The 115,343-nt window shown below is 40.0% G+C and carries 106 protein-coding genes and 1 pseudogene (2 of these 107 cut by a window edge); 49 read left to right on the top strand and 58 right to left on the bottom strand.

Annotated features, from left to right (window positions below):
* Positions 1-255: the end of a 3'-5' exonuclease gene (locus tag NQT65_RS02815; RefSeq protein ID WP_256850457.1), read on the top strand. 453 nt of this gene lie to the left of the window's left edge; only the last 255 of its 708 coding nucleotides appear in the window; the start codon falls outside the window, past its left edge; the stop codon is at positions 253-255.
* A gap of 120 nt (positions 256-375) precedes the next feature.
* Here NQT65_RS02815 and NQT65_RS02810 read toward each other — a convergent pair whose 3' ends face one another.
* Positions 376-1,956 carry a BCCT family transporter gene (locus NQT65_RS02810; RefSeq protein ID WP_256850456.1) on the bottom strand — a complete coding sequence of 527 codons (1,581 nt, stop codon included), beginning with the start codon at positions 1,954-1,956 and terminating at the stop codon, positions 376-378.
* A gap of 435 nt (positions 1,957-2,391) precedes the next feature.
* Between NQT65_RS02810 and egtB the strand changes: the two genes are divergently transcribed.
* Together egtB and egtD are read left to right on the top strand one after the other, a co-directional pair.
* Complete coding sequence (gene egtB / locus NQT65_RS02805; protein ID WP_256850455.1) at positions 2,392-3,666, top strand: ergothioneine biosynthesis protein EgtB; 1,275 nt, start codon at positions 2,392-2,394, stop codon at positions 3,664-3,666.
* Positions 3,663-4,637, top strand: coding sequence for an L-histidine N(alpha)-methyltransferase (gene egtD / locus NQT65_RS02800; RefSeq protein ID WP_096041797.1), 975 nt, complete (start codon positions 3,663-3,665; stop codon positions 4,635-4,637). The genes egtB and egtD overlap by 4 nt, the downstream gene beginning before the upstream one ends.
* A 4-nt stretch (positions 4,638-4,641) precedes the next feature.
* Here the strand turns inward: egtD and NQT65_RS02795 are convergent, their stop codons facing one another.
* From NQT65_RS02795 to pxpB, 4 genes are all read right to left on the bottom strand, one after another.
* Positions 4,642-5,481 carry a PhzF family phenazine biosynthesis protein gene (locus tag NQT65_RS02795; protein WP_256850454.1) on the bottom strand — a complete coding sequence of 280 codons (840 nt, stop codon included), beginning with the start codon at positions 5,479-5,481 and terminating at the stop codon, positions 4,642-4,644.
* The gene (asnB, locus tag NQT65_RS02790; protein ID WP_024034109.1) at positions 5,465-7,138 is read right to left on the bottom strand and encodes an asparagine synthase B; all 1,674 of its coding nucleotides are present in this window, start codon (positions 7,136-7,138) and stop codon (positions 5,465-5,467) included. The genes NQT65_RS02795 and asnB overlap by 17 nt, the downstream gene beginning before the upstream one ends.
* Before the next feature lie 463 nt (positions 7,139-7,601).
* Positions 7,602-8,534, bottom strand: a complete 933-nt coding sequence (locus NQT65_RS02785) for a 5-oxoprolinase subunit C family protein (RefSeq protein WP_256850453.1) — start codon at positions 8,532-8,534, stop codon at positions 7,602-7,604.
* A 1-nt stretch (position 8,535) separates the two neighbouring features.
* Positions 8,536-9,195: a 5-oxoprolinase subunit PxpB gene (pxpB, locus tag NQT65_RS02780; protein WP_126006962.1), complete on the bottom strand. Its 660-nt coding sequence runs from the start codon at positions 9,193-9,195 to the stop codon at positions 8,536-8,538.
* A 196-nt stretch (positions 9,196-9,391) separates the two neighbouring features.
* Between pxpB and msrA (NQT65_RS02775) the strand changes: the two genes are divergently transcribed.
* Positions 9,392-10,681 carry a peptide-methionine (S)-S-oxide reductase MsrA gene (msrA, locus tag NQT65_RS02775; RefSeq protein WP_256850452.1) on the top strand — a complete coding sequence of 430 codons (1,290 nt, stop codon included), beginning with the start codon at positions 9,392-9,394 and terminating at the stop codon, positions 10,679-10,681.
* Between the two features lie 329 nt (positions 10,682-11,010).
* Entirely contained in the window at positions 11,011-11,553 is a 543-nt protein-coding gene (locus NQT65_RS02770) for a transporter substrate-binding domain-containing protein (protein ID WP_024034114.1), read from the top strand.
* A 989-nt stretch (positions 11,554-12,542) separates the two neighbouring features.
* Here NQT65_RS02770 and NQT65_RS02765 read toward each other — a convergent pair.
* The 9 genes from NQT65_RS02765 to NQT65_RS02725 all read right to left on the bottom strand — a co-directional run bounded on the left by NQT65_RS02765 (position 12,543) and on the right by NQT65_RS02725 (position 22,130).
* Positions 12,543-13,424 (bottom strand): LysR family transcriptional regulator, encoded by an 882-nt coding sequence (locus NQT65_RS02765; RefSeq protein ID WP_004587893.1) that lies wholly within the window; start codon positions 13,422-13,424, stop codon positions 12,543-12,545.
* Positions 13,425-13,739: 315 nt separating this feature from the next.
* A complete protein-coding gene (locus tag NQT65_RS02760) occupies positions 13,740-14,396 on the bottom strand; it encodes a 3-oxoacid CoA-transferase subunit B (RefSeq protein ID WP_004587894.1) in 657 nt (218 codons plus the stop codon).
* 15 nt (positions 14,397-14,411) lie between these two features.
* Complete coding sequence (locus NQT65_RS02755) at positions 14,412-15,110, bottom strand: CoA transferase subunit A (RefSeq protein ID WP_256850451.1); 699 nt, start codon at positions 15,108-15,110, stop codon at positions 14,412-14,414.
* Positions 15,111-15,155: 45 nt separating this feature from the next.
* Complete coding sequence (locus NQT65_RS02750; protein ID WP_256850450.1) at positions 15,156-16,058, bottom strand: hydroxymethylglutaryl-CoA lyase; 903 nt, start codon at positions 16,056-16,058, stop codon at positions 15,156-15,158.
* The gene (locus NQT65_RS02745) at positions 16,058-18,049 is read right to left on the bottom strand and encodes an acetyl/propionyl/methylcrotonyl-CoA carboxylase subunit alpha (protein ID WP_256850449.1); all 1,992 of its coding nucleotides are present in this window, start codon (positions 18,047-18,049) and stop codon (positions 16,058-16,060) included. Before NQT65_RS02745 ends, NQT65_RS02750 begins: the two co-directional genes overlap by 1 nt.
* Positions 18,050-18,057: 8 nt before the next feature.
* The gene (locus NQT65_RS02740; RefSeq protein WP_004587898.1) at positions 18,058-18,828 is read right to left on the bottom strand and encodes an enoyl-CoA hydratase/isomerase family protein; all 771 of its coding nucleotides are present in this window, start codon (positions 18,826-18,828) and stop codon (positions 18,058-18,060) included.
* A gap of 13 nt (positions 18,829-18,841) precedes the next feature.
* Positions 18,842-20,461 carry a carboxyl transferase domain-containing protein gene (locus NQT65_RS02735; RefSeq protein WP_138685744.1) on the bottom strand — a complete coding sequence of 540 codons (1,620 nt, stop codon included), beginning with the start codon at positions 20,459-20,461 and terminating at the stop codon, positions 18,842-18,844.
* Positions 20,462-20,471: 10 nt separating this feature from the next.
* Entirely contained in the window at positions 20,472-21,647 is a 1,176-nt protein-coding gene (locus tag NQT65_RS02730; protein ID WP_024034119.1) for an isovaleryl-CoA dehydrogenase, read from the bottom strand.
* Positions 21,648-21,695: 48 nt separating this feature from the next.
* Positions 21,696-22,130 carry a MerR family transcriptional regulator gene (locus tag NQT65_RS02725; protein ID WP_004587901.1) on the bottom strand — a complete coding sequence of 145 codons (435 nt, stop codon included), beginning with the start codon at positions 22,128-22,130 and terminating at the stop codon, positions 21,696-21,698.
* A gap of 330 nt (positions 22,131-22,460) precedes the next feature.
* Between NQT65_RS02725 and NQT65_RS02720 the strand changes: the two genes are divergently transcribed.
* From NQT65_RS02720 to NQT65_RS02635, 18 genes are all read left to right on the top strand, one after another.
* Positions 22,461-23,642, top strand: coding sequence for a thiolase family protein (locus NQT65_RS02720; protein WP_064385417.1), 1,182 nt, complete (start codon positions 22,461-22,463; stop codon positions 23,640-23,642).
* A gap of 103 nt (positions 23,643-23,745) precedes the next feature.
* Complete coding sequence (locus NQT65_RS02715) at positions 23,746-25,236, top strand: CoA-acylating methylmalonate-semialdehyde dehydrogenase (RefSeq protein ID WP_256850448.1); 1,491 nt, start codon at positions 23,746-23,748, stop codon at positions 25,234-25,236.
* Between the two features lie 141 nt (positions 25,237-25,377).
* Positions 25,378-26,535, top strand: coding sequence for an acyl-CoA dehydrogenase family protein (locus tag NQT65_RS02710; protein WP_256850447.1), 1,158 nt, complete (start codon positions 25,378-25,380; stop codon positions 26,533-26,535).
* A 10-nt stretch (positions 26,536-26,545) separates the two neighbouring features.
* A complete protein-coding gene (locus NQT65_RS02705; protein WP_256850446.1) occupies positions 26,546-27,331 on the top strand; it encodes an enoyl-CoA hydratase in 786 nt (261 codons plus the stop codon).
* Complete coding sequence (locus NQT65_RS02700) at positions 27,331-28,494, top strand: enoyl-CoA hydratase/isomerase family protein (RefSeq protein ID WP_256850445.1); 1,164 nt, start codon at positions 27,331-27,333, stop codon at positions 28,492-28,494. The genes NQT65_RS02705 and NQT65_RS02700 overlap by 1 nt, the downstream gene beginning before the upstream one ends.
* On the top strand, positions 28,491-29,390 hold the full coding sequence (gene mmsB / locus NQT65_RS02695; protein ID WP_256850444.1) for a 3-hydroxyisobutyrate dehydrogenase: 900 nt from the start codon (positions 28,491-28,493) through the stop codon (positions 29,388-29,390). The genes NQT65_RS02700 and mmsB overlap by 4 nt, the downstream gene beginning before the upstream one ends.
* A 9-nt stretch (positions 29,391-29,399) precedes the next feature.
* A complete protein-coding gene (locus NQT65_RS02690) occupies positions 29,400-30,170 on the top strand; it encodes an SDR family oxidoreductase (RefSeq protein ID WP_256850443.1) in 771 nt (256 codons plus the stop codon).
* A 508-nt stretch (positions 30,171-30,678) separates the two neighbouring features.
* On the top strand, positions 30,679-31,089 hold the full coding sequence (locus tag NQT65_RS02685) for a hypothetical protein (RefSeq protein WP_085065397.1): 411 nt from the start codon (positions 30,679-30,681) through the stop codon (positions 31,087-31,089).
* Positions 31,090-31,224: 135 nt separating this feature from the next.
* Positions 31,225-31,539, top strand: a complete 315-nt coding sequence (locus tag NQT65_RS02680) for a hypothetical protein (protein WP_256850442.1) — start codon at positions 31,225-31,227, stop codon at positions 31,537-31,539.
* 114 nt (positions 31,540-31,653) lie between these two features.
* Complete coding sequence (locus tag NQT65_RS02675; protein ID WP_256850441.1) at positions 31,654-32,019, top strand: hypothetical protein; 366 nt, start codon at positions 31,654-31,656, stop codon at positions 32,017-32,019.
* A 180-nt stretch (positions 32,020-32,199) separates the two neighbouring features.
* A complete protein-coding gene (locus NQT65_RS02670) occupies positions 32,200-32,397 on the top strand; it encodes a PLDc N-terminal domain-containing protein (RefSeq protein ID WP_256850440.1) in 198 nt (65 codons plus the stop codon).
* Between the two features lie 122 nt (positions 32,398-32,519).
* Positions 32,520-32,966: a hypothetical protein gene (locus NQT65_RS02665; RefSeq protein ID WP_256850439.1), complete on the top strand. Its 447-nt coding sequence runs from the start codon at positions 32,520-32,522 to the stop codon at positions 32,964-32,966.
* A 137-nt stretch (positions 32,967-33,103) separates the two neighbouring features.
* Positions 33,104-33,685, top strand: coding sequence for a hypothetical protein (locus tag NQT65_RS02660; RefSeq protein WP_256850438.1), 582 nt, complete (start codon positions 33,104-33,106; stop codon positions 33,683-33,685).
* 156 nt (positions 33,686-33,841) lie between these two features.
* Positions 33,842-34,447, top strand: a complete 606-nt coding sequence (locus NQT65_RS02655) for a hypothetical protein (protein WP_256850437.1) — start codon at positions 33,842-33,844, stop codon at positions 34,445-34,447.
* 119 nt (positions 34,448-34,566) lie between these two features.
* Positions 34,567-34,689 carry a hypothetical protein gene (locus NQT65_RS02650; RefSeq protein ID WP_256850436.1) on the top strand — a complete coding sequence of 41 codons (123 nt, stop codon included), beginning with the start codon at positions 34,567-34,569 and terminating at the stop codon, positions 34,687-34,689.
* A gap of 78 nt (positions 34,690-34,767) precedes the next feature.
* Positions 34,768-35,742 carry a transposase gene (locus NQT65_RS02645; protein ID WP_256850435.1) on the top strand — a complete coding sequence of 325 codons (975 nt, stop codon included), beginning with the start codon at positions 34,768-34,770 and terminating at the stop codon, positions 35,740-35,742.
* A 524-nt stretch (positions 35,743-36,266) separates the two neighbouring features.
* Entirely contained in the window at positions 36,267-36,578 is a 312-nt protein-coding gene (locus tag NQT65_RS02640; protein WP_029772268.1) for a hypothetical protein, read from the top strand.
* Positions 36,579-36,672: 94 nt separating this feature from the next.
* Positions 36,673-37,038, top strand: coding sequence for a hypothetical protein (locus tag NQT65_RS02635; protein ID WP_256850434.1), 366 nt, complete (start codon positions 36,673-36,675; stop codon positions 37,036-37,038).
* Positions 37,039-37,189: 151 nt separating this feature from the next.
* Here NQT65_RS02635 and NQT65_RS02630 read toward each other — a convergent pair.
* The 4 genes and pseudogenes from NQT65_RS02630 to NQT65_RS02615 all read right to left on the bottom strand — a co-directional run.
* Positions 37,190-37,354: pseudogene (locus NQT65_RS02630) on the bottom strand (methionine synthase); the annotation flags it as partial.
* Positions 37,355-37,676: 322 nt separating this feature from the next.
* Entirely contained in the window at positions 37,677-39,695 is a 2,019-nt protein-coding gene (locus NQT65_RS02625) for an HAD family hydrolase (protein WP_256850433.1), read from the bottom strand.
* A 285-nt stretch (positions 39,696-39,980) separates the two neighbouring features.
* The gene (locus NQT65_RS02620) at positions 39,981-41,012 is read right to left on the bottom strand and encodes a methionine synthase (RefSeq protein WP_256850432.1); all 1,032 of its coding nucleotides are present in this window, start codon (positions 41,010-41,012) and stop codon (positions 39,981-39,983) included.
* A gap of 29 nt (positions 41,013-41,041) precedes the next feature.
* Positions 41,042-42,016 (bottom strand): DUF1852 domain-containing protein, encoded by a 975-nt coding sequence (locus NQT65_RS02615; RefSeq protein ID WP_256850431.1) that lies wholly within the window; start codon positions 42,014-42,016, stop codon positions 41,042-41,044.
* Between the two features lie 557 nt (positions 42,017-42,573).
* On the opposite strand from NQT65_RS02615, the gene NQT65_RS02610 reads away from it, so the two are divergent.
* From NQT65_RS02610 to NQT65_RS02595, 4 genes are all read left to right on the top strand, one after another.
* Positions 42,574-43,587 (top strand): DUF5924 family protein, encoded by a 1,014-nt coding sequence (locus tag NQT65_RS02610; protein WP_126007008.1) that lies wholly within the window; start codon positions 42,574-42,576, stop codon positions 43,585-43,587.
* Between the two features lie 71 nt (positions 43,588-43,658).
* Entirely contained in the window at positions 43,659-43,895 is a 237-nt protein-coding gene (locus tag NQT65_RS02605; protein WP_256850430.1) for a hypothetical protein, read from the top strand.
* Between the two features lie 17 nt (positions 43,896-43,912).
* Positions 43,913-44,368 (top strand): hypothetical protein, encoded by a 456-nt coding sequence (locus tag NQT65_RS02600; RefSeq protein WP_256850429.1) that lies wholly within the window; start codon positions 43,913-43,915, stop codon positions 44,366-44,368.
* 76 nt (positions 44,369-44,444) lie between these two features.
* On the top strand, positions 44,445-45,350 hold the full coding sequence (locus tag NQT65_RS02595; protein ID WP_256850428.1) for a cation diffusion facilitator family transporter: 906 nt from the start codon (positions 44,445-44,447) through the stop codon (positions 45,348-45,350).
* Positions 45,351-45,362: 12 nt separating this feature from the next.
* On the opposite strand, the gene NQT65_RS02590 is transcribed toward NQT65_RS02595, so the two are convergent.
* A complete protein-coding gene (locus tag NQT65_RS02590) occupies positions 45,363-46,562 on the bottom strand; it encodes an Nramp family divalent metal transporter (RefSeq protein WP_256844952.1) in 1,200 nt (399 codons plus the stop codon).
* A gap of 429 nt (positions 46,563-46,991) precedes the next feature.
* Here NQT65_RS02590 and NQT65_RS02585 point away from each other — a divergent pair, with 429 nt between their 5' ends.
* Both NQT65_RS02585 and NQT65_RS02580 read left to right on the top strand, forming a co-directional pair.
* Positions 46,992-47,792 carry a hypothetical protein gene (locus NQT65_RS02585; RefSeq protein WP_256850427.1) on the top strand — a complete coding sequence of 267 codons (801 nt, stop codon included), beginning with the start codon at positions 46,992-46,994 and terminating at the stop codon, positions 47,790-47,792.
* A 162-nt stretch (positions 47,793-47,954) separates the two neighbouring features.
* Positions 47,955-48,614, top strand: coding sequence for an NADPH-dependent FMN reductase (locus tag NQT65_RS02580; RefSeq protein WP_054982492.1), 660 nt, complete (start codon positions 47,955-47,957; stop codon positions 48,612-48,614).
* Between the two features lie 60 nt (positions 48,615-48,674).
* On the opposite strand, the gene NQT65_RS02575 is transcribed toward NQT65_RS02580, so the two are convergent.
* Positions 48,675-50,690, bottom strand: coding sequence for a TonB-dependent receptor (locus NQT65_RS02575; RefSeq protein ID WP_256850426.1), 2,016 nt, complete (start codon positions 50,688-50,690; stop codon positions 48,675-48,677).
* Positions 50,691-50,925: 235 nt separating this feature from the next.
* Between NQT65_RS02575 and NQT65_RS02570 the strand changes: the two genes are divergently transcribed.
* Positions 50,926-52,743 carry a protein kinase domain-containing protein gene (locus NQT65_RS02570; RefSeq protein WP_256850425.1) on the top strand — a complete coding sequence of 606 codons (1,818 nt, stop codon included), beginning with the start codon at positions 50,926-50,928 and terminating at the stop codon, positions 52,741-52,743.
* 55 nt (positions 52,744-52,798) lie between these two features.
* On the opposite strand, the gene NQT65_RS02565 is transcribed toward NQT65_RS02570, so the two are convergent.
* The gene (locus NQT65_RS02565) at positions 52,799-53,323 is read right to left on the bottom strand and encodes a hypothetical protein (protein WP_256850424.1); all 525 of its coding nucleotides are present in this window, start codon (positions 53,321-53,323) and stop codon (positions 52,799-52,801) included.
* Positions 53,324-53,346: 23 nt separating this feature from the next.
* A complete protein-coding gene (locus NQT65_RS02560; protein ID WP_256850423.1) occupies positions 53,347-54,342 on the bottom strand; it encodes a YHYH protein in 996 nt (331 codons plus the stop codon).
* A gap of 164 nt (positions 54,343-54,506) precedes the next feature.
* On the opposite strand from NQT65_RS02560, the gene NQT65_RS02555 reads away from it, so the two are divergent.
* Entirely contained in the window at positions 54,507-54,938 is a 432-nt protein-coding gene (locus NQT65_RS02555; RefSeq protein ID WP_256850422.1) for a DUF3859 domain-containing protein, read from the top strand.
* Between the two features lie 255 nt (positions 54,939-55,193).
* On the opposite strand, the gene NQT65_RS02550 is transcribed toward NQT65_RS02555, so the two are convergent.
* The 3 genes from NQT65_RS02550 to acuR all read right to left on the bottom strand — a co-directional run bounded on the left by NQT65_RS02550 (position 55,194) and on the right by acuR (position 57,356).
* Positions 55,194-55,610 (bottom strand): VF530 family protein, encoded by a 417-nt coding sequence (locus NQT65_RS02550; RefSeq protein ID WP_004586518.1) that lies wholly within the window; start codon positions 55,608-55,610, stop codon positions 55,194-55,196.
* Between the two features lie 73 nt (positions 55,611-55,683).
* A complete protein-coding gene (gene acuI, locus NQT65_RS02545) occupies positions 55,684-56,673 on the bottom strand; it encodes an acrylyl-CoA reductase (NADPH) (RefSeq protein ID WP_256850421.1) in 990 nt (329 codons plus the stop codon).
* A gap of 50 nt (positions 56,674-56,723) precedes the next feature.
* Positions 56,724-57,356: an acrylate utilization transcriptional regulator AcuR gene (gene acuR / locus NQT65_RS02540; RefSeq protein WP_256850420.1), complete on the bottom strand. Its 633-nt coding sequence runs from the start codon at positions 57,354-57,356 to the stop codon at positions 56,724-56,726.
* A 608-nt stretch (positions 57,357-57,964) separates the two neighbouring features.
* On the opposite strand from acuR, the gene rmf reads away from it, so the two are divergent.
* Entirely contained in the window at positions 57,965-58,135 is a 171-nt protein-coding gene (rmf, locus tag NQT65_RS02535) for a ribosome modulation factor (RefSeq protein ID WP_004586522.1), read from the top strand.
* A 70-nt stretch (positions 58,136-58,205) separates the two neighbouring features.
* Here the strand turns inward: rmf and fabA are convergent, their stop codons facing one another.
* Entirely contained in the window at positions 58,206-58,721 is a 516-nt protein-coding gene (gene fabA, locus NQT65_RS02530; protein ID WP_004586523.1) for a bifunctional 3-hydroxydecanoyl-ACP dehydratase/trans-2-decenoyl-ACP isomerase, read from the bottom strand.
* Between the two features lie 204 nt (positions 58,722-58,925).
* Here fabA and NQT65_RS02525 point away from each other — a divergent pair, with 204 nt between their 5' ends.
* The 3 genes from NQT65_RS02525 to NQT65_RS02515 are packed head-to-tail and all read left to right on the top strand — an operon-like array spanning position 58,926 to position 61,034.
* Positions 58,926-59,783 carry a 6-carboxytetrahydropterin synthase gene (locus tag NQT65_RS02525; RefSeq protein ID WP_256850419.1) on the top strand — a complete coding sequence of 286 codons (858 nt, stop codon included), beginning with the start codon at positions 58,926-58,928 and terminating at the stop codon, positions 59,781-59,783.
* Positions 59,776-60,594: a M23 family metallopeptidase gene (locus tag NQT65_RS02520; protein WP_138685719.1), complete on the top strand. Its 819-nt coding sequence runs from the start codon at positions 59,776-59,778 to the stop codon at positions 60,592-60,594. Before NQT65_RS02525 ends, NQT65_RS02520 begins: the two co-directional genes overlap by 8 nt.
* Before the next feature lie 5 nt (positions 60,595-60,599).
* Positions 60,600-61,034, top strand: a complete 435-nt coding sequence (locus NQT65_RS02515; RefSeq protein WP_256844961.1) for an acyl-CoA thioesterase — start codon at positions 60,600-60,602, stop codon at positions 61,032-61,034.
* Positions 61,035-61,241: 207 nt separating this feature from the next.
* Here NQT65_RS02515 and NQT65_RS02510 read toward each other — a convergent pair whose 3' ends face one another.
* From NQT65_RS02510 to NQT65_RS02490, 5 genes are read right to left on the bottom strand one after another with little or no spacing between them, the layout of a single operon-like run.
* Entirely contained in the window at positions 61,242-62,564 is a 1,323-nt protein-coding gene (locus NQT65_RS02510) for a Na+/H+ antiporter family protein (protein WP_256844962.1), read from the bottom strand.
* Between the two features lie 8 nt (positions 62,565-62,572).
* Positions 62,573-64,534, bottom strand: coding sequence for a transglutaminase TgpA family protein (locus NQT65_RS02505; protein ID WP_256850418.1), 1,962 nt, complete (start codon positions 64,532-64,534; stop codon positions 62,573-62,575).
* Positions 64,527-65,522 (bottom strand): DUF58 domain-containing protein, encoded by a 996-nt coding sequence (locus NQT65_RS02500; RefSeq protein WP_256850417.1) that lies wholly within the window; start codon positions 65,520-65,522, stop codon positions 64,527-64,529. Before NQT65_RS02500 ends, NQT65_RS02505 begins: the two co-directional genes overlap by 8 nt.
* A 1-nt stretch (position 65,523) precedes the next feature.
* Positions 65,524-66,429: an AAA family ATPase gene (locus tag NQT65_RS02495; RefSeq protein ID WP_256850416.1), complete on the bottom strand. Its 906-nt coding sequence runs from the start codon at positions 66,427-66,429 to the stop codon at positions 65,524-65,526.
* A gap of 12 nt (positions 66,430-66,441) precedes the next feature.
* The gene (locus tag NQT65_RS02490) at positions 66,442-66,825 is read right to left on the bottom strand and encodes a response regulator (protein ID WP_029772290.1); all 384 of its coding nucleotides are present in this window, start codon (positions 66,823-66,825) and stop codon (positions 66,442-66,444) included.
* 466 nt (positions 66,826-67,291) lie between these two features.
* On the opposite strand from NQT65_RS02490, the gene NQT65_RS02485 reads away from it, so the two are divergent.
* The 6 genes from NQT65_RS02485 to NQT65_RS02460 all read left to right on the top strand — a co-directional run bounded on the left by NQT65_RS02485 (position 67,292) and on the right by NQT65_RS02460 (position 74,031).
* Positions 67,292-68,614, top strand: a complete 1,323-nt coding sequence (locus NQT65_RS02485; RefSeq protein WP_256850415.1) for a hypothetical protein — start codon at positions 67,292-67,294, stop codon at positions 68,612-68,614.
* Between the two features lie 139 nt (positions 68,615-68,753).
* Positions 68,754-70,058, top strand: a complete 1,305-nt coding sequence (locus NQT65_RS02480) for an ABC transporter substrate-binding protein (RefSeq protein ID WP_256850414.1) — start codon at positions 68,754-68,756, stop codon at positions 70,056-70,058.
* Positions 70,059-70,176: 118 nt separating this feature from the next.
* Positions 70,177-71,049 carry a carbohydrate ABC transporter permease gene (locus tag NQT65_RS02475; RefSeq protein ID WP_024033631.1) on the top strand — a complete coding sequence of 291 codons (873 nt, stop codon included), beginning with the start codon at positions 70,177-70,179 and terminating at the stop codon, positions 71,047-71,049.
* Positions 71,050-71,051: 2 nt separating this feature from the next.
* Positions 71,052-71,882 carry a carbohydrate ABC transporter permease gene (locus tag NQT65_RS02470; protein WP_004586533.1) on the top strand — a complete coding sequence of 277 codons (831 nt, stop codon included), beginning with the start codon at positions 71,052-71,054 and terminating at the stop codon, positions 71,880-71,882.
* 10 nt (positions 71,883-71,892) lie between these two features.
* Positions 71,893-72,906, top strand: coding sequence for an ABC transporter ATP-binding protein (locus NQT65_RS02465; protein WP_256850413.1), 1,014 nt, complete (start codon positions 71,893-71,895; stop codon positions 72,904-72,906).
* Positions 72,907-73,071: 165 nt separating this feature from the next.
* Entirely contained in the window at positions 73,072-74,031 is a 960-nt protein-coding gene (locus NQT65_RS02460) for a sugar-binding transcriptional regulator (protein WP_004586535.1), read from the top strand.
* Positions 74,032-74,905: 874 nt separating this feature from the next.
* Here the strand turns inward: NQT65_RS02460 and NQT65_RS02455 are convergent.
* The 14 genes from NQT65_RS02455 to NQT65_RS02390 form a co-directional block, all read right to left on the bottom strand.
* A complete protein-coding gene (locus NQT65_RS02455; protein ID WP_029772211.1) occupies positions 74,906-75,682 on the bottom strand; it encodes a DNA/RNA non-specific endonuclease in 777 nt (258 codons plus the stop codon).
* A gap of 467 nt (positions 75,683-76,149) precedes the next feature.
* The gene (locus tag NQT65_RS02450) at positions 76,150-76,974 is read right to left on the bottom strand and encodes an alpha/beta fold hydrolase (protein ID WP_256850412.1); all 825 of its coding nucleotides are present in this window, start codon (positions 76,972-76,974) and stop codon (positions 76,150-76,152) included.
* 336 nt (positions 76,975-77,310) lie between these two features.
* Positions 77,311-80,142, bottom strand: a complete 2,832-nt coding sequence (locus NQT65_RS02445; RefSeq protein WP_256850411.1) for a response regulator — start codon at positions 80,140-80,142, stop codon at positions 77,311-77,313.
* Positions 80,139-81,302 (bottom strand): hypothetical protein, encoded by a 1,164-nt coding sequence (locus NQT65_RS02440; RefSeq protein ID WP_096041750.1) that lies wholly within the window; start codon positions 81,300-81,302, stop codon positions 80,139-80,141. The genes NQT65_RS02445 and NQT65_RS02440 overlap by 4 nt, the downstream gene beginning before the upstream one ends.
* Before the next feature lie 9 nt (positions 81,303-81,311).
* Positions 81,312-82,127: a type II secretion system F family protein gene (locus tag NQT65_RS02435; protein ID WP_055253567.1), complete on the bottom strand. Its 816-nt coding sequence runs from the start codon at positions 82,125-82,127 to the stop codon at positions 81,312-81,314.
* Positions 82,124-82,999, bottom strand: coding sequence for a type II secretion system F family protein (locus NQT65_RS02430; RefSeq protein ID WP_256850410.1), 876 nt, complete (start codon positions 82,997-82,999; stop codon positions 82,124-82,126). The genes NQT65_RS02435 and NQT65_RS02430 overlap by 4 nt, the downstream gene beginning before the upstream one ends.
* A complete protein-coding gene (locus NQT65_RS02425; protein ID WP_256850409.1) occupies positions 82,992-84,290 on the bottom strand; it encodes a TadA family conjugal transfer-associated ATPase in 1,299 nt (432 codons plus the stop codon). Before NQT65_RS02425 ends, NQT65_RS02430 begins: the two co-directional genes overlap by 8 nt.
* A 6-nt stretch (positions 84,291-84,296) precedes the next feature.
* Positions 84,297-85,064 (bottom strand): hypothetical protein, encoded by a 768-nt coding sequence (locus tag NQT65_RS02420; protein WP_138685707.1) that lies wholly within the window; start codon positions 85,062-85,064, stop codon positions 84,297-84,299.
* A 64-nt stretch (positions 85,065-85,128) separates the two neighbouring features.
* Positions 85,129-85,518 carry a hypothetical protein gene (locus NQT65_RS02415; protein ID WP_024033620.1) on the bottom strand — a complete coding sequence of 130 codons (390 nt, stop codon included), beginning with the start codon at positions 85,516-85,518 and terminating at the stop codon, positions 85,129-85,131.
* A gap of 395 nt (positions 85,519-85,913) precedes the next feature.
* Positions 85,914-86,591 carry a tetratricopeptide repeat protein gene (locus NQT65_RS02410; protein ID WP_256850408.1) on the bottom strand — a complete coding sequence of 226 codons (678 nt, stop codon included), beginning with the start codon at positions 86,589-86,591 and terminating at the stop codon, positions 85,914-85,916.
* Entirely contained in the window at positions 86,588-88,507 is a 1,920-nt protein-coding gene (locus tag NQT65_RS02405) for a secretin GspD/PilQ domain-containing protein (protein WP_256850407.1), read from the bottom strand. The genes NQT65_RS02410 and NQT65_RS02405 overlap by 4 nt, the downstream gene beginning before the upstream one ends.
* 183 nt (positions 88,508-88,690) lie before the next feature.
* Entirely contained in the window at positions 88,691-89,263 is a 573-nt protein-coding gene (locus NQT65_RS02400) for a MiaE family protein (protein ID WP_024033616.1), read from the bottom strand.
* 75 nt (positions 89,264-89,338) lie between these two features.
* Positions 89,339-89,968, bottom strand: coding sequence for a sulfotransferase (locus tag NQT65_RS02395; protein WP_256850406.1), 630 nt, complete (start codon positions 89,966-89,968; stop codon positions 89,339-89,341).
* A gap of 11 nt (positions 89,969-89,979) precedes the next feature.
* On the bottom strand, positions 89,980-90,354 hold the full coding sequence (locus NQT65_RS02390) for an MAPEG family protein (RefSeq protein WP_054982679.1): 375 nt from the start codon (positions 90,352-90,354) through the stop codon (positions 89,980-89,982).
* A 118-nt stretch (positions 90,355-90,472) separates the two neighbouring features.
* On the opposite strand from NQT65_RS02390, the gene NQT65_RS02385 reads away from it, so the two are divergent.
* Positions 90,473-91,831: a DUF2254 domain-containing protein gene (locus NQT65_RS02385; protein ID WP_004586600.1), complete on the top strand. Its 1,359-nt coding sequence runs from the start codon at positions 90,473-90,475 to the stop codon at positions 91,829-91,831.
* Here NQT65_RS02385 and NQT65_RS02380 read toward each other — a convergent pair.
* The 3 genes from NQT65_RS02380 to ggt all read right to left on the bottom strand — a co-directional run bounded on the left by NQT65_RS02380 (position 91,821) and on the right by ggt (position 96,317).
* Positions 91,821-92,549: an SIMPL domain-containing protein gene (locus NQT65_RS02380; protein ID WP_256850405.1), complete on the bottom strand. Its 729-nt coding sequence runs from the start codon at positions 92,547-92,549 to the stop codon at positions 91,821-91,823. The two genes, NQT65_RS02385 and NQT65_RS02380, sit on opposite strands and share 11 nt — an antisense overlap.
* A gap of 152 nt (positions 92,550-92,701) precedes the next feature.
* Positions 92,702-94,396 (bottom strand): NAD-dependent malic enzyme, encoded by a 1,695-nt coding sequence (locus NQT65_RS02375; RefSeq protein ID WP_004586602.1) that lies wholly within the window; start codon positions 94,394-94,396, stop codon positions 92,702-92,704.
* A 142-nt stretch (positions 94,397-94,538) separates the two neighbouring features.
* Entirely contained in the window at positions 94,539-96,317 is a 1,779-nt protein-coding gene (ggt, locus tag NQT65_RS02370; protein ID WP_256850404.1) for a gamma-glutamyltransferase, read from the bottom strand.
* A 97-nt stretch (positions 96,318-96,414) separates the two neighbouring features.
* On the opposite strand from ggt, the gene rrtA reads away from it, so the two are divergent.
* Entirely contained in the window at positions 96,415-96,993 is a 579-nt protein-coding gene (rrtA, locus tag NQT65_RS02365; RefSeq protein WP_256850403.1) for a rhombosortase, read from the top strand.
* 85 nt (positions 96,994-97,078) lie between these two features.
* On the opposite strand, the gene NQT65_RS02360 is transcribed toward rrtA, so the two are convergent.
* The 5 genes from NQT65_RS02360 to NQT65_RS02340 form a co-directional block, all read right to left on the bottom strand.
* The gene (locus NQT65_RS02360) at positions 97,079-99,583 is read right to left on the bottom strand and encodes a S9 family peptidase (protein ID WP_256850402.1); all 2,505 of its coding nucleotides are present in this window, start codon (positions 99,581-99,583) and stop codon (positions 97,079-97,081) included.
* 104 nt (positions 99,584-99,687) lie between these two features.
* Positions 99,688-100,851, bottom strand: coding sequence for an endonuclease/exonuclease/phosphatase family protein (locus NQT65_RS02355; protein ID WP_256844978.1), 1,164 nt, complete (start codon positions 100,849-100,851; stop codon positions 99,688-99,690).
* A gap of 115 nt (positions 100,852-100,966) precedes the next feature.
* The gene (locus NQT65_RS02350) at positions 100,967-102,118 is read right to left on the bottom strand and encodes a 5-(carboxyamino)imidazole ribonucleotide synthase (RefSeq protein WP_004586607.1); all 1,152 of its coding nucleotides are present in this window, start codon (positions 102,116-102,118) and stop codon (positions 100,967-100,969) included.
* Positions 102,119-102,120: 2 nt separating this feature from the next.
* Positions 102,121-102,603 (bottom strand): 5-(carboxyamino)imidazole ribonucleotide mutase, encoded by a 483-nt coding sequence (purE, locus tag NQT65_RS02345; RefSeq protein WP_024033606.1) that lies wholly within the window; start codon positions 102,601-102,603, stop codon positions 102,121-102,123.
* 150 nt (positions 102,604-102,753) lie between these two features.
* Complete coding sequence (locus NQT65_RS02340; protein ID WP_083901794.1) at positions 102,754-104,343, bottom strand: ABC-F family ATPase; 1,590 nt, start codon at positions 104,341-104,343, stop codon at positions 102,754-102,756.
* 637 nt (positions 104,344-104,980) lie between these two features.
* Here NQT65_RS02340 and NQT65_RS02335 point away from each other — a divergent pair.
* On the top strand, positions 104,981-106,192 hold the full coding sequence (locus NQT65_RS02335; protein ID WP_256850401.1) for a porin: 1,212 nt from the start codon (positions 104,981-104,983) through the stop codon (positions 106,190-106,192).
* A 202-nt stretch (positions 106,193-106,394) separates the two neighbouring features.
* Positions 106,395-107,531: an MFS transporter gene (locus NQT65_RS02330; protein ID WP_138685696.1), complete on the top strand. Its 1,137-nt coding sequence runs from the start codon at positions 106,395-106,397 to the stop codon at positions 107,529-107,531.
* A gap of 294 nt (positions 107,532-107,825) precedes the next feature.
* Here NQT65_RS02330 and NQT65_RS02325 read toward each other — a convergent pair whose 3' ends face one another.
* Together NQT65_RS02325 and NQT65_RS02320 are read right to left on the bottom strand one after the other, a co-directional pair.
* Entirely contained in the window at positions 107,826-108,440 is a 615-nt protein-coding gene (locus tag NQT65_RS02325; protein ID WP_126007082.1) for a MarC family protein, read from the bottom strand.
* Between the two features lie 172 nt (positions 108,441-108,612).
* Positions 108,613-109,095 (bottom strand): GNAT family N-acetyltransferase, encoded by a 483-nt coding sequence (locus NQT65_RS02320; RefSeq protein ID WP_256850400.1) that lies wholly within the window; start codon positions 109,093-109,095, stop codon positions 108,613-108,615.
* A gap of 99 nt (positions 109,096-109,194) precedes the next feature.
* Here NQT65_RS02320 and NQT65_RS02315 point away from each other — a divergent pair, with 99 nt between their 5' ends.
* Complete coding sequence (locus NQT65_RS02315) at positions 109,195-109,398, top strand: hypothetical protein (protein ID WP_004586614.1); 204 nt, start codon at positions 109,195-109,197, stop codon at positions 109,396-109,398.
* Between the two features lie 61 nt (positions 109,399-109,459).
* Here the strand turns inward: NQT65_RS02315 and NQT65_RS02310 are convergent, their stop codons facing one another.
* Positions 109,460-109,654, bottom strand: coding sequence for a CPXCG motif-containing cysteine-rich protein (locus tag NQT65_RS02310; RefSeq protein WP_004586615.1), 195 nt, complete (start codon positions 109,652-109,654; stop codon positions 109,460-109,462).
* A gap of 236 nt (positions 109,655-109,890) precedes the next feature.
* Here NQT65_RS02310 and msrA (NQT65_RS02305) point away from each other — a divergent pair, with 236 nt between their 5' ends.
* From msrA (NQT65_RS02305) to NQT65_RS02295, 3 genes are all read left to right on the top strand, one after another.
* A complete protein-coding gene (gene msrA, locus NQT65_RS02305) occupies positions 109,891-110,490 on the top strand; it encodes a peptide-methionine (S)-S-oxide reductase MsrA (RefSeq protein WP_256850399.1) in 600 nt (199 codons plus the stop codon).
* A 258-nt stretch (positions 110,491-110,748) separates the two neighbouring features.
* The gene (locus tag NQT65_RS02300) at positions 110,749-111,663 is read left to right on the top strand and encodes a 2OG-Fe(II) oxygenase family protein (RefSeq protein WP_256850398.1); all 915 of its coding nucleotides are present in this window, start codon (positions 110,749-110,751) and stop codon (positions 111,661-111,663) included.
* A gap of 137 nt (positions 111,664-111,800) precedes the next feature.
* The gene (locus tag NQT65_RS02295; RefSeq protein WP_256850397.1) at positions 111,801-112,550 is read left to right on the top strand and encodes a substrate-binding periplasmic protein; all 750 of its coding nucleotides are present in this window, start codon (positions 111,801-111,803) and stop codon (positions 112,548-112,550) included.
* Between the two features lie 53 nt (positions 112,551-112,603).
* Here NQT65_RS02295 and NQT65_RS02290 read toward each other — a convergent pair whose 3' ends face one another.
* Both NQT65_RS02290 and NQT65_RS02285 read right to left on the bottom strand, forming a co-directional pair.
* Positions 112,604-114,661, bottom strand: coding sequence for a TonB-dependent siderophore receptor (locus NQT65_RS02290; protein WP_256850396.1), 2,058 nt, complete (start codon positions 114,659-114,661; stop codon positions 112,604-112,606).
* Between the two features lie 90 nt (positions 114,662-114,751).
* On the bottom strand, positions 114,752-115,343 hold the 3' end of the coding sequence (locus NQT65_RS02285; RefSeq protein ID WP_256850395.1) for a DUF3526 domain-containing protein. 671 nt of this gene lie beyond the right edge of the window; the window shows 592 of its 1,263 coding nt (coding positions 672-1,263); the start codon falls outside the window, past its right edge — the gene reads right to left on this strand; its stop codon occupies positions 114,752-114,754.

Genomic DNA, 115,343 nt, shown 5'->3' with positions numbered 1-115,343 from the left:
ATTCAGTTTGCATTAGTCGATACCATGGAAATTGAGCAACGAGCGTTGCGCGCCCGCCAAGGCTTAATAGGGCGTTTGTTTAATCAAAAGGTAGGCTGCTCACTTAGGCTCACAGATTGCCGCAGTCGATACTCTTTGCCTGCCTATCATAATCACAATGCGCTAACTGATGCATTAGCCACAGCAGAGCTGTTGATTGCACAGCTGCAATACCATTACCGCGATGATACGCCATTGGCTGAATTAATAAGTTAAATCTATTTTAAATTCTAGCGAGTGTAATACAGGTTTAAACTTATTAACCACCGTTTAGCTTAGCTAATAAAAACGCCGCATATTATGCGGCGTTTTTTTAGTTTACTGGCAAGCGACTAATTATTTAACAGGGCGAGGCTCAGTACGTAATCCTAATAATAGGCTTACACACATTAGTAGTAACACTAAAGTAAACGGAAGACCTGTTGAAACAGCACCCGCTTGTAATGCTTGAATCGCCTCTGTACCGCCAATCCATAATAGAGCAGCAGCAATAGAGCCTTCAACCGTAGCCCAAAAGATGCGTTGTGGTACTGGCGCATCCACTTTACCGCCTGCTGTAATTGAGTCGATAACTAACGAACCCGAGTCAGAAGAGGTAATGAAAAACACTAATACTAAAACAACAGCAAGGAACGAAAGCACGCTCGACATAGGTAGTTCGTCTAGCATTTGGAACATCGCCATAGGTACATCGGTTAAACCGTTTACGCCTAAGCTACCTACACCTTGTACAACTTGGTCTATTGCAATGCCGCCGTAAATAGACATCCATAAAATAGTAACCGCAGTAGGAATTAATAATACAGCGAATAAAAACTCTCTAATTGTACGACCACGAGAAACACGCGCAATAAACATACCTACAAACGGTGACCACGAAATCCACCATGCCCAGTAAAATACAGTCCAACCGTGCATCCATGTTTCGTCTTCACGGCCATGTGGGTTGCTCAGTGGAATAATATTTTCAACATAACCCATAACCGTATTTGGTACGTTACCGATTGCCACAGCAAAGCCAACTAAACCAACAAACAGGAGTAAGGCAAATGCAATGAGCATGTTTATATTACTAAGGACCTTTACGCCGCCATCAATGCCGCGTACTACTGAGATAATAGCCAGTAAGGTAACGCCTATAATAACCAATAATTGTGCGCCTACACCGCCATCAGTTCCAAATACATGATTAATACCTGCAGAAGCCTGCTGCGCGCCTAAACCTAACGAGGTTGCAAGGCCAAACAAAGTGGCAAGCACGGCAAGAATATCAATAATATGACCAGGCCAGCCCCAAGCTCTGTCGCCTAATAGTGGATAAAAAATTGAACGGATTGATAAAGGAAGACCTTTATTATAAGTAAAAAACGCAAGTGAGAGCGCTACAACGGCATAAATAGCCCACGGGTGAAGACCCCAGTGAAACATGGTTGCACCCATTGCCACTTTTACAGCCTCTGGCGTATTTGCGGTTACATTAAGTGGGGTTTCGTACCAGCCGGTAAAGTAAGCTACAGGCTCTGCAACACCCCAAAACATTAACCCAATACCCATACCAGCGGCAAATAACATGGCAAGCCATGACATACGCGAGTGCGTTGGTTTAGCACCTTCTCCGCCTAAACGAATATTACCATATGGCGATACAATTAATGCCAAACAAAATATAACAAAGAAGTTTGCTGCCCACATAAAAAACGCATCAAAGTTATTTATTATATCGAGCTTAATACCATCAAGCGTTGCTTTGGCTGTTTGCGCATCTGAAACGAGAATGGCGACTAAAAAGATGACAATCAAACCGGCACTAATACCAAAAACAGGATTATGTATATCAAATCCCCATTTTTGCACGTTATCTTGACCTACGGTGTAGTCCGTATTATCAATACTATACTTGTCATGATTTTCGCTCATGAATACCTCTTATGTTGTCCTAACAAGCCAGAGAGTTCCGGCATAACACTAAGTTAATTAGCCACAAAGTAAGTTGCATTATTTACAACAAAACTTATTTGAGGACTAACTAAATTAATCGCTGATCATACCCTTAATAGTGTATGAGTTAAATCGTAAATGTAAAACTATTTGGTTATGTATGCCTGATTACTTAGCGCTAAAAGCTATTTATCACTAAAAAGATAAGCTATTGTTAATTCAGTGAGTGTTAAAAATTAGTTTGTTATTAAACTAAAATTAAAGCAGCGCCACCAAACTCGTTTAGTCGTTAATACATTAGTCTACGTTTTAAATGGGTAGAGGGTTTGATTTAATCATTATGTAACATGCATAAAGGTAAAATCTGGAGTAGGCTTTATTTAATCGCAAAGAGTGAAAAGGACTAACTTTAATATGCTAAACACGAAAACGAATGAAGCGCCCAGCACTGAAAAAATACACGCTCAATTTCAGTCAATTCGCCAACATAGTCTTACACTTATAAAAAACCTCAGCGCAGAAGATTGCCAACTACAAGCAATGGAAGATGCAAGCCCAATGAAATGGCACTTAGCTCACACCACGTGGTTTTTTGAAACATTTTTACTTGCTAAGTATCTGCCTAACTACACTCTCTTTGATGAACAATTTAAGATGCTTTTTAACTCCTACTATAACGGCATAGGTGAGCAATTTAAGCGTGCTAATAGAGTATGTTTATCTCGCCCCAGTTTAGAGGTGGTGTTGCGCTACAGAGCTTATGTTGATAATGCGCTAAACGAGCTGCTTCAATTAGGCACTAACCAAACACTGTGCAATATTATAGAACTTGGGCTGAATCATGAGCAGCAACATCAAGAGCTCATGCTAATGGATATTAAATATAATTTTTCGGTTAATCCAAGCTTTCCTGCCTACAGCCAAACCCCAAATAACTTAATAAAGGTGAGCGATTCGTTAGGCACTTTAAAATATACCGAATTTAGCCAAAGCATAACCAATATAGGGGCTGATGCTAAAAACGGCTTTTCGTACGATAACGAACAACCTAAACATCAAGCCCTTATCCATGCGTTTAGTTTTGCTAATCGATTAGTGACTAATAGAGAGTACTTACAATTTATAGAGGCGGGCGGGTATAAAAAACCTTCATTTTGGTTAAGTGATGGCTGGGCTAGTATAAATACCGAGCAACTTAGTCACCCTTTATACTGGCAGTATATTGACGGGCAGTGGTTTGAATTTACTCTCTACGGACTGCAGCCTTTAAATTTAGATGCGCCAGTGAGCCATGTAAGTTATTTTGAAGCGGCAGCTTACGCTAATTTTGTAAATGCGCGCCTACCTACTGAGTTTGAATGGGAGTATGTAGCGCAGCAGCAAGCACTTAAGCAACAGCACAACGATTTGCTTACGCCAAGTGTATGTAAAAACCCAGGTGTTATCTCGCAGTTAAGCGATACATGTTGGCAGTGGACTAATAGCGCCTATTTACCTTACCCAGGCTTTAAACCCTTTAGCGGAGCCGCAGGGGAATACAATGGTAAATTTATGAATAACCGAATGGTTTTGCGTGGTGGGTGTGTGTTTACCCCAAAAGATCATTTAAGACAGACCTATCGAAACTTTTTTTATCCGCACCAAGCGTGGATGTGCAGCGGCATTAGACTAGCAAAGGACATACTATGAGCCAAGTAACAGCAATTAATCAGCAATCAATAACCGATCTAGACTTTTTAAATGATGTATTACATGGGCTTGCTCAACAGCAAAAGTCGCTGCCGTGTAAGTATTTTTACGATGATAAAGGGGCGGCTTTATTCGAGCAAATAACCTCATTGCAAGAGTACTATGTTACCCGCACTGAACTTGCCATATTAGAAGATTACTCAAAAGCTATCGCTAATAGACTGCCTGAGAACCTATCAATTATTGAGCCAGGCTGTGGCTCGGGTAAAAAGGTCGCGTATTTACTCGCCCATATGAGCAATGTGAAAACCTTTGTTCCTTTTGAAATATCATCAGAGATGCTTAATTACTCGTTAGCGCATTTATCACCGTTATTTCCGGAGCTGGCCATTACGCCATTGCTAGGTGATTTTACCCATAGCCAAATGGTTAAGCAGTTAACAAAAGACACCGCCTTAGACAGCCAAACAAATTTAGTTTATTTTCCAGGCTCTACACTCGGTAACTTTGCGCCAGTAAAAGCCATTGAAATAATGAATAATTTCCACCGTTTATGCGGTGTTGATGGCTATGTATTAATCGGTATTGATTTAGTAAAAGAGCGACAAGTGTTACTTGATGCTTACGATGACAAAGCCGGCATTACCGCCGCCTTTAATAAAAACTTGCTCCAGCGTATAAATAACGAATTAAATGGCACGTTCATTTTAGATAATTTTAAACATGAATCGCGATTTAACGAAGTGCACAGCCGCATTGAAATGCATTTAGTGAGCAAGTGTAATCAAAGCGTGGTTATTAACGATAAGCAAATAGACTTTGTAGCGGGAGAGAGCATTCACACTGAAAACTCGCACAAATATACGCTTGAGTCGTTTAAAAATCTTGCTGCTCAGGCTAATTTATCGCTTGAACAAACATGGCAAGATGAGAAAAGCTACTTTGCACTTTGCCTACTAAGGCCAATGTAATAGTTTAACTTACAACTACCTGATTGCTGCTAAACGTATAGTTTAGCAGCGCGCCCTTTGGTGACTGCTGCAAAAGGGTTACTTTATTTAAACCATATAGTCTAAAAATAAGGGGCGCAATAACCGACACAGCAGAGCCTGTAGCCGTATCTTCATTTACCCCAAATTGCGGCGCAAAATACCTAAAATATGCGCTTGCGCTGTTTTTATTAACACTATGTATTTGCAGTGCAATTACCGCATTGTTATGCACATTTACTAAATGTGTAAAATTAATCTGTAAATGCTTTAAATCAGCCATGTTTTTAAACAGTACAACGGTATAGCCATTTTTATAAGCTGTTGAGTAAGTTGCTTTTATAGAGTGCGAAAACACATCACTAAGGCTGTTAACCTCATCACTCTTTTTAGAATTAATAGCCGCTAGCTGAAGTTGTACCCGGCCTGTAGCTCGCTTTATTTTAAACCGTTCTTTATCGTTTGAAATAAAATGTGAAGGGCAAAAACCAAAGTGTGTTAATAAACATTTTGCAGCAGCAAGGGTGCCATGGCCGCAGCGCTTAATTTCTGATGTTTGGTTAAACCAGCGAATGTTACATACACGGTGAGAAATTTCACTTTCATTTAAAAAAACGCTAGCAGGGTGCTGCGAATTTGATGCAATTTTTTTCATTACACGCGTACTTAACCCTTGCGTATAAATAACAATTAACGCACTCGAACCGGCTAAGTTATGCTGTGAGCTAGAAAATACAGGAACTGAATAAAGGTACTTTATATATCGCAACCTAGGCTGTTGTAGCCTACGTTGCGATAACAGGGTGCGTTTAGCCTTTGCTTGCATACGCGTCGTTGTGAACGCCAGCAGCACGGCCTGAAGGATCAGCATTATTTTGAAATGATGCATCCCATGCAAGTGCTTCAGGGGTTGAACACGCAACCGACTTACCATGTGGTACACATTTAGCTGATGCATCACCTGGGAAGTGTGATTCAAAAATAGAGCGATAGTAATACGCTTCTTTAGAATCTGGCGTGTTAATAGGGTACTTAAACTTAGCGTTAGCAAGCTCTTGGTCGCTTACTTGCTCGTTTACAAACTCTTTTAACGTGTCTATCCAGCTGTAGCCAACACCGTCTGAGAATTGCTCTTTTTGACGCCACAGTACTTCTTCAGGCAGGTAGCCATCAAAACCTTCGCGTAAAATGTGCTTTTCAATTTTGCCATCTTTACACATTTTAGCTTCAGGGTTGATACGCATAGCCACATCAACAAACTCTTTATCAAGAAACGGTACGCGTGCTTCTACGCCCCATGCAGCCATTGACTTATTGGCACGTAAACAGTCAAACATATGCAGCTTTGACACTTTACGGTTTAGCTCTTCATGAAACTCTTGTGCGTTTGGTGCTTTATGGAAGTATAAATAGCCACCAAATAGTTCATCAGCGCCTTCGCCCGATAATACCATTTTAATACCCATAGCTTTAATTTGGCGCGCCATTAAATACATTGGCGTTGAAGCACGGATGGTGGTTACATCGTACGTTTCAATGTGGTAAATAACCTCACGAAGCGCATCAATACCTTCTTGAATGGTAAAGTGAATAGGGTGATGTACTGTGCCAATCATATCCGCTACTTTTTGCGCAGCGGCTAAATCAGGTGAACCCTCAAGCCCAACAGAAAAAGAATGCAGCTTAGGCCACCATGCGTCGCTTTCATCGTTATCTTCAATACGTTTAGCAGCAAAACGTTGCGTAATAGCCGAAATAACCGACGAGTCTAAACCGCCCGATAGCAATACGCCATACGGTACATCACACATTAGCTGGCGTTTTACAGCGCTTTCTAGCGCTTCTTTTACGTCTTGCGCTTGTGCGCTGTTATCTTTAACTGCATCAAAGGTTTCCCAATCGCGCTTATAATAAGGCGTTAGTTCACCATTTTTGCTGTATAGGTAGTGCCCTGGTGGAAACTCTTCAATGTGCTTACAAATTGGTGAAAGCGCTTTAAGCTCAGAGGCAACATAAAAATTACCATGCTCATCGTGACCAGTATAAAGCGGAATAATACCAATGTGATCGCGGCCAATTAAGTACGCATCGTTTTCTTCATCGTATAAACAAAATGCAAAAATACCATTTAAGTCATCTAAAAACTCAGGCCCTTTTTGTTTGTATAACGCTAAAATAACTTCACAGTCTGATTGAGTCTGAAATTCAAAATCAACCTCTAACTCTGCTGCAAGCTCTTTGTGGTTATAAATTTCGCCGTTAACCGCTAAAATATTTGTTTTTTCAGGGTTATATAATGGTTGTGCGCCGCTTGATACACCAACAATGGCTAAGCGTTCATGCACTAAAATCGCTTTTTCAGATGAATACACACCAGACCAATCAGGGCCACGGTGCCTTAGTAGTTTTGACATTTCAATTGCTTGGGTACGCAACTGAGTGGCGTTAGATTTAATATCTAATACACCAAAAATTGAACACATAGTAACTCCTCATTCCTATTATGTGTGCAGCAGGGCAACTTTGCTGTGCTGCGAAACCTTGTTTTATCAGAAATAATTACTCAAGTCACACTGCTTTTACAATTAATTAAGAATAATTTATGCACCAACTGAAAAGTGCGCGCACCAAAGTAGTGCACTGCGCACAAGTGCGATTATATTTACAACACCTTTAGTGTTTAAAGTGTCGTTAATAGGGCATTTAGCGCAGTGTTTGCAAAAAAGCACACTGCACAAATGCACCAAGTATGTGCGAAAATTAAAGCAGAGCTTAAATTGCCTTATTATAATTTTTTGCGTTAGCGTGTTTTAATTTTATACGCTTAATTAACCAAACTTCACTTACTTATAATTAACCAATCTACGCCTACCTATTGCAAGTTAAGTAGAGCGCCGCTTGTACTTTTATTAGCTCCTTGTAATAGGTTTATAGCTCACCTTAAAGTTAACTGTATTTAAGTGCCAAGCTGAGCTGATGTAAGTGACCTTTAAGCTTTTGTTTTGCTAAGCTAGCTTGCTCATGGGTTACTTGCTTAAATTCAATTGAGTCACCGGGTCTAAATTGCGCAAATTGATGTAAATCAGCCTCTATTACCGTGCCAAGTAATGGGTAGCCACCGGTTGTTTGTGCGTCGTTAAGTAATACAATAGGCTCACCACTGGGCGGTAATTGAATAGAGCCTGGGCCTGTACCAAGAGAGGCAAGTGAGTGACTATGAGTTAGGGCACTTTCGTTTGTTAGCCTAAGCCCCATTCTGTTGCTGTTATGGCTTACTTTAAACGCCGTTGAAAAAAACTGTTTAAGTAGCGTATCACCTAATAGTTGCGCATGTGGGCTTGCATGTACCCTAATCACCTTTAGTTTAGGCGGAGTAATAGCGCCGCGCTGTATAAAACGCGTTATTGGCACGGGTGATGTTTTAATAGGAATTATGTCGCCCTCGCTAAGTGCTTTACCTGCTAAGCCACCAAAGAGCGCGTTTAAATCGGTTGATTTTGAGCCCATGATATCTTTAACATCAATGCCACCTTGTACGGCTACATAGGCACGCAAACCAGCGCGGCCAGTATCAAAGCTTAAAGTTTGTTTGGCTCTTACTTGGTAACTCCAGCCAGGGTACAAGGGCGTTTCATCAAGCGCAGCGTTTAAATCAGCACCTTGTAGGGCAATAATAGTATCGGTTTCAAACTGTAACTCGCACAGGCCTAACGTAACCTCGAGCACAGCTTCATTATCGTTGTTACCCACTAATTTATTGGCAATTATTTGTGCGTAAGGGTCTAAACAACCCGCTTGGCTTACACCTAAATGACGATAACCGCAGCGCCCGCCATCTTGAATTGTAAGTTGTACGCCGGGTTTAAGAACTTTTATCACTTTATGCTCCTTGCACTGTGTTTATTGAAACGAACGATAGCGTGTCGCCGGGTTTAAATAAGCAAGGATCTGAGTGTGTGCTATCAAAAAGGGGCGTGTTTGTGTGGCCGATGATATGCCAACCGCCAGGTGTTTCTGCGGGGTAAATGGCAGTTTGCTCTGCGCCTAAAGCAACGGCACCTTTAGGTACTTTAGTACGCGGGGTGTCTCTGCGTGGGATATACAAGCGTGAATCTAATCCATGTAGGTAAGCAAACCCGGGCTGAAACCCTAAAAATAAAACGTGGTAAGTGGCTTGGCTATGTATTTGAATAATTTGCTGGGGTGTTAAATTAGTTTGTTTGGCAACAAAATCTAAATCTTCTCCTTCATAGGTAGTGTGTATTTTATGGTGAGTGCCTTTAAATGTTGTTGCTTGTACTTTGTCCCATAAATCAGGCAAGGCGTTTTGCCATTTTTCTAAATTACTTGTCGATTTTAAATAAAGCGTTAAAGAGTTCATGCCTGGGACTAAATCGATAAATTCGTTACTTTGCTTTAGCTGCTTAGTGAGTGCCCAAATTTTTTTTTGAGTGTCTAACACATTGTTTTGTTTATGCTGTGTGGCATCTAATAGCAAACTGTTATTTGTTAAAGTAAATACCTGTAAAAATGCAGTCATAATTTAATCTTTTTATACAACGTGCAGCAAAGCTAACATAGTTTTGTCAATTTATTCAGTACCTAGCCATAAGAAAAATAAACGAAAAAGAAATGCAGACTCAAACTGTATTCAAATTTAGCACGTATTTATTTACTGAAATTAAAACAATGGATGTTGGGTCTTAATTAAAACACGCAGGTATTAAGAGGTATTTATGACATTTTCTCGCTCAGTTTATTTATTAGGCGCCGCTATTACATTTAGCGCCGGCTGCTTTGCTTTATCAACCGAAAAAATAGAGCACAGTAACGTAGAGGCCACAATGCATATAAAAACCATTGTGTTAGGCTCTGGCTGTTTTTGGGGAGCCGAAAAGCGCTACGAAGCACTAGAAGGGGTTATTGATGCAGAGTCAGGCTATGCAGACGGGCACGGCTTTAAAGCAAGCTATAAAAATATCACCGACCAATCTCGCCGGTTTGACGAAAACAACTACGCTGAAGTAGTGCAAGTGATGTACAACAGCAATATCATTTCTTCTAAAGCGCTATTACAAAATTACTTTGAAAGCCACGATCCTACACAATTGAATCGCCAAGGTAATGATATTGGCACGCAGTATCGATCAATTATTCTTACTACCACTAAAGAGCAAGCGCAGCTTGCAGAGCTAGTTAAAGCCGAGTATCAACCGTTATTAAGTGAAGCCGGTTATGGGGCAATTAAAACAGTTATAAAACCCCTTGAGGGGTTTGTATCTGCTGAGGAGTACCATCAAAATTATTTACAAAAGAATCCAAATGGCTATTGCCCAGATCACGCCACGGGTGTGGTATTTAATAAAACTAAAAAAGCAGATGTAGACAATAACGTTTTACTCACGGGCAAGCAGATTGTGGTACTTGATTCGCGCGAATACTGCCCTTACTGTGAAAAATTTAAAAAAACAGTCGCTAACGATTACAAAGGTTCTATCCCACTGACATTTCGCCATGCTGATGAGCTTAATGGCCTAACTATAAAATCGGCAACTTGGGCAACCCCCACCATTTTGTTTTTAGAAAATGGAAAAGAGGTGTACGCGCGTCAAGGCTATGCAAGCCCCGCTGAATTTTACAAAGCACTTGGCGCCTTTAAACTAGGCGATAGTGATGCTTACGAAGTTGCATTTAATGAGCGCACCGACAGACCTTATTGTAAGGAGTATAAAGAATTTAAAAACACTCCCGATGGCGTATTTGTTGATAAATTAAGTGGTGAGCCATTATTTGATACCCGCGATAGATTTAATTCGGGCACGGGGTGGCTGTCGTTTAAACATCCGGTTAAAAATAGTGTTACCAAGCATAAAGATAGCAGCTGGGGGATGACTCGAATTGAGCTTAAATCAAAAAGCACAGGTATACATTTAGGGCATTTATTTAAAGGTGAGGGGCCAAGAGGCACAGATAGATACTGTATTAATGCTACTGTGTTAGAGTTTATACCTCGTGACAAAAGCTAATTTATAAGAGCGATTAATTCGCTCTTTTATATTTAATAAATCTAAACTTTAATTAACTGTGATTATGATATATAAATTAATAATCCAAACGATATAAACGGCATTTTACTATCAAACTGATTAACACGTTAGCACTTGTATCAGGGCTTATAACTATAAGCCCTGTATTAGCACAGCCAACCGAAAAATATGTAATAGGGGTAGAGAATATAGAATACCTGCCTTATTACGATGGCAGTGGCACTAATAAGCGTGATTATTTTGGTTTTAGTAAAGAGTTACTGGAACTATTTGCAAAACAACAAAATATTAAATTTGAATTTTACACTTTGCCTATTCCGCGCCTTTATAAAGAATTTATAGAGCATCACCATGTTGACTTTAAATACCCTGACAACCCTAATTGGCAAGTAAGTTATAAAAATCAGCATCAACAAGATATTAATTATTCTGTGCCTTCATTAGTTACACATACAGGGATAGCGAGCTTAAAGGACAATATTAAACTTGAAGATTGTAAATCACTTGCAAAAGTGCGTGGCTTTACATTGCAAGGGCTTGAAAAGTTAACCTCAATGCCAGGCTTGCAAGTACTCGAAAATGATAACGTTATTGAGATGATTTATTTGCTGCATAAAGAGCGAGTCGATTGTATATATATTTCACACGATGTACTTAAATACAATATAGAAGAATTTTTTGATACTCCCGTCCCTGTATTTTTTCAGCATCAGTTGCCTGTTGATCACCAAGCTTTTATGTTATCGAGCATTAAACACCCACAGCTCGTTAAAAAGTTTAATGTATTTTTAAAAGACAATGAAAATGCCATTGAAGAGCTTAAACAAAAACATAACTTTATAGTTGAATGATACTAAATTTAAGCGAATTGGTATAAAACGGTGAGGCAGGTAATCGTGTTTATAAAACAAAAACGGCCCAAATAAGGTCACCACCTCACATGAACCGCTTTTCACACTGACAACATCTTACACACACAATATAAGATTTGGTTTGCTACATAGTAGCTAATTTAGTTATTGCTGCGTGTTGCTGGTGGAATAAAAAACAGTTCAAACCAAGTCATCACCTAACTTGAACTGCTTTTTCACACTGACAACATCTTACACACACAATATAAGATTTGGTTTGCTACATAGTAGCTAATTACGTTATTGCTGCGTACTGCTGGTGGAATAAAAAACAGTTCAAACCAAGTCACCACCTAACTTGAACTGCCTTTTCACACTGACAACATCTTACACACACAATATAAGATTTGGTTTGCTACACAGTAGCTAATTACGTTATTGCTGCGTGCTGATGGTGGAATAAAAAACAGTTCAAACCAAGTCACCACCTGACTTGAACTGCCTTTTCACACTGACAACATCTTACACACACAATATAAGATTCTTTTCTTACCTTGTTAGAGCTATCACATCTAAAAAGGTTGCATTTATTTGGTGCAAAACAGTAAATAATGTCTAATTAGTAAAAACGTTTAGCTGTTTGCTTGCGATGGGTTAACTTTAGAATAATCGTAAAAGTCAGACAAACGATAAAAATAAAACCAATAAGTGAAAAAAATTAAGCTATAGACTTTAGTCTAACCTGCAGTGTTATTTTATTGATTTTAAATGTTAAATTTTTATTGATTAGCTTGTAGGGCAAAAACGAATGATTAAATAAAAATATTTAATTAATAATAAATCACTAAACGGTGTTGTTAAGCTGCAAGAAAGTAAAAAAGAAGGAGCTTTACAGTTTACTGTGTGCAGCTTTAGCACTTGCTACGTGCTGCACACATTAAAATTGGCGTTATTAAACCAAAATGTAAATTGCATTTACTAAGGCAACACTAACCTTGAATGTTACTAAATGTAGATACAACCCATTTAGCAAATAAATCTAGGGCGGGATTTGGCGAATTAGCTTCATGCTGTACTAAATAGTATTTATCTTTGGTGGTAAGGGGCTGTTGAAATAATTTATAAAGCCATTTTTCATCAAACCAGCTTTGGCTAATAGGCAGCGGTATAAGTGAAATGCCAATGCCCTGTTGCGCTGCACGAGCGACCCCAAACATACTATCAATTTGTATAATTTGCGTAGGCGAAAAGTCATCTATACCCGCTTTTTCAGCCCATTGGTGCCATGCCCACGGCCTTGCTTTGTGAAGGATTAATGGTACTTGGTTTAATGCTTGGCAGTGATCGTCTTTCCACTGTTTTAACAGTTTTTCGTTACACGCCGGTATATATTCAAGATTAAATAGCTCTGTAGTAAGGCCCTCAGTGGGTTTACTTGAGGATAAAACAATCGATAAATCACTGTGGCGGGTTAGCTCTTTACGGGTTTTGAGCGTATCCATTTGTAAATTTATATTAGGGTGCTCAGATGTCCACTCACTTAATTTAGGCATAAGTAGTTCACTGGCAAAAAATTCAGGCAGCGTAATAGTTATATTAGTATTTTGCTGCAATTGACTGAACTCGTTGATGGTGTTTTCAAGCGTATAGATAATAGGCGAAATGGCATCAAAAAAGTTTTTACCCGCGGCCGTTAAACTAATGGATCGGGTTTGGCGTTGAAAGAGTTCAATGCCTAGTTGTTCTTCAAGTTGTTTTATCTGATGGCTTACCGCAGAGGGCGTTAAGTACAGCTCTTTAGCTGCATGTTTAAAACTTAAGCTTTTTGCTGCAAAGCAAAAAGAGCGGAGGCCTCGAATAGGAGTTTGCATGTTTTCCAGAATTGTTTAATTAATTTAAGACGCCTTTAATAGGCAATAATCGAACCAATAATTTAATATAATAATATCAATAGTTTAATTTTAAATATAGCACTAGTTCACAAAAAAGGTGCAGACAATCCACAAATTAGTGCAAATAATCTAAGCGCTTACATTAAAAGCTATTTGTATTATAGATAATATTTACTTCAACAGTATTAAAACTGAAAAAAAGTTTATGGCAGGTAAAAAAAATCCCTCTTTCGAGGGATTTTGGGTAACTCAGCGCCATTGGCACTGGGAATGAGGTCGGTACATGGTAAAGCGTTAAAAAACCATTTCTGGTACTTCACCGTCAACAAGTAATTTACCTGCTGTTTTACTAATGATTTCATCAACCGATACGCCCGGAGCGCGCTCGAGTAAATGAAATGCGCCGTCTTTAACTTCAAGTACGGCCAAATCTGTTACTATTTTTTTAACGCAATTAACGCCCGTTAGCGGTAATGTGCACGACTCTAATAATTTAGAATCACCATGCTTACTGGCATGGGTCATAGTAACAATAATATTCTTTGCCCCAGCGACTAAATCCATTGCGCCCCCCATGCCTTTTATCAGCTTTTTGGGGATCATCCACGAGGCAATGTTGCCGCTTTGGTCTACTTCAAATGCACCCAGAACGGTTAAGTCTACATGACCACCCCGTATCATGGCAAAACTATCTGCACTATTAAATATGGCTGCGCCTGTGGCAGCTGTCACGGTTTCTTTACCCGCGTTAATCATATCTGCGTCTAGCTCGGCTTTTGTTGGGTAGGGACCCATACCTAAAAGCCCATTTTCTGACTGTAACATAACTTCAATACCATCAGGTACATAGTTTGCGACGAGTGTCGGAATTCCTATGCCCAAATTAACGTAAAAGCCGTCTTGTAGTTCCTGTGCAACGCGCATTGCAACTTGTTCACGTGATAATGCCATAACCTATGCTCCTGCTTAATCTCGTGTTGTTACACGTTCAATGCGTTTTTCAAAGTCGCCTTTAATAACGCGATTTACAAAAATGCCTGGGGTATGAATTTGGCTTGGCTCAAGTTCACCGGGCTCTACTATTTCTTCTACTTCGGCAACGGTAATCTTACCTGCTGTTGCGGCCATTGGGTTAAAGTTCATGGCAGTGTTCCTAAATACTAAATTACCGTATCGGTCGGCTTTCCACGCTTTTACAATGGCAAACTCACCGGTGATCGACTCTTCTAAAATATAAGGGCGACCATCAAACTCTTTTACATCTTTACCCTCTGCAATGGGCGTACCGTAACCTGTAGCGGTATAAAATGCAGGAATACCTGCACCGCCTGCGCGCATTTTTTCAGCAAGCGTGCCTTGCGGGGTAAGCTCTACATCTATTTCACCGCTAAGTAATTGCTGCTCAAATAGGGCGTTTTCGCCCACGTAGGAGGCAATTACTTTTTTAATTTGTTTATCTTTAAGTAAAATTCCTAATCCAAAGTCATCTACACCACAGTTGTTAGAAACCACGGTTAGCTCTTTGGTGTTCATTGCCTTAATTTGTTTAATTAAGCCCTCAGGAATACCGCATAAGCCAAAGCCGCCAGCAATAACGGTATCGCCGTCTTTCAACCCTGCCATTGCAGCTTCGTAACTAGAAACCACTTTATCAAAACCGGCCATGAGACTCTCCTCATTGTGTTAACTGCCATTTGGCAAGTTAAGCTATTATTTTTGTGTGTTGCCTAATGCAATTGAAACTTTGCTTACAGGCGTTTTGCCAAGTGCTTGCGTAATTTTCCAACCAGCGCTACTTAACCTTTGTAAATCAATTCCATGTTTAATGCCAAGCCCATTGAGTAAGTAAACCACATCTTCGGTGGCAACATTTCCTGACGCGCCTTTGGCATAAGGGCAGCCGCCAAGGCCTGCAACAGCGGCATCAACCGTTGCTATACCTAAGCTTAACGCTGCGTAAATATTTGTGAGCGCTTGCCCGTACGTATCATGAAAATGCACCGCCAGTTTTGATTTATCAATATGCTCAAGCAAAAGTGTTAAAAGCTGGGTAACTTTATTTGCAGTGCCAACACCTATGGTATCGCCAAGGCTTATTTCGTAGCAGCCTAAATCTAAAAGCTTTTGCGAAACGCTAAGTACTTTATGCGGGTCTATTTCTCCCTCATAAGGGCAACCGAGTACACAACTGACATAACCGCGTACACGTATGTTATTGGCTTTTGCAAATGCCATAACGTCGCTAAAACGCTCAATACTCTCATCAATACTGCAATTTATATTTTGTTGACAGAACGATTCGCTTGCCGCGGTAAATATGGCAAATTCTTTTATGCCAACGGCATGGGCCGCTTGAGCGCCTTTTAAGTTGGGTGTAAGCGCACTTAAATTTCCATGGGGTAAATTAAGCGCTGTTATCACCTCTGCCGAGTCGGCCATTTGTGGCACCCATTTAGGCGATACAAAAGCACCTGCTTCAATATTTTTTAAGCCTGCGTCACTGAGTGCATTTATTAATGAAATTTTATCAGCTGCAGTGACTGATTTTTCGTTTTGTAGGCCATCACGCGCGCCTACTTCAACAATTTTAACTTTAGTTGGGAAAGCAGCCATCACGATGCCTCCTGCTCCGTGGTGTCTTCTACAATTGCTAATAAAGCGCCGTGCGAAACTAATTCGCCTTCATCAAAGCAGTAGCTTTGTAAAATACCATCGTGAGGTGCATTAAGCGTGTATTCCATTTTCATGGCTTCAATAATCACTACGGCATCGCCTTTGGTAATGGTGCTGCCTACATCAACTAAATGCTTAACCACAGTGCCATTAAGTGGCGCCGCAAGGGGCAGGGCGTCACTTTCATGGCTGCTAATGTAATGTTTAGTGTTTAAAGCAAGCTTAATTTGCAGCGCAGCAAACATCACGCTAATACTATTATCAACGTGGCTAACATGGGCGGTAAATTTTTCCCCATTAATAAACACATTACATACGTTTTGGTTTACGGAGCCTGCTATATCGAACGACTTATCATTATGCGTTACAACATAACCCGTTTTAGTTTTAACGGCGCTTATAGCTAAGTCTGTAAATGGTACATCCAATTTTTGTGGTGCGTTAAGCGTAAAACCACTGAGTTGTTGCCATGGGCTTGCGCTTTGCTGAGTTGCCTTTTTAGCACCAAGCGATTCAAGGTAGGCAAAGGCTGCAATTAGTTGTGCTTTTTCAAGCGCGGCGCTATCAACACTTGCCAATGCATCGCCTTGCTCGGCAATAAAGTGGGTGCTTGGCGCACCTTGAGCAAATGTAGGGTGGCTTGCTAAGTTGTGTAAAAAGCCAATATTAGTGCTAAAACCCGCTAAGTGAAATTGCTCAAGTGCTTGGCGTAAACGCGATAATGCTTGCTCTCGGTTATCATCATGTACTATAAGCTTTGCAATCATCGGGTCGTAAAACGGGCTTATTTCATCGCCTTGTGCAATACCGGTATCAATACGTACAAACTCACTGTTAAGTGGTGTGCTTAACGCTTCTATTGTGCCCGAGCAGGGAATAAAGTCGTTACTTGGATCTTCTGCGTAAATACGCGCTTCAAAGCTGTGGCCTTGGAGTTGTATGTCTGATTGCGTTAACGGCAGTGTTTGCCCAGCGGCAACATTAATTTGCCAATTGACTAAATCTACGCCGGTTACCATTTCGGTCACAGGGTGCTCTACTTGTAGTCGCGTGTTCATTTCCATAAAGAAAAACTCATCGCCACACAGTAAAAACTCAACCGTACCTGCACCTCTGTAGTTTATTGCAAGGGCACAGCGTACTGCGGCTTCACCCATTTCTTTACGTAGTTCGTCAGACAAACCCGGCGCTGGGGCTTCTTCAATTACTTTTTGATGACGGCGCTGCAGGGAACAATCCCGATCCCCTAAATAAACACAGTTACCGTGGTTATCAGCAAAAACTTGTACTTCAACATGGCGAGGCTGGTTAACATAGCGCTCAAGCAGTACTAAGTCGTTACCAAAGCCCGCAATTGCTTCGCGTTGTGCGCCCTCAAGGGCACTTATAAAGTCTTTGGCATGCTCAACGACGCGCATGCCTTTACCGCCACCACCAAAGGCCGCTTTAATGAGCACGGGGTAGCCAATTTTTTCAGCCTCAGATTGTAAAAAAGCAGGATCTTGGTTTTCACCGTAATAGCCTGGCACTAATGGTACATTTGCCGCGGCCATAATTTCTTTGGCGCGGGTTTTAGAGCCCATGGCTTCTATGCTGCTTGCAAGAGGGCCAATAAACGCAATGTTGTTAGCTTCACAGGCGTTAGCAAACTCACTGTTTTCAGATAAAAAACCGTACCCAGGGTGTATACAATCGGCACCGCTTGTTTTTGCAACCTGTAATATTTTATCTGTTACAAGGTATGAGTCTTTACTTGGTGCAGGGCCAATGTGGTAGGCCTCATCAGCCATTTTTACATGTTGTGCGTGTTTGTCGGCGTCAGAGTAAACAGCGACCGTTGTTAGGCCCATTTGCTTTGCACTTCGCATTATACGGCATGCAATTTCACCACGGTTGGCAATGAGTATCTTTTTTAATGTGTGTGTGTTCATAATTAGTCCTACAGTTGCCAAGCGGGAGGGCGTTTATCAAAAAAGGCGCTTAGTCCTTCTTGGCCTTCGTCCGATACCCGAATATTTGCAATACGTTCGGCCGTGAGTTCAATAAGATCATCATTAATAGGCTTATTTGCTACATCGTTAATTAATGATTTAGCGGCTTTTACAGCGACTGGGCCGTTATCGATTAATGTTTGCAGCATGTTATCAAGGGCACAGTCTAAATTACCGGTCACCTGATGAACCAAACCAAGTTGTTTTGCTGTGTGGGCATCAAACACCTCGGCTGTTAAAAAGTAGCGGCGCGCAGCACGCTCACCAATGGCTTTAATTACATACGGGCTAATTACCGCAGGAATAAGCCCTAGCTTTACTTCGCTTAAACAAAACTGCGCATCGTCTTTACTTAGGGCAATATCGCAACATGCAATTAAGCCCAGAGCGCCGCCAAATGCAGCGCCTTGTACAGCACATATAGTTGGGTGAGGAGAGGCGGCTAGTACCTGCATTAATTTAGCGAGCTGCATAGAATCGGCCAGATTATCGGCGTAGTTGTTATCAGCCATTGATTTCATCCAGGCTAAATCGGCACCGGCAGAAAAGTGCTTGCCTTCAGTTTTTAAAACCAAAGCGCGAATATCGAGTGTATTTGCATGCTCTATGCACTGAATTAGCTCGTGTATCACTTCACTATTAAATGCGTTACGTTTTTCAACTCGGCTTAAAACAAGTACAGCCACATTAGATTTTGTTATTTGTAGTGTTACTGACATTTTTGCGCTCCGGTTACATTCTAAATACGCCAAACTTAGAGTCTTGCTGTGGTGCATTTTTAGCTGCACTTAAGGCAAGACCTAATACGTTACGGGTATCGGCAGGGTCAATAATGCCGTCGTCCCACAAGCGTGCGCTTGCGTAATACGGATGGCCTTGCTCTTCGTACTGATCAATAATTGGCTTTTTAAAATCGCTAACTTCTTGCTCGCTCATACTATGGCCTTTACGTGCTAAGCCATCTTGCTTAACTTGCGCCATTACACCGGCGGCTTGCTCGCCACCCATTACCGAAATACGGGCATTGGGCCACATCCACATCATGGTAGGTTCAAATGCGCGGCCACACATACCGTAGTTACCAGCGCCGTAAGAGCCACCAATTAGCACCGTAAATTTAGGTACATCGGCACACGAAACCGCCATTACCATTTTAGCGCCGTGCTTTGCTATGCCTTCAGCTTCGTATTTTTTACCCACCATAAAGCCGGTAATATTTTGCAAAAACACTAAAGGAATATTGCGCTGTGCACATAGTTGAATAAAGTGCGCGCCTTTTTGCGCCGACTCACTAAATAAAATGCCGTTATTAGCCACTATGCCTACAGGGTTCCCGTAAATACTGGCAAAACCTGTGACCAGTGTTTCACCAAAGTAACGTTTAAATTCATCAAACGATGAATCATCCACCGTACGGGCAATAACTTCACGCACATCAAACGGCTTTTTAAGGTCGGTGCCTACAATACCGTAAAGCTCGTTTATATCGTATCGTGGTGGTTTTACATCCTCTAGCTCTTGTTTAAGTAACGGCGCTGTAGGGCGCGTGTAATTAATACGCTCAATACATTGGCGGGCAATAGAAAGCGCATGCTCGTCATTTTCTGCAAAGTGGTCAGCCACCCCCGATGTTTTACAATGCACATCGGCGCCGCCTAATTCTTCGGCGCTGACTACTTCACCCGTCGCTGCTTTTACAAGCGGTGGTCCGGCTAAAAATATAGTGCCTTGTTCTTTTACTATTATGCTTTCATCGGCCATAGCGGGTACGTATGCGCCACCGGCAGTACATAACCCCATTACCACAGCAATTTGAGGAATACCTTTACCCGACATACGGGCTTGGTTATAAAAAATACGCCCAAAATGTAATTTATCAGGGAATACATCGTCTTGCTCGGGCAGGTTGGCACCGCCCGAATCAACCAAATAAATACACGGTAAGTGACAGCGCTCGGCTATATCTTGCGCGCGTAAATGCTTTTTAACGGTAAGCGGAAAGTACGTACCGCCTTTTACCGTGGCATCATTTGCAATGATCATGCATTCAATGCCTTTAACACGGCCAATACCGGCAACTACACCTGCACAGGCAATTTCTTGCTCGTACACACCAAAGGCTGCAAATTGCGAAATTTCTAAAAACGGTGAGCCTTCATCTAATAAAGTACTAATACGGTCGCGTACAAATAACTTACCTCGGCCTTCGTGGCGCTCTTTTAACGCAGCGCCACCGCCTAAGCTAATGGTGGCTACTTTACTATGTAAATCATCAACCAAAGCTGCCATGTTTTTGTGATTTTGCACAAAAGTAGGATCGTGAGGATTAACGCTCGATTTTAATATCGTCATAATTTAATCCTTAACGGCTTTCGGTAAAGAGTTCGCGGCCAATAAGCATGCGGCGTATTTCTGATGTGCCAGCACCAATTTCGTATAGTTTGGCATCACGCAATAAGCGCCCTGTGGCGTATTCGTTTATGTAGCCGTTACCCCCTAAAATTTGAATAGCATCAAGCGCCATTTTAGTGGCAAGCTCAGCGGCATATAAAATGGCGCCGGCGGCATCTTTACGGGTGGTTTCGCCGCGGTCACAGGCTTTTGCAACAGTATAAACGTATGAGCGTGCGGCGTTCATTTGCGTATACATGTCGGCTACTTTGCCTTGAATTAACTGAAATTGGCCAATAGGGGTGTCGAACTGTTTACGTTCATGAATGTACGGTACAACAATATCCATACAGGCTTGCATTATGCCAAGGGGGCCTGCAGCAAGTACTACACGTTCGTAATCTAGGCCGCTCATTAGTACCTTAACGCCTTCGTTTAGGTTACCTAAAATGTTTTCTTCGGGTACTTCGCAGTTTTCAAACACCAGTTCACACGTGTTTGAGCCACGCATACCAAGCTTGTCTAGCTTTTGTGCGGTAGAAAAACCAGGGAAGTCTTTTTCAACAATAAATGCGGTAATGCCTTTAGCGCCGGCTTCTAAATCTGTTTTTGCATAAATAACAAATGTGTGTGCATCGGGGCCGTTGGTGATCCACATTTTATTGCCATTTAAAATGTATTTATCGCCTTTTTTTTCAGCTTTAAGTTTCATTGATACCACGTCAGAGCCTGCGTTTGGCTCGCTCATGGCAAGGGCACCAATGTGTTCACCACTAATAAGTTTTGGTAGGTATTTTTCTTTTTGTGCTTGGTTACCGTTACGGTTAATTTGATTTACACACAAGTTTGAATGCGCACCATAGCTTAAGCCAATTGATGCACTCGCACGGCTAATTTCTTCCATGGCTATTACATGCTCTAAGTAACCTAAGCCTGCACCGCCAAAATCTTCAGATACGGTCATGCCTAGTACACCCATTTCGCCCATTTGCGGCCAAAGCTGATTAGGAAACGCGTTGTCCATATCGGTTTGTTCAGCCAGTGGCGCAATTTCTTGGCTTGCAAAGCTATTTACGTGGTCGCGGATCATATCGGCGGTTTCGCCAAGGCCAAAGTTCATCTCTTTATAAAGTGAAATAGTGCTCATGATTCATTCCTGTGTGTGTTGTCAGTGTGTTTTTATTATTAAAATAGGCTACTCGTCTATTTTATTAAGTGTGTCTCTGCAGCGGCGCTCCGCTGTCACTAATTCCATAAGCACAACTTTTATGTCGTCCATTTGCTGAGAAAGATCAGCTTTTTTCTCTGCTATTAAATCGAGCATAGTCACCAGCTGTTTAGCGCTTGATTTATCAGCGTCGTACAGTTCAAACAAACGGCCTGTTTCAGCCAATGTAAAGCCTAAGCGTTTGCCACGCAGTATTAGTTTTAAGCGAACTTTGTCGCGTTTTGAATAAATACGGGTTTGGCCATTACGCTCTGGGCTTACTAAACCTTGGTCTTCGTAAAAACGAATAGAGCGGGTGGTAATATCAAACTCTTTAGCTAAATCGCTAATACTAAAGGTTTGATCGTTACTGCTTGGCGCTTTTGCAGAACTTGCAAAGTTTGTTTGGTTATCTGGTTTCATAGTTGTGTTTACCTCATTCGAATAACCCCAATATAAGTGAAGTTTACGTAAAGGTAAAGCTTGGTGTGGTGTGAAACTATTTATAAAGGAGTGTTGATGTGAAATGTTAAATTATATTATTAATATTCAATAGTTTATTTTTATTAATTGTTCACTTCGCCGTTACTGGAAAATAATGCTTACACTTTTAAAACTAAAAATTAAACGCTTTTTAGTTGACGTTAGCGTAAACGTTAGTATTGTGTAAGGGTGTTAAACAATAAATGAATACTAAATTAATAGAGCAAATATTCTAACAACTATTTGCATATAAATACAACGGAGTTAATTATGACTTTAGAATCAGTGGTAATTGTAGCAGCAAAGCGTACGCCAATGGGCGGGTTTATGGGCGCATTGACCGATGCACAATCTACCGAGCTTGGTGCAACCGCCATTGCAAGTGCGCTTGCACAAACTGGTTTAGCAAATGATGCAATAGATGAAGTAATTATGGGCTGTGTATTGCCAGCGGGCCTTGGTCAAGCGCCAGCACGCCAAGCAATGTTAAAAGCAGGCCTTGCTCTGGGCACCGGTGCTACCACCATTAATAAAGTATGTGGCTCTGGTTTAAAAGCCGCTATGCTCGCAAACGACTTAATTAAAGCGGGCTCAATTAGCAGCGCAATTGCTGGTGGCATGGAAAGCATGAGTAATGCACCGTATTTTATACCTAAAGCACGTGGCGGTATGCGTATGGGCCACGGCGAAATTAAAGATCATATGATGAGCGATGGCCTAGAAGATGCTTACGATAACAAAGCAATGGGCTGTTTTGCACAAGATACTGCCGATGAGTACGGCATTGGCCGTGAGCAAATGGATGAGTTTGCACTTAGCTCGTTAAGTAAAGCCAATGCGGCAATCGAAAACGGCAGCTTTGAAAACGAAATTGCGCCGCACACCATAAAAACCCGCAAGGGCGATGTAACCGTATCGGTTGATGAGCAACCCGGTAATGCCCGCCCAGAAAAAATACCAAGCCTGCGTGCTGCCTTTAAAAAAGACGGCACCATCACTGCGGCTAATTCATCGTCAATTTCTGATGGTGGCGCAGCGCTTATATTAATGAGCGAATCAAAAGCAAAAGAGCAAGGCTTAACACCGCTTTGTAAAATTGTAGCGCACAGCACGCACTCTCAGAAACCAAGTGAATTTACAGTAGCACCTGTGGGCGCTATGAACAGTGTGCTTGAAAAAGCAGGTTGGACTACCGCTGATGTAGACCTGTGGGAAATTAACGAAGCCTTTGCAATGGTTACCATGCTTGCTATTAACGAATTAAAACTTGATGAAAGCAAAGTAAACGTAAACGGTGGGGCGTGTGCACTTGGCCACCCAATTGGTGCCAGCGGCGCGAGAATTTTAGTCACGCTTATTCACGCACTTAAAAACCGTGGCCTTAAAAAAGGAATTGCGTCTTTATGTATTGGTGGCGGCGAAGCTGTAGCCATGGCTGTAGAGGCTTACTAACAAAAAAGTTAATTAACTAACAGCAACTAAAATGCACCGTACTCATACTAATAACAAAACGGTGCCATTTTTTAAAAGAACACACTAACAACAGGATTTACCCATGCACCAAGTTCCACTACTTATAAATGGCGAATTTGTTCAGTCGGCTTCAAACGAGCTTATTGATGTAATTAACCCAGCAAACCAAGAAGTACTTGCGCAAGTTCCATGCACTACCGACTCAGAAATGGATGCAGCGATTGCCTCGGCCTCAGAAACATTTAAAACATGGAAAGATGTGCCCATTACCGAGCGTGCTCGCATTATGATGAAATACGCTGCGCTGTTAAAAGAGCACCACGATGAGCTCGCGACCATTATTTGCCACGAACTAGGTAAAACGTTTGAAGATGCAAAAGGCGATGTATGGCGCGGTATTGAAGTAGTAGAACAAGCTGCAAATGCACCGTCACTAATGATGGGCGAAACAATGGAAAACGTTGCTCGTAAAATCGATACCTATTCTTACATGCAGCCCCTTGGCGTGTGTGCAGGCATTACGCCGTTTAACTTTCCGGCGATGATCCCTCTTTGGATGTTTCCGCTAGCTATTGTATGTGGTAACACCTTTATTTTAAAACCCTCTGAGCAAGACCCACTCACACCAATGCGTTTAGCTGAGCTATTTATTGAAGCCGGCGCACCAAAAGGCGTATTACAAGTGGTTCATGGTACAAAACCGCAAGTAGACCGCTTATTAGAAGACGTAGCCGTACGTGCAATTTCGTTTGTGGGCTCGTGTGGTGTAGGTGCGTATATTTATTCTAAAGGCACACAAAACCTTAAGCGCGTACAAGCGTGTGTGGGTGCTAAAAATCACATGGTTATTATGCCAGATGCGAGTAAATCGCACGTGGTAAATAACCTAGTTGGCGCATCGGTTGGTGCAGCAGGCCAGCGTTGTATGGGTATTTCGGTGGCTGTGTTTGTAGGCCCAGCAAGTGAGTGGGTAGATGAAATAAAAGCAGGCTTTGAAACCGTACGCCCAGGCGTGTGGGATGACAAAAACGCAGCCTACGGCCCACAAACATCAAAAGCAGCAAAAGAGCGTATTTTATCGCTTATAGCAAGCGGTAAAGAGCAAGGCGCCACCTGTTTAATTGATGGCTCAAACTACACAGTAGAGGGCTTTGATCAAGGTAACTGGGTTGGCCCAACTCTGTTTACCGATGTGACAAAAGACATGGACTTATACAAAGAAGAAATCTTTGGCCCTGTGCTTGCCTGTATGTTTGTAGATACGCTTGATGAGGCAATTGCCCTTATTAACGAAAGCCCGTACGGCAACGGTACCTCGTTATTTACCTCAAGTGGTGCTGCGGCTCGTAAATTTCAACACGAGATAGAAGTAGGGCAAGTGGGTATTAATGTGCCTATTCCGGTTCCGCTGCCGTTTTTCTCGTTTACGGGTTGGAAAGGCTCGTTTTACGGCGATACACACACTTATGGTAAGCAAGGTATACGTTTTTACACAGAAACTAAAACCATTACCTCACGTTGGTTTGAAGACGACATCGCTTCAGGTCCAAACATGAGCATTAATTTAAAATAAACACACTCAAAAATAATAATAAAGAAGGGCGCAAAGGCTAAACCCGCTGACAAGCAACTAGAACACACACATCAGCCTTTGCCGCTCTTCACTCATTTACCCTAATGGGACACACTAACAACACAATTAAAGAGGTCTACCATGGACTTTAACTTATCAGAAGATCAACAAGCCTTTGCAGAAACTGCACGCCAATTTGCAGAATCAGAACTTGCTCCACATGCAGCAAAGTGGGATCGCGAGCATATTTTTCCTAAAGATACAATTAAAGCAGCGGGCGAGCTTGGCTTTTGCGGTTTATACACGCCAGAGGAAGCCGGCGGCCTTGGTTTATCACGCTTAGATTCAAGCATTATATTTGAGCAGCTTGCTATGGGCTGTACAGCTACAACGGCCATGCTAACTATTCATAATATGGCGACCTGGATGGTAGCAAGTTTTGGTACAGATACAGTTAAAGATGCATACGTAGAGCAATTAGTAATGGGCGAGCTACTTGCCTCTTATTGTTTAACTGAGCCAGGGGCGGGCTCAGATGCAGCATCACTAAAAACAAAAGCCGTACTTGAAGGTGATGAGTACGTTATTAACGGCTCAAAAATGTTTATATCGGGCGCAGGTGAAACTGAAGTTTTAGTGGTTATGGCACGTACAGGCGGCGAAGGTGCTGCGGGTATTTCGGCATTTGTAGTCCCTGGCGACGCACAAGGCGTTGAGTACGGTAAAGCAGAAGAAAAAATGGGTTGGAATGCACAACCAACACGCTTAATTAGTTTTGAAGATGTGCGTATTCCGGCGCATAACTTATTAGGTAAAGATGGCGAAGGCTTTAAATTTGCCATGCAAGGCCTAGATGGCGGGCGCATTAATATTGCCACATGCTCAATTGGTACTGCACAAGCTGCGCTAAACACAGCAAAAGAGTACTTAAAAGAGCGCACTCAATTTGGTAAGCCCTTGGCTGCGTTTCAGGCGTTGCAATTTAAAATTGCCGATATGAACACTGAGCTTGTAGCTGCGCGCCAAATGGTAAGGCTTGCGGCATTTAAACTTGATACCGGCGATAGTGAAAAAACCACCTACTGCGCCATGGCTAAACGTTTTGCCACCGATGTTGGCTTTAACGTGTGTAACGAGGCACTGCAAGTACATGGTGGTTACGGTTACATAAAAGAATACCCGCTTGAGCGCCATGTACGCGATGTACGCGTTCATCAAATTTTAGAAGGCACTAACGAAATTATGCGTGTAATTATAGCGCGCCGTATTTTAGCCGAGTCTGCAAGCGACGTTTTATAAGGAGCAAGTTATGTCACAATCTAACCCGAGTATTGAACTGACTACCGAAGGCCATGTTGCTATTTTAACTATGTCTAACCCACCAGCTAATACCTGGACAAAAGACACCTTAATTGATTTAAAAAACAAAGTTAACGAGCTTAATAACAACAAAAATATTTATGCCTTAGTGCTTACTGGCGAAGGCGAAAAGTTTTTTAGCGCCGGTGCCGATTTAAACGTATTTGCCAGTGGCGATAAAGGCGTTGCCGCTGATATGTCGCGTGTATTTGGCGAAGCATTTGAAGCACTGACTAATTTTACAGGGGTGTCGGTTGCGGCCATTAACGGTTATGCCATGGGCGGCGGACTAGAAGTAGCGCTTGCATGTGATATACGCATAGCAGAAGAGCAAGCAAAAATGGCACTGCCAGAGGCAAAAGTGGGTTTATTACCGTGCGCGGGTGGCACGCAAAATTTAGCATGGCTTGTAGGTGAAGGCTGGGCAAAACGCATGATTTTATGTGGCGAGCGCCTAAAAGCCGATAAAGCCCTGCAAATTGGCTTAGTAGAAGAAGTAGTCCCACAAGGCGAAAGCTTTGCAGCGGCGTTAAAACTTGCCAATCAAGTAAGCGAGCAAAGCCCAAGCTCGGTAGCTGCATGTAAAACGCTTATACAAAAAGGCCGCCATCAACCTATGGCAAGCGTATTGCCTCTTGAGCGTGAATTGTTTGTTGGGCTGTTTGATACACAAGATCAACAAGAGGGCGTTAATGCCTTTTTAGAAAAACGCCGCGCAAATTGGGTAAATGGCTAATGAGTAATTTAAAGTTATTAAATAATGCCGACGACCCCGTGCTATTTGAAACGGCAAGTGCAGCAAACGGCAGCTTAATCGGGCTTATTACACTCAACGTACCTAAAGCATTAAACGCCCTTAATTTTGACATGATCAAATTACTCGAGCCGCAATTGCGGGCTTGGCAAAGCGATGATGCAATTGCAATGGTATTGTTAAAAGGCGCAGGGGATAAAGCATTTTGCGCTGGTGGCGATGTAGTCAGCCTGCATCATGCAATGGCGCAAGGAAAACCAACAAGCTTAGTGGAAGACTTTTTTACCCTTGAGTACAAACTTGATTACCTTATTCATACCTTTGATAAACCAATCCTTGTTTGGGGTAATGGCATTGTTATGGGGGGCGGTTTAGGCCTAATGGCCGGTGCTAGCCACCGCGTAGTAACCGAAACATCGCGCATTGCTATGCCAGAGCAAACCATAGGCTTATACCCAGATGTAGGCGGTAGTTACTTTTTACATAAAATGCCACAAAGCGTCGGGCTATTTTTAGGGCTAACATCGGCCTCTATTAATTGTGAAGATGCACGCTTTGTATCGCTTGCCGATCACTTTATCGACAGCACTAAATATGATGCCATGCTAGCGCAAATTTTAGCGGCTAAGTGGGGCAAAACCGCAAGTTTAAATCATGAGCGTTTGACTAAATTATTAACCGATTTAGATAACCAATCTGCGCGTATGCCCAAAGGCAATATTAAAGCTAACTTAGCAACCATTCAAAAATTAGCTGAACTTAATACGCTACAAGAGCAAGTTGATTATATTTTAGGCCTAGCTACAGACGATAAATGGCTGCAACGCGCCCAAAAGTCACTTAAGCATGGTTGTCCACTAAGTTGCGCGCTAGTAAGTGAGCAGCTAAAAGCCAGTAAAGGAAAAAGCTTACTAACGTGTTTTAAAATGGAGCTGGGTATGTCGGTACGCGCTGGCGAAGTAGGTGAATTTCAAGAAGGCGTAAGAGCACTATTAATAGATAAAGACGGCGCGCCTAATTGGCAATACAAAACACTGAATGATGTACCACAAGCCATAATAGAGAGCTTTTTTGCTAACCGTTTTGGCGAAAATCACCCACTCAATGGCTTAGACACCCCAACACACATAAAGGAAAGACGATGACTAAACTCAATATTGGTTTTATCGGCTTAGGTAATATGGGCGGCCCTATGGCGGCTAACTTAATTAAAGCCGGCCATAATGTTACAGCATTTGATTTAAACCAGTCGGTCTTAAATGAACTTGCAAGTAAAGGCGCACACGCAGCTGAAAATGCAAATGCATGTGCAACCAATGCCGATATACTTATTAGTATGTTACCTGCGGGCAAACATGTTAAATCACTTTATTTAGGCAATAACGATGATAGCGGCTTAATTAAGGTACTTAGCAAAAACACCTTAGTGATAGATTGCTCAACAATAGATGCAGAGTCGGCCCGTGTGGTTGGCAGCGCACTTGGCGAGCAGGGTATTAGCTTTGTAGATGCACCGGTATCGGGCGGTGTTGCTGGAGCAACCGCAGGCACGCTTACGTTTATTGTTGGTGGTAGTAAAGCCGCGTTTAATACCGCACAACCTGTGCTTAATGATATGGGTAAAAACATATTTCATGCAGGCGATATTGGCGCAGGACAAGTTGCAAAAATATGCAACAACATGCTGTTAAGTATTTTAATGGCAGCTACGAGCGAAGCCTTGCAAATGGGTATTAATAATGGGCTAGATGCAAAAGTACTCAGCGACATTATGACTGCAAGCTCTGGCCGTAACTGGACGCTTGAGCTTTACAACCCATGTCCAGGCGTAATGGATACAGCCCCTGCAAGCAATGATTACAAACCGGGCTTTATGGTCGATTTAATGGCTAAAGATTTAGGGCTTGCTATGGAAGCCGCGCAGCAAAGTAATTCTTCAACCCCAATGGGTTCAATGGCTAAAAATTTATACACTATGCTACAGCACCAAGGTGCTGGCAGTGATGATTTTAGCGCCATTTTTAAACTGTTTTCTAAGTAGGAGCAAGGCGTGGAAATTAAAAATAACACGGTAGTAATAACCGGTGGCGGACAAGGCTTAGGCTTTGCAATGGCGAAAAAATTTGCCCTTATGGGCGCTAACATCGCACTTATAGATATGGCGCAGGAGCTGTTAAACAACGCATGCGAAGAACTCACACAGCTGGAAGGTGTATCTGGCACTATTAAAGGCTACGCCGCAAACGTAACGGTTGAGAGCGAAGTAGAAAACGTATTTAATACCATTAATAGCGATTTTGGCCACATTGGCGTGCTTATAAACAACGCCGGTATTTTACGAGACGGCATGTTTATTAAAGCTAAAGATGGAAAAGTGGTTAAAAAAATGTCCCTTGAGCAATTTCAATCAGTGATTGATGTAAACCTGACTGGTGTGTTTTTAGCAGGACGCGAAGCTGCAAGCCACATGATTGAATCAGGCAAAGGGGGCGTAATAGTGAATATGTCGAGTGTAGCGCGCGCAGGTAACATAGGCCAAACAAACTACGCGGCATCAAAAGCAGGCGTAGTGGCACTTACAACCACATGGGCTAAAGAGCTTGGCCGTTTTGGTATACGCGTAGGCGCTATTGCACCAGGTGTAATAAGCACCGCCATGACCGACGCCATGAAACCCGAAGCCAAACAGCGCATGCTTGCAGTAACACCCGTAGGGCGTTTAGGCGAAAGCGACGAAATTGCCCATACTGCACAGTACATAATCGAAAACGACTTTTTCACTGGTCGCGTGGTTGAAATAGACGGCGGTATTCGTTTGTAAACCGAACTAGGTTAAGATTGATTTAAAAAGCATGGCGCTTGTGGGCTGTGCTTTTTTGTTTTAAAAATGCCTAATAAGAGTGGCTTTTGAATCACCTCTTTAAATAATAAGCTCAACCTCATTATCTCCCATTGTTGTTGGGTGCCTCATAGAGTTAAATCGAATAAACGAAGCTATTCAGTATAAATACGCTTTAATGGTACTTTTAGCATAACGCTTTAGATACATTTGTTCGGCTATCATAGTTAAAAAAGGTGATTTCATGATATGAATCTCTAGCAAAAAATTAACTGTATATATAGACAGTGCATATTGTTTTGTCCAGTATTACTGATCTCCACCATTTCGGTGTATTTGTGCATTGATTAAAAAATATTTTCCAGTTAACTAATTGTTTACAGGTGTTTATTTGATGGTTAAGATAAATGCACTGTAATATATGGACATTTGTCGGTTTATAAAACGACAAATGTCGTAGACAAAATTGTTAGCTCTCTCGGAGGGGAACATGAGTGAGCCAGATTATTCAACATATTCAATGGAAGAGCTTCTTGATTGCCAAGAAATGATCGACCGAGAAAAGTGGCCTGAACGTTACCGAAGCATTAACGCTGCTATAGATGCAAAGATGAGCTCAAGCCCAGAGGAAAAAGCCACAAATAAGCAGATTAGGTTTACTAAATTTTGCTATGAAATATCAGGCGAGCTTTACTGGAGCCTAAGCGACGAATTCCTTGCATTTTGTTCAGCTTTTTCTCGTAAAAGCAGTGGGCAATTACCGAGCGCTGTTGCAGATGAAAAATGCCCAATTTGTCAAGGAAACATTGTCGGCAACAAAGCATTGTTGGGCTGGATAGTTAGGTGTGAGGCCTGTGAAGTGGCTGGTAGGATCCTTGATTACAGGAAGTACATTTGGTAACGAGAGCTAACAAGCAAATTAACACGACGCTCAGCGCTAAGCCAGTGTGTGCCTGGCTCGCAAGCTCGCAGTTTGGCACACACAGTCAGCGCGCTGTGCGCGCATTATTTGGGCGTTATACGTCATGGAGGATTTATGCGTAGCATTCTTGCATTAACACTACTTTTATCAATGCCCTTTACCACAATTGCAGATGAAGTAATCACTATTTATGTAAAAGAATCAAATTACTTAATTAGCAATTCTAAAACAGAGCTAACATTTGCTGAGCTAGAGAAGAAATTGAAGTCATTAAATTTTTCAACAGTGATCGTAGATGTTGATTACTGTGCAGCGCCAGAAACTCTGGCTAATGCCTATTTGGCAATATCAAATGCTAAACCTTCGCTTAAGGATATCAAGTTGAATCTAAGCGGAAGCCATGAAGATAGTAAGTGCAAAAACGTATAACAAGGGTTTTCAAGTCGGACAAATAACAGTTGGTTTTTGCTCCTGCGTCGCTTATTTTAACCAACTGTAATTTGCCTCTTAAAACGGCGTTAGTTGCTAAAACGAGATTCGTACATGATCCAAACAGAAACAGAATTTCACGAATGGTTGAATCTTCAGTTGGCGGAAGTTATACCAGAGAAAGTGGTTGCATTTTGCATTAATATTAATGAATCACCATTTAGCATCGAACTTATTGGATCAAACGATTTCGACAAAAATAGCGATGATTGGGCCTGTAATGAAGATTGGGTTCCTCAGAATCGTTCTGCTCTTGTTTCTCCAGTTATTTTTGGTGAATCGTGGAAAGAAGCGGAGAACAATATTTTTCATTATTCCAAAAGCTTTTTGAAATCTGGTGCTGAAAATGTTGTTAAAATTAATGCTGCAAAAAGATTCTCAATTGGTTTTGTTGATGGTGATCTTAGGTATGTATTGTAAGCAACTAACAATTCGCTCAAACACCGTTTCGGCCTGCGGCCTCCACTGGACGCCCAAAGTTCCGCCTCGTTTGTGCATTTGCTTCGCAAATTGTCGCACAAACCAGCTCCACTTTGTGCGCCGTTTAGCTCTGCGTTATACGTCTAAATAGAAGACAAAAGATAAGGAGTTCTTTTTAATATGAGTATTTGGCAAATTATCATTTTTATTGTGCTTTTCAGCCTAACGCTTTTACCAGTATTAGTTGCCCTAACATCAAAGAAAGCTAAGGGGGGACACAAATTAGTTTGGTGCCTCGCTTCACTATTCTTTTCATGGTTAGGGTTTTTAGTTTATTACTTCTTTGCTGTCAGAGGTATGAGTGAGCGCAACGCATAACAAGCCAATCAACGCACTCACTGCGTTCGTTCGGACGCATACACGCGGGGCGGCTTCGCCATTATGCCCCACATGTCTGCGCCCGTTATTGGAAAGTTATGTGCCAAGGAAAGTACTGTGTAATGAATATTAGCTTCGACGATTATTTGGATTCAATAAAAGCAAACCGGAAGTCTATGCCTCCAGAGCTATTTTCTTTTGCATCAAACGAAGACCACTACGAATTGAATCACCCTCAATCACTTCACGATTCATGGGTATCTTCGCTGTGTACAGAAGAACTTAGAAACAATACACGGCCATTTGAATGCTCGTTAAGAGTGACATTAAAGCTACTTGGTCAACAACATGATAGAACACTAGTGTTAATCTATTCAGATGTTGTCGCCTATGAGTTCTTAGGTTCAGAAAATAGTTTTAACCCAAATGACACTTTCCATGGAGATATATTAGATCATCGCGTTAGTATTATTGGCGACGCTTACAACCATATAATTGAAATGCGTTCAGGTTCTATCTTCAAGGTTGTTTTTAAGGGGTTCTCTTTTGAAGAACAAAGTAGCACATAACAAAAAAATTAAGTCACTCACTTCGTTCGTTGGGACGCATACATGCGGGGCGGCTTCGCCATTATGCCCCACATGCCTGCGCCCCTTATTTAAAAGTTATGTTTTATCACCTCTTCGTAGTTAAATTAGGGAAAATCATGAAATACATTATTGCATTATCTGTTGTTCTAGCGCTTATATCAGGCTGTAAATCTACTGAAAAACTTACACCTGTATCCCAAATAAAACCTGGAGTAGCGAAGGAAGGCACACTTGCCAATGCCAAACTGATCACAGATGCTAAAGCTGGGTTAGACAACGTTTTTGGCTCAAAAATCAAAGATTCCGAACTATTGAAATTTGTAATTCAGCAACCTGTCGGAGAAGCTGGCTCTCGTTCGTGGCGTGAAATGTGGATCGTAAAAACTCCAGAGGATACAACCCAATATATGATGACATTTACTGAATCGGGTTTGGGTGCAGCAGATTTTGAGATTAAACCAATGGAAGGTGATACGAATAGTAAAACTTGTCCAAGTAATATCGCTAAATTTCCGGTTGGGGAAACAACATCGGATCATGTTGTTTCATGCATGGGGAAGCCTCAGCATGAAGATTACAATCCAGATGGCCGTTTTGTTTATTTGTATGAGACCAAGGGAAATACCATACTCACCTATGTTTTCGGCAAGGACAAAAAACTAATTAAAATAGTTGGTTATGAAAATTCTGGCAACTAAAACATAACAAACCAAGTAAGCGGGACAATAACACGTGGGCTCCCGTCACTTCGTTCCGTATTTCAGCCCACGTATTATTGCCCCTTCTTGGGGCGTTAAGTTTCAAGGATAGATATGGTGTATTGGTCACGTAGACATTGGCGAGCAATTAAGATTTTGGCATCTCATTTTGAAGTTCAGCCATACTTCGAAGAGTTACCTAGGTATTACGGTGAAACTTACGACTTCTTGGAAGTCCTTGAAAAGAGATTAGAGGAAATTCTCGCAGAACGTGGGGAGAAATACTTTTGTGAAGTGCATCCAAGGATCATTAGGGCAGTCAGAGAACTTACCTACAGTGAAATTGAATCCATAAGCTATGGGATTGATTACAACCTTGAGCTCAGAAGAGAATCAGAGATAATTTCTGAAGAAAACTATCCAGTAGTATTTTACTGTCTGGTAGCATTACCAAAAGTGAAAGATGAGGGATTAATCAAGGAAAACCATGGAATGGGTTATCATATTCATTATGTTCTGGTTCAAGCAAAGAAGCAGAAAAGAACTAATGTAGTTTTCACTTTCGACCCATCTGAAGCGAAACCGTCAAATCACACGTTATACTGGGAGCGGCATGGCTCAGGTCTAAATGCTAATCCAGACCAGTTTGGTAATAGGCGCCGTAACGCTGTTTATGACACATCACAAAGTTTTTTATCAAAAATACAAAAAGTCGAATTTAGAGCTCCTGTTTCAAAAGCCAACATTTTATGGCCACGTTGAAACTTAACAAGTCAATCAACTTCGCGCCTTTCAGGCGCCGGACGCAGCACAGCTGCGCCGGTTATTGAGGCGTTAGATTACTCAAGCAAACTCTGTCGTATTAGATGAAAAGGATCAGGATGAAAACATTACTAGATAAACTAAAGGATGAATTTAAAGAGTTGGAGTATGAAACCAGAGAACACTATCCGTTTGTTGATGATGGAAATGGTGGCTGGAAAGAGTCAGAAGAAATAAATTAGACACCCATCTTAAATTTTGCTCTTTGCGTACTTAGAGGCTAGCTTTTATTTAGTCCAAAAAAGCAAACAGGGTGTCTTATGGCTATTGCAAGAAAGCGTCAAGTAAGTTTGGTTGATACAAAATACTATCACTGTATTTCACGGTGTGTTCGTCGTGCTTTTTTATGTGGGGAAGACCGTTTTACTGGTCAATCTTACGAGCATCGACGAGGGTGGGTTGAGGATAAGTTGCTTGAATTAGCTAAGGTATTTTGTATCGACGTGTGTGCTTATGCCGTTATGAGTAATCACACGCACTTAGTACTGTATGTAGATGATAAAAAAGCGAATAGGCTAAATGATAAAGCGATTATTATTCGCTGGCATAAACTCTGTAAAGGCACATTGTTAACACAAAAATACATACAGGGTGAAAAGCTAAGTAAAGTTGAACTTATCTTTTTTAATCAAACAGTAAAGCAATACCGAGAGCGCCTATCAAGTATCAGCTGGTTTATGCGGTTGTTAAATGAAAACATTGCTCGCAGAGCAAATAAAGAAGATAACTGCACAGGGCGTCTCTGGGAAGGTAGATTCAAATCTCAAGCACTTCTTGATGAAGCAGCACTTGCAGCCTGTATGGCCTATGTCGATTTAAATCCCATTAGAGCTAAAATGGCTAACAAACCAGAAGAATCAGACCATACCAGTGTACAAAATCGCTTAACATGCGCGGCAGAAGGTAAACAACCTAAGCTGTTACTAAGTTTTGCAGGTATGCCACGTCAGATTATGCCTAAAGGGCTGCCGTTTGAGCTTAAATCGTACCTTGAACTCGTTGAGCTAACAGGGCGAATAATGCGAGAGGATAAGCTTGGGCATATAAATAATATGACTATTCCTTTGTTAGAAAGGCTTAATTTATCGCCAGAAAACTGGTTAAAACTTACCACACAATTTACGCGCGTATTTCATGGTGCAGTAGGGAGGACCACTTCACAAGCAAGTTACTGTGAAAATTTAAAGCGCAAACGGCGTTCAAATATTAGCAATTGCGAAAAGCTATTCGCATAAATTAAAAATTACTCAGTAAAAATTAAAACTGCAATCTTGCAGTTATTTTCATGCGTGTAATTCAGGTTTGAGAATGCCACTGACTTATTTATTGGATGAAATAAAAGTGACCAAGTAATAAAAAATTAATTCGGCACCCGAGGAGAATGTTTAGTGACATAGTTCAGTTCGCTGATTTATAGTGGGTGTAAAATTTAATCATTCTATTTATAGTGGGTGTCAAATTTAATAATTCTTTCATAATTTTCTCCTGTGTTTACAAGAAGAGAAAATTCTACATTTGGCTTCTATTATTTTTTGGGGAGATTACCCCCTTTTACCCTAAATAAAAGCCACTCAAACACTCGTAATCCCTTCAAAACGCCAATTAAAACAATATCAAACACTTCAATATTCTGCGTAAAAATACAGTAATCAATTGAACCAAAATAGGAACTCAGCTATGGTTTGTTAATCAATAAAAACAAATTTAATAACGAGTTAATCTACAGGATCATCATATGCCTAAAAAGGAGTTTTAAACAATGAAGCTTTTTCTAATACCATTATCAATAGTTGTTCTTTGTTCTTGCGCTACAAAATCAATTCCAGAAGCTACAAAAACGGAAATGGATAGTGATATAAAAAGATATCTAAATTATAGGAATCAGAAAGCTTATGCAGTTGCCGTGGAAAAAGACGGCGCATGGGTAAGTGGCTATGGGTATGGATATCCGAATCAAGAACTCGCCAACAAAAGAGCTTTACTAGAGTGCGAAGTACAAAAACAGTCTCGTAAAATTAGTGCAGACTGTTTTGTTCTTTATGAAGATGGACGTAGAAAAAACGGTATATAACAAAACGCTAAACACGTTCACTGGGACAGTAACGCAGCGGCTCTTCGCAATTATGCAGCTACGTCACTGCTCGTTAGCTTTACAAGGAAATTTGGTGTTTGATAAGATAAAAATAGCGATGTCAAAGGGGTTTTGGCACGCTTTGGCGGTAATCATAGTCATGCTGTTAGCTGGGCCAGAAATAATGGTAAGTATTGAACTTATGGCCATGGTAGAAGTGCTTGGGGCTTCAACCTTTGTATTGATGTATCTATCAGGTATCAAGCTGTTTTTCTCAAAGGTGTGGGATAAATATAAAAATTTTGAAAAGCATTCAGTTTTCTTTTTTCCAACTTTTCCTGTTTTAAAAAAAATGCCATCACTGATAGTTCATTCTATTCCTGAGCGGACTGTGGTTATAGGGCTTCTTACGTTTATTACTGTTGCAATGATAATATTTTACATACAATTTTTAATTTAATTTAATTTAGTAAAGCTAATTAGCACCCTGTATCAACTTTGCTAAACATACGCTTGAGCTTGCAGGCCCCTTAGTAGCTATACGTATTAGCGCACTTAATTTTAAAATAAGTGCGCAGGTTTTAATTACATAGCTGGTTTTAAAGCAAGCTTTACTGCACTAATAGCTCTTTTCTTACTATTTCCGCGCCTTTACTCAATGCATTAAGCTTAGCGTTAGCAACTTCGCGCGAAAGCGGGGCCATGCCGCAGTTTGTGCAGGGGTAGAGTTTGTCGGCATCTACAAACTGCAGGGCTTGGCGTAAAGTAGCGGCTACTTGACGCAACATATTTAGGGACACAGTTCGGTTCGTTAAATTATAGTGGGTGTCGAGTCTAATTTGTGCCTCGAGTCTAATTTGTGCCGCTACAACTTATGAAGTAAATGGTCTCACTTTGGACAACTCAGAATACTTAATAACTGATTCTTAGCATACTCATGCTATTTTTGTAGTTTTAGATGAACGGCTATAAATACATGAAATAAATGGCGCTGCTGCAGTTGGCTTATTTGAGTCATGGTGTTGAAAGAAACAAGAAAGCGTCATAGGTTAGTCTTACACAGAATTCTGTACGCTCTCAATAAACTCGTTAATTTCGCTAAAGCCTCAAATATCTTTTTTTGAGTCCGGCTTTCCAAACTGTCGAGTAGTATATTTTTCTTGTTTTTATTGGGTTAAGCAGGGCCCACCAAGGCTCAGTTACTTTAGCAAAGTATCTATCATAATTTTTTGTTCCTATGTATTCAGTATGTGTTAGGTTACCAAAATACACTGCTTCGTTATAAGTAGGGGAGTTTAATAGTCTTGAAATTGGACTTAAAGCCGACTTTGCATCAATATCAACCTCAATAGTGGCTGCTTCAACCTCTGTAAAATCTCTTACAAAGTCCTCAGCCCCTTTTTGTAGCTCACTTATCATCTGAGATTTTTTGGCTGATATATTTGCGCTTTCGAATACAGGTTTGATGGCTCCATTATTCTCTTCAAAGTTAATAACTGAACCGTGCGGCGCAGAAAAAATAAATTCAAACATCTCTACGCAGTTATTCAAAACATCATAATTCCACTTTGGAAGAGATAAATTGCAGCTATAGCCAGACATGGCTAGACCTTTATCAACAAACTCTTTCGCTTTGCTAAATGTTCCTAAGTAATACCCCACTATTTCTGGTGACTTATCCATGAAGGACATTAACTTCTCTAACGAGTGTTGAGTTGTTCCTCGCCACCCTATATCAACAATGGCGATTTTTTCAGTTTTAGTAAAACCTATTTTGTCTAAATACTTTACTAAAACATCTCTTTCGATGGCGGTGTTTTTACACACTTCAGCTGATAAACTTTGAAAAAGTGTAGCTAACTTTACTTTGTCATCTTCAGTTTTAATTATATGCTTTTTATCTATAAATCCAGCACGTTGTATTTTCTCTATATGTCTGTCAGCCTTAAGATGAACTCTATTAAGGTAGTCTTCTACATTTAAATTAGGAATAAAATTACAAAGTATATTCATTGAAAATGAATCTAAACTATCCTGTATAGTCGGTATGTTAATTGCTCTACGTGAGGCATACATATATTCACTAGGGGGCACATGGCTTGATTTATTAATCATATTATATATTTTATGCATCATGTAACCATCACGAGCGAGAAAAAACACCTTTTTAATACCCTGTTCATTAACTTGCTTCGTTAACCATTTTATGTAACCTAAATAGAGTATCCCGCAATATGTGTAACCAAACTCATAAGAGGTAATTTCTTTTTTAGTCGCTCTATGTGTAAAGTGTTTATTGAATATGGTTGCAAAGTAAATCGAATCGGAAATTGATAATTCTTTATCATAAAGTTTCCTTAGAATGTTGAACTCATTTTTTTTAAAGCCCAATTCGCTAGTTTTTTGATAAAAATATGGAGTTATACCAAATTTAGAAGAGTTTATTACATCCGCATAGAAGTAATCTCCAATATGTAGAATCTGAGATGCTCTACAGGAGAGAGAGTTGATGATATGAGGGTATATTGCACCTTGTGACTTTGACTTACCTATAACAGATGAAACAAAGAGTGAGTGGTATTTTGTGTAGCCGTTTTTATGAAGGATTTCACCTATAACGGTCTCGGGAAGGTACATGTCAGAAGTGAAAATGATTTGTTTATTACATTCAATGCAGTACTGATAGAATGAGAATATATATTCATTTTTCGTACATAGCTTTAGCTCAATATCTATTTCTAATAACTTTAGCTTGTTGATCGTTTCTATATCTAAGTCATAAGAAGACCTAATATATTCGTATATTTCAGATAATCCTATACAAATTTTATCTAGTTTTATTTTCGCTTTTGATTCAGCTTTACTTCTTATTTCTGAGAAGTTAAAACTAAGCTCTCCATATTTTTTTTTATATATACTTTCAACTATCCTAAATATATCACTGGGGCTAAGTATTTTTCGAACAATAACAGTGTCAAAAATATCAAAAGAAATGACATCCTTACTATCAATTAATTTTTTAAGATCTTTTTCAGTATTTAACGTGTTTAAAGTTTTTGCGTACTTATGATGTATTCTAGTTTTAATTTTTTTTAGATTTTTAACATTATTCAGCATAACTAGTCCTTTAATCATGATTTATGTAAAAATATACTTACTTTGTACTACTTAAAGTAGAGACTTAATGTTACATACTAAGTATTACAGTATGATTATTTGTAATTCAAGTGTAGAAATTTGAAATGATGTAGTAGTGGGGGGGGGGCGATAGTGTAGCTCTTTATATTATATTTTGTTTTATTAAATAGTTAGAAGTGATTTTTAGTAATTAATACAGTTTTTTATAAATATGAGTTAAGCGCATTATTTATAAAATTTAATAATGCGCTATAACTAAATTTACTACTGCACTAATAACTCTTTTCTTACTATTTCCGCCCCTTTACTCAATGCATTAAGCTTAGCGTTTGCAACTTCGCGCGAAAGCGGGGCCATGCCGCAGTTTGTGCAGGGGTAGAGTTTGTCGGCATCTACAAATTGTAGGGCTTTGCGTAAAGTAGCGGCTACTTCTTCAGGTGTTTCTATTTCATTGGTGGCAACATCAATAGAGCCTACCATTACTTTTTTACCTCTGATCAGTTCAAGTAAGTCCATAGGTACGTGTGAGTTGTGACACTCAAGTGAGATAATATCAATATTTGATTGCTGTAATTTAGGAAAAGCTTCTTCGTACTGGCGCCATTCATTGCCAAGTGTTTTTTTCCAATCGGTGTTAGCTTTAATGCCGTAGCCATAACAAATATGCACAGCAGTTTCGCATTTTAACCCTTCAATTGCACGCTCTAAACAGGCAATGCCCCAATCGTTTACTTCATCAAAAAATACATTAAACGCGGGCTCATCAAATTGGATAATATCTACGCCTGCGGCTTCTAGTTCTTTGGCCTCTTGGTTGAGTATTTTGGCAAATTCCCAGGCTAGTTTTTCGCGGCTTTTGTAGTGGTCGTCATAAAGTGTATCTATCATGGTCATTGGGCCGGGTAGTGCCCACTTTATAGGTTGGTTAGTTTGCGAGCGCAAAAACTTAGCGTCTTCTACAAATACAGGTTTTTGGCGGCTAACAGGGCCCACTACGCTTGGAACATTTGCATCGTAACGGTCGCGTATTTTTACCGTTTTTCGTTTTTCAAAATCAACACCGTTTAGGTGCTCTATAAATGTAGTTACAAAATGTTGGCGTGTTTGCTCGCCATCGCTCACTATGTCAATACCAGCGAGTTGTTGTGAGTGAAGTGCAATGCGCAGGGCGTCTTTTTTGCCTTCAATGAGTTCGTTGTTTTGAAGCTTCCACGGCGACCAAAGGGTTTCTGGCTCTGCAAGCCATAAGGGCTTTGGTAAACTGCCTGCTGTAGATGTAGGTAATAATGTTTTCATAATAAGAGTGACCCTTTATTAAAATAAGGTTAAGCGTTTGCTGTTGTAAATTGCTCAAGCACTGATTTATACGGTTTTATAAAATGCTCTTCAGCAAACTTGCCTTGTTCTGCGGCTAATTTACTGCGCTCATCTCTGTCGTAAATAATTTGCGTAAGTGAGTGGTCGGCATTTTTTAAATTAGGCTTAAAGGCGTTACCCGCTTTGGCATTGGCGTTATAAATTTCTGGGCGATAAATTTTTTGAAAGGTTTCCATTGTGCTAATGGTGCTTATTAGCTCAAGGTTGGTGTAATCGTTTAGTAAGTCACCAAAGAAAAACAAGGCAAAAGGTGCGGTACTATTTGCAGGCATAAAGTAACGCACCTGTAGGCCCATTTTTTTAAAGTATTGCTCTGTTAACGAAGATTCGTTTGGTTGGTATTCAATGCCTAATATAGGGTGCTCGTTAGCGGTGCGGTGATAGGTTTTGTTATCTGACACACTGAGGCATATTACCGGTGGTTTTTTAAAGTGTTGCTTATAGGTGTTTGAGCTTACAAACGATTGAAATAACTTACCATGCAGCTCACCAAAATTATCGGGAATACTAAATTGTGGTTTATTTTTATTATGTTGCTGAAGTAACACGCTAAAGTCGTAGTCGCGAACGTACGATGAAAAGTTATTACCAACAATACCTTCTATGCGCTTGTTTGTTTTGGTATCTATAATATTCGTTTTTAATATTTCTATAGAAGGAAAGCTTTGGCTGTTTTCATCTAAACCAATATCTACAGAAATAATCTCAAGATCTACACTGTAGCGCTCAGCGGTTGGGTTATCCCAATTAGCAAGAGTGTTAAAGCGGTTGTTGATCATATTTAGCGCTTTTCTTAAGTTTTGTTGGCGGTGTTCGCCTCGTGCTAAGTTTGCAAAATTAGTGGTAATACGGGTGTTTTCAGCGGGTTGGTAGTTTTCATCAAGGCGCTGACTTTTAATATTAAATGTAATGTTTTTACTCATGGTGACTCTATCCATATTGTATATTTAAAACCTGAGCCTTTAGCGTGCTCAAAGGGTGGTTTTGTAATAAACAGGCTTAATGCTTATAAGCGCTGGCCGATGGATAATTTATACGTTGATTGGTGCTTTAATAAAAACGGTTTAATTTCACATAAAACATGAGTTTGATTCATTTATATAAATTAAATGTGTTACTGAGAGAACATATACCTGTGTTTATGCATGTAAAAAAATAGTGCAGCGTATAATTTATAGGTGTTTAGACGTCTAGATGTGTTTGTTGTGGTGATTTCACGTTGCGCATTAATAAAATTCAGGCACGGCTGTAGCCCTTATTTTAATTAACGCTTAAAGTTACAGTTTTAAAAATAACTGTAATTTTACGGCGAGTTATAGGCACTTATTAATTAAAAAAGCGGTTAAAAGGGAGTGGTTTTTTAATGCAACAACTAACAATAATACCTGCAGGCATCTATGTGTTGTTCATCTAGGCTTAGTTACACTGACTTAACTAACTTGATAATAATAAAGTACATTATGTACGGACACTAAAATAAATGAACAAACTAAAAAATCTCATTACTCAATTTATAGTTGCAATGCAAAAGCGACCAGGGCTATTGGCTGTATTGGCGTTTTGCTCAGGTGTTGCAAGCTATGTAATGGTCGATAGAAAAGAGTCGTTCTCGCAGGTTATTGCCATTGTTTTACTGGTGAGCTGGTTTTGGTTGATCATCGACAATTGGCTACGCGATAAAGTACAAGAGCGCTTTGGGGTAGCCGTATCTCCCAATGTAATGCGCTTTGCACTGCAAATGGTGCAGCAAGAAAGCCTATTTTTTGCGTTACCGTTTTTTTTAGCGGTTACCCAGTGGGATCACCCACAAGCATTATTTACATCGCTGATTATTATATGTGCCTTTATATCGGTAATAGATCCATTTTACTATAAAAAGTTAGCTAAAAACCGCACGCTGTTTACAGTATTTCATAACTTTGCCTTATTTGTGGTTTTGCTTGTTACTTTACCTATTTTATTAAACCTAACTACGAGCCAAAGCTTAGCAATTGCGCTTGTAACCTCAGTGCTTATTACTTTACCTAGCTTAACAAACTTAATGCCTGATGCGCGCTGGTGGCGTTTTCCTATTTTAGTTTTAATTTTATGCGCAATAAGCGCCGGGGTTTGGCAGCTTCGCAGTTATGTTCCGCCAGCAGCACTGCGTTTAACCGATATTACCTTGGCGCACAAAGTAGATGTTGAGCATAAAAAACCACTAGGAAGCATTGATACTCTTGATTTATATACACTTCATCATGAAGGATTATACACATGGACCGCAGTAAAAGCGCCAAGAGGCCTAAACGAAAAAATATTTCATGTATGGATACACAATAAAAAAGAGGTCGACAGAATTACGCTCAATATTAATGGCGGGCGAAAACAAGGCTACAGAGCATGGACTCATAAAGTAAATTTTCCGCATGATGCTAAAGGTAAGTGGCAAGTAAAAGTGGTAACTGAGTCGGGGCAATTAATAGGACTTACGAAATTTATTGTTACACCTTAACGCTATAAATACGCTGATAATCAACTAGAGATTTGATACGCTGTTTTTACATTACTTAATGGATGAGTGTTATGAGCATTGCTTTAGATATTGTTATGTGGCTAATGATAGAAACCATTTTAGGGTTTATTTTGTACTCTACCGGCTGTGCAATTTTAAACGTATTCACCTTTGGTAAGTTTAAAGCTGACATTAAAGATTACATGAGCTTTAAGGCAAATAAAGCTAAAAACGTTTACCTAATATGTTTGCTTGGTTTTAGTTTTTACGCAGCGTTAGTTGGTTTTGTTGCTTACCTAAGCCAATAACTTAGGTTTATAAGTATATGAAGTTTAATAAGCTATTGGTTATAGCGGGGGTTTTAAGTTTTATAGCGTCACTTTTACATATTGCCTGTATTTTTGGCGGCCCTGATTGGTATCGTTTTTTTGGTGCTGGTGAACACATGTCGCAGTTGGCTGAGCAGGGAAGTAGGTATCCTAGCTTTGTTACTTTAATTATATCAGCCATACTGGCTATATGGGGCATGTATGCGCTCTCTGGCGCGGGCGTTATTTTAAAGCTGCCTTTATTAAAAACGGCTTTGGTATTAATAACAGGTGTTTATTTACTAAGGGGAATAGCAGGGTTAATCGCTCCTTTTGTAATAACCAGTCAGTTTATTCATCACAACTCAATTGTATTTTGGATTGTAAGCTCAATTGTATGCAGTATTTATGGGCTGTTTTATTTATTAGGTACACTTAAACTTTTCCGAACACATACCTCATTAACTGTATAAATTAAAAACAGCGAGCGCTAAAAATAGATTTTTCACAGCTCAGGTTAATCAAGTTATTTACTATGTAAGGAGCAACATGAGTCACGATCACAGCCATCATATTAATCAATATAATCGCGCGTTTGCTATAGGCGTTTTACTCAATCTTATATTTGTCGTGATAGAAGCAGGGTACGGTTTTTTTGCCAACTCCCTTGCGCTTTTAGCCGACGCAGGGCATAACCTAAGCGACGTGGTTAGTTTATTACTTGCGTGGGGGGCAAATGTTTTGGCAAGTAAAGCAGCTACCGACAAGCGTACCTTTGGCTATAAAAAATCAACGGTGTTAGCGTCTTTAATGAGCTCTGTTTTACTTATGGCTGCCCTTGCTAGCATAGCTTGGCATGCCATAGAGCGTTTTGAAAACCCTCAGCCGGTTACAGGCATGACGGTTATAGTGGTTTCGCTTATTGGTGTGGTAATTAACACCTTAACTGCGTTGTTGTTTGTGCAAGGGCAAAAGCACGATTTAAATATTAGAGGTGCTTTTTTACATATGGCGGCCGATGCAGCGGTGTCTTTAGGTGTGGTAATTGCCGGCATTGTTATTTTATTTAAAAACTGGCAGTGGGTAGACCCTGTTGTAAGTTTGAGTATTGTCGTGATTGTGTTTATTGGCACATGGGGATTATTTAAAGACTCGATCAATTACGCCACAGACGCCGTACCCAAAAATATTAGTATAGAAAAACTAAAGCAGTATTTTTTAAGCATTGAGCATGTAACAGGTGTGCATGGGTTACATGTGTGGCCACTAAGTACCACAGAGTCTGCGCTTATTGTGCACTTGGTAACTGACAACAACGCATTAAATAACGACTTTTTAATTGAACTACAGCACCATTTACATGACCACTTTGACATTGAACACGTCACCATTCAAGTTGAAAGCAGCCAAGGCAGCGCAGGTTGTATGTTTAACCATGGGCATGCCCATGGTTAAACGTAATTGGTTTTAAAAAATTAACCCTGATAGCTTGTAACAACTTAACGAAAAAATGAGTAGTAGCACGGGTAATATAACCACATTTAAAAGTGTTGAGTTGGTGTATTTTCCCATGACTGATTTTTGATTCACTAACCACACCAAATATGCGGTAATGATGGGTAGTAGTAATCCATTTGCAGCTTGTGCAAATATAATTACTGCAACAGGGTCAAGCCCCAGTGAGGCCACAAATGCACCAAAAGCTAAAATTGTAATGGCGACTGTTTTAAAACGGGTGTTACTCATTTCGCTTGACCAACCAAGCATGCCACATACCGCATACGCGCCTGCTAATGGGGCTGTTATTGCGCTGGTTAATCCTGCGGCAAATAAGCCAATAGCAAAAAAGTAATGCGCTGCTTCGCCAAGTAATGGCTCAAGTTGCACGGCCATATTTGCTGCACTAATTTTACCGGCATCGGTGCCATAAAAGGCAACAGATGCGGTTGATAAAATGGCAAGGGTGATCACCCCACCTAGCGTAATTGATAAACCTGTATCTAAGTTAGTTTGTTTAATAACAGTGTCTTTATCACTTTTAGAATGATCTTGCGCTGCCAAAACACCAGAGTGCAAAAATAAGTTATACGGTACAATGGTTGTGCCAATGAGGGCCAATACCGTTGTAATTGAGCCACTTGGCATTGTAGGTATAAACCCAGCGAGTACTTTAGCCATTGGTGGCGCAGCCATAATTAGGGTAGATATAAATACCAGGCTCATAAGGATCACCAGCAGTATTAATGCATTTTCTACCACTTTGTGCTTACCACTGTATAAAAGAATAGCGCTACATATGGCAATTAACGGCGTCCATATTTGTGCACTTACCCCTGGGAAAATACCAACTAGCCCCATACTTGCACCACTGAGGTTTCCGGCTTCATATGCAGCGCTACCCACACCAATAGCACTTATTACTAAAAAACTAGCAAGCGCTTTAAGATAAGGGGTTTTAATGTGTGCACGTAACGCTTGTGCTAAATCTTGCCCTGTTGCTACTCCTAATCGAGCAGCCATAGACTGCAACAAAATTGTGGCAATAACCGAAAAAAGTAATGTCCAAATTAATGCAAACCCAAAGTTTGCACCGGCAACACTTGCCGTTGTGATTGTTCCGGGGCCAATAAATGCGGCTGTTACAAGTAATCCTGGGCCAAATCGCATACTGTTACCTTAATATTTGCTTTTAAATTTAGAACAACGTTTTATTACGTTGAACCTAGATTGCTGCCACTTTACGTGGCATGCAGCGAGAGCCCCACCTTGGCTAATTAACTTTAAACTCTGGGTAATTATTTTAATATGATTCTCAAAAAGCCGCGTAGGATACCAACTTATATATAGATTTAAAGAGCCAAACGATTACCTGCTTGTTAAATGCACAATATGCGCGAGTTATATTTATAAATCAGCCATGTGCGTTGTTGGTTTCTCATTTTTATCCTACCTTATAGATTGTAAAATGAGCAAGTTACTTAGTTTTTTAATGATGTGAGCCATTTTTTAAATAAATTGTTTAAAAAGGCATCTTTTTATTACTGAACTTCGTTATATAGCACTATTATGCGCAACTTTTTGGTTTTGGACCTTTTAATGAAAACTAATTTAAATATCTCTCACTTAATCTGCATTATTTCGCTGGCTTTAGGTACGAGTAAAAACGCTGCGAATGAATCGCCACACGAGCTTGAGGTAGGTGTAGGCGGGAATATAAAAAGCGTTGCACACACTGACCACGAAAATGAAAAATTAAATATTCATATTCATCCTTTATGGGAAAGCCATTATGTGACAGAAGGGCGCGATAACTTGCCCGGTAGCGCTTTAGTCTCTATTGCGGGCGAAATAAATTACAATGACTTTACGTTTATCCCTTGGTTAGCAACAGGCACTGATAATGACTACGATGAGCTAAATTTAAATGCTATTTATTCAACTGAGCTTGCAGAGCACCTAACTTTGTATGCAGGTTACAACCATATAAAAGCACGCGAGGAAGGAGTAAATTCCCATGATAATGAGCTTAGCCTAGATATAAGCTATGCATATGATTGGGATATACATGCAATGGCGAGTATTTACCACTCGTTATCGCTCAGTGGCTCTTTTATAGAGCTGGCAATTACAAAAGAGTATGCATTTAGTGATTTAATGCGATTGGAGCTGCAAACTGCGGCGGGTTTTAATAGTGGTTATGTAAGTGATGGCCACAATGGCCTTAATAACGTAAAACTTGCTGCTAATTTATCTTATCAACTATTAAATAATGTCATGCTATCTGGCTATGCCAGTTACAGCGTTGCAATAAACAAAGATGCTGCACACTATAGCGGTGATGAGCATTTACGCTCCTTATTTTGGGCAGGGCTTGGTGTTAGTTATCAATTTAATTAAGGGGAGGTTAGGCGTTAGCATTAAAGCGTAAGTGATGGGTGCCACCCTTATTAATTTTTGTTTAGAGTGCTAAAAATTGTGCAAACAAATAAAAGTCTCGCATTTTTAATATGTTTTAGGTTTAAGGTATAGTGGGTACAACACTCAATTAAGGAGGCTTTTATGAAATTTTTAGTTTTTTTAGGCACCGTTAGAGATAGCACACCCCCTAAGCCAGCACGATTAGGAGAGCGAGTGGCTGAGTCATGCCTCAAATGTTTAAACCAGCGCTACAGTGAGCACGAGTTTGAACTTATAGACGCGCTCGACTTTCCTTCAGAGGATGTATTTAAACCTCATTTTGCCTATGCAAAAAGCCAAGCTCCAGCACATTTAACAGCCTTAGCAGATAAAATTACCCAAGCAGATGGCTATATAATGGTAAGCCCAGAGTACAATCATAGTATGAGCCCGGCATTAGCTGATTTACTAAACCATTTTGGCAGCTCGTTGTTCTCGTACAAGCCAAGCGCTATTGTCACCTATTCGGCAGGGCAATGGGGAGGATTACGTGCGGCAATTAGTTTACGTACCTTTTTATCAGAACTTGGGTGTTTACCAGTCTCTGCAATGGTTCATGTACCAAAGGCGCAAGAGGTGCTAAATAGCGATGGTTCAATGCAAGAGGGCGAAGAAGAAAAATCGTGGTTTAATTATTATTCGCGTACTTTTAGCCAACTGATGTGGTGGGCACAGGCGAGCAGCCAACATAGTAAAAACGTAGATCCCCACGCTATGTTAAAAAGTTTTAAAACAGCGCCATCTCAGCGAAATGCACCTTAAAAAATGTATTAAGGTGCGCTTTTATATGTGTACTGTTTTTATATACAGTATTTTGCTCGGTTAAAACAATAAGCTAATTGATAAGCGGGCTGTGCGAGGCTCAATAGGATGAAAGTGGTTATCTTCTACACCTTGTGCAGGCTCGCCCGGTAAGCGCGAAGCGTAGTAGTATTCTATATCGTGATCGGTACTATCAAATAAGTTCAGTAGTTCAAAATCGACTTTCCAGTGAGTTTGTTTATAGCTAATAGCACTATTTACAACCGTTAATGGTTCAGAGCGAATATCACCCGAGTCAGAAAGCATCCGTTTACCAATATGGCGCACTCTAAACGATGATTGCCACAATTGCGTTATATGCCAATTTAAACCTGCACTTGCAACAACAGGTACTGCACCTTCTATGTAGTTTTTGTCAGAGTTTATATTTAATCTTGAATGAGTAAACGAGGCTTCCATGTCTAGGCTAAAGCGTTCATTAATCCAATAATACGCGCTTAGCTCTAGACCATAACGTTTTGATGCATCACTGGGCTCTGTATTACCCGCATCACCTACAAATAAAAGCTCTGAGTCGAGTGTAAGCCACCATAAAGCAGCGGAAAAATTAACGTTTTTATCATCGGCAAAACGCAGGCCTAGTTCAGCACCTTCACTTTTTACCAGTAAATCTACTTTTTCGGCATCTTGTTGGCTAACAGGGTCAATATTAATGGTAGTGCCGCGGGCATCGTTTGAATGAAAAGACTGCCCCCAGTTTGCATAAGCCGCTAACAAATCGGTAAATTTATAATTTAAACTGCCTTTAAAGCTAACTAAATCGTCGTTTGCTTTGCCCGAATTTACCCGTGTGATACTGCTTACATCGGTATCAAAATAGTCGTACCGCACGCCTGCTGTTGCCTCTAATTTAGGTGTGAAAAGTATTTTTGTTTGCCAATAACTCGAATAGCTTGTTTGTTTTATGGCATCTTGTCTTATTGTATTGAGTCTCTCTCGCGCTTTAGTGTTATAGAGTCCTACCTTGTCTATATCGTCATGGCGAAGCTCAAGCCCTGCACTGTGCTGCATATTGAAACCTGCAGTAAGGGAGTCAAATTGATAACTTAGCTCACCACCATAAATAGTGCGGTTATCTTGTTGGTTAAACTGATCGCCATTTATAGGGTCGTTTAAAAAATAGCTAAAGTTAGAAAACAGCGTTAAATCGTAATTTATGGCATAAAGACTGGTTTTTATATGCTTGCCTTGCCAAACACTTGATAGGCTATAGCGACTCGAACTCCCCCCAAGGGTGGTATCAAGCGACCCTAAGGGTGACGTTATATTTTGTGACACTGCGCGCTGTGGAATTTGATCGGCTGATTGCCATGTGTTGTCGTAAGCCATTGCTGTAAAAGATAAATCTCCATTTAAAGCTTTGCCAACATAACGAAGTAGGGCATTTTTCTTATTTATGTTTTCGTTTATATCATCCCATGGGCCATCGTAGCCTTGCCACTCAGCTGCTGCTATTAACTTGGAATTAGATACATCAACTGCACTAAGCACTACTGCACGTTTATAGTTATCTTCACCAATGCTTAGCTCTATTTGCTTGTGCTTTAAGTTATTAGCTAAATTAAATTGCGCACTCCCCGCACTTGAAAAGTCCCCTTGTGTAGCGCTGTATGATCCTTTTTGGTAATTTATAGTTGAAATAGCTTCTAGAATAATAAAATTAAGATCGGTATAACCTTGCCCGTGTCCATGGCTTCGCATATTTATGGGCATGCCCTCAATGCTGGTGGCAAAGTCGGTGCCATGATCTAAATTAAAGCCTCTAATAAAGTATTGATTAGCCTTACCCGAGCCACTGTGTTGTGTAACCGCCATGCCTGGAATAAGCTCTAACATTTCGGCGCTTCTGAGCATTGGGCGCTGCTGTATTTCTCCTTGACCAATGATACCGCTTGAGGCACTGATAGACTCGCCAATTAAACCATCTCTATGCCCATAAACAGTAAGGGTCTCTATATTCGCGTAGCTGCTAATGCTATATAACGTGCTCAGTGTAAGTAAAGCTAATCTATTCATCGCTAAAATCCCTATGTATTTACTATCTAAAATAAGCAGATAGTTTAAATACGGCTTAGCTAATCGATTGGATGCAACATTTGTTATAAAGGTGTAATAGTGCATGTTTAGCACTTAGCTAGTTAGCTTTTTAGGTATGAGTAAAAACTACCTAGTTAGTATTGTAATCTGCCTATATAACACTAATAATCATGTGGCTAACTCACTATTTAACCTATAAAACAAAGAGCCTGTATTGAAAGCAAAAGAAATTCGCAATTTTTATATTAACGAAGAGCAATCTGTTTATTTGCTGTCACATAGAGATGCCAAAAAACACCGTCAATGGCTTAATATTTGTATTAAACAACTGAGTGCGCTTGGCTATAAAAATGTAGAGATGATTGGCTCAGGCGCGTTTGGGTTTGTGTTTGCTGGCAATGACGAAAATGCCTTACCTTGGGTGTTTAAGTTCTCGCGTATAACGCTTGCCCAAAGCGTGCGCGACCGCCTAGAAGACGAAGCGTATATGCTCTCGCAAATTAATAACCCGCTAGTGCCTACCTTTTATGCTTTTGAGCGTATAAAAAAGCAAGGTATTTTAATGATGGCCCGTGCCATTGGCGAAGACCTTGAAAAAGTATCGCTAAAAAAAGGGCGTTTTAGTGCCGCCCATATTATGCAATTAGGGGTGCGGCTGCGTAATGTATTAATTGACCTGCGTAATCATAAAAATGGTTTAACCCCTCAACCTATAGTGCATGGCGATATTAAACCTTCTAACTTAGTATGGGATGAGCAAAGCGATGCGCTGTCTTTAGTTGATTGGGGAAGTTCTGTTTACGCACAGGTTGATAGTAAGGGTGAGCCTATAGCCAGTAATTTTATGGATTTAATGTCGGGAGATTTAAGTACTACTAATGCCAGAATGGGCGATGTGTATTTTATAGGTGATGCGCAAATGTCGGGTGAGCAGTCATCCCCACGCTTTGATGAACAAGGTGTGGCTTCTACCTTATATGCACTTGCCTCCGCTCAGTCGTGTCGTTTTGGTGCGCAAGCCATTCCTGCAAGCTCGCTTGGCTTACCCAAAGAGCTTGCCAATGTAATTGATGGCATGTTGTCTAAAAATAAAACCATACGTGATGGCGCTGGTGATTACTTTATGCGTAACATTACTAAAATGGCTAAGGCGTATTTACCTGAGCTTAAAAAAGCGGAGCCTCGTCCTGCTATACCTTATTGGTTTGGCAAAGGCGATAAGCCCGACACAGTAGTATATAGCTCGCGCAAACAGTTTTTACGACAAGCCGATCATAATCAGCAGCTGCTAGATGTTAACGATGCTCAATTAGACCGTTACTATAAAGAGTTTTTGTTTGATACCGGCGATACCGAAAAAGCCTTTTTGGCCTCAATTAGCCGCCTAGCTAAATACCCGGTAGTGGGTGGATTGAGTTTTCATTGGAAAGATGAGTCGTTGTTTGTTGAGTCATCGCTTATTATGCATGATGAAAGTTTAAAAACAGCCTTTACCGATGCCATTAATAATACCGTGATGCTTGCTCAAGCAATAAGTCAAAAAGGTTTATTTAAGTGTTGTTTATTTGATGCGCGTAAAACCATTCAGTTAGAGCGAGATGGAACCGGAGCGTTTAAGTTTGATAACCTCCCTGAGCTTGATTATGAAGTTGTTAGCATGAAGGCAAACGAAATTGCACGTCCACATTCTTACTTTGAAGACGGTAAAGACCCTGATGAGCAGCTGCAACTTCCTAAAAAAGTGATTAGATGCGTGTTTGAGCTAAACCAAATTCATCATACTGGCTGTATTATATTTGAAGCACTGCCAGATAGAATGAAAATACACCATTACTATCGCTTACTTGATGAAAGCAAAGAAGTAGAGTTTAAACGGTTACTTAATAAATTAATGCAGTATGCAGTTAACATTACTGATGTGGGGGTAGCAGGATTTATGAAGCTTCCTTATAAAAACACTCGCGAATTTTCGCTTTGCGAAAAACAACCAGAGAATTTTTTTCCTAAAAATCCAAAATTATTAGCGCAGTAAAAATAAAAAAGGGCAGCTTAATATTAAGTCTGCCCTTGGCTACTTAATTGTTAGTTTAAAACACTGTGCTAAAAGGCGTACGCGGTGTTAAAGCAAACTGATGAGTCATTTTTTGCTGTTTGTTAGTGGCGGTAATGTGGTACTTATTAAAAACAGAATTTTGACTAAATAACCTAACGTTTAATTTTAGCTGTGCGCTTATATCGGGCACTGTATATCGGCCCGTAATGGTTATGTACTCAATGTTATTAGTATCAGTATGCGACACTTCAGGGTTTAGTAATAAGCCCTCTAAAGAAAACTTATAATGATGATCGTTTAAATAAACCCCTCGCATTATGGTTTTGCTGATTTGCTTTTTATGGGCGTTAAATTCATCCATAGATACTTTTTTATTTAAATCATCATCAAGGTTATTAAATGCAGAAATAGGCAGCGAGAGCACAATAAAGGCATGGTTATCAATCACGTTTAATGTTCCGTGTTGAGCCACCATTAAATGTGCATAAACAACCGGTGCTATAACAATGTTGGCCACTAAAACAAGCGCAACCAGTGCTTTTTTATGTATTTTCATCATGCTCACTTTGCCAATAAGTTAATTTATAGCTCGCCTTTAACACAGCGTTGAAAAAACGGATAAGTATCGGTTGCATAGTAATGGTATATGCCTTGTGGAAATTCAGGGGTAACACCAAAGCGCCCGTTACACTCATCTAAATCGCCAGAACCAGCTACATACTCCCAATCTTGTGCAAAAGTTCCCAGTGGATAAATATCGGTAGAAGGGCGGTTATCGCTTACAGTACTAATATGTTGGTAGCTACCTGTCATCACTTTAAGTGACGAACTTGCATCATCCGCGGTGCTATAGCCATAGCGCGCATAAATAGGAAACCCATCAGCCGCCCATGCGATTAGGGTCATTGTTGAGCTGTTGCCGCCTCTAAGGGAGATAAATCCCTCAGGCATGCCATGATAATGATATGTGCCATCGGGCTGTACGTGTGCGTTGTTATCGTCAGTACCAAAACTAAAGGTATCTTGGCTTAGTGCTTCAATACTCCAGTTGCCACTGTTATCGCCAAGCGAGCAATTATCGCCAGAGTCATCACAACTGCCGCCGGTACCAGCATCAATTTTAACGCCATTTAGTACTATGCCTAACACGCCTCGAGGGCCGCCCATTAAGGTTGCGGTATCGCTTTGTATAGGCGTTAACGTAAAGCTCTCACTCACTGTTTGCTCATAAATGGTGTTTGGATTATCGGGGTTAGGAAACGTGCCCACATCATGATCGGGAATGCCATTAGCAACTACATCACGTGTTGTACCTGTGCATGCCCAATCAGCAGAGCTGGTGGTTTGCACTGATGTTGAGTCGTTGTATTCATTGTAACTGTATTCACATAGCACTTGTTCGGTTGAGCTGGTGCCACTTGTTGCTGTTGTACTGTCACTGCTTGAACTTGTACTTTCATCAGTGGCGGTTGTTAGGTTTTGCTCATCACTGCCACATGCAACAAGAGAAGAAATTGCTGCGCTTAATAACGAAATTTTTAATAGTTTAACTTTATTACATAGAGAGTGATTCATCATACACAGCCAATTAAGTACTAATTGACGCTATTTTTGATCTTAAATGTGCAAGCAATGTGCAAAAATAAATCAACATTGAGTATGTTTGTTAATCAGGTGATTTTACTTAAGCTGCATGTATTATAAAATCAGTGCATTAACAGCCTAAAGTAAAGAATGGTGTAATGGCAAAATCAAAACCTGAGGTGTCGATTCAAAGTTGTGGGATTTATTCTACATGGGATAGCAAAAGTAAAGCATTGCCACAAATTGAGCAGTTTACAACCAATGTAATTGCCAAGCTTGATGTTGAATTTGGTTTAATAATTAATATCAAAAAAGCAAAAGGCGAAAAACTTCACTTTTGTATTTATCACCCCGATATACCAGACAGTAATGGTGAAGTAATGCCGCCCTTTGAAGGCGTTGAATACATTAAAGAGAACGACTGGCAGTTTTATTTAGGTGATACGCTGTGGGAGCCTATTGAAAATAAATTAGGTGATTGGCGAATGACACTCACCCTAAATAATAAAATTATTGCCGATAAAACATTTAACGTTGCACTTGAAGAGCAAGGCTCTGTTAATGATTTTTGGCGTAAACGAGGTTACTAAGCCCTAAAATTGCAGAGCTAAAAAAAGCCAATATACATTGGCTTTAAAAATATAACTAAACCTGAACTCTGGTTAAGAGATAGACCAACATAATTTATCATGATGATCTTTAAGCTTAATTCTCTAGCCAGCGGTTTTCGGTGAAAACAAGGCGAATTTACGCGTCAATAGCTAGCCTATTGCAAGTAAATTCAACGCTGTTAGCGCTGAAAATAGCTGCTAGAGATAGATTTATTATCCAGAGTTGAGGTTAACTTAGTTCCCCCACGGGTTAGTTGCATTTGAGCGTTGTTTTCGCGCCCTGGCGCGTTGTTTAGTGGCCTTTTTTTCCATAATTCGCTTTGCATCACTAAAACTTAATTCGCACGGCTCCCCCGGTTTATGATCCGCAGGAATAACTCTATCTCGTGGCGGTAATTCGTATTGCACATCGTCGGGTTTAGGTAAGTTTTTAAGGCGGTATAGGTAAAAGTTATCTACCTTTTCTTGTGCCCATTGTGTTTTACGTAAAAACTTAACCGCCGATTTTACATCTGGGTTGTTTTTAAAACAGTTTAATTGCAAATAAGCGTGTAGTAGCTCCCACCCATACTGCTCAACCAGTTCTTCAACCACTTGCTCTAATTTTACGCCTTGCAGTGGGTTATTACTGTAAAGATCTTGGTTGCTCATAGGTGTTGCCTCATTAATAAAAATACAAATGCCATTATAAATTTAATAACGAGGCTTTAATAGATAAAATTGCTTAACTTTGGCAATTAACAACTACGCGGCCGCGAATTTTACCTTCCATAAGTTGCTCGGCATTTTCGATTACTTGCTCAAGTGTAATTTCGGTTGAAATTTTATCAAGGTAATCGGCTTTAACTAAGCTTGCTAGTCTGTCCCATGCTTCTACTCTGTCTTTTTTAGGGCGCATAACGCTGTCTATACCAATTAAAGACACACCACGTAAAATAAAGGGTGCTACTGATGCGGGTAAATCCATGCCTTGGGCTAACCCACACGCAGTAACCACACCACCGTATTTAAGCGATGCACAAATATTAGCAAGGGTGTGGCTGCCTACCGAATCTATAGCGCCAGCAAAGCGCTCTTTTTGAAGTGGCTTACCTGGGTTTGAAAGCTCATCGCGGCTAATGATTTGTGACGCACCTAGCTCTTTTAAGTAATCGCTTTGCTCCATTCTTCCTGTGGCAGCGGTTACGTTATAGCCCAGCTGACTTAATAAATAAATGGCAAAGCTGCCAACACCGCCGTTTGCACCGGTCACTAATATTTCGCCATCACTTGGAGTGATGCCTTGTTTTTCAAGGGCAATGACACTCAGCATTGCTGTGTAGCCCGCGGTGCCAATTTGCATTGCTTGTTTTGGCGAAAGTGCTGCAGGGAGGGGGATTAACCAATCACTATTAAGCGATGCCTTTTGTGCAAGGCCCCCCCAGTGTTTTTCGCCCACACCAAAGCCATTTAAAATTACATTATCGCCAACAGTAAATTCATCCGTACTTGTTTCACTTACTTTGCCCACTAAATCGATGCCTGGCACCATAGGAAAACTGCGCACAACAGGGCCTTTACCTGTAATGGCTAACCCATCTTTGTAATTGAGTGTGCTGTAAAGTACATCAAGTTGCACGTTTTGATCTGGTAGGTCACTTTGCTGCACTTCACTAAGCGCCGCAGCGTAGTTTTCGTCTTTAGTAATTACAATAGCTTTAACTGAGTTACTCATAACATATCCTTTTAGACCGATCGGTTTTTAATGGCTAAATAAAATGCGCATTAGGTAAGTAATGCGCGTAAAAACATTTCTGTATACAACGTAAGGGGTTTACTTGATTGGGTAAGTTTAGCGCGCATAACGGCGCCTTCCCAGCCAATCCAAAAATATTCACTCATAAGCTGCGTATCAACAGTTTTAGCAAGCGTGCCTTGTTGCTGTGCTTCATTTAAACACAGCTCAACTTGCTGCTGCCATGCTACGTAGCTTTGTAGTAGGCGGATTTTAAATTCATCACTTAAATGATTGAGCTCTTGATTTAAATTGCCGACCAAACAACCGCGTTTGTACTGGTATTTTTGCATGCCCATAATGGCACTTTGCGTAAAGTGAATTAAACGCTCCAGGGGCGGGGTATTGCTATCGGTTAAAAATTTTTTAAGTTTAGTAATAAAGTAGTCATCGTAGGCATTTACTAAGGCAATACCAAACGCTTCTTTACTTTTAAAGTAATGATAAAACGAGCCTTTAGGGACGCCGGCTTTTTTTAAAATGGTATCAAGGCCAGTTGCGCTAAAACCAAATTCAGTTAAGGTTTCTAGGCCAACCCTAATAAGGTGCGCTTTGGTATCGGCGTTTTCGCGAGGTATTTTAGGGGGTCTTCCGCGCCGTGCGGGTGCCTGAGCAGTGTTCATTATAAGTAACCCCTAATAGCTTTTTTTAAAGTTAATCCATATTAGACCGATCGACTTTAATTAATCAAGCATAAATACCAATTGTTTAAAAATAAATCGCTAAAATTGTTTTTTAAACAAAAGGGCAAATTGCAATAAAATTGTCATGATTACATTTTTGTTTGGAACTTAGCCAAAAAAGCTGTGTCGGATAAATAGGTCGTGTTGATTTTTGCTGGGTAAATTTGCAGTGGAGTTTGGCATTTAGGCAAGGCGATAGTGCACCATAAATACCAACTATATGCTGCCCATTAGGTGCTTTCATTAAGCAGTTATTTAATCGCTCTAATGGATATATTTAAATCAGCAAAGTAGAACACGCCTAGCACATAAGTGCATTTAAGCGGTTAGATAACCGTATTGTAAATTAAAGAAGCAGTAAGAAATGAAGTGGTACGACCACTGCGTTTTTATTAATGTTAAATTATTTTTGCATCAGCATGTTAGTTAATGTCAAACAAATTAATTAATTTTGCTATTTGAATTTAACATTTTTATTAACTATTCATTAAATGTAGATTTCACTAATGCTACAAAATTTATAATTAAAAAAGGTGAGGATATTACCGATGAAGAGACAAAAAAGAGATCGTTTAGAAAGAGCTCATTCTCAAGGTTTTAAAGCAGGTTTAGCTGGGCGCTCAAAAGAGCTATGCCCTTATCAGCAAATCGATCCTAAGTCAGAATGGTTAGGCGGTTGGCGTGAAGCAATTGAAAACCGAAACATGTATAAAACCTAATTCATCAGATAAGAATTAACGTAAAAAGGCCTCCAACTTGAGGCCTTTTTGCATACATTCATTACTAATTTTAGAATGCGCTTGTGTCTTGAAATAAGCCCACTTTTAAATCTTTTGCTTCGTAAATTACGCGGCCATCTACTTCAACTGTGCCATCAGCCATACCCATAAATAGTTTACGCTTAATTACACGTTTCATATCAAGGCGGTATGTTACTTTTTTAGCTGTAGGTAAAATTTGACCGGTAAATTTAACTTCACCCACGCCTAAAGCACGGCCTAAACCAGGGCCACCAGACCAGCCTAAGAAAAAGCCAACGAGTTGCCACATAGCATCTAGGCCTAAACAACCGGGCATAACTGGGTCACCTTTAAAATGGCAATCGAAAAACCATAGGCTTGGGTCAATATCAAGCTCAGCTACAATTTGGCCTTTACCGTGCTCGCCGCCATCAGCAGTGATTGAAGTAATACGGTCCATCATTAACATGTTGTCGCTTGGTAAACGGCAGTTACCTTCACCAAACATTTCACCTTGACCACATAGGATCAAATCTTCTTTTGTATAGCTATTTTTAGGTTCCATAACACTTATCTTCGCTTAGAAATTGCCAAGTACTTTAGCGTACACTTGTACGCTAAACAACTCGGAGCAGTTGAAAAAAACACTTTTTTGCGTGATTTATCGCCAATCAGTAGTGGCGATTGCTTTTTGCACTATAAAACCGCGCAATTACAATCAGAAATCATTATAATTACCCCTGACTTATAACCAGTTTAAAGGAAGTTTATGATCCTTTTTGTTAACTCACTAACAGTGATTGATTTTTCTTACTTATGTAACAAACGCGGCGCCGTTGGCGAGAGCTGGATTGTTGACTTAACGTTGCATGGCAAGCTAAATGAAGAGTCTATGGTGTTAGACTTTGGCTTAGTTAAAAAGCAAATTAAAGGCATAATTGACGACTGTTTAGACCACAAATTAGCAATTGCTAAAGGTTTAAATGGCACAGTACAAGAATTTGATTCGCACAAAACGCTCGATTGCACATTTGGTGATAACCACCATTTAGCCATGAGTGCTCCGCATCAAGCTTATTGCATGATAGATGCACCAGAAATTAGCGTTGAATCAGTGACTGAATTTTTAATCGGCACTATTTTACCAAAACTGCCAGGAAACATTGAAAAAATTGAGTTGACGCTTAAACCAGAGCACAGCCAAAGTTTTTATTATCATTACAGCCATGGCCTTAAAAAGCACGATGGTAACTGTCAGCGTATTATTCATGGCCATCGCTCGCAAATTGGTATTAATTTAGATGGTATGTCTATGCCACGCTTACAAAAGCAATGGGCAGAAAAATGGCAAGATATTTACTTAGCCACACGTGAAGACCAAATCACAGCAAGCGAATTAAAACACATAAGCGCTAAAAACGATGATGTGTGTTTTGCTTACACCGCTGCACAAGGTTACTTTGAAATGGCGATAAGCGAGTCACGCTGTGACATTTTACCAGTTGATACAACGGTAGAATGTATTGCTCAACATCTTGCTGAGCAAGTTAAGGCAGAATACCCAGACAAAGACGTAAAAATTACCGCATATGAAGGCGTAGGAAAGGGATCGATTAGTTATGCTTAAAACTCTTTTAGCCACAGCGCTTGTAACCACAACTAGTTTTAGTGCATTAGCGCTTGAGCTAAAAGGGCACCTAACGCAGGGCGGCTTAGTGACAGGCAAGCTTGAAAATGTAAAGTCGGTATCGCTAGATGGTAAAACATTAAAGTTATCAGACTCTGGCGATTTTGTGTTTGGCTTTGGTCGCGACGCGAAAGCAAAACACGCCCTTACGTGGGTAGATACTAACGGTAAAACACACACGCAAGATTTAATGATCACTAAACGTGATTATAAAATTGATAAAATTACCGGTGTGGCTAAAAAGTATGTGTCGCCCCCTAAAGAAGTAAGCGCACGTATTAGCCGTGAGGCGCAAGCAATACGTAAAGCGCGGGCGGTTAACTCTGATTTACAGTACTTTTTAGAGCCGGTATTAAAGCCTGCACAAGGGCGTATATCGGGTGTTTATGGTAGCCAACGTTATTTTAACGGCGAACCGCGACGCCCACATTTTGGTTTAGATATAGCCAATAAAACCGGCTCGCCTGTTTATGCTCCGATTAGTGGCACCGTGGTGTTTGCTGACCCCGATTTATACTACTCGGGCGGTACGCTTATTATTGACCACGGCCATGGCGTTACTTCTACATATATTCATTTAAGTAAATTAGATGTAAAAGTAGGCGATACAATAACCCAAGGCGACAAAGTTGCCGAAATAGGTGCAACAGGGCGTGTAACAGGCCCACACCTTGATTGGCGTTTTAACTGGGAAGGCGAGCGCCTAGACCCAGCATTATTGATGCAAGATAAGCTTGCTAATAAAAAGTAGATACTATGACAGACATTAACCGCGATGCAATTATTGCAAAGCGTATTGAAGACTCAACGACCTCGGTTACTAAAACGGTGTTTCCTGGGCGCACTAATCATCACAACACATTGTTTGGTGGCGATGCGTTAGCATGGATGGACGAGGTTGCTTTTATTGCCGCCACTCGCTTTTGCCGAAAGCCGTTAGTGACTATTTCATCTGATAGAGTTGATTTTAAAGAGGCTATTCCAGCGGGTACTTTTGCTGAGCTAATTGCTAAAGTTGTGCATGTGGGCAATACATCACTTAAAGTGGATGTGGATATTTGTTTAGAAACCATGCATAAAGATGATAAGCACTCGGCTATTTCAGGCAGCTTTACCTTTGTAGCCGTAGATGATGATCACAGACCGACACCGGTGATATGCGATAAAATGATTTACGGTTTTGATAAGTAAATATTAAGGCAAGGGACTTTAAATAAGCATCTTTATTAGGTGCTTATTTAATTATAGCAAAAGAACACATCATACTAATTAGTTGTAAAAGCAATCTTAGCAACTATAAAAATATATAGATTAGATCAGCAAAGAGGTAGGTATAAAAAAGGCATGGAATACATGCCTTAAAAATAATGAATTATACACACTATAGGTAAAGAGGAGTTAAAGCACCATAGCCGCAATCCAACCAAATATAAGTAATGGAATATTAAAATGAATAAAGGTGGGGATCACCGAATCTCGTATATGGTCATGTTGACCATCGGCATTTAAACCCGAGGTTGGCCCAAGTGTAGAGTCTGAGGCAGGAGAGCCCGCATCACCTAATGCACCCGCTGTACCCACTAAAGCCGCAGTTGCCATAACCGAGAAACCTAAATCTAAACATAAAGGAACAAATAAGGTAGCTATAATTGGCACTGTAGAGAACGAACTACCAATACCCATTGTTATCAATAATCCCACTAATAAAATAGAGGCCGCAGCGAGGGGCTTATTGCCATCAAATAATGCCGCACCACTGTGAACTAAACTTGCTACATCACCGGTTGCTTTCATTACCGAGGCAAATCCTTGAGCCGAAATCATAATAAAACCAATCATTGCCATCATGGCGACGCCTTTACTAAATACGTCGCCGTTTTCTTCCCACTTAACAACACCAAATACACTAAATATCATTACGCCAACAAGGCCGCCTAATATCATAGAGCCACTTAGGTTTTGAGCAACCAAGGATGAAAGCACAGCAAACAAACCTACTATCATTACTTTTTTTGGTTTCTCAATGTCGGTAGCTTTGCTTTGTGTTGTTAACGGTTGCGCTTTGTAGTCACGGCGCTTTGCGTAACTTATAAACACCGCAATAATTAACCCAACCAGCATACCGCAGGCAGGAATAATCATTGCCATAGGCACTTGGGTGTTAACTATGTCTAGACCGTTATCAACTAAGTTTTTATGCAAAATAGAGTATAAGTAAATGCCACCAAATCCATAAGGCAATACCATGTAAGAGGTAGCTAAACCAAACGTTAATATACAAGCAATAGCGCGGCGGTCTAAACGTAGTTGATTAAACACAACGAGCAAAGGGGGGATTAAAATAGGTATAAAGGCTATGTGCACAGGCACTAAATTTTGAGAAGAAATAGCGCAGCCTAATATAATTAATAAAATAAAATAGCTTAAAAAGGTTTCGCTGCCTGCACCTTGTGCATTCACTTTGTTTAATAGCTTTTCGGCGAGGATACGGGTTAATCCCGATTTTGAAATAGCCACTGCAAAGGCCCCTAACATTGCGTAACTTAGTGCAATTTCAGCGCCGGCCGACAAGCCAGAATTAAATGCATCAACACTTTCTTTTATCCCTAAACCCGCTGTTAAACCAGCTACAAGTGCACTAATTATCATAGCTACAATGACATTTACACGGGCTAAGGAGAGCCCAAGCATTAAAATAACGCCTATAACAACCGCATTCATAGTTTTCTCTATTTTGAAGATTTAATTAATTTTATCAGATCTTTAGCCTGATTTTTACGTTCTTTAGTAAAAGGTTTTTTAGCGTAGCGCACTTGGTTAAATAAATAGCTAAATTCGCTTAAAGGTTCCGCAGCATTAGGGCTTTGCTCAGCAAAGTGTATTAACTGCTGATTAGGTGAATAGTGACTAGGCGCCGCTATGTCGTTTTTATCTGCCCAGTGCTTAATTACCTCAAATTCTGAAACTAACGGCGGGCATTTACTTTTATTGCGTGGCCAATTTAAATAAATAAAGTAAGCAGCAAAGCTAAAAGCAAGCCCTAAAACAACCGCTAAAGGTACCAACCAAAGATGTTTACTACCAAAAAGTGATTTTAAAAAATTGCTTTGCTTTTCTTCGTCAAAGCCAAGTACCCAGCTAGTCCATTGGTAATCAAGGGTTTCTAGTTTGAGCCTTAACCAATTAACGGCTGCAAAGTTACTTAAACTCACTAAGCCAAAATCGAGATTACTTTTAAATTCATCATTGAGTTCTTCGTTTTGCGAAAGTGAACCATTTAGCCGCTCGGGGGCGACCACCGCAGTGGCATCAAAAATTTGCCACTGATTATTAATATACACTTCAACCCAAGCGTGGGCATCGTATTGACGAATCGATAAATAATTATTTGTTTGGTTTTTTTCACCACCTAAATAACCGCTGGCCAAGCGCGCGGGAATACCGGCGCTTCTAAAAATATACGCTGCTGCACTGGCGTAATGGCCGCAAAAGCCGCGCTTTTTATCAAATAAAAATTGATCAATAGTGCTGTCACCGGTCATTGGCTCAGGGGTTAACGTGTAACTAAATTCTTGTTTCGCAAAGTAGCTAAGCAATGCATTATAAAAGTCACTTTGCGAGGTTGTTGATTGTTTAAGTTCGGCAGCAAGCTTGGCTGCTTGTTGGTTTGTTTGGTTATTTAAACGTGTGTAATAAGCGGTTTGCCAATTTGAAAGTTGTTCTGTACTCAGTGCTGCACTTGATACCTGATACTGCAAGCTTTTAGCTTGATATTGTTTTTTTCGTAATAACCCTAGCGAATTACTTTCTACATTTTTATTGTTACTGGTTGCGTATTCAAGCCCATATAACCATTTTTGATTAGCAGGCTCGGCAATAATTGTGTAGGTATTTTGTACTGCAATTTGTTTATTGGGATCAGCACTTTGATTATTATATTTTAATAAATCAGATGTTTTCCACGCTTTACCATCAAAGGTATCGTGCACAAGTGCTCGCCAATAATAAGGTGAGGCGGGCGTGTCGTTATCAAAACGCGCTCTAAAAACCAGTTCATCAGAATTAGACAGCTTTGCAATATCAAACGGGTCTACCTGTTCAGAGAGCCCTGTTTTAGCAAGCTTTGGCCCAGGTAACTGCCAAAAAGCGGGCATTTTAGGTAAAAACAACAGCAAAAATATAGCTAAGGGCAAAGCAATAAATAACAACTTAGCACTTTGTTTGGAGGCTAATTTTAAACTATGAGAAGATTCAATTAAACTCAATACAGCAAAGTTGAGTAAAAATAGGGCGCTCATGGTTAAGGTGGTTATTATGCTTTGGTTAAACAAATACGCCGATGAAATAGAAAAAAACGTGAGTGTGACAATAATATGGTAATGTTTTTTTGTTTTAGCCTGCAGTAATTTAAAAATACTAGAGAGCAATAACATAGCAACAAACAATATGACTGTATCGCCTATACCTATGGTGTAAATCATTAATATTAAAGCTAATCCAGCCAAAACATTTGCAAGCCACGCGTTAGGTTTAGGGTTGTTAGTCAGTGTTAAGTACACGTTCCAAAGACATAAAAGCGATAAAACCCCAATAAACAGTATGGGCATATGCGATAAATAAAACGCAAATAAGCAAGCATATATAAAGCTCATTGCTAAATTAATTGCCCGGTAATTTAATAGCTCAGCCATTATTTGCTCCGCCGTATTCGCTCAGAAGTGCTAAACACTGTCGTTTATCGTGCGCGTCGTTAGTTGCTTTGTAATTTGCTGAGGGCAAAATTAGTGTAAACGGCGTGTTGTTTTCGCATGCATTACACACTAAAAAGCAAAGCTGACTCAAGCGTTGCTCGGTGTTACCCGTTAGCAGGTTAAAATCAAAAACAATATCGGACTTTTTATAATCTATAAATTCTTTAACGAGTAACTGCTGCGATTTAGCATAATGTTTCCATGAAATTCGCTGCAATCCCATTTCTGGTAAATGCGTAATTAGCTCATCAAACTCTTCGCTGCCGGGCTCTTTAATACTGCCTGTTTGCGTTGTGTGTTCAAACGTACTGTTGTAAGTGTCGTTTAATACATGCTCTGGCGCAGGGTAAACGTAAATAGAGTCATTAGGTTGTATATAACTCCACACGCTTACCAGCCCAAATGGGTAATTACTGTGTATTTTAAAACGTTCAAGGGTATATTTACCGCGGGCATTATAAGGTAGGTTAATAATTAAAGCGCTGTCTTTGGGCGTAACTTGCGCTAAGTGCTTTGCGTATTCTGAGTCACTCGAGTAGCTAAGCGATACTGATTGAGTAAGTGTAGGGGCTTTTAAAATAAATTTAACCGAGCCTTTATTTGGTGAGAAGCTGGCAAAACTTTTTATATATTCAACTTTTAGCCCTTTGGCATTTGTATAACCAAGCAGAACGGCAATAATCATCACCACAAACATTAAATAAGCCATCACCAAAATTAAGTTATTTTGATAATTAATGCCCATAACAAAATTTAAAATAGCCACAATAATAAAGTAAAAGCCGAGCTGCGAGGGCACTACATATATATTGTTATGAGCCAGCGTAATGGATTGCTTTGAATGCTTTTTTTTAAGTAGTTTATTAAGTATACGCTTTTTTAATGCGCCTAATATACTGACCTTTTTAGCTTTTTTTTTAAATAACACGTTAAACTGGCACAGCAACGGTTTTTAAGATTTCATTTACTTGCGCTTCGCCTGACTCGTTATGCAGTCCTAATCGGTGTTGGCACACACTGGCAAATACAGCTTGTACATCGTCAGGGGTTACAAACTCTCGCCCTTCAATAAATGCCCACGACTTAGCCGCTTTGGCAAGCGCCATACTTGCCCTAGGAGAGAGCGAGCCTGCAAATGCTGCGCTTTGACGAGTGTGCGTTACTAATTCAATAATATAATCGATTACAGGGCTACTTATCACAATTTGGTTAATTAAGGTTTGAATTTGCTGTAGCTGCTTAGCGTCTATTCTTTGTGGTAATTGGCTGTAGTCTCGCGGTTTAATGTTTAAAATAAGTTGTTTTTCAGCCTCTTTAGGAGGAAAACCCAAACTTATGCGCATTAAAAATCGATCTAACTGCGATTCTGGAAGTGGGTAAGTACCCGACTGATAAAGCGGGTTTTGCGTGGCAATTACAAAAAAAGAATTTGGTAATGTGTACTTAGTACCATCTACTGTAACTTGCTGCTCTTCCATCGCCTCAAGCAATGCACTTTGCGTTTTAGGGCCCGCGCGGTTTATTTCATCTGCTAATACAACTTGGCTAAAAATCGGCCCTTTATGAAATGTAAACGTGTGCTCATTAGCGTTAAATACATTAGTTCCTAAAATATCGGCAGGTAAAAGATCGCTTGTAAATTGTATACGCTGATACGACAGCCCAAGCACAGCAGCAAGTGCATGTGAGAGCGTAGTTTTGCCCATACCGGGTAAATCTTCTATCAGTAAATGTCCTTCACTGAATAAGCAGGTGAGTGCTAGTTTTACTTGTTGTTTTTTTCCAAAAATAACACTCGATAAATCGTCGATAATTGCCGTAACAGTGCTTTGCATACTGACCTTATTTTATTCGCTTAGTTCGAGGCGCTTCATAACAGAATTAACTTTTTTAGCGTTAAAAGGTTTTTCTATAAAGCCTTTAGCGCCTAATTCCCATGTATTTTGCACGTTTTCAAGGGTGTTATGACCCGAGCACATAACAACGTGAGCGTGAGGGTAGCTATCATTAATATGTTCTAGAATATCAGAGCTTTCAGAATCAGGTAAGTCCACATCCAAAAATATGACATTGGGTGATTTTTTATCAAGAAGGGGTTTTGCAGAAAGGTAATCGTTGCTTTCTAAAATATCTTCAAAGCCTAGCTCTGTTAATATTTGGTTTAGGTAGTCACGTATTTCCTTAACGTCATCAATAATAAGTATAGGCTCAAGCGGGCGCACAAATTCCATATGTTAATTACTTCTATTTTTTATACATCTAAAGTAATTTAATTTTATGCTAAGCACTGTATAAGCTCAAGAAAGTAAATCAAAAAACAACCAATTAGCGCTTTTACGCGCCTAAACCTGCCGTATTAATTAAACGCCCATACCATTTAATTGGTTAATAAATGTTAAATAACGCTCTTCAATAGTCCTCTACAGAACATTTTAAATAAGACTTTAGTCATAACTGGCAATTTTATTTTGGAATTCAAAACTATTAAACCATTGTTTATAAATGTAAATTTTTATAAGTACGATTTCATGTAAATGTTTTGTAATAAAAGATGTTGACGTTACATTATTCATTTGTGATTATGCTCACTAGCTGAGCCAATGCCCATTAAGAAGTTTAAAAACACATTAAAGTAAAATGCTCATTCGCTTTAGCTGCACACTGAAAATACACAACACACTATATAGAGAGTTCATTATGTTAAATAATAAGAAAGCTAAATTTGCGCTAACTTTAGTAGCAGCAGCGTTGGCGGCGCCAGCACAAGCAGAAATGTCAGATTACTTTGACCGCCTTGACGTTAACTTTCTAGCAATGCAAAACTTTCAGTCTATTCAAGCTAAAGACGGTGCATTTCGTCCTGGAGATGAAGAGCAGTCATCAGGTTTTGGGCGTATTAGAGCTAACTTAATGCTTAAGTTTCATATAAATGAATACATTACTGCCGACATTGATATAGCCGAAGAGCCAAACGATTTTGGCGGCGGCGACCGTGATTTTTCGTTCCATAACGACTTTGCAGGTATTGAATTTGATTTACTTGGCTTATACGGCACACCAAACGAAAACGAAAATTTAACGCTTCGTTTAGGTAATATTGGTGCGTCTCCATTTCAGTTTAAAGGTTTTCAAGACGGCGCTGATAACCAAAGTAATGCCTTAATTGGTAACGGCATTAACGACTACGCAACCGCAGAAAACGGTGCACAATTAAGCTACACAGAAACTTTTGATAGTGGTGTGCTTCGTTCTTATAACGTAGCGGGTCATATTACTACATCAAGCTTTGGCGAAGCATTTCAAGAAGATAGAGGCTTTAATTACCGCTTACAAGGTACATTAGAGTTTGAAGGTGGCTTTAAAGTTGGCTTAAATTACTTACAAGCAAACCAAGGCGACCAACTTCGTTTTGAAAATGGCGTAGCGAGCTTAGATGGACTCACAACAACAAATTACCGTTTTGGTGATGGCGAAAACTATAACTTTTCGGCTTCTCCTTCAAGCGAACGTGATACTCACGTAGGTGTTATGCCAGGGCTTGATCAGTCTATCATTCAATTAAATTTAGCGTATCAGCCATCAGATCAAACCAGCATCATTTTAATGTTGGGTAAATCGTCTGACGATTACACCTTTGCAGACTCTGCAGGTAACGCAGTGGCAGGTATTACCTACTTTGGTACAGATGGCGTGGCAGACGAAAACGGTGCCTCGTTTGATTCTAACAGTGTAATTAAAGGGGAAAGCTCAGTAGAATATTACGCCGTTGAAGCACAGCAATATATCATTCCTGAAAAACTTTACGTAGCCGCGCGCTATGCAGAGTCAGAAAACACTTCCGATCTAATCAGCCAAAACGATAACACCGTTGAGCGCTTACAAGTAGCCGCAGGTTACTGGTTTACAGATTCGACACTTTTAAAAGTTGAGTATGTAAACCAAGAAGAAGGCGCAAACTCAGGCGGCCAAATTGGTCGTGGTTTTGACGGTTTTACCTCAGAAATCTCAGTTAAATTTTAAATAGCTTACTAACTTACTGTTTGGTTTAAAGGTAATTTCAGCGCTGAAAATACGTTGAAATTACTCACCGCTTTATTTACTAAGGCGCTTTACAGTTATTTTTTAAGCGTCATTTAACATATTTATGAGGGTTAACCCGATGAAAACTAAATTATTAATGCTCGCGTGTTCAGTTATGGCTATTAACGTAGCCGCTAAAGAAACCATAACCATTGCCACTGTTAATAATGGTGACATGATCACCATGAAAGAGCTTAGCAATCATTTTGAAGAACAAAACCCAGATATTTCATTAAAATGGGTAACACTAGAAGAAAATATTTTACGTCAACGTGTAACAACTGATGTTGCCACAAAAGGTGGCCAATACGATGTAATGACAATTGGCACATATGAAGTGCCAATTTGGGGTAAACAAAACTGGCTAACTGAGCTTGATAACCTAGGTGAAAATTACGACGTTGATGACTTACTACCGGCTATTCGCAGTGGTTTAACCATAGATAACAAATTATACGCAGCCCCATTTTATGGCGAAAGCTCTATGGTTATGTACCGTACAGACCTAATGGAAAAAGCTGGCCTAGAAATGCCAAAGGCGCCTACGTGGAGCTTTATTCAAAAAGCTGCAAAAGCGATGACCAATAAAGATGAAGGTGTTTATGGCCTTTGCTTACGCGGTAAAGCGGGTTGGGGCGAAAATGTTGCTTTAATTACTTCAATGGCAAATTCGTTTGGCGCTCGCTGGTTTGATGAAAATTGGAAACCACAATTTAATACCCCTGAGTGGAAAGCCACACTCCAGTACTATGTAGATGTTATGAAAGAGTCTGGACCTGCGGGTTCGTCAGCGAATGGGTTTAACGAAAACCTAGCGTTATTTCAAACGGGTAAATGTGGTATTTGGATTGATGCAACGGTTGCTGGCGCATTTGTAACCAATAAAAAAGATTCTGAAGTCGCTGATAAAGTAGGCTTTGCACTTGCACCAGATAATGGCCTAGGAAAACGTGGTAATTGGCTATGGTCATGGACACTTGCAATTCCTTCTAGTAGTAAAAAATCTGATGCTGCAATGAAATTTATTAGCTGGGCAACATCAAAAGAGTACAGCCAATTAGTTGCCGATAACAAAGGCTGGGCAAAAGTACCGCCGGGTACTCGCGCATCACTTTATGAAAACGAGCAATACATGAATGCAGCACCGTTTGCACAAATAACGCTTGATTCTATTAATTCGGCCGACCCGAAAAACCCTACTGTTAAACCCGTGCCTTATGTTGGCATTCAGTTTGTTGCTATCCCTGAATTTCAAGGAATTGGCACTGCTGTTGGGCAACAGTTTTCCGCTGCACTTACTGGGCAAATGACTGTTGAGCAAGCGCTTAACACATCACAACGCCTAGTTGAGCGCACAATGCGTAAAGCGCGCTACCCAAAATAAATAAGTAGGCGGGTAAGTTTAGCGCTTACCTCGTATTTTTCGTCAGCATTAGCATGTTATCTAGTAGCCGTTTGTCGCTGTTGCTAAGGTTAATGCTGACTTTTTCAAGGTCACTGATATGGCAACTACACAGTCTCGTACGCTTGCACGCATAATGCTATTTCCTAGTGTAATTTTATTACTAGGATGGATGATAGTGCCGCTGTGCATGACACTCTATTTCTCATTTGTAGATTACAACTTACTTATTCCCGGTGAACGCGAATTTGTAGGCTTTTTAAACTACGAGTTTTTTTTAACAGATCCCGCATTTGTTGAATCCTTTTTTAATACCCTTTATTTAGTAACGGGTGTATTAGCTATCACCATTTGTGGTGGTATCGGTTTAGCTGTTCTCCTCGACCAAGCAATATGGGGGCGAAACTATGTTCGTATTATGGTTCTCGCCCCATTTTTTGTTATGCCAACCGTATCGGCTTTGGTGTGGAAAAACATGTTTATGAACCCTGTAAACGGATTATTTGCACACTTTGCAATTTGGCTCGGGTTTGAACCTATCGACTTTTTTGCGCAAATGCCTTTGTTTTCAATCATTATTATTGTTTCTTGGCAGTGGTTACCGTTTGCTGCGTTGATATTACTCACGGCAATTCAATCCCTTGACCGTGAACAACTCGAAGCTGCCGATTTAGATGGTGCAGGGCCTTTTAGTAAGTTTTTTTACATAGTGCTGCCGCATTTATCACGCGCTGTTACCGCTGTTATTTTAATTGAAACTATATTTTTACTGTCTATTTTTGCAGAAATTTTAGTGACAACCAGTGGTGGGCCTGGGTATGCATCAACCAATATTACTTACTTAATTTACACCCAATCGTTATTACAATTTGATGTAGGCGGGGGCTCAGCAGGGGGCATAGTTGCAGTAATTATTGCCAATATTGTAGCCATATTTTTAATGCGCCTTATTGGTAAAAACTTAGAGGGTTAATCATGGCTAGTGCAGCAAACAAAAAATCAAAACTAATTTATACCCTGGCAGCATGGACCATCAGTGGGATGATATTTTTCCCAATTTTATGGACATTAATCACCAGTTTTAAAACCGAAGCAGAAGCAATATCAGCCACACCAGCGTTATTTGCTTTTGATTGGACACTGGAAAACTATCAAGATGTGTTAGCCCGCTCGCCGTATTTTGATCACTTTTGGAACTCGGTGGTTATATCACTCGGCTCAAGTTTATTGGGCTTATTAATAGCCGTACCAGCCGCGTGGTCAATGGCGTTTGTGCAAACGAAAAAAACTAAAAACCTACTTATGTGGATGCTTTCTACAAAAATGCTCCCGCCGGTAGGGGTGTTAATTCCTATTTATTTACTCTTTAGAGACTTTGCTTTATTAGATACAAAACTTGGCTTAGTTATTGTTATGACCTTAATAAACTTACCGATTATGGTATGGATGTTATACACCTACTTTAGAGAAATTCCGGGTGAAATTTTAGAAGCGTCACGAATGGATGGTGCAACTATTGGCGAAGAAATATTTCATGTATTACTGCCAATCGCATTACCTGGCATAGCCTCAACATTACTGTTAAACGTAATTTTGGCATGGAACGAAGCATTTTGGACACTCATTTTAACCGCTGCGAATGCCGCACCACTAACGGCATTTATTGCCAGTTACTCAAGCCCTGAAGGGTTATTTTACGCCAAGTTGTCGGCAGCATCTGCCATGGCCATTGTGCCAATATTAATTCTTGGTTGGTTTAGTCAAAAACAATTAGTGCGCGGCTTAAGCTTTGGCGCAGTAAAGTAGGAGAACACACATGGGCAGCATCACACTAAAAAAAGTAACTAAAAGTTTTGATGAAGTTAACGTAATTAAACCGCTTGATTTAGAGATAAAAGACGGTGAATTTATTGTATTTGTAGGGCCATCGGGCTGTGGTAAATCAACATTACTTCGTATGATTGCCGGATTAGAAGACACAACCAGCGGCACAATTGAGATTGACGGTCAAGATGCAACACAAACGCCACCGGCAAAACGTGGTTTAGCTATGGTATTTCAGTCGTACGCTTTGTACCCGCATATGAGTGTGCGCAATAATATTGCGTTTCCACTAAAACGTGCAAAAGTAAGCCCTGCTGAAATTGAAAGTAAAATAGCAAATGCCGCTAAAATACTTAATTTAACTGATTACCTAGACCGTAAACCCGGGCAATTATCGGGTGGGCAACGCCAACGTGTAGCAATAGGGCGTGCAATAGTAAGGCAACCGTCGGCTTTTTTGTTTGACGAACCACTGTCAAATTTAGATGCATCACTACGTGTAAATATGCGCTTAGAAATTTCTGAGCTACACAAAAGCTTAGCTACAACAATGATTTATGTAACTCATGACCAAGTTGAAGCGATGACAATGGCAGACAGAATTGCGGTATTTAATGGGGGGATTATTGAGCAAGTTGGTACGCCACTTGAGCTGTATCAGCACCCGGTAAATAAATTTGTGGCAGGCTTTATTGGTTCACCAAAAATGAACTTTATTGAAGTAGATAACGATAGCCATGCACAAACGCACAGTTTGGGTGTGCGTCCTGAGCACTTTGAAATTTCAACTGAGTCAGGAACTTGGCAAGGTACAGTAGGCGTAATAGAGCATTTAGGCTCAGAAAGCTTTTTACATGTAACTATTAGCGATGGCAGTACGGTTACGGTAAAAGCAGATGGCGATTGCCCACTACAATATGGCGATACAATTTATTTAAGTGCGCCTGAGCTCAAGGTACATAGATTTGATAAAAATGGTTTAACGATTAAAAACCCAGCAGTTTAATCGAGCGTTTTAAGCCAATACTTTAGGAATAGCAAATTTACCTTAAAGTATTGGCTATTAAATTAATGTGACACTTCGGCATTTTATAAATGAATGATATATTTGCAAATATTATAAAATGATTTATCGCTAAAACTAAGCGGCTTATCAAAATAAGAGGTTTATGTGGCAAAGCTATCAAATACAGAAATACGTAAGCTCGATGATGCAGCTAGAGCAGGGTGGCTCTATTATGTTGCGGGAAAAACACAAGACGAAATTGCCAAAAAGCTCAATGTATCTCGTCAATCGGCTCAACGTATGGTGGCATTATCTGTAAGCCAAGGGCTTATTAAAGTAAGGCTCGATCATCCTATTGCTAAATGTATGGATTTAGCAGAAAAAATTAAAAGCCGTTTTGGCTTAGACTCTTGTGAAGTAGTGCCTAGCGATGGCTCAGATCCAAACTCTACAGTAGGTTTAGCGCAAGCTGGTGCTGCTGAAATACAACGCCATTTAAAATCAGAAACACCAAAAATTTTAGCTATGGGGACTGGGCGCGTATTACGTGCATGTGTTGATGAACTGCCAACGCTAGATTGTAGCCAACACAAAGTAGTGGCTATGCTTGGTAATATGGCACTTGATGGGTCGGCTTCACCATATGATGTAGTTGTTAGAATGGCCGAGCATATAAATGCAAAGCATTACCCAATGCCGCTTCCTGTATTACCAAGAAGTGTTGAAGAAAAACAGCAATTGCATTCACAACATAATATTACCAGTAACTTAAAATTGGCCACTCAAGCCGACGTAACATTTGTGGGTGTAGGTAGCCTAGGCGAAAAATCGCCATTGCATATTGATGGCTTTGTTGATGAGCAAGAGCTAAAAGAGCTACAAAATTTAGGGGCTGTGGGCGAAATGATCAGCTGGGTTTACGACAAACGCGGCCAATTAATTGACTGCACTGTAAACCAACGTGTTGCCAGTACGCCATTAAAAATTGAAGGTAATAAACAAATTTACGCTATAGCCGCCGGTGAAGATAAAGTACTTGCGATACTTGGTGCAGTTAGATCAAATATGATCAGTGGTTTAATTACTAACGAATACACAGCAGAACGTATTTTAAGTATGGATTAAACAAGGTTGTTTTAGGTAGCTTTTTAAAATCTACGGATAATAACTGACTGAATGAGCCTTTATTTTTCAAAAAGGAAAATAAAGGCTCATTTAAAATGCCAATAAAGTTATTAATAAATTTAAGCTTTTTATAAAACGTTTTAAATAGCGCTGTAATAAAAGAGCGCCAATGAAAATAGCAAAGCAAAAACTGCTGTGGTAAAAATTTTAAAGTAGCCAATGCTTAAAGTTCTTTGTAAGTAATATAGTTAGTAAAGTTTTAAGTGTAATGGATAAGAAAAGCGTAATGACCAGAAATAAACTAAAAGCACTGAGCAAAGTAAGGCTTGGTATAGCTTGGCAAAAACAATCTTAATGTCCGATACCGTCTAGTATTGGACATAGCAGGAGTGTAATACGCACTCCTTATTATAATATACATAATTACCTATAATTTATATTATGTTAAATAAGGTAAGTTAATACATAATCAGAGTAACTATAAACCCCTATTTCTGGTGTTTTGTAATAGTCTTTTAAAGTTGGTCTTTCAGTTAACCGTTCAAATTGTTATGCACAGTAACTTTCACAACAACTTACGTACTACATTATTTTACACCGATATTTTCGCAAATATTTATGTAGTCTTTCAATTTTATAAAGCCTAACAATTACAAATTCCATATAGCTGCCTCTATACTCCCTTTATAAAAATTAATTGCCTTTATTAATTACCTTTTTTAAACAGACTCAAATTTAGTAATCGTTGTTTCTATCATTTTATTTAGAGCTAACTTACTGCTACAAGCATTTATCGAACCTCATATCAGGTTTAATTTAAAGCCTTAGATTTAAGTTCTTCAAAACCTAAGGCTTTACTCAAAAATAATATGACTTAGTTACAACCTAGTTCAGACCTTAAACCATACACTGATGATTCAATTGTTTGTGCACTGTTATACGATAAGTTTGGCATTACATTTATACCAGAGCGCGATTCAACTTCATCAATACTTACTTCGGTATTACAAAAGTTATCACTACGACTTGCTGTTTGCTCCATAATAAATGCCGATGCTTTAATTGTGCTACCAGTTTGCTGCATAACAATTTTAAAATAGCCACTTGGAATGGTATGCGCTTCGTTAGCTTGTGGTAACTCTGCAAAATAATATTCGTATAATGGACCTGTTACTACATATAAATCATTTCCATTTCCTACGTGATTTCGCACTGCAGATTCAAGCCTAACCCATGGGCCTTGATTTAATGCGGATGATTGCGGCGTAATATTAGAAAGTAAGTTTGTTAGTTTCCAATCAGCCGTATTACTAAAAGATGCTAATGGAACTTGATGGCCTCTATCGGTATTTATTGTTGCATACGCATCGGTATAATCAGCGGGTTCTAACGTGTAATGTGAGTATAAATCTGGATCGGCTTTCCAACTTCTGCTTCTCGATGGTCCACTCATAGTGCTAGTTGTAACATGGTAAGCCACCCAATCTGCAAACTTTGTATAACGATTATTTTTTAAAGTATAAATACTTCGCTCAATTGTATTGCCATTATCTAAACCTGTTGGGCAACCTTGTAAACAATTGTCTGCACTTGCACTGTGCGCAAAACATAAACCTGTAAGTACTATTGATGCCTTTATTATTGTCTTCATTGTTTTATCCTCAATTAAATGAGGGTAAAAATTAGCAGTACATTATTACAGCAATATGTATCTAACTAATTGTTTATAAATACAATAATATCGTCTTAGGCTTTTGGTATTACTAATAAAAGTCGCGAGTATACAGTTACCCTCGCCTTATATTCAACGTAGTAACGTCACTTGTAGACCTAGCGAATAAAGGGGTTTTTATATACCTACATGCATTATGTTAAATTAGCTTATTTAAAGTTTCCCATGCGTAATCACCCTAATATAAAGCGTATGCGCACAATTTTAATGTGTGAATATTGAGCTATTAATAGCGATTTATACTTAAATGGTTTAATACTAAAAAATAGATGAAAACAAAAAGCCGTTTGAGTAGCTAATTATGCAAAAATTAATACAGCTCAAACGGCATGGTTTTATGTACATGTTGTCAAAGTGGCTAACTAGGCCTTTAAAATTAAGGTATTTTAAAACTTTTTATCTGCCAAAAATTCACCCATTAACGAAGTTACTCGTTTTGGTTTTTCATCTATAACCCAGTGCCCTGCTTTTTCTATCCAAGTTAGTGTTGCATTTGGTAAGGTTTGAGCTAACTGAGGTGCATATTTAGGTTTTTGAAAGTTATCTTCATCACCCCATAAAATGAGGGTTTCATGCTTTAAGCTTTTAAGCTCACCGGCAATTGCTTGTGTGTACTCTTTATTAAGTCGGCGCATATTATTAAATAACGCTGCTTTACCTTGCTCATTACTCCATTGCTTTAAATACTGTTTTTTAAGTTCGTCGGTCATTATGCTTTTATCGTATACACCTTTTGGCATAAATTCATTTAGCGTATCAACAAACTCATCAACAGATGTTTCTTGCTCTACACCAGGCTCAAGCAAAGGTTCAAACTCGGGTATTGGCCAAGAATCAAAGCAAACACTATCAATTAATATTAAGCTGTTTACTTTTTCTGGGTAATTTACCGCCATGAGTTGTGCTATTCCGCCACCTATATCATGAGAGGCAATGTTTGCTTTAGCAATACCTAGCTCATCCATAAATTGACTGATTATTTTGCATTGGGCATTAATTGATACATCGGTATTTTTTGGCATATCCGATTCGCCGTAATTGAGTAAATCAGGTGCAATAACACGATGTTGCTCACTCAGTGTTGGCATAACATTTCGCCATAACGATTTGTTAGTCGGAATACCATGTAATAATAGTAGAGGTGTGCCCTCGCCCATTTCTTGATACGCAATTTTGTGGCCTTCAACGGTAATGGTTTGTGTTTTACTCATACTTACTATCCTCATCAATATTTATAATTTAGCCTAAACCTGTGTATGTATAGTGATGAGCAATTATCATCCCAGCTTGTTTTTTAAATAATTTTTTTGAGGTTTAAATAATTATAAAAACCTGAGAGGCTTTAAAGCGCGGTCTGTGGCTATTAATAGTAAGTAGGGTTTATTTTGAGTTAAGCGAAAAGAGTAAAATATAAAGAGTCTAAAATAACCTTCATTTTTAAAATTATGAAATAAAGTAGCAGCTACATGAAATAATTACTGCCAGTTTGGGCCTATTAAAAATAATAGGCCCTGTGTATTTTACAGTTTTATATTGTTTAATTTGGCCTAGCTTAGCAAATGCTTAATTTTATTAATTAATACTTGCTGCTTTACTGGTTTTTCAAGCATATCGTCAAACCCAAGTTCAACATACTTAGCATTACTATTTGTGTCAGAATCTGAAGTGTGGGCAATAATTTTGGTTTGCTTGTCTGCGTTATGTTTTTTTATTTTAAGCATCGCGTCTGTGCCCGAGAGTTCTGGCATAACAATATCCATTAAAATAATATCGTAATTATTTTGCGACACCATCAACATAGCTTCTATTGCATTGCTTGCATAATCTATTGCTACGTTTTCATCTTTCAGCATGGCTTTAATAACCATTTCTACGAGCGGTTCATCATCCACTAATAACAACGATTTGGTGTTGTTAAATTCTGTATGCGTTGTAGTTTCAGTAATAGACTCTTGCTTGTTTGCACTTACGGGTAACAATTCTACCGTGTTAACTAATAACGATAAATTAATAGATGTTGTTTTACCGCGCTCGTGCACAGTAATATTTTTACCGCCGAGCATTTTAAAAATTGACATAAAAAACCGCAGCTCTAATGTAGCATCAAAATTAATATCGCTTTCAAAAGGCCGTTGTTTGCATACCATTTGTAACTGACTATAAAAGCTGCCCTGATTTACTAAGTTATTTATAGAAAAACCAAGCGACAAATAATGTTTACCTTGCTCGTTAATCAGCTCAGAATTTAACGACAATTTACCTTGATGTGTGCTTTCTATAAGCTCACTAGCAAGCTGAATAATTAATTGCATAATCAGTTTTTCATCACTGCTTATGCCTTTATCTATGGGCATATTGTTATTAATGATTATATTTTTATCATCAGAGTCTTTATTAAGAATATCGGCCGTATTTTTAAGTAAGTCAGCTAAATTAATAGCGCTCATTTTAAGCTTTAATTTACCGGTATCGGTTTTATTTATATTAACCAACTGCTGCACAACACAACTTAACTGTGTGCATGCATTTTCTAACTCATTGTTAAAATTGCCTTTACTGTTTTTATAATTAAGCTCTACTATAGATTGCAGTGAACTAAGTGGTGCTTTTAATTGCATTGCTAAGCGTGCTACAAATTTATCTTTTAGCTGGTTAGCTTGCTTAGACTTTTCTACTACTTGGGCAAGTAATAACTCTTTTTGATGCGCTTGTGTTTCATCTCTAAAGTAACAAACAAAGCCACCAAAGTCGGTATACCTTTGCACAACGGTGATCCAGCGGCCATCGCTAAAGCCGATATCTATTAATTGGCTATGTTCATTAGCTAATTTATTATGCTCTTGATAATGCGTAATAATATTATTTTGTTGAGATATACTCATTATTTGGCTGTAACTTAATTGCTTATTGTTTTGAATAACATGAGAAAACAATTCGTTAAATGCCTGATTAGTTATTACCGGAAATTCGTTACTATTAAAAATGGCAAAGCCATGCGGCAGCGCATCAAGCGAGCTTGAAAACAGCGATTCTCTATTAAGTATAAGGGTGTTTTTTTGTTTAATTTCGTCATGTAATCGCCTTGGTAAACGTAAAAAGTAATAAACAAATGCAAATATAGCTAAGCTAATTAATGCCAGTTTAAATAAGTCGAACCTAGATACATTAGCAGGCGTTATCGGTTTGATGGGTTGCACATGCAAGCGCCACGTAGCAGGAAAACGACTACTTGCTGCGCTTATGCTGTTAGGGATAGCTTTAACATTTAGTTCCCCCCTACTTCCTAATATAAACTGAGGGGTTGATATAAATAAATTATAATTTTGCGTATTTAGCTTACCTATTATGGCATTTAAAAACTTACTTAAATCAAAGGCTGTGAGTGTATAAATAGCGCTATTACCCATGTTTATTTCTGAAATTAAAAACGCTGTATCGGCAACAGTAAATACCTCTACTGATTGTTTATTTGCGCGCATTGAAAATGCGTTTAGCCAATTAGTAAAGCCATAAGCTGCTAAATCAAAGTTGTTTTTAGACCATATGGCAAGTTGTTTATAGTCATTATCAAATACAACAAAACCTTTATACGTTAAACTGCTTGATACCTGTGTTTTTACTAAATCACTTAATTGTTGCTGAGTATACCTTTGTTGGCTTTTTAAAAAGCCTGCGACAATTTTATCTTTTTGAGTAATGTAAAGTGCTTGGTTGTCAAAGCGCTCTAATGCATCAAACAGCGTTTGCCTTAACTGTTGAGTTTGTATGGCATAGGCACTTTTTTTGTCTTTTTTATCTAACGTATATATAAGCAAAGCCGAGAACGAGCAAATAACCAGGGCAATTAAAAAGGCCACCGGCGCTAAGCTAAATAAGTGAACAAATCGATTTAGTGATTTTGTCTCACTCGGTTTAACTGTCTTAGTTGGGGAAAAATGTTTGTTAAGCTGGGTTTGCAGTAATTGCGCAAAAGATACAAATTGCTCTTTTTGAGAGCCAATAAGTGTTTTAGGTGAAATATCGGCAATGATCAGTACGCCAATTAAGCTGTTATCTAAATTATAAATGGGATATTGAGAGTAAAAGCGTACCTGTTGGCAGCGCCCTTTTGTTAGTGGGTCAAATAAGGTGTCTTCAATTATGTAGAGTTTTTCTTGTGTGCACGTTTGTGCCAAGCTATTTAATTCACTGTCGGCTTTGTATGGGTCATCGCAGCTGATAATTTGTTGCGTATACAAGGCATTATGATCAACGAATTTAACAATAGAAACATCATAAAACTGCTTCATTAGGGTCAGCGTTTCGGTTATTTCTTGTTTTATTTCATCTATTTGTGTGTTGTTAAATTCATTTATATTATTTGCATATGAGCTGTTCATGGGCGCACTCCTTCACCTTTCGGCGGTGTAGAAATCCAACGCGTGCTGTTAGCACTTGTATGTGATGGAAGTTTTACTCTAAATGGCGGAAGTAAGTTATTTAAAGCGGGTTCGCCTTGTGCATTTAACACCGGCTCTGCAGAAGTTAAATTGAGCGAAGCCTCGCAGTAAGTCACGCCAGGCTCTATGCCAATAAGGGCCAGCGTTTGAATAATTATGTCGTTATTTATTAAATCGATACCTAGCAGCTCAAAGGTTGTTTCTAAAATTGTAAATACCAGTGTTTCTACTATATTTTCATCTTCTTCTAGTTGCGTACCTTGGGGGCAGCAAATACTGCCTAGCTCTACATCTACACTGCTTGCTACACCTATGAGCGACAGTGCATCAAGCGCGGTTCCTAATAACACTTCAACTTGTGGCAAATATAAATCAAGAATATCGCCTTGCGGCTCATACCCTGTTTGGCAACTATTGCACGACTGCGATAATTGCTGACTGTCTATGCCTAATAACGGATTACCAAGCGCAGTTACACCAACCAAGCAACTACTATCGGCTTGCTGTTTAGCAATTGAAAAGCTTTCGCACGGGTTACCAGTAACTACCTTTTGAGACATATAGCGCGATACAATTTCGTCACCTGTTGCGGGGCACGCTAATGCTGTACTTTTTAGTAATTGCCCCATTACGGAGTTACTTAATTGCCCAATGGCATAATTAGGGCCTTGTTGTAGCGCATTGATATAACTTACATTGCCACTATTCGCGGTGTTACTAACTCCTAAACTATCTGAAAACTCATCACTTAAACTTTTTATACACGGGTTGCCTTGGCAATTAGGCGCATCGTAATAAATGGCTTCTCGTGAGGTGAACCTGTCATCGCGTATCCCAATTAAAGCGCGGTATGTTGCATTTGCTTGGCGGTCTGTGTAAAAAATTAAAGGGGCCTGGTGCTCATCAAACCCAATGGCGATTCCTAAAGGGGTGTTATTAGCATCAACCACTGTTATTTGGTTATCTACCTTTGTGTGATAGCGCTTAATAAGTGCATCGCGCACTAAAATAACACCACCAATTGAGCCAATAATTAAAATGGTAATAATTAAAATCAGCTCAATAGTGAGTATGTAGCCCTGTTGGTATTGTTTATTCATAGAGCGCTCCTATAGCACTTCAACCAGCATTTTTAGTACATTCATTACCTGCAGCGCCGCAGGAAAAAACACCAGTACTAAAAACATAGGAAAACAAATTAAGATAATGGGAAAGGTGGTATGCAATGCTTTTTTATTTACTTTTTTAGCTAATAAAATATTTTTTTTAAGCGCAAAGCTTTCTAATTGTGACTCAACAGCCTGTATTAACGGGGTGCCAAGCTTAGAGCCAATAAGCATTAAATTAGCTAATTTTTTTAAACCCGATACCCCTGTTCTGTCATATAACGAATTAAAGGCTGTTTCGCGGTCTTTACCGGCACTGAGCTCAAACAAAAATAGTTTAAGCTCTTTATATAAAGGGTGTTTTTTACTTAACCCGTGATCAACCGCTAAAGCAAATGCGCGCTCTAGCGAAAAGCCAGCGCGCATATACACTAACAGCACACTTAAAAAAAACTCTAAGCTATTGTTTATTTGTACTTTACGCTGGCCTTTTTTAAATAAAAACCACATATCAGGCGCAAAAAAGCTAATAAAACAGATAATGGCTACAAGCGGTGTACTTAATACATAACCAGTGATCTCTATGGCAGTATAAGCACAAAATGTGGCGGCCATTTTAAAGCAGTACATGCTCAATAAAATTTTATTTAACTGATACCCTGCTTGTCTAAATTGGCTTTTTGAAATAACAATTAATGGATACCAATTTATATTGGTTTTGATAGGTTGCTGAACCTCAGCCTTTAATGACTGCTTTTGAATATGGATAAATGCACCCATACTCACCAATAAGCCAACAAATAAAAATAGGTCTATCATAGCGTTACCCTCAAGCTTAGGCGAAGCCATAAAAAGCCAAATAACTGGCAAAGCACAGCAACGGTAATAAACGCCATGCCATTGGGGTTATTTAACAGCGGATCGAACCAGGTTGGATCTGTGTAATTAAATAAAGGCACTAAAGCGTAGGGTAAAACGCCACTAAACAGCGCAGCGTATTTAGTACCAGAAAGCTTAGCTTTGAGCTGCTGGCGATCTAGCGTTCTTAACGACATCATTTTGCATACACTTTTAAGCATGTCAGTTAAATCGCACTGGCTTTGTGTATGAGTAATTATGCTATGTGCAAATAACCGCACGGTTTCGCAGTTGTAGCGTTTAATTAAAGGGGCAAACGAGTTTTGTATATCACTGCCCATATTTAAGCGCTGCAGTAATAAATGACTTTGCGGTTTAATGTATTTATCGGCGTGTTCGTCGGCAAATTGCATAGCCTGAACAAGTGAAAGCCCAGTACTTAAACACGATTGTACGGTTTCTATGTACTCTAAAAATAAGTGCTCAAACTTGGCTAATTTATAGTGTGCTAAATCAATAATCACTATAAAGCAGGTTATAAATACAACCAAAGAAACAATTAATGCACTTGTAGTTGCTTGAGGATAAAAGTACTGTGCAACATACCAAGTACTGGTGGCAAGCGAGCAAGCAACGCTTATAAATAAAGCATTACTGATGTTAATTCCAAGTACCCGCAGTGACACTGTGATAATGTCTTTTTCTTCAAGTACATCAACCTCGTGCTTAGTATTTGCAGCGTGTGTTTTTACTTTAAGTGTTATAAAAACACTCAGTGCTAAGGTAAATGACATAACACTTGCTATGGCCAGTAAGTAATCAAGTTTATTCATAATTACGCTCCCTGGCCGGTTGCAGTAATGCACTTATTTCGTTTGCGTTAGCACCTTGGCTTTGCATAAAGCTCACCACGCTTGAGGTACTAATTGCCTTATCATTTACTTGTTCGGTATCGCTTACGCTATACAGCGCAGAGTATTGCGCACGTCCGTTTACACGCTTTATTTCACCAATACTTTTTAGGGTTCTTACACCGTTTGTATTTCGAGAAACATGCACAATTAACTGAATGCTTGATGCAATTAATGCGCTGGTGTGGGTGTCGCTTAGCTGCGCGTTATGTAATTGCACTAGTGTTGATAATCGGGTAACAGCATCGCTTGCACTATTAGCATGTACGGTGGTCATTGAGCCTTGGTGGCCGCAGTTCATGGCTTGCAGCATGTCTATTACTTCACCTGCGCGTACTTCGCCTACAAGTATTCTATCGGCGCGCATTCTTAGTGCCGCTTTTACTAAATCACGCAGGGTAACGGCGCCTTTTCCATCGCTGTTGGTGTCGTGCGCCTCTAATTGCACCACATGATTATGGTGCAAATTTAGCTCTGCACTTTCTTCTATAGTTACTACCCGCTCGTTGGTATTTATCGAATTAGCCAGTACATTTAACAAAGTAGTTTTACCTGCGCCGGCATTACCACACACTAAAATATTAACCCCTAAGGCCACCGCGGTTTTTAAAAAAGTGAGGCAGCTTTTGCTTAAAAACTTATTCTCGATTAAAAAATCATCGTTAATTTTTTTGTGGTTAAATTTTCTAATCGAAACAATAGCAGCACTGGTGCATGCCGGTGGCACTACAATATGTACCCTGCTGCCATCTTTTAGTTTGCCATCTACAATGGGAGTCAGTGCGTTAACTTGTCGAGCGCAACTATCAAGTAATCTATCAACAAAACGACGTAAGTGACGTTCATCGTCAAACTTACTGGCTGTACATAGCAATTTACCTTGCTTATCTATCCAAATATTTTGCGTATCGTTAATTAAAATATCGCTTACTTGGTCATCCAGCATAAATTGCGCTATTGGTCCTAAACCTTGTATTTCGTCGTAAACGGCTTGTACTACTTGAGCTTGTTGATGGCTGTTAAATGATGATTGTGCAAATTCGTCAATATCACTGCAAAGGGCGGATATTTTTTCAAGCAGCGCATCATTCAGTAAAGCACTTGGGTCTTGCTCGTATTCTTCAATTACCGCATCGTGGAGAATTTTTTTAAGTGATTCAAAGGTATTTAAATTGGTTTCTACAGACTCAGGTTTACTTGATAAATTAAACATAGCGCCTCACTTAGCTACATAAACAGCTTGGTTTTTAACGCCTTTAACCACTTGAATTGTTCGGCTAGTTTGTAATTGGGAGAAATTTTGTAAGCGACCTTGTTCAATGTCATAAGCGCTGTGCACAATTATCGATACCTTATCTTGGGTATCAATTGCGGCTAACGAATACACATCTTTAGGGAGTACACCCAACACTAATGACACACCCGCGCTGGTTGCCGGCTCTTTTTTTGCTAGGCTGTCCATCACGCCATTTTTTTGCGCTTTACTGCCAGGGCCTTTTGAAATGCCAATAAGCTGCACATCACGCGCAACGGTTCTTACAAGTCGGTTTGTTTTAGCAACAATATCTAAGCGGTCGCCTTTGTGCACCCTCGATAATGGAATATCTAAAGTGGTTAATTTTAATGTATAAAGCACTCTGCCTGCGGGGATCGCCTCTGATAAATTTTGGCTTTTAACCTGCATAAAATCTGTTTCAAATAATGGTTGTTCACCCATTTTATTAGTGGCTAATTGCTTACCAATAAAGGCGCGGGGATTTTGTATACTTAGCGCCATATTTGCATAGTTACTAGGGTTTACATCTTTTTGGGCAATGTCGTGCACACTCACTACTTGCCCCGCCGACATATTTTTATTTACCACCCAGGCAGTAACTAAGTCTTGTTCGTTTACTTGTCTGATGCCAAGCGCTGAGGCCAACATGCCAGAGGTGATAAGTAAGGTGAGTGCAGCGGTAGTCGCCCCTTTATTATTTTTACTTTTCATAATTTCCTCCTGACAAATTTCACTGCCACACGGTTGTGGCAGTGTGATTTAGGTAGTTATAAATTTAATTACCTTGTGAACCACCTGCTGCTGTACGTGTTGCAGCATCGCCACTTGGCGTTGCATTAATAAGTGCAGCACTTTCACTAAAGTCAGAGGCAACAAAAGTAAACGAGCTACCATCGCCTGCGTAAACATCTACTGCATCAACATAGCCTGAGCCTGAAATTTCTGCAGTGCCTTCGGCGTTGATCATGCCATCAAATACATAGCTTTGATCTAACGAGCCAATTGCTTCTGCTACATCTTCAAGCTCGCTGGTTACAGAGTCTCGTAAGGTTGATAAACCAATTACCAGTGCTGCCACCATAGAAGTTGAAAGAATAATTAGCTCAGAAGTAAGTACAAAGCCTTGTTGTTTTTTACCGTTTAAGTTGCTTTTCATAGTTTTCATAATGATCACCTTAAATGTGTTAGAGCTTATGCCCACTTTACATATAGCGAGGACCGTGCCATTAATTAAATCATTAAAAATCAAAAGCTTAATTTTATCATTTAAAATGTGCTTTGCTTATCCTTGTTATGATTCGCATTTTGCAAATCATTATTAAAGTGCGTTACAACGCAAGCAGAGATTAATTAAAAGGCAGCTGTTAACTCATTTATGGCAAGCTTTTAAAAGTAAGAGTGGCGAGCAATTAGATGGGCGTTATTCACAAAGCGAGATAGGTTTAAACAACGACGAGTAAGGCTATTTTAATTGTTTAGGTAGGTACGTTGCTTTTACTTTTTATGAGCGGGTTTAACTAAGGAGTGCGCAGTTTTATAAAATAAAAAGGCCTTGCGGCCTTAACTTTCACAATTACCAAGTACCGAAAGTTTCGCGTAGCGCGCTGTGGCTTGGTTGTGCTGCGCATCAAAACCTATTGCCTCATTATAATAATGACACGCCAATGCGTTATCAGGTGTCGCCTCAGCTATTAGCCCTTTGTGATAGTAATAATGGCTTTTATGCGTGCCAAATTTATAGGCAAGCTCTAAATAGTTAGCTGCGATAACATAATGCCCTTGCGCATAATAAATAGACGCCATTTGTAAATACGGTGAAGCCTCAGTACCAAATTCATCAATAGCGTATTGGGCAATTTGTTTTGCTTTGGCTAAATTGCCTTGCTCAATAGCTAAGTTAATGCCTAAAGACAGCGCGTTTAAAGGCGGATTAGGTAAATTAAGAAGCTTGTTTATTACCGATTGCGCCTGATTAGCTCGTCCGCTTTTATACAGCGCATAAGCTGATACAGATAAAATAACCTTATTGTTTGGGTGCTCAAGCATTAACTGATTAAGCTCATGCACTAAGGCTAAACAATTAACCGCGCTTACCCCTTCACAAGTTAAAGCACTGGTATTTAGTGCATACTTAGTAACAATTTCACTTAGCGCAGTATGTGGGTTTACACTGGGCGCATAATCTATATGTGCGCAGCCCGATATACTCAGTAAAATAACGATATATATTATTTTCATAACCCTTGCTCCTGTATAAAACTGGCCATTTGGCTATCTAAATCAACTGTTTGCCATACGCGTAAATTATTAACCGGCTCGCGGACTAAATTAGGGGTAACCACAATAATCAACTCGCGGTTGTTTTCGCTTTTACTGGTTGTTTCGCTTAATTTACCAAACAGGCTCTCGCCGTTTGCATCAGGTACAAAGTCGTGACTGGCGTTGTTATCTGTACTAATTAAGCCACCAATAATTAAAGGTTGTCCGTCTTGTAAACGGGTAGATGTTTGCATACTGCGCGTATTAAATGCACTGCTGTTTAAACTGCTGCCGGTGCTTTGTGCTATTTCTGCTGTGAGTGTGGTGTCTGGCAATGAAATAACCGGGTTTAAATCAAGGGTTATGCGGTCTTTGTCATCCACTAACGCACGAACATTAAGCTCAACGCCGAACGATTTAAACTCAGTACCACTAAACACTGAACCGCTGTTACCTTGTTGCCCGCTGGTAACGCCTGATGGGCTGTAGCTTGTAGGTACAGGCACTTCGCCGCCTACTTTAAATACCGCGCTTTCGCCGGCTAGTACGGTAAGTGTAGGTCGCGAAAGCGTTCTTGAAATTCCCTCTTGCTCTAGTAAAGAAAACAACATATCAATAGCAAATTGCGAGGTTGATAACTGCAAGTTATTTGTTAATTGCCCGCCAATTAATTGCAGTGCGTTTTCTATTGATGCTGAGCCAGACTCACGGGCATTCATGCCTTGTAGGCCAAATAAACCTTGCTCGTTGTTATACCCATTCGAAAGCACACTAATATCTGGACGCCATTGCTTTAAGCGGCGCTGATTAACTTCATAAAGCTGCACCGACACCCTCACTTGAGGTAAGTCTTCTACTTCAATGCTTGAAAGCACTTTACCTTTAGCCACCGAAAGCAAAGTTGCCCTCGCTACGTTTGAATTTACATTACTTAAAGTCAGGCCAGAATCGTCATTTAATAACCCGCCAGACTCATTTGCGAGTACTTCAATAGCGCTTGTTTCGTTTTGCGTTGTACTACTGATAAGCCCGTTTGGATCTAGTGCCGATGTGGGTGCTTGGCTTGCTTGCTCTGGTTCAAATAATTTATTGATGGTATTTAACAAACGCACCAGTTCAATTTGATTTTTAACCGTGCCGCTGAGCATAAACACATCGTTATCATCGTTTGATAACTCATCAACCGAAATACGTTTTACAGTTACTTTGTCAGCCCCCATCGATTTTAACACCTGCGCTATGCGCGCTTCCTTAGGCTTTGGCGCTTGCGTAACTTTAATAAGGTTAATAATTGCTACTTTACTTGAACTTTGTGCTAAACCATTGTTTAAATTACCCATGCCCTGTAAACGCTGCGCTAAAGAATTAAACATTCCTTGGTTAGGCGCAGAGGTAATAACAGGTTGCGCCGATTGCGAGCTACTAGCATATAAATAGTTTTTTGCCGCTTCGTGGGCTGCATGGCGATAATTAAGCGTAGGTACTTCGCCGCGTAGTACTACCGCGTGTCTATCAGGTGCGATGGTGAGCGCTAAGTTAGGATGAATATCGTTAAGGGCATTTTCAAGTACACTGTAGTCTTCGGTCACGCCCAGTAAAAATGTTTCTGATGTGTTGTCGTCATACCACACCATCATAGAGGTGCGGCCCAACTTTTTAGCTAAAATTAATAGCTCGCGTCCGTTTACTACGTTTACATCGAGTGTGGTTTCGTGGCCTAGCGCAACACGTGCTATATCGCGGTTAAATACAAAGCGAGTATGGGTCCACTTAACTAAGTGGGATACTTTTTTTACTCTGTCGCCATTGGCGTTTTCTATGTAATTTAAATTGCTTTGCTTGGCGTATACACAGCACGGTAAAAAAAGTATTACAAAAATAATGGCTTTAAACATATGCGCGTCCTCAAGTATGCGTTGGTTTAACAGAGCAAGTTTAAGACCAGCAAATATTTAGCTTTAAATTCAATAAATTAAAATGGTTGGAGATATAAGCACAGGCGGCTTTAGTATTTTGATTTGCAAAATGCAAATGAAGTTAGGAGAGAAGGCACAAAGCAGTGCTTTGTGCCAAAAGTATTAATGCAGTGCGGCAGTAAAAGGAATGTTTTTACAAATTTCAGCTTCAGCGACTAGTAGCTCTTCTAAACGAACATCAACTTCTTCTTTATCAAAGTATTCGTACGCTAGCTCTACAAATAAGTTTTTATGTTTTTCTTCTGATTTAGCAATCGCCACATAAAAGTCTTTTTCTTTACCCTCTGGTAATGCTTGGGCAACCAATGAAAAACGCTCGTGGCCGCGGGCTTCAATAACGCCGCCAACCAGTAATCTATCCATTAAAAATCCATCACGGCCATGTCTAAATAAAGCGCGTATTTGTTTTATGTATGGATCTTTTTTGTCATCACCTAAATTAGTATCGCGTTCAATAAGCAGTTTAAGCACTTGTTTAAAGTGGATTAACTCCTCAAGCGCTAAATCGGTCATGGCTTTTACCAGTTTACGTTTGTCTGGGTAATGAGACAGCATAGAAATAGCCATGCCCGATGCCTTTTTTTCAGCGGCAGCGTGGTCTTGTAAAAACGTATTAAAGTCGGCTAAAACCGCTTCGGTCCATTCAAAGGGGGTGTTGTATTTTAATTCAAACATTTTTTGTACTACTTAAAAAATAATGCGGGGATTTTAGCGTATTTAATAGTAAAAATCTTGCAGCGCAGGGCAAAATTAACGCATATAAGGTAAATGCTTATCTATGCGCCCTTTTGCTGTTGAGTCAATTTTTAACGGGTGTTTAATATCGTTCCATGCGGTCACTTTGCCGCCTATGTTCATTTTTTCAAAGTCGGTACGCTCGCTTTTAATGCCCAAAAACGCAGTAAGCTCGGCAAAACTTTGTGGCTTTGCTATATCAATTTCTAAGTAGTCGTTACTGCGGTGCTTAAAATACTTACGCGCGCTTGCTAAATGTGTGTTGTAGCACTTTGCTAAATAATCATCTTGGTTAATATTATCAATCGTTAAGTCAGTAAAGGTCGTTAAGTAACAACGCTTTATATGAATATTAAAACCACCGTCTGGGCGCGTTAAATTAGTATGCATTCGCAGCAGCAATTGCCTAATTGAGGCAATCCAAGGTGTTTTTTTGCGCGCTAAATATATAAATTTAGCGCCGGGGTAATGGCTATCTAACGCTGGGTAGTCATTAAATACAGGGGTATCGGCTATGGCTGTAGCGTTTTCAAAACAATACGAAGTGTACGCGGTGTGCGCCGTGGCAATGCCAAACTCTAAAAAAGCGTGGCATACACTGGTGGTGCCTGTACGCGGAAGCCCTATTATAAATATTTTACTCATAACAGCTATTTCTAACTATTGCGTGTTACAAGCAACAAAAAGGCACTAATAACCATCACTAAAAAGGTGGCAATGGTACCAATTTGGCGATACTTAAGGTTGTTTTCAACAATGCCTAAATTGTGAAAAACACGCCCTATTAATAATGCGCCCCCTAAAATATTACAATAATGGCTGGCAAGGCCTTGGTATTCGGCTAAAAAAAGCAAAATAATCGCAAAAGGTACGTATTCCATAAAATTAGCATGGGCACGCACAGCACGTTGTAATTTAGGGTTGCCGTTATCGCCAAGCGACACTTGTTCGCTGCGGCGCACTTTGATCACATTAAAACTTAAGTAAATATAATAAAACGCTAAAAGCGCAGCATACGTAGAAACTATCACGGTGTTGTCCTGTTTTATTTTTGGCAATAATAACATAGTTTTGCACAATCATAAGTTTACTTAGTAACTATGCTACAGTGTGTATTAGTTGAATTTTATAACGCAATGAAAGGAATTTATGTTTGTCCCTCGCAAAGTAGCCGACCGCTATCGTGAAATGATCAACAGCATTGGCTTTTACCCTTCTGTACTTTCGGTTGGTTTTTTACTTTTTGCTGTAATTACCATGTCGCTTGAATACATAGCACCTGTAGAGCAGCTCAAGGCGTTTATATCTGTTGTGCTCGTAGATAGCGCCGAAAATGCCCGCACCATTTTAAGCACCCTAGCAGGCAGTATTATATCGCTTACGGTGTTTAGTTTTTCTATGGTGATGGTGGTTTTAAATTCGGCCAGCGCCAGTTTATCTCCCCGGGTTGTACCTGGGCTTATTACCCGTAAGTCGCATCAAATGGTATTGGGCTTTTATTTAGGCAGCATAATTTACTCAATTATTATGCTCATTAATATTAATAAGCTTGAAGGTGGCGATACCGCTATCCCATCGCTTGGGGTGCTGCTGTCATTGGTGTTTGGTTTAGTATCGCTTGGCTTGTTTGTATTTTTTATTCATTCAATATCTAAAGCCATTCAAGTAGATAATGTACTTAACGGTTTATTTAGCCAAACTAAACGCGAAATTAAAGCCATTGTAGATAGGCAATCAGAAAAACCATTCACTGACTTTCCTGATTTTACACAGTGGCACTCAGTTAATAGCACTACCGAGGGTTATTACAAAGGGGTGCATACAGATAAGTTATGCGCCATATTAGCCGAGGAAAATATTCGGGTGTATATCTCGGTAAACCAAGGTTACTTTACCGTTAAAGGCTATCCGTTTTTAAAATGCGATAAAGATATTTCTAACAACGAAGAACTTATCGCTAAAATTTTAGACTGCTTTATTTTTTATATAGAAGAGTACATTAGCGATCATTACCGTTATGGATTAACGCAAATTTCAGAAATTGCCGTTAAAGCAATGAGCCCAGGTATTAATGACCCTGGTACAGCGGTTAAATCGATAGATATGCTGAGTATTTTATTAATTGAGCGCCTGTCGCTTAATGATACAAATTATTCGTTTAAACACAGCGACAACGCCCCGTTACTCTTTATACACGAAACCAGTTTTGATGAGTTACTGCACGATAACTTTACGCCACTGCGTAATTACGCAAAAGGCGATGCGTATGTAATGACAAACGTTTTAGAGGCATTTAAAAATATATTGTTTGTAGCGCATGGCAATGATGCTGCCCGAAACAGCCTATTTAATTACTTAAATGCCATTGTAGATGACATAAACGAGCATGTAAGTAACGAATACGACAGACAAGAAATTACCAACATGCTTAACGCGATTGCACGTATTAGCAAGCCACAAGGGGATAAACTAGTGGCTCGTTTTACCTGCCAACATACTAGTCAATAAAGTAAACCGCATAGCTAGACGCTGTTACTTTAATTTCTCCAGCATGATACGCTTCAGGAACAAAATTACCGGGTGCGCTATCTGCCACCATCATGGTTTTTTCTGAGCGTGCATAAGGCTGAGCAGGTACGTTCATTGGGCTTAGCGATGCCGTATATAACCCTTTTAGCTCAACGCCGTAATCGGCACTTAATTCTTTGGCGGCTTTACGGGCATCTTGAATGGCCAATTTTTGCGCCTGTTTGTGCAGCTCTTCATAGTTACTTGCTAAAAATTGCGTTTGGTTTATTTGGTTAATGCCGTTATTTACTAGGTTTTGTAACAGCTGAGGGTATTTTTCGATTTGCGAGAGTTTAACGCTTAACGTGCGCGACACTCTAAAGCCTTTAAATTCTTGCTCGCCAGAGCTTCTGTTGTACTGGCTTTCGCGATTTATAGAAATATGCCCTGCATTAATATTACCGTCTTTAATTCCAAGCTCTTTTACTAATTTGATCGCTTTGGCCATGGTTTTATCGGCCTTGTTTTTAGCATCAATTAGGTCTTTATCTATTTCTACAATGCCTACGCTTAATTGTACGTAGTCAGGCATAGTGGTTACGGTTGCTTCACCTTTAACATAAATATGAGGAGCGTTAGGTGTTGAGTTTGCATGCGCATCAAGGCTCAAGGTACTTAAGGCAATTGCGCTACTTAATAAAAGAATGTGTGTTTTCATTGCATTATCCATTGTATTTTTGTTGTCACCATTAAAGAGCCTACGTGGTTAACAATAAATGAACAAGCACAAAAAAACAGGCAATTGCCTGTTTTTTGTAACTGGCTGTAACGCAACTTACAGCCTTATTTACTTTACGTTACTCAGCGTAATTAAATGCTACAACGTTTGTAGTTACGGTATTTAGGTAACCAGTAATTTCTATCAATAGCAGCCCACAGTGCATCGTCGCTAATCTCTAGAGCTACGCCCTCTTCAATTGCTTTTTTAGCCACTGCAAATGCAATACGCTTACTTAACGTTTCAATTTCAGTCAGTGCAGGTAATAAGCTGCCTTTGCCTGTGTTTGCTCGTGGTGATGACTCAGCAAGCATTTCGCTCGACATACTCAGCATTGCATCGGTAATGCGTGTTGCTTTTGCTGCAATCACACCTAGGCCAATACCTGGGAAAATATAACTGTTATTACATTGTGGAATTGGGAACACTTCACCATTAAACTCTACTGGTTCAAATGGGCTACCCGTTGCTACAAGTGCTTTACCTTCAGTCCATTTAATAACATCAGCTGGATGTGCTTCAACCTGCTTAGATGGATTACTTAATGGGAAAATAATCGGCTGCTCACAGCCTGAGTGCATAGCGCGGATAACTTGCTCAGTAAATAAGCCCGGTTGACCCGATACACCAATTAAAATATCAGGTGCTGCACAGTGCATTACATCTAATAATGAAGCGTATTCGCCGCTGTAAGTCCACTCGCTTAATGCAGCTTGTGGTTGCGCTAGTGCTTGTTGGAAATCGCGTAAGCCTTCCATGCCTTCAGTGAGTAGGCCAAAACGGTCAACCATAAATACTTGGCTGCGCGCTTGTGCTTCGCTAATACCTTCAAACACCATTTGGCTAATAATTTGCTCAGCGATACCACAACCGGCTGAGCCTGCGCCAACAAATACCACTTTTTGCTCGCTAAGGGTTGAGCCTTTAACACGACACGCAGCTAATAAAGAGCCCACAGTTACCGCTGCAGTACCTTGAATGTCATCATTAAAGCTACAAATTTCGTTACGGTAGCGTTTAAGTAATGGCATAGCGTTTGGCTGTGCAAAATCTTCAAACTGCAGTAATACATTTGGCCAGCGACGTTTAACCGCTTTAATGAATAAGTCTAAAAACTCATCGTATTCATCTTGCGCAATACGCTTATGACGCGCGCCCATGTACATAGGGTCATTAAGCAGTTTTTCGTTGTTAGTACCTACATCAAGCATTACAGGTAATGTGTACGCTGGGCTAATACCACCACACGCTGTGTAAAGTGATAATTTACCAATAGGAATACCCATGCCACCAATACCCTGATCGCCTAGGCCTAAAATACGTTCGCCATCGGTAACCACAATTACTTTTACTTTGCCTTTGGTGGCGTTACGTAGAATGTCGTCAATTTGATAGCGATCTTCGTACGAAATAAATAAGCCACGTGCACTGCGGTAAATATCTGAGAATTTTTCACAGGCATCACCAACCGTTGGCGTGTAAATAATTGGCATCATTTCTTCAAGATGATCGCGCACTAAACGGTAGTAAAGTGTTTCGTTGTTATCTTGAATGGCACGCAAGTAAATATGCTTGTTTAAGTTATCGTTAAAGCTTGAATACTGCTGATAACAACGCTCAACCTGCTCTTCAATTGTTTCAAAACGTGGAGGAAGCAAACCCGCAAGGTTAAAGTTTTCGCGTTCTTTTTTACTAAACGCGCTGCCTTTGTTTAAAAGCGGAGTTTCAATTAGGCCAGGGCCAGAGTAAGGAATATAAAGGTAGTTAGGATCAGTATTAGTTGTCATATTTCCAGGCTTTAACGGAGTCTTAAGTTATGATCTGCCATTATCATTGTAAAAGGTTAAATTGCAATGACAATTAAGCTTGTCAGACCATTGAGAGAAAACACATGCAGGCTTCACTGCCTGCATGGCTATTATACATAAATTAAAATTTGATAGTGGCGTTTTTGTCAGTTAAATCCGATAAAGCAACCCCTTCACGGCGCGGATCGGCACCGCCATACAATTTATTGTTTTTAACCTCTACGGCATGTAAGCCAGAGTTTAAATCAAGTACGCGTACCGCATGGCCGCGTTTAGTTAATTGTGGGGCTATGGCTTCAAGCACAGTGCCTTTTTCAAGGCTCGTGTAATCGTTACGATTGGTGGTTCTTGGCAGGTTAATCGCCTCTTGCGCCGATAAGTTCCAATCCAGTACACCAATAACCACTTGCGCTACGTAATCAATGATACGGCTGCCACCTGGCGAGCCAACCACTAAGCGCAAGCTGCCGTCGTTGTTAAACACCATTACTGGCGACATAGAGCTGCGTGGACGTTTGCCCGCCTCAACGCGGTTAGCTACTAATTTGCCGTCAATACGTGGCGAAAGCGCAAAATCGGTTAATTGGTTATTTAAAATAAAGCCATTAACCATCACAGTTGAGCCAAACGCCATTTCAATTGAACTGGTCATTGATACGGCATTACCAAAGCTATCTACAATGGATACATGCGATGTTGATGGCAACTCAAAAGAATCATCTTTTGCGTAGCTTAAGTAGCCTACCGGATTACCTGCTACTGCTTTTGTGTCTTGCTCAGTAATAAGCTTGGCGCGCGATGCGATGTACTTTTTATTTAACAGCTCTTTGGTAGGCACTTGTGTAAAATCAGGGTCGCCCATGTACATATTGCGATCGGCAAATGCTATGCGTGAGGCTTGGCTAAAGTAATGAATTGCCTCTTCGCTATTAGGTTTAAGCGCGCTCATGTCTTTGTGTTCAAGCAAGCCCAAAATTTGTAATACCGCTACACCACCACTACTAGGAGGGGCCATAGAGCACACATTATAAGCACGGTATTTAATACATACTGCGTCGCGTTGCTTGCTTTTGTAATTAGCCAGGTCTGATTCGCTTAATGTACCCGGTGCAATTTTTGAATTTTGCACTGCGTTTACCATTTGCTTAGCGTTATCGCCTTTATAAAATGCATCAATGCCTTGTTTAGCAATGTCTTTGTATAAATTTGCTAAGGGCTGATTTTTTTTAATAGTACCAGCTTTAATTAATTCGCCATTAGGGTAAAAATACTCGTTAATCACCGGCATACTCATTACACCTGGATTTAATTGGCGTGCCAATAAACCGTGTAAACGTGGCGACACCTCAAAGCCCTGCTCGGCAAGTTTAATAGCGGGTTTAAATAACTCGCTCCACGCAAGTTTACCGTATTGTTGATGCGCACTTGCAAAGGCATGCAAAATACCTGGCACACCCACAGAGCGACCGCCAACAACTGCTTCAATCCACTTAACGGCTTTACCGTGTTTATCTAAAAACAGATTTTCGTCAGCATTTTGTGGCGCGGTTTCACGGCCATCAAAGCTTGTAAGTGTGTTATCGGCTTTGTTGTAGTACAACATAAATGTACCACCACCAATGCCCGATGATTGTGGTTCAACTAAGGTAAGCACTAATTGCGTTGCAATTGCCGCATCTACCGCGCTCCCGCCTTTAACTAAAATCTGTTGTCCAGCTTGTGAGGCATACGGGTTGGCCGCGGCCACCATGTATTGATCACCGGTTACTAATTGTTTTTGTACAATTGAGGTGGTGGCTTCTGGCTCACGAATTTCTAATTTTGCAGGTTCTTTTGCTATTGTTGGCAGCGTTACTGCAAACAAACCAATAGTAAATAATGACTTAAGTTTAAAATGCATAAAAATACTAAAAACACTTAATTACGTAGTTGTATTTGGCATCTTAAAGTTAAACGGGCACAATATGCAAAAATTTTGACTAAAAAAACATAATAAAATGCTTAATTTACCGCTACAACCTCGTTATTTACTTCCGCCATTATTTTTGATGCTTTTTAGCATTGTTTTTGCTGCATTTGATTTAAATAATTTACTTGAATTTAACCGAGCGCTCATTGAAAACGGCGAAGTTTGGCGAGTGTTTACCAGTCAATTTGTACATGCTAACTGGGCGCATTTAGGATTAAATGCATTAGGCATATTTTTAATTTGGTTGCTGCATGGCGAATACACGTCGCCTGCGCGTTATGCCTTTAATGTGTGTTTTTTAGCACTGTGGTGTGGACTCGGCGTATTATGGTTTTGCCCTGCTATATCTATATACACGGGGTTAAGCGCCCTATTGCATGGTGTCATTATTTGGGGAGCGGTGAAAGACATTACCCTGTCGCTTAAATCGGGTTATTTATTATTTATAGGTGTGTGGATAAAAATAATAATGGAGCAAGTAAACGGCCCCGATGCCAGTATTGGCCAATTAATTGATTCAACCGTTGCCATTGATGCGCACTTAATTGGCGCTATTGGCGGCACATTGCTTGGCATACCTTTAGCAATTAAATACTTAAAAAAATAGCGATTAAGCTTTTCAATATTAATAAAAACGCCGCGTTAGTTAACGCGGCGTTTTTGTTTTTATACTCTAATTTAAAAATTTAAGATTAAAGTGTTTCTTTAAATAATTTATGAATACGGCGGTATTCATCTAACCAGCTTGACGGCTGTACAAAGCCATGCGGCTCTACCGGGAAGATGGCCGTTTCAAAGTTTTGCTTTTCAAGTTCAATTAATCGCTGTACTAAACGTACTGAGTCTTGAAAAAACACGTTATCGTCAACCATAGGTGCGTTAATTAATAAGCGCTTGTTTAAGCCCTCAGCGTAATAAATTGGTGAGCTGCGCTCATACGCTATGGGATCTACATCTGGGTGATTTAAAATATTAGCCGTGTAAGCGGTGTTGTAATGCGCCCAATCGGTTACTGGACGAAGTGCTGCCCCAGATTGAAATAGCTCAGGGGCAGTAAATAGCGCCATAAAGGTCATAAACCCGCCGTATGAGCCACCGTATGTGCCTACTGCGTTGGTGTCAACATTTGCGTTTTGCGCCATCCATTTAACGCCATCTGCTAAATCTTGCGTTTCAGGTGTACCCATTTGGCGATAAATCGCAGTACGCCAATCGCGACCATAACCTTTAGAAGCGCGGTAATCCATATCCATCACTATGTAACCTTCATCGGCAAGTAATGAATGAAACATAAACTCACGAAAATACACAGACCAACCCATGTGTGAGTTTTGTAAGTACCCTGCTCCGTGGTTAAAAATAACCGCTTTACGGGTTTTGCCTGTTTCACCTTCTACATAGTCACTTGGGTAATACACCTTGGCATAAATAGGTTGCTCTGTGTGGCTAGATGGCACGGCAACAATTTTAGGTGCGGTGAGCTTTTTAGCTAAAAATTCATCCGACACCGTATGGGTGAGCTGTGTAGCCGTGGTGTTAGCTTTAGCATCGGCAACAAAAAGCTCTGTTGGCATTGTTATTTTAGAGTGCTTAAGCAGTAATTTACTTTCGTCTGGGCTTAACGTGTAGTCGGTCATACCGTTAAGGTCTGTCACTTGCTCGTTTTTACCTGTTTGTGGGTTAACACGGTAAATTTCGTAAAGGCCTGGGTGCTCTACGTTTGCCTTGTAATAAATAGCGCTATTATCATGAGTTAACGTAATGTCCGATACTTCAAACTGGCCACTAGTTAAAGCGGTTGCTTTGCCGTTAAGCGGTTTTTTGTAAAGCTGACTATAGCCCGACTCTTCTGATAAGTAATACAGGGTGTTTGAATTATGTAACCAGCCAAAATTGTTAAACGCGTAGGCTATCCAAGCATCATCATGCAGGCGGTGCTGCGATACAAGCTCGTTTTTATCAAAGTCGATTGTGGCTATCCAGCGGTCTTTGTTATCCCACGCCTCTAGCATAATGGCAACTTGCGTGCCGTCATCATTCCACACTATGGGGGCTTGGTTTAAACCCCAATTAGTAATTAAGTTAATACCGCGTGGCGCTTTTTTAGATTTATACGTTTTACCATCACGCGCGTAGTTTTCTTTTTTAACCTCGGCTAAAACATCTTCATCAAAGCCCGGTAGCGTATCAAAGCTCAGTGGCGTTTGTGTTTTATCTGCAAGGTTAATGTGTATCACCGATGATGTTTGCTCTTTTGCATCAGCCACACGACGGCGCACTTTTTTAGGCTCAATAGTGGCATCATCGGTGATGTAGTTAGGCATAATATCGCCTTTATCACGCCACGATTGCTGCTTTTGCAGCACAACAATTAAAGCATCACCGTTTGGCGATAGTTGCGCTTCTTTAATTACATTGCCATCACCTAAATAAAAAGCGGTGTTAGCAATGGAGCTATTTTGCGCGTTTATTTGCTCATTGCGTGTTTGTGTATCCTGTTTGTTTTTATGTTGCAGCGCCACAAACTCAATCAGTTTATGCTGCTCTTTTGCTATGTAACTAGTTGGCTCTTGTAAGCCTTTTGGCTCATCGGCCAATTTTAAGTTAGCAAGCTCTGTACTTAGCCCTGTTTTTAAATCAACTTTAAAAAACACATTACCTTGGCGGTAAACTAAATCGCCATTGTTTAAAAACTGTGGTTTAGACTCATTAGCTGAGGTAGCAGTTATTTGTTTAAGTTCACCCGTTGTTAGGTTTTTAACAAATACATTGCCTTTAAACGTATAAGCTTGAAGTGTTCTATCTGATGAATAAACCGCTTTAGAAGCACCTACAGTATGCAGTTTATCAAGTGAAACTTGCATCGCTTTTTTGCTGTTAATTGGCTGGCTATAAATATCGTTTAGGTTACTGCCTTGCTGCTTTTGAGCATAAATAATGGTGGTTGAATCACTTGCCCAGTACGCATTTTTAGGCTGGTTGCCTATCCAATCAGGATTTGCCATGGCTTGTTCTAGCGTAATATTTTGCGAGCCAGCATCAGCAGGTGTGTTTACAACCGCAGCAACGGGAGTTGCTGGTAAAGCGCTTTGCTGTGATGAAGAGGTATTAGCGGTAGCACTACAACCTGCAAGCATAATGCTAGAGGTTACAGCAAGCGCTACTAATGTTTTTGATGACGATAGGTTAAAAATCATAGTGCTTCTATACGGTTATTATAATTGAGCCGTATTTAAGCAGAAGCACTTGAGTTATTGCAATTTTTTAAGATAAATAACACATTTTCACGGTAAAGATGAGTTTACTCTATTAGCAAATCGAGCCACACCAATCGGTGATCGCTCGATGCGTTTCTATCTTTTATTAATCTATATTGCTCGCTGTTTTTAGTGGGCCAAAACACCCCGCCGTCTTGTATTTTAAACCCATAGGTAGACGGTAATACATAATCTACACGCGCTTGCCAGTTAGCGGTAAAGTGCTTTGCATATGGCTGCGGGTATTGCTCTTTAGCACCGGCGCTTTGCGGTATAAATTGCGAATTTATAAGTGGGTTACTTAAAATTTGATTAGTGGTTTCAACCCGTGCTTTATCCCCTTCAGGCGCAGCGTTTAAGTCACCTAAAATAACAAACCGCGAGTTTGCTTTTAATCCGCCTTTTTGGCCATTATCGTCGTAAATATAGGCTTTATTAGCAACATAATCGGCAATTAACCTAACTTCATCATGATTACGTTTGCCGTTTCTGTCTTCGTCGCCATCAAACACCGGCGGTGTTGGGTGCGAGGCAAGCACATGCACCGTTTTATTGTTTACTATTACGGGTACATCCCAAAACGATTTAGAGCTAAGCCTAAGCGCTTGCCATTCTTGCGTGTTATACCAATTCTCTTTTGTTTTAGGGTCAATTGGCATTTGCGCATTAGGCATATCTTTATACTTAAACGTTTGAAGCGTGCGCAGTTTCTCAAGGTTAATGGGGTATTTAGATAAAATAGCCATCGCGTAATGGCCTTCAAAAAAACCAAAACCTTGTGCATCGCCCATTACAGCGGTTTTTTTACCGTTGTTATCAAGGTCAAACTCAGTAGCAAGACCTGTATTTACAGGGGCAATAAAGCTGTATGGGTAATCAATGGGGGCTTGTTTATTTTGGCTTACATTTAAAAACTGGCGTTTAAAATAATCTATACCTTGCGCTTTTGGTACGTAGTCAAACTCGTTTAATAAAATAATGTCAGGGCGAACACGCTGAATTATTTCAGCTATATTTTTTATTTGCTGGTGGTTTGATTTCAGTGCATTAACTAGCGCATCGGGGTTAACTTGCTCGCCTTTTGGCGTGTGATTAGTTGCATCCATACTCACATTAAAAGTGGCAATACGAAGGCTTTGGCTGGCTGTAGCATTTAAACTAAATGAAGCGGCAATGGCTAATGCGCCATAAAGTATGTTTAGTTTCATTTTTTTACTTCAAAAAATTAAAAAATAGACTTTACCAGTATTACACAATTAATACCTATTTTTATGACAAAAAAATACCGGCTTAAGCCGGTATTTAATTAGTTAATTGCAGCCTTTACTCACTTAGCATAAGTGCAGTAGCAGCTTTTAAAATGCCGGGGTACGCTTGCTCAGGTAGGTAATCGGTAAGTTGCCCAAGCTTATCGGCAAGGTTATTAATGTTATCTGCAGATACATTAATATGCCCCATTTTACGCCCAGGTTTTGCCGTTTTTCCGTACCAGTGGCTGGTTACATCACTGACTGTTAAAACCTCGGTAGGAATACATCCTTGGCCCAGCACGTTAATCATAGCGGTAATATGCTTAAGCTCTGTATTACCTAGCGGTAAACCCGCTACAGCTCGCATGTGGTTTTCGAACTGCGAACAATGGCAGCCTTGCTGTGTCCAGTGCCCTGAGTTATGAACTCGCGGCGCAATTTCGTTAACCAGTAAAGTACCGTTTACATCAAAAAACTCAATGGCAAGTACGCCAACATAATTAAGCTCGTTGGCAATTTTTGTAAATGCACTATGGGCCTGCTGTTCAACCAGCGTGTTATTTTTACCTGCAATCGACAAAGTAAGCACGCCGTTGGTGTGCTCGTTTTCAGTAATTGGGTAAATAGCCACATTACCTTGCTTATCGCGTGCACCAATAATAGAGACTTCACGGTCAAACGGGATCATTTTTTCAGCAATAATGCTGTGTGGCGCATCCTGTGTGCCAGAGGCAATAAAATCAGCCATTTCCGACCAAATTTGCTCTATTTGGTCATCTGATTTTAAACGCCACTGCCCTTTACCATCGTACCCTGCTTGGCACGTTTTAATAACCAGCGGTTTGCCTAGGGTTTTAACCGCTAATTCTAAATGCGCTTTTTCTGTGATCAGTTGATACGGTGCACATGCTACGTTTGTTTTATCTAGTAGCGCTTTTTCTAATGCGCGGTCGCCACCGGTTTTAATGGCAGCTTTACCTGGGTAAAATTTATTACTGTTGCAGCACAGTGTAAGTACATCATCGGGGATATGCTCAAACTCTGCGGTAATTGCATCAGCGTCACTAATTGCCTGCTCAAGTGTGGTTGTGTAAATTTCACCGGTTAGCGGATGCATAATTTTTTGGCTGCCTACATCGTACGCAACCACATTTAAATTAAGGGGGGCGCCTGCTAGGCTCATCATTCGCGCAAGTTGGCCGGCACCTAAAATTAAAATTTTCATTTTTACTCTGCAGGATTAGGGTTAGCTAAAATAGTCTCGGTTTGTTCTTTACGAAATGCTTCAATTTTTGCAAAAATTTCTGGGTTTTGGCACCCTAAAATTTGTGCAGCAAGTAAACCTGCGTTAGCAGCGCCTGGCTCACCAATAGCAAGTGTACCCACGGCTACGCCTTTTGGCATTTGGCAAATAGATAACAATGAATCTACACCGTTTAAGGCTTTAGATTTAACTGGAACACCAAGCACAGGAAGCGATGTAAATGCCGCTGCCATACCCGGTAAATGTGCAGCACCACCGGCACCAGCAATAATCACTTTTATGCCACGATCTGCGGCTGAATTTGCATAATCTGCAAGAAGTTGAGGAGTGCGGTGCGCAGAGACCACTTTTGTTTCGTACTCAATACCAAATTTTTCGAGCATGAGCGCTGCGTGTTCCATGGTTGGCCAATCTGATTTAGAACCCATAATAATGCCAACAGTCATAAATACTCCTCAGTAATGTATTTTAAAAATAGCGGACTTATGTCCGGTTTTAGGCGGGTATTATACCCAAACCAAGTTTAATTGCGACTCACAAAAACAAAAAAAGCCACGTTTAAACATGGCTTTTAAAGGGTTGCAGTTACAAAGTGCTTATACTTCTTTGCTTGCTAGGTATTCGCTGTAGTTGCCTCTAAAGTCAATCACCTGGCCGTCTTTTATCTCCCAAATACGGGTGGCAACCGATGATACAAACTGGCGATCGTGCGATACAAACAATAATGTGCCTTCGTACGCTTCTAATGCAAGGTTTAACGCCTCGATAGACTCCATATCCATGTGGTTTGTTGGCTCATCCATTAACAGTATATTTGGTTTATGCATCATAATTTTACCAAATAACATACGGCCTTGTTCACCACCTGAAATAACCTTTACAGACTTTTTAATATCGTTTTGCGAAAACAACATGCGTCCTAAAAAGCCACGAACCACTTGCTCGTCGTCGCCTTCTTGTTGCCATTGCTCCATCCACTCAAACAAGTTCATGTCTTTTTCAAACTCGTCAGCATGATCTTGCGCGTAGTAACCAATATTGGCATTTTCAGACCACTTAAACTCGCCCGACTTAGGTGCTAAACGCCCAGCAAGAGTATTAAGTAATGTTGTTTTACCTACACCGTTTTCACCGATAATAGCAATGCGCTCGCCTACTTCTACTAAGCCTTCTAAATTTGAAAACAACGTATTGTCTTCAAAACCTTGGCTTAGGTTGGTCATTTCTAATGCATTACGAAATAGCTGTTTTTCTTGCTCAAAGCGAATAAACGGCGATTGGCGAGAAGAGGCTTTTACTTCTTCTAGCTGAATTTTATCAATACGTTTAGCGCGTGACGTTGCTTGTTTAGCCTTTGATGCGTTTGCAGAAAAGCGCGATACAAACTGTTGTAGTTCAGCAATTTGACTTTTCTTTTTCGCGTTTTCACTTAATAGGCGCTCACGTGCTTGTGTTGCTGCAAACATGTACTCATCGTAGTTACCTGGGTAAATACGAAGTTCGCCGTAATCAATATCGGCCATGTGCGTACATACTGAGTTTAAAAAGTGGCGGTCATGCGAGATGATGATCATGGTGCAGTCGCGTTGATTAAGCACATCTTCCAACCATTTAATGGTGTAAATGTCCAAGTTATTGGTTGGCTCATCAAGTAGCATAATATCAGGGTCAGAAAACAGCACTTGGGCAAGTAACACACGTAGTTTAAAACCGGGTGCTATTTCAGACATAGGGCCGTAATGCTGCTCTGTCGAAATACCTACCCCTAATAAAAGCTCACCCGCTTTAGACTCAGCTGAATAGCCGTCCATTTCGGCAAACTCAGTTTCTAAATCGGCTACTTTCATGCCGTCTTCTTCACTCATCTCTGGTAATGAGTAAATGCGATCGCGCTCTTGTTTAATATCCCATAATTCTTTATGGCCCATGATGACAGTATCAATTACAGAGTATTCTTCGTAAGCAAACTGGTCTTGGTTTAGTTTAGCCACACGTTCATTTGGATCTGTACTTACGTTACCTGCAGAGGGCTCTAGTTCGCCACTTAGGATTTTCATAAATGTAGATTTACCACAGCCGTTTGCACCAATTAAACCGTAACGGTTTCCTTCGCCAAACTTTGCAGATATGTTTTCAAATAACGGTTTAGCACCAAATTGCATGGTGATGTTAGCTGTACTAATAATAGCGCTACCCTCCAAGGGGACATGATGTATTTAAATTGCGCGCAGTTTAAACTAAATATAGCTTTTTTTCTATGAAAGTTTAAGGTTGAAAGCGTATGAACTATGCCCTATTCCACTCATTAAAGGCGTAAATTAATGCCTAACAAATAGTGCCTAAAAACGCGATTAAGCCAGTGAATGCTTATTCAACTAAAAAAATGCGCTTAGCTAAAAATAATAGCGCGATTTATGCGCCATATCAGGGTTTAAATTTTAATTAATAAACCCGTTTAACTTAATAAGTCGATTGTTTATCGCAAAGCATTTTAAAAAACAGATAACTGGGTATATATTTATGATATAAAATGCTTTTTAGAGTTTTTGCACTAGCGTTTTATTTTTATCCAACATGAAAAAAACTCAATTTAAAACCCACTTACTTGCGCTATTTTCAGCACTATTTACGTAGTTTTCAATCAAAAAAAACCTATCCCTTAACAGATAAAAAACACCATTAACCTCCAGTGAATATTCATTCATTTTTGGCGCCAATTTCATTGATTATTTTTCACTTTTGAGCCTATTAGGGCTTTGCTAGTCTTCATGCCTTCTAAATTTAATGTCACTTTTTAAAGTTAATACACACAAGGCATCACAAATGATTAAAAACTTTGTAACCCTACTATTAGGAACAAGCATAGTAGTTGCGCCAGCTGCTTCAGCAGTAGAGCTCTATAAGGATGAAAAGAACACTATTAAAGTAGGTGGTTACCTTGATGTGCGCGTTATTAATACGCAAAACCAAACCGAAGTGGTAAATGGTACATCGCGTATAAACTTTGGCTTTACTCGCCAACTTAAAAAAGACTGGTCGGCACTGGCGCTAGTTGAATGGGGTGTAAACCCTGTTGGTAGTAGCGATATTATTTACAATAACCGCTTTGAATCTATTCAAGATGAGTTTTTATATAACCGTTTAGGTTATGCTGGCCTTTCGCACGAAAAGTACGGGCAAATTACCATCGGTAAACAATGGGGTGCATGGTACGACGTAGTTTATGGCACCAATAACAGCTTTGTATGGGATGGTAATGCAGCGGGTGTTTACACATACAATAAAGACGACGGTGCAGTTAATGGTACTGGCCGTGGTGATAAATTAATTCAATACCGTAATAGCTACAACAACTTTAGCTTTGCAGTTCAAGCGCAACTTAAAAACAGCGAATTTTATACCTGTGATGTTGATGACATTTCTGAAGAAGCGTGTGAAGCCCTATGGAATACTGGCGACAGTGCAGCTCAAGAAGTAGAATTTAACTACACCTTTGGTGGTTCTGTAACTTATAACGCAACCGACATGCTAACGTTAACAGCAGGCGTAAACCGTGGTGAATTTGATGTAACGTATGGCGATGGCACAACACAAACTGTTGAAGACTTAATTTTTGGTGCGGGTGTAATGTGGGGCAGCATTGAAAAACCAGGTTTATACGTTGCCGCTAACATAAATAAAAGTGAAAACCACGATACCGATAACCTAGGGCGCTTAATTAAAGACTCTATTGGTGTAGAAACATTTATGTCGTACCGTTTTGATAACGATGTGCGCCCTTTTGTGGCTTATAACATTTTAGATGCCGGTGACGATTACGTTATTCAACCTAACTTTAATACCGATCCTAATGATGTATTCAAACGTCAGTTTGCTGTGATTGGTGTTCATTACTTAATTGACGAAAACACCATTGCCTACGCTGAAGCCCGTAAAGATTTTAGCGACTTTGAAAGTGATGACAAAGACCAGCAATCGCAAATGGAAGCGTCAGAAGACGACGGGATTGCATTTGGTTTTAGATACAAGTTTTAATTTCCCACCATAACAACACACAAAGCCCAGCTATATGCTGGGCTTTTTATTTTAAACGTTAAATGATGAAAAAAATTAAATGTTTGAAGGCGTTAACAATCGCTATTATTTGCTATAACACTTTATAAAAGCTGTGTGCGCTGCGTATTAATAATGCCTGTAAACATGCTTACAAATTCACCCGTAACTTAATGGAGAGAAAATGAGTTCACTCAAAACCGCCGGTAATTTTACTCTACTATGTATTGCCAGCTTAACCATTATGGTTGGTACCCTATTAGCGCCGGGTTTAGTTACCATTGCTGATGGCTTAGGCATACAAAGCAACAGCGTATTATTAATTACTTTACCTTCTTTAGGTGCGGTGGTGTTTGCCCCCCTAGCCGGAAGATTAATAGACAAGTACGGCGCATACCCTTTACTTATAATAGGTTTATTTTTATACGGATTAGTGGGTGCATGTGCTTACTTTTTACATGGCCCAACCTTAGTATTTATTAATCGTTTTGCATTAGGTGGTATTACAGCAATAGTGATGGCAAGTTGCACCGTATTAATTTCAACGTGGTACAGCGGCGAAGCCCGACTGAATATGATTGCCAAACAAGGTATGGCGATAGAGCTAGGTGGCGTTATATTTTTATTTTTAGGCGGTGTTTTAGCGTCAATGTATTGGGGATTACCCCTTGCTTTGTATTTAATTGCTTGGGTATTTTTAGCTATGTTGCTCATGTTTGTCCCCCGTAAGCAGCAATTAAACGCCCATAACACAGAGCAAACTCAACAAATAAAAAAGAGCCATTCAAACGCATTAACGCTTAAAGGGGTGTATATAGTATCAACCCTAGCTATGACCATATTTTTTACCTCTACCGTGCTTTTACCTATTACCTTGCACGCACTAAATTTTAACGAGTCTGAAATAGGCCAACTATTGGCTTTTATATCGTTAATTGCGGTATTTACAGCGGGATTTATGCCTAAAGCAACTAAACGCCTTAGTGAGAAAAATGTATTAGCAATCGCATTTTTTGCCTTTGGTTTATCATACCTTTGCTTTATACAATCAAGTACATTGATATTAGTATTAGGCGCGCTATTAATTGGTATTGGCTTTGGTTTTAGCATTCCTCTTTTAAACCACATGACCGTAGAGCTAAGCCCAGAAAATGTTCGCGGACGTAACTTATCGTATTTTACAATGGCGGTGTTCTCCGGTCAGTTTTTTACCTCTTTTATGGAGTACATACCTGGGGGTGAACATAACGTATTTATAATATGCAGTATTTTAAGCGCCGTTGTAGCTATCGCACTTCTTGTTAAACCTAAAGCGCACTAAGTAGCAATCAATAACCGGTAAAATTATTAAATTAAGTAGCCAACTACCCCCTTTTTATTGGCTACTTTTATTCTTATCCACTCTTTAGCTAAGTTAAGCATTTAATAACAACTTAGTATGATGTGTTCTTTTACTATAAAGCCACCAGCAATGGTTGTTGCTTTAGTTAATTGCGTTGTAAAGTCCGTTTTTTAGCCTTAGCAAACAAGTATTAATTAAAGCGATTATAAGTAAAAAAGCATGCACTGTATATAAGTACAGTGCATGCCTTTTTTATAAAAACCTTAAGATTGATCAGGGCCCTAGCGTTACCCACTGCTTAACTTCAAGTGCCGTCATTATCAGCTCTACAGAAAAAGCTGCCAGTATCATCCCCATCACACGCGTTAATATAGACGCTCCGCCAATACCAATTAGCGTTATAATTTTGCCCGACAGCAACAACAAAATTAAGGTTACACCTAACACTGCCAGTGTAATTAACGCTGTGCCTATCTGGGTTGTAATTGGGTGAATGTGATTATCGGTAAGTAATATAACGGCTAAAATAGCCCCTGGTGTGGCAGTAGCAGGTATAGCAAGCGGAAACACTGCAATATCGTGCCCTGGGTCTTGTTTAGCTTTATTTGAATCATTACCAAATATCATTTGTAGGCCAAACAAAAATAAAATTATCCCGCCCCCTAACTGAAACGATACCAGCCGTATACCCATCGCATTTAAAATAAGCTGCCCTATTAAAATAGAGCCAAGTAACACAGCGCCTGCATATAGCACTGTTTTAAAAGCAGTTTTACGACGTTGTTGATCAGTTAAATGAGAAGTGAGCGCAGCAAAAAGCGCCATAGTCCCTATTGGGTCAATAGTGGCCCAAATAACGAGGGCATCTTGAGATAGTTTTTCTAGCATATAAAATCCTTGTTAAGCGAACACGTTTTAAAAACTCGGGTAACAAATTCATTTGCTTACGCTTAACTATAAGCCAAATTGGCTATTTTTTATATTGCATTTGTTCCTCTTATGATGAAATTTACTAACGTGTATAATGTAAATGCAGCACTAATACATTACTAATGCAGTACTAAATGTGTTTATACCAAATAGAATGCTCACCCAAGCTAAAGCCTAATTTAACTAATAAGTTATGCGAACGCGCATTATGGGCACTTACCTGCGCCGCTAAGTAATTAAGCGGTATAGCCTGTTTAAGTGTTTTAACAAAGCCGGTTATTACCTCAAACATAATGCCCTTATCCCAATACATAGGATCAAGCTCAAACCCAATAAACGCCCTACTTTTACAAGGCGATAAATTATAAAGCCCGCAGGTGCCCATAAGTTTGCCATTTATATTATGTTCAATAGCCACTCTTATCACTTCGCCTTCGTAATAGGCGGTAATATCGTCTTGTATTAATTGCTTAATTTGGCATTTACTTAAGGGGGTTTTATAGTCGTTAAATTCGCTCACTTGCGGGTGATTCAAAATAGAAAATAACTGCGGGGCATGCTTATGGGTAATTAAACGCAATGTAACGCGTTCAAGCTGAGTTGTTTTAAACATTTTATACAGGAGTTAAAATAGCGCTTTATGGTTAAGCATTATTAACTTACCATAGCGTATTCACAAGCATTATCTTTATAGCCAATATTGAGAGCAATAATGAGCGACGATTTTAAAGTAATTCAACCTACCACAACCGTATACTGCCCTAAACGTGGTGAGGGCTGGACCCTAACAGGCATTACTAATATAAACGAGTTTACCTCGGTAATGTTTGACGGCACACGTTATACACTCCCCGCACGCGAAATAGTAGAAGAGCTGTTACCAAACCAACTAGCCCGAGAGCAAAATAATAGCTAGCGCCCGTGTATAAACGGAAGTGGCTGCCACTGTGCAGCCAACTATATAGAGTAACGAAGGATTAAAATGTATCGTCTTCACTGTATACATTTACTTTTAACTCGTCTTCATCTTCAAAAACAACAAACGAAATAGGCTTACAACATACTTGGCAGTCTTCTATGTATTGCTCACCAATATCTGCAGCGTCTAATAATACTTCTATGCTTTCGCCGCAATACGGGCAACTTATCGATTTTTCGGTTAACTGGTTCATTTAACACCTGCTACTTTTATCTCAATGCTTTCACTTTAATAAACACACTCTAATAATACAACATTGTGCTACAGAGGTTAGCTAATGTACGTATGGCCTTAATTAAATACCATTACGTATATTACTTTTTCCGCTATTCACGTTAGCCTACTAAAAATAATGAAATAGGTTTTACAGTTAAAGGGTCTAACTATTAAGAATATGTACTTAAACTCATACTAGAGGTAGATTATTATATGAAAAAATCACTTACGCTTGCATTAACATCTGCCACAATTTTGTTTAGCACCTTTTCACATGCAGCTAAAACCGAGAAGGCAGTTTTAGCCGGTGGATGTTTTTGGTGTATGGAAAGCGACTTTGAAAAGCTAAAAGGCGTAAAAGATGTTATATCGGGTTTTACCGGCGGTAAAATTAAAAACCCGACCTACAATGGTAACCATCAAGGCCATTATGAAGCAGTACAAATTACTTACGACCCTGATGTAGTAAGCTACAAAGGCATACTTGATCATTTTTGGGTAAATATTGATCCCTTTGATGCCAAAGGCCAATTTTGCGATAAAGGCCCAAGTTATTTAAGCGCCATATTTGTAGCTAACGAGCAAGAGCGCAAAATAGCAGAGCAAACCAAACAAGCCGTAATAGCAGAGTTCCCAAATCAAACAGTGTTCACGCCAATACTTAATGCCAGCACTTTTTACCCAATTAAAGGTAAGGAAAGCTACCATCAGGATTATTATAAAAATAACCCCATACGCTACAATACCTACCGCTGGCGCTGCGGACGCGATAACCGCCTAGAAGAAATTTGGGGCGATAGAGTCACACATTAAAAATCTATAGTTAGAACAATTGATGGGTTTACACAAACCCATCTCCATTACAGCTAACAGCTAACAGCTAACAGCTAACAGCTAACAGCTAACAGCTAACAGCTAACAGCTAACAGCTAATTCTATTCATCCCGCCCCTAATTATAAACATTATTTTGATACTGTTTCCTAAAACAGCTTATTTATCTAACTTTATAAATATAATAAATTGCACTCCTAGATTGATAAAACCTAATTCAACAACTGGAGTTACACATTATGTCTGCCACCCAATTACAACTTGCTCGTGCTCTAGCGTTACCTTCAAGAGAGGCCATGTTAAATCGTGAGCACTCTGTACAGCATTTTTGGTACAACAACGACCAACTACTTACACAAGCCTGGAAAGAGTGGGAAGAAACCGAAGTAGATACAACCACCTTTACCCTTGACGATTCATTACTAGATAAAAACTTACGTGAAGCCGTTAATGCTGCATGGCAAGATCCATCAAAAGAGCATTTAGTAAAATCACTACTGGAAGAAGTAGCGACTGATGTGTATCAATTTCAATTTTTTGATCCTGAACGCCTAGCAGTTTTACGTGGTTACCTAGAAAAAGTATGGAATGCTAACATTCCTATGCGTCCACCGTACGGTATTGTATTAAACCGCCGCGGCGCCATGCTCGACAAACGATCAGAGGGCTATTTAGCTGCTCCTAGTTTTCAGGCATTTTATAACCAAGTATTAAATACATACATGCGCCCTATTTCACGTTTATTGTTTCCTGAGATCATAGGTTACGATACGCAAACATTTGGGTTTTCTATTTATTACGACCCAAGTACAGATGCGTCTATTCGTCCGCATACCGATGCATCATCAGTAACATTAAATATTAATTTAAACTTACTTGGGGAAGAATTTAGCGGATCAGAACTTGATTTTTACGACCAAGTAAACGCAAAAGTTGTTCAACTTAGCTTTAAACCAGGCACCGCCATGATCCACAAAGGCAATGTACCACACGCGGCAAAACCTATAACCAGTGGCGACAGAACAAACCTGGTGTTATGGCTTTTTGGCGATAATGGCCGTATACCAGCACCGGGTTCAAAACGTACAGATATTGACGCAAAAGAGCGTTGGACTACGCCAAAAACAACGCCAGACGGCTACGCACCTTTTTAAACGGTGCCAAGTTTAACCTTTAGTGCCTAATACTTGCCCATGAAAGGTATTTAATCATACTTTAATGGGCTATTTACTTGTTACATAACCACTTAGTTACTATCTTTTTAGTATGCCAAGTTAATTTAAACAGCCTAATGAAGTTAAACTTTTTTATAATAACTACACTGCTTGTATCCTCTTTTGCCTGTGCATCGCCTACTAAACAAAAATTAGTTGTAGGTTTAGGCGAAACCCTACCGCCTTTTGTAATGTCACATACCAACAGTGGGCTAACCATCGATATTATTAAAGCCGCATTAACCCCTTTAGGCTATGAAATAGAGCCACGCTATTACCCCTATACGCGCCGCGCTAAAGGGTATGCAAAAGGCAGAATAGATATTTTAGCCGACATAAACTTAAACACCGCTAACGGAAACCAACTCAAAGGGTATATTTCTGATGAGGCCTATGTATACGAAAACGTAGCGATAACCCTAAAAAGCAAACAGTTTAACTTTACTAAAATTGCAGATTTAACACATTTCAGCTTAATTTCGTGGCCCAGCGCCGCCATACACTTAGGCGAAGAATATGCAAAAATGGCAAAAGCCAATACGCAATATTACGAAGTTCACGACCAATCTCTTCAAGTTAAAATGCTTTTTTCAAACAAGGTAGATGTAATTCAAATGGATAAACAAAGTTTTGATTACTATCGCTCAACCCTTAAAGGTATTGATACAACGCAATCTGTAGATCGCTTTGCCCTGTTTGGCAAAAGCCCAAATGGCTATTTATTTAAATCAAAAAGACTACGTGATGACTTTAATATTCAGCTACAAAAACTTAAAAATTCAGGTCAGTACCACAAAATTTTTGAAAAATACAAACACGCCAAATAAAAAAGGTCGCTTTAACTAAGCGACCTTTTTACGTTTACAGCGCAAAATACCAATTAAAACTTATAAGAGGCAGAAAATTTAACGTTACGCGGTGTACCAGGTTGTACCCATGCATCGGCAAACGAGTTTGTGTAATACGTTTCATCAAACAGGTTATTTACCTCAGCCGTAACACCAATCGCGTCTGTTACATCGTAATTTACAAATACACGCGCGGTTGTATAACTGGGTAGTTTAAAGTCGGTACCAAAATAGCCATTGCGTTCGTCTACAAATAATAGCCCGCCACCAAATTTAATTGCATTGCCATATAACTCGCCCGATTTAACAAGCTGCAAGCTAAGTTGATGCTCTGGTACATTTAAAAGTGACTCGCCGGCATCTACATACGCATACGACGCCCAAATTTCTAAACTATCGCTAAGCTCACCTGTTAGGTCTATTTCTATTCCCTTACTTTGCGCTTCACCAATGGCGGCATAAGTAAACGCTGTTGGGTCGTCTACTACTAGCATGTTGTCTTGATCTACTTTAAATACAGCAACGGTACCAAATAACGCGCCATCGTTAAGGGTAAATTTTACACCTAGCTCAGTAGAGGTAGATTGGTTTGGCTCAAAACCATCGCCATTGGTATCTGTGCCTGACAGCGGACGAAAGTTTTCACCATAGGCTGCATAAACAGATACATAATCACTGGCTTCATACACCACACCAAACTGCGGGCTCACGCGCGACTGCGTTTGTTTAGTATTAGTGCCTGCTAAACGGTTATTTAAGCGCTGCTCGTAATCATCAAAACGGGCACCAATACGAATATCTAACTTATCGGTTACGCTTATTTGGTCTTGAATAAATACCCCTACCGACTCTTGAATCTCTACGCGGTCGGTATTAGATATAGGCGTTGGTAATTCATACGCGCCGTATACAGGGTTAAATACATTAATGTATTGATCGCCCCGTACACGTAAAATAAATTGATCGTTTTCAAATTTATCAGCGTCAACACCCATAATTAAACGGTGCTCAAAACCGCCAAGCTCAAGGCTGCCGCTTAGCTCTGCACGCAATACATGGTATTGAGCATCAAAATCGCGGTAGCGCCTAAAGCGGTTTACTTCGCCATCAACTACGCCGCCAAAACCGGTTTCGGTTGCAAAGCCTTCCATAGAGGTATCACGGTAGTTTGCACCAAATAAAATGCTCCAGTTATCATCAAAGTCATGAATGTACTCTAACTGATGCCCTAATACATCGGCTTCAATTGGGCCATCGCCCGGTTCACCTAAAAAACGGCTTTGTGGAATAAGCCCAAGTTCGCCATCTATGGCTAATACGCCTCTATCAAACGGCACTTCTTGATCGCTGTATTCAAGCTCGTAAACAAGTTGGCTGCTGTCGTTAATATTCCACACTATTGACGGGCTAAAGCCGTGTTTAGTGGTTTCTATGGTGTCTCTAAAGCTCTCGGCGTCTTCGTAAAAACCAACCAGTCTAATTGCAACGTCGTCGTTAAGCGCTGTGGTGTAATCAACATCGGCGCGGTAAGTATCAAAACTCCCTATCGAGAACTTAATTTCACCTTGTGTATCAAACGTTGGGCGTTTAGTAACTAGGTTGACTGTACCACCTGGCTCACCACGGCCAAATAAAGCCGCACGCGGGCCTTTTAAAACCTCAACCGACTCAATACCCGACAAATCACGCGAGCCACCAAAACCGCGTCCAGCATTAAAGCCATTTACTAAATAGTTACTCGGTAGATTTTCATCGCCTACAAAGCCACGTAACGAAAAACTATTCCAAAGCCCACCAAAGTTATTTTGCCGTGCAACAGAGGCCGATAAATCAAGCGCTTGGTCAAGGCTTACTGCACCTGCATTTTCAAGCGCTTCTAAATCAATTTTAAGCTCTGATTGTGGAGTTTCTAGTTGGCTAAAGTTACCTTGGTAAGCTTGGCGCGTAGAAACCACAGACAGCCTTTCAATGTTTGTGTTAGCACTGTGTGTTTGCTGGTTTTGCTCAGCAGCCAAAGCCTGGCTGCTAAATAAGCTTACTAGGCACGCACTTAAATAGGTGAGCTTAAGCCCTGTTGTGTTGGTTTTCATTGTGAACCTTGTTAGTAATATAAGTATTTTATAATTATGGTGTTGTTACTAGGTGCGCTAAACAACGGCGTTTAGCGCACCTAATAAGGATTACTTTGCTATAGCCTCAAAGCGTGGCATGTTATTGAGAACTGATTTAGGCGGGTTACCCTTATAAAATAACCAAGGGTAATAAAACTCACGTAATTGCTGATGATAATCACGAATTTGCAGCTCGTATGCATACGCTGCTACTGAGTCGGTTTGGGCGGCTCGTGTTAAACTGCGCTGCAATAACAGCGGTGGCGAAAACCACGACACAACGCCTGCTAAATCATATTTTTTAGCGGCTGCGTCTCGGTATGATTTTGAAAGCGACGCTGCTTTTAAATCGCCCATTTGCTGAAATGCGTAATACCATTTCCACTCAAACTCACTGCTCATAGCAATGTATGGCGCAAGTGCTGGGTACTCTTTAATAAAAGGCTGCATAGTGGCAGATTTAGGTAAATCCCAGGCATCATTTACCGCCTCACGCTGAGTAAGCATAATGTCGCCACCCTTAGGCGAATGCACCGACTTGTTTATAGCAAGGTCGCCTAAAATAGGAATAATAAAAGCAAATAATACCCATAAGCCAATTAGGCCAGAGGCAACGCGCGGGGCACTAGTTGCGTTTTTTCCCCACCACACACTCAGCGCA

It is taken from the genome of Pseudoalteromonas agarivorans (assembly GCF_024518735.1).
GTDB classification, from domain to species: Bacteria; Pseudomonadota; Gammaproteobacteria; order Enterobacterales; family Alteromonadaceae; genus Pseudoalteromonas; species Pseudoalteromonas atlantica.
This window is presented reverse-complemented; position numbering and strand designations above follow the sequence as displayed.

What these genes read in the sequence shown, in the direction of transcription:
- NQT65_RS02450 (WP_256850412.1), bottom strand. Translation starts at nt 76,974, where the DNA reads ATGAGTAAAACACAAACCATTACCGTTGAAGGCCACAAAATTGCGTAT.
- NQT65_RS02325 (WP_126007082.1), bottom strand. Translation starts at nt 108,440, where the DNA reads ATGCTAGAAAAACTATCTCAAGATGCCCTCGTTATTTGGGCCACTATT.
- NQT65_RS02320 (WP_256850400.1), bottom strand. Translation starts at nt 109,095, where the DNA reads ATGTTTAAAACAACTCAGCTTGAACGCGTTACATTGCGTTTAATTACC.
- NQT65_RS02515 (WP_256844961.1), top strand. Translation starts at nt 60,600, where the DNA reads ATGACAGACATTAACCGCGATGCAATTATTGCAAAGCGTATTGAAGAC.
- NQT65_RS02590 (WP_256844952.1), bottom strand. Translation starts at nt 46,562, where the DNA reads ATGCGATTTGGCCCAGGATTACTTGTAACAGCCGCATTTATTGGCCCC.
- mmsB (WP_256850444.1), top strand. Translation starts at nt 28,491, where the DNA reads ATGACTAAACTCAATATTGGTTTTATCGGCTTAGGTAATATGGGCGGC.
- NQT65_RS02650 (WP_256850436.1), top strand. Translation starts at nt 34,567, where the DNA reads ATGAAAACATTACTAGATAAACTAAAGGATGAATTTAAAGAGTTGGAG.
- NQT65_RS02750 (WP_256850450.1), bottom strand. Translation starts at nt 16,058, where the DNA reads ATGGCTGCTTTCCCAACTAAAGTTAAAATTGTTGAAGTAGGCGCGCGT.
- NQT65_RS02705 (WP_256850446.1), top strand. Translation starts at nt 26,546, where the DNA reads ATGTCACAATCTAACCCGAGTATTGAACTGACTACCGAAGGCCATGTT.
- NQT65_RS02475 (WP_024033631.1), top strand. Translation starts at nt 70,177, where the DNA reads ATGGCAACTACACAGTCTCGTACGCTTGCACGCATAATGCTATTTCCT.
- NQT65_RS02735 (WP_138685744.1), bottom strand. Translation starts at nt 20,461, where the DNA reads ATGACGATATTAAAATCGAGCGTTAATCCTCACGATCCTACTTTTGTG.
- NQT65_RS02400 (WP_024033616.1), bottom strand. Translation starts at nt 89,263, where the DNA reads ATGTTTGAATTAAAATACAACACCCCCTTTGAATGGACCGAAGCGGTT.
- NQT65_RS02495 (WP_256850416.1), bottom strand. Translation starts at nt 66,429, where the DNA reads ATGCAAAGCACTGTTACGGCAATTATCGACGATTTATCGAGTGTTATT.
- NQT65_RS02350 (WP_004586607.1), bottom strand. Translation starts at nt 102,118, where the DNA reads ATGAAAATTTTAATTTTAGGTGCCGGCCAACTTGCGCGAATGATGAGC.
- NQT65_RS02355 (WP_256844978.1), bottom strand. Translation starts at nt 100,851, where the DNA reads ATGAAACTAAACATACTTTATGGCGCATTAGCCATTGCCGCTTCATTT.
- NQT65_RS02415 (WP_024033620.1), bottom strand. Translation starts at nt 85,518, where the DNA reads ATGAAAACTATGAAAAGCAACTTAAACGGTAAAAAACAACAAGGCTTT.
- asnB (WP_024034109.1), bottom strand. Translation starts at nt 7,138, where the DNA reads ATGTGTTCAATTTTTGGTGTATTAGATATTAAATCTAACGCCACTCAG.
- NQT65_RS02465 (WP_256850413.1), top strand. Translation starts at nt 71,893, where the DNA reads ATGGGCAGCATCACACTAAAAAAAGTAACTAAAAGTTTTGATGAAGTT.
- NQT65_RS02470 (WP_004586533.1), top strand. Translation starts at nt 71,052, where the DNA reads ATGGCTAGTGCAGCAAACAAAAAATCAAAACTAATTTATACCCTGGCA.
- NQT65_RS02440 (WP_096041750.1), bottom strand. Translation starts at nt 81,302, where the DNA reads ATGAATAAACAATACCAACAGGGCTACATACTCACTATTGAGCTGATT.
- NQT65_RS02425 (WP_256850409.1), bottom strand. Translation starts at nt 84,290, where the DNA reads ATGTTTAATTTATCAAGTAAACCTGAGTCTGTAGAAACCAATTTAAAT.
- NQT65_RS02680 (WP_256850442.1), top strand. Translation starts at nt 31,225, where the DNA reads ATGCGTAGCATTCTTGCATTAACACTACTTTTATCAATGCCCTTTACC.
- NQT65_RS02710 (WP_256850447.1), top strand. Translation starts at nt 25,378, where the DNA reads ATGGACTTTAACTTATCAGAAGATCAACAAGCCTTTGCAGAAACTGCA.
- NQT65_RS02715 (WP_256850448.1), top strand. Translation starts at nt 23,746, where the DNA reads ATGCACCAAGTTCCACTACTTATAAATGGCGAATTTGTTCAGTCGGCT.
- NQT65_RS02295 (WP_256850397.1), top strand. Translation starts at nt 111,801, where the DNA reads ATGAAGTTAAACTTTTTTATAATAACTACACTGCTTGTATCCTCTTTT.
- NQT65_RS02510 (WP_256844962.1), bottom strand. Translation starts at nt 62,564, where the DNA reads ATGAATGCGGTTGTTATAGGCGTTATTTTAATGCTTGGGCTCTCCTTA.
- NQT65_RS02480 (WP_256850414.1), top strand. Translation starts at nt 68,754, where the DNA reads ATGAAAACTAAATTATTAATGCTCGCGTGTTCAGTTATGGCTATTAAC.
- NQT65_RS02300 (WP_256850398.1), top strand. Translation starts at nt 110,749, where the DNA reads ATGTCTGCCACCCAATTACAACTTGCTCGTGCTCTAGCGTTACCTTCA.
- NQT65_RS02595 (WP_256850428.1), top strand. Translation starts at nt 44,445, where the DNA reads ATGAGTCACGATCACAGCCATCATATTAATCAATATAATCGCGCGTTT.
- NQT65_RS02445 (WP_256850411.1), bottom strand. Translation starts at nt 80,142, where the DNA reads ATGAACAGCTCATATGCAAATAATATAAATGAATTTAACAACACACAA.
- NQT65_RS02560 (WP_256850423.1), bottom strand. Translation starts at nt 54,342, where the DNA reads ATGATGAATCACTCTCTATGTAATAAAGTTAAACTATTAAAAATTTCG.
- NQT65_RS02670 (WP_256850440.1), top strand. Translation starts at nt 32,200, where the DNA reads ATGAGTATTTGGCAAATTATCATTTTTATTGTGCTTTTCAGCCTAACG.
- NQT65_RS02795 (WP_256850454.1), bottom strand. Translation starts at nt 5,481, where the DNA reads ATGCAAGCAAAGGCTAAACGCACCCTGTTATCGCAACGTAGGCTACAA.
- NQT65_RS02435 (WP_055253567.1), bottom strand. Translation starts at nt 82,127, where the DNA reads ATGATAGACCTATTTTTATTTGTTGGCTTATTGGTGAGTATGGGTGCA.
- NQT65_RS02675 (WP_256850441.1), top strand. Translation starts at nt 31,654, where the DNA reads ATGATCCAAACAGAAACAGAATTTCACGAATGGTTGAATCTTCAGTTG.
- NQT65_RS02665 (WP_256850439.1), top strand. Translation starts at nt 32,520, where the DNA reads ATGAATATTAGCTTCGACGATTATTTGGATTCAATAAAAGCAAACCGG.
- NQT65_RS02555 (WP_256850422.1), top strand. Translation starts at nt 54,507, where the DNA reads ATGGCAAAATCAAAACCTGAGGTGTCGATTCAAAGTTGTGGGATTTAT.
- NQT65_RS02745 (WP_256850449.1), bottom strand. Translation starts at nt 18,049, where the DNA reads ATGAACACACACACATTAAAAAAGATACTCATTGCCAACCGTGGTGAA.
- NQT65_RS02725 (WP_004587901.1), bottom strand. Translation starts at nt 22,130, where the DNA reads ATGAAACCAGATAACCAAACAAACTTTGCAAGTTCTGCAAAAGCGCCA.
- rrtA (WP_256850403.1), top strand. Translation starts at nt 96,415, where the DNA reads ATGCTTAATTTACCGCTACAACCTCGTTATTTACTTCCGCCATTATTT.
- NQT65_RS02395 (WP_256850406.1), bottom strand. Translation starts at nt 89,968, where the DNA reads ATGAGTAAAATATTTATAATAGGGCTTCCGCGTACAGGCACCACCAGT.
- NQT65_RS02615 (WP_256850431.1), bottom strand. Translation starts at nt 42,016, where the DNA reads ATGAGTAAAAACATTACATTTAATATTAAAAGTCAGCGCCTTGATGAA.
- acuI (WP_256850421.1), bottom strand. Translation starts at nt 56,673, where the DNA reads ATGAGTAACTCAGTTAAAGCTATTGTAATTACTAAAGACGAAAACTAC.
- NQT65_RS02410 (WP_256850408.1), bottom strand. Translation starts at nt 86,591, where the DNA reads ATGAAAATAATATATATCGTTATTTTACTGAGTATATCGGGCTGCGCA.
- NQT65_RS02755 (WP_256850451.1), bottom strand. Translation starts at nt 15,110, where the DNA reads ATGGCCGGTTTTGATAAAGTGGTTTCTAGTTACGAAGCTGCAATGGCA.
- NQT65_RS02380 (WP_256850405.1), bottom strand. Translation starts at nt 92,549, where the DNA reads ATGAAAACACACATTCTTTTATTAAGTAGCGCAATTGCCTTAAGTACC.
- NQT65_RS02310 (WP_004586615.1), bottom strand. Translation starts at nt 109,654, where the DNA reads ATGAACCAGTTAACCGAAAAATCGATAAGTTGCCCGTATTGCGGCGAA.
- NQT65_RS02360 (WP_256850402.1), bottom strand. Translation starts at nt 99,583, where the DNA reads ATGATTTTTAACCTATCGTCATCAAAAACATTAGTAGCGCTTGCTGTA.
- NQT65_RS02420 (WP_138685707.1), bottom strand. Translation starts at nt 85,064, where the DNA reads ATGAAAAGTAAAAATAATAAAGGGGCGACTACCGCTGCACTCACCTTA.
- msrA (WP_256850452.1), top strand. Translation starts at nt 9,392, where the DNA reads ATGACATTTTCTCGCTCAGTTTATTTATTAGGCGCCGCTATTACATTT.
- NQT65_RS02605 (WP_256850430.1), top strand. Translation starts at nt 43,659, where the DNA reads ATGAGCATTGCTTTAGATATTGTTATGTGGCTAATGATAGAAACCATT.
- NQT65_RS02550 (WP_004586518.1), bottom strand. Translation starts at nt 55,610, where the DNA reads ATGAGCAACCAAGATCTTTACAGTAATAACCCACTGCAAGGCGTAAAA.
- NQT65_RS02585 (WP_256850427.1), top strand. Translation starts at nt 46,992, where the DNA reads ATGAAAACTAATTTAAATATCTCTCACTTAATCTGCATTATTTCGCTG.
- NQT65_RS02455 (WP_029772211.1), bottom strand. Translation starts at nt 75,682, where the DNA reads ATGAAGACAATAATAAAGGCATCAATAGTACTTACAGGTTTATGTTTT.
- NQT65_RS02640 (WP_029772268.1), top strand. Translation starts at nt 36,267, where the DNA reads ATGAAGCTTTTTCTAATACCATTATCAATAGTTGTTCTTTGTTCTTGC.
- NQT65_RS02600 (WP_256850429.1), top strand. Translation starts at nt 43,913, where the DNA reads ATGAAGTTTAATAAGCTATTGGTTATAGCGGGGGTTTTAAGTTTTATA.
- NQT65_RS02335 (WP_256850401.1), top strand. Translation starts at nt 104,981, where the DNA reads ATGATTAAAAACTTTGTAACCCTACTATTAGGAACAAGCATAGTAGTT.
- rmf (WP_004586522.1), top strand. Translation starts at nt 57,965, where the DNA reads ATGAAGAGACAAAAAAGAGATCGTTTAGAAAGAGCTCATTCTCAAGGT.
- NQT65_RS02290 (WP_256850396.1), bottom strand. Translation starts at nt 114,661, where the DNA reads ATGAAAACCAACACAACAGGGCTTAAGCTCACCTATTTAAGTGCGTGC.
- NQT65_RS02810 (WP_256850456.1), bottom strand. Translation starts at nt 1,956, where the DNA reads ATGAGCGAAAATCATGACAAGTATAGTATTGATAATACGGACTACACC.
- NQT65_RS02620 (WP_256850432.1), bottom strand. Translation starts at nt 41,012, where the DNA reads ATGAAAACATTATTACCTACATCTACAGCAGGCAGTTTACCAAAGCCC.
- fabA (WP_004586523.1), bottom strand. Translation starts at nt 58,721, where the DNA reads ATGGAACCTAAAAATAGCTATACAAAAGAAGATTTGATCCTATGTGGT.
- NQT65_RS02330 (WP_138685696.1), top strand. Translation starts at nt 106,395, where the DNA reads ATGAGTTCACTCAAAACCGCCGGTAATTTTACTCTACTATGTATTGCC.
- acuR (WP_256850420.1), bottom strand. Translation starts at nt 57,356, where the DNA reads ATGAACACTGCTCAGGCACCCGCACGGCGCGGAAGACCCCCTAAAATA.
- NQT65_RS02430 (WP_256850410.1), bottom strand. Translation starts at nt 82,999, where the DNA reads ATGAATAAACTTGATTACTTACTGGCCATAGCAAGTGTTATGTCATTT.
- NQT65_RS02625 (WP_256850433.1), bottom strand. Translation starts at nt 39,695, where the DNA reads ATGCTGAATAATGTTAAAAATCTAAAAAAAATTAAAACTAGAATACAT.
- NQT65_RS02525 (WP_256850419.1), top strand. Translation starts at nt 58,926, where the DNA reads ATGATCCTTTTTGTTAACTCACTAACAGTGATTGATTTTTCTTACTTA.
- ggt (WP_256850404.1), bottom strand. Translation starts at nt 96,317, where the DNA reads ATGCATTTTAAACTTAAGTCATTATTTACTATTGGTTTGTTTGCAGTA.
- NQT65_RS02520 (WP_138685719.1), top strand. Translation starts at nt 59,776, where the DNA reads ATGCTTAAAACTCTTTTAGCCACAGCGCTTGTAACCACAACTAGTTTT.
- NQT65_RS02385 (WP_004586600.1), top strand. Translation starts at nt 90,473, where the DNA reads ATGTTTGTCCCTCGCAAAGTAGCCGACCGCTATCGTGAAATGATCAAC.
- NQT65_RS02485 (WP_256850415.1), top strand. Translation starts at nt 67,292, where the DNA reads ATGTTAAATAATAAGAAAGCTAAATTTGCGCTAACTTTAGTAGCAGCA.
- NQT65_RS02375 (WP_004586602.1), bottom strand. Translation starts at nt 94,396, where the DNA reads ATGACAACTAATACTGATCCTAACTACCTTTATATTCCTTACTCTGGC.
- egtD (WP_096041797.1), top strand. Translation starts at nt 3,663, where the DNA reads ATGAGCCAAGTAACAGCAATTAATCAGCAATCAATAACCGATCTAGAC.
- NQT65_RS02405 (WP_256850407.1), bottom strand. Translation starts at nt 88,507, where the DNA reads ATGTTTAAAGCCATTATTTTTGTAATACTTTTTTTACCGTGCTGTGTA.
- NQT65_RS02490 (WP_029772290.1), bottom strand. Translation starts at nt 66,825, where the DNA reads ATGGAATTTGTGCGCCCGCTTGAGCCTATACTTATTATTGATGACGTT.
- NQT65_RS02505 (WP_256850418.1), bottom strand. Translation starts at nt 64,534, where the DNA reads ATGGCTGAGCTATTAAATTACCGGGCAATTAATTTAGCAATGAGCTTT.
- NQT65_RS02765 (WP_004587893.1), bottom strand. Translation starts at nt 13,424, where the DNA reads ATGCAAACTCCTATTCGAGGCCTCCGCTCTTTTTGCTTTGCAGCAAAA.
- NQT65_RS02645 (WP_256850435.1), top strand. Translation starts at nt 34,768, where the DNA reads ATGGCTATTGCAAGAAAGCGTCAAGTAAGTTTGGTTGATACAAAATAC.
- NQT65_RS02315 (WP_004586614.1), top strand. Translation starts at nt 109,195, where the DNA reads ATGAGCGACGATTTTAAAGTAATTCAACCTACCACAACCGTATACTGC.
- NQT65_RS02565 (WP_256850424.1), bottom strand. Translation starts at nt 53,323, where the DNA reads ATGATGAAAATACATAAAAAAGCACTGGTTGCGCTTGTTTTAGTGGCC.
- NQT65_RS02575 (WP_256850426.1), bottom strand. Translation starts at nt 50,690, where the DNA reads ATGAATAGATTAGCTTTACTTACACTGAGCACGTTATATAGCATTAGC.
- NQT65_RS02685 (WP_085065397.1), top strand. Translation starts at nt 30,679, where the DNA reads ATGAGTGAGCCAGATTATTCAACATATTCAATGGAAGAGCTTCTTGAT.
- egtB (WP_256850455.1), top strand. Translation starts at nt 2,392, where the DNA reads ATGCTAAACACGAAAACGAATGAAGCGCCCAGCACTGAAAAAATACAC.
- NQT65_RS02720 (WP_064385417.1), top strand. Translation starts at nt 22,461, where the DNA reads ATGACTTTAGAATCAGTGGTAATTGTAGCAGCAAAGCGTACGCCAATG.
- purE (WP_024033606.1), bottom strand. Translation starts at nt 102,603, where the DNA reads ATGACTGTTGGCATTATTATGGGTTCTAAATCAGATTGGCCAACCATG.
- msrA (WP_256850399.1), top strand. Translation starts at nt 109,891, where the DNA reads ATGAAAAAATCACTTACGCTTGCATTAACATCTGCCACAATTTTGTTT.
- NQT65_RS02580 (WP_054982492.1), top strand. Translation starts at nt 47,955, where the DNA reads ATGAAATTTTTAGTTTTTTTAGGCACCGTTAGAGATAGCACACCCCCT.
- NQT65_RS02660 (WP_256850438.1), top strand. Translation starts at nt 33,104, where the DNA reads ATGAAATACATTATTGCATTATCTGTTGTTCTAGCGCTTATATCAGGC.
- NQT65_RS02700 (WP_256850445.1), top strand. Translation starts at nt 27,331, where the DNA reads ATGAGTAATTTAAAGTTATTAAATAATGCCGACGACCCCGTGCTATTT.
- NQT65_RS02740 (WP_004587898.1), bottom strand. Translation starts at nt 18,828, where the DNA reads ATGTCAGTAACACTACAAATAACAAAATCTAATGTGGCTGTACTTGTT.
- NQT65_RS02730 (WP_024034119.1), bottom strand. Translation starts at nt 21,647, where the DNA reads ATGAGCACTATTTCACTTTATAAAGAGATGAACTTTGGCCTTGGCGAA.
- pxpB (WP_126006962.1), bottom strand. Translation starts at nt 9,195, where the DNA reads ATGACTGCATTTTTACAGGTATTTACTTTAACAAATAACAGTTTGCTA.
- NQT65_RS02760 (WP_004587894.1), bottom strand. Translation starts at nt 14,396, where the DNA reads ATGGCATTATCACGTGAACAAGTTGCAATGCGCGTTGCACAGGAACTA.
- NQT65_RS02610 (WP_126007008.1), top strand. Translation starts at nt 42,574, where the DNA reads ATGAACAAACTAAAAAATCTCATTACTCAATTTATAGTTGCAATGCAA.